Here is a 104,938-nt window from a genome sequence, read left to right on the forward strand (position 1 = left end):
GTGCGTGATTTCTATGCAGCCTACGGGTGGCCATCCGCGGCGGTCGTCGTCATCCTGATTCTCGTGCAATTGTCCTGCCTGTATCTGCAGGCGCGTCGCGCGATGATGAGCGAGATGGATGCGCGGTTGCGCCGGGCACGGAAGTGAGCGACGGCAAAGACGCGAACGGCATGCGCTCGGACACGGAATCGTTGCTCCATGACCCGGAAGGGGATTGATCGTCATCCCTTTTCTGACATAACGTACATTATCGGATATTTGTCACACGGTAGGCATGAGAGTACTGGAATCATTGGAATTCCAAGCCTCCGGGGGTTCCGGCAATTATCGGGAAACGTGTGAAATACGGCTATATACGGTCATATACGGCCGGCATGGTCACACGATGGTCACACGGTTTCCGACGCATGCGGAATATGGTCTTTACAGAGGCAACATCCAATCGCCATACAAAAATCGGCATGTCCTTGTTTTCAGGACATGCCGATTCTCATATGACAACCATCGTTGTCATCACCACTGCGCAATGCCGTACAACGTCACGGCATCATCCGTCACTTGGCGAAGTATTCGTTCACGGCGGCGCGCAGTTCGGATACCTGGTCGATGATGCGGTAGCAACCGTGCTCCGTGAGTTCGCCGGGCTCGGCGTAACCCCAGCCGCAGCCCAGGCAGTCGAGTCCGCAGGCCTTGGCTCCGTCGGCGTCGGTCCAACGGTCTCCGACCATCAGCGCGCGGTCGCCGGCCGCCGCGTCGAAGCCGATGTTCTCGAAGCAGTACCGGATCACCTGGTCCTTGTTGATGCGCGAATTGTCCTTGCTGGCGCCGTAGATGCCGGACACCAGCGGCGTGACGCCGAACCGGTCGCAGATCGGCTTGGCCTGGTATTCGGGCTTGCAGGTGGCCACGGCGAGATAATACCCGTCCTCGTCACGCAGGGCGATGAGCTGCTCGGCGATGCCGTCGAACAGCTTGTTGACATAGCAGCCGGAGACCTTCTCGCCGGGATTGTTCGGGTCGTCGAACACGTTCCTGTTGCCGTAGAAATCACGATAGATCTCCACCGCTTCGTCGAGACGTTCCTCGGGCACGTGGTTGATCCTCAGCGAAGTGCTGATGGCCGGTCCGACGAAACGGTGCAGCGTCTCGTCGTCGGGCACCGCCATGCCCAGCGCCTTGAACGTCTCGGTGACGCTGGCGAGAATGCCGGGTGCGGAATCGGTAAGCGTCCCGTCCAGATCAAGCAGGACCACGTTCTTCGGGTGTTCGGCCATCGGTGTTACTCCCCCAATGCGATGTCGTTCTCTCGTGCCGTCGATACGGCGCACGTCGTTCCCGGTCCGTCGCGGACCGGCGGCATGCACCTTCAACGAATAGTATTATGCCCGGCCGAGTTGACCGGGCATCATGTTCATGTGTCGTTCACGCATACGCACGGACGCGTTCATACGGAAGCGGACGGGCGCATCAGGCGAATCCCCGCAGATGTCCGCACGGCAATGCGCGTCGGCACCGTCACTCGTAGTCGGGGATCCAGCCTTCGCGATGCATCTTGAGGCGCTTTTCGAGCAGCTCCTTGAGTTCCTCCTCGCTGCGGCGTTCAAGCAGCATGTCCCAGTGGGTGCGGGTCGGCTTGGCGATTTCGTTGGATTCGGCGTCCTCGCCCTCGCGATGCGCGGTGGCACCGCAGCGGCACTCCCACTCGTCCGGGATCTCGGCGCCTTCGGCGAACGGCAGAATCGTGCGGTGCCCGTTCGGGCAGATGTAGGCGACTTCCTCTCGTGCGGCGAAATCGACGTTCGCATCGGATTCCAGCGACTTCGCGCCGATGCTCATGCCTCGCAGGCTGCGTTCTGCCATAAGTGGGTTCCTCCTTGGTTTTCGACGTATTCACATTACGCAACAGTTCGGACGTGGCCGGTATTCCGGTTTGGCGATGCGGTACGAGACGGCGCGCAACCCTGGCCAGGCCGCAACGAACGCACCGACGAGGACTCAGTCGACTCCCGAATAGGCGACGACGCCACGGTTGACCATGTCCATGGCGAGACGCGCGCGATGTGCCAGGGATTCCCCGCCGGATCCCAGATAGGGTTCCGCGGAGGCGATCTGATGCAGCACGTCGGTGAGGCGCTTCGCGTTGCGCACGAAATCGCCGCCGGTCAGTTCGGTGCCGTGCAGCACGGCGGACAGGTCGTCGCCGTCGGCCCACTCGTACATGATGTCGAGGATTCCCGCGTCGAGATCGGGCAGCGGATCGAGGCCATGGTCCTCGCACAACGCGCTGACCTGGTTGCGGATGGCCTTGAGTTCGCCCGCCGCCACGGCGATCGGGCCGTGCACCGAACCGGGATAGTAACGAGGCTCTCCCCCGCCGCCGCGCCGGGCCTCATAGATCAGTGACGAAAGGACGGCGGCGAGGCCCGCCGGCGGCAGCAGGTCCAACGCGCCCGTAAGCGCCGCCTGGGCGAGCACGACATCCTGTTCGCTGTACAAACGCCGCAGCAGCTGCCCGCGTTCGGTGAGCACGAGGTCGCGTTCCCCGTTCCGTTCGAGATACCCGAGTTCGGTGAGGATGTCGCAGATGCGGTCGAACTGGCGTGCGACCGATCCGGTGCGCGAATCGTAGCGGTTGCGCACGCGTTCGAGTTCGCGCATCTCACGCACCCAGCGATGCCCCCACTTGAGGTGCCGCTGCAGGTCGGGGCATTCGCGGCATGGATGCCGCTGCTCCTGCCCGCGCAGTTCCCCGATGCGCCGGTCGAGGTCGCGGAACGCGGCGGAGCGTTCGCCGTCGCTGCGGAACGCCGTGTGCTTGAGCCGGTTGCGCTCCGTCTTCTCCAGATCGCTCAACCTCATGCGCAGGGTCATGAATTCACGGAAATCGCCATGGTCGCATGCGAACGCCTGCTCATAGCCTTTGATGGCCTGCCCGAGCGTGTCCATCTGCGATTCGAGCTGCCAGGCGGAGGCGTTCGCCTCCCATTGGGCGAACGAGTGGTCGAGCGTGATGCGGGAGGTCTCGTAATCGCTGGAATTGAGCAGGTTGACGGCCATGTTGAACGTGGCCTTGAAGCTGGAATGCAGCGGGTACACACGCTTGCTGGACAACGCCGCGGCCGTGGCCGGCACGAACCCGTGGTGATCGACGACGATGGCGTGGCCGATGGTGTCGATGCCGCGGCGACCGGCGCGACCGGTCAGCTGGGTGAACTCCCCCGGCGTCAGGGCGACATGCCCGATGCCGTTGAATTTCTCGAGCTTCTCCACGACGACGCATCGCGCCGGCATGTTGATGCCGAGCGCCAGCGTCTCGGTGGCGAACACCATCTTGACCAGACCTTCCTCAAACAGACGTTCGACGATCTGGCGGAAGAGGGCGATCATGCCGGCGTGATGGGACGCGAACCCCTCTTCAAGCGCGAACCTGAAGCGGGAGAACCCCAGCGCCTTGAGATCCTCCTGGGAAAGCTGACCGTCCACCATCTCGTCGATGATGGCGCGGATCCTGCGGGTCTCGTCCTCGGTGGTGAGTTCCAGACCGGCGTTGAGGCACTGGTCGACGGCCTGGTCGCATCCGTTGCGCGAGAAGATGAAGTAGATGCCGGGCAGCATGTCCAGATAGTTGAGCTCGTCGACGACCGCCCAGCGTCGGGGCACATGGCGCTCCGGCTTGCGCGCGGTCGCGCCGCCCCGTCCGCGCCCCTTGGGGCCGCCGCCGTGGCCTCGGCCCCTCCCGCCGTGCTTGCGCGACCGTTCCTCGCCTTGCCGGCGTGCCGCGATGCGGTCGAACTGGTCGAGACGGTTGGCGAGTTCGGCGTTGACCTTGGTGGTCTGACGCCCCTGCCCGTCGCGCTGGTAGAGATCGATGATCTCCGGTTCCGTGCGATCGTCCTTCTGCACGATGACATGCTGTTCGAGCGGGACCGGCCGACGTTCCGAGACGACGAGCTCGGTCTCGCCGCGCACCGAGGAGATCCAGTCACTGAAATCCTCCACGTTCGACACCGTGGCGGACAACGCGACGATGCGCACCCGCTCGGGCAGGTGGATGATGACCTCCTCCCAGACCGGCCCACGGAAACGATCGGCGAGGTAGTGCACCTCGTCGAGGATCACGTAGCGCAACGCGTCGAGCGTGACCGAGCGCTCATAGAGCATGTTGCGCAACACCTCGGTGGTCATCACGACGATGTCGGCCTCGGAATTGATGGAGGTGTCGCCGGTGAGCAGACCGACCTTGTCGGGGCCGTAGACGTCGACGAGGTCATGGTATTTCTGATTGCTCAACGCCTTGATGGGCGTGGTGTAGAACGCCTTGACGTTGCGCTCCTGCGCAAGGAAGACGGCGAAGTCGGCGACGACGGTCTTGCCGGCGCCCGTCGGCGCGGCGACGAGCACGTTGCGCCCGGCTTCGAGGGCCTCGTTCGCCTTCGTCTGGAAATCGTCGAGGTCGAAGGGCAGGCTGCGGGCGAACCGCGCCGCGGCCCCCGCCTCCTTGCGCTGCCGTTGCCGGAAGGCCGCGTAGCGGGCCGCCGGCGAGACCGACTCCCCTTTGTCGTTGCTGCGTGATCGGTTCGTACGATGCTGGGAATTCATATCAGATTAGAACGCGTTCCTCCAACGCCTCCATGCGCGCACATGCCGGTCGCGTTTCGCCTGCCGGCGCGCGATGACCTCGACCTGTGCACGCTCGTATCGTTCGGCCGTCTCATGCAACGGCCGCGTGAACGCCGGCACCGGCCCGGGCCCGTCATCCGTCTGCGGACGACCCATGCGGTCCAGACGCTCGCCCACCTGCATGCCGGTGTCCGTGATGACATGCAACGCCGCAAGGCCACGGCGGAACACGTAGACGCCGCCGATGACGAGCATGGCGACCATGAACAACACCAGCAACAGCCAGATCCACCAAGGCATCCGTGTCTCCTCTCCCCTGCCCGCGGCGCGGTCACCGCTCCGGATCGTCGTCCCTCGAGACGACGCTGAGCTCGCGCTGCGCGCGGGCCACGATCATCGTGCGCAATGTTTCCGGCGCGACGGCGACGATGTGCTTCGCATGGGCGATGCAGAAGGCGACGAACCAGGAGTCGGACGATACGGTGAGGTTGACCTTCTCGCCGGGTCCGAACGGCTCCGTGCCGGCGCCCGGGAGGTTGCCGACGAACGACAGGTCCTTGGCGTCCGTGATGAACGTGGCCGCCGTGCCGTTGTCGAAGCTCCACTTGCGCAACTCGCTCAACGGCATGTCCGGGATGTCGAGCGAAGCGGTGGGCTCGACGACCTTCGCCTGCTCGATGCGCGCGATGCGCAGCACCTGCCAGGTGCGGGGTTTGCCGTTCGCCTTGTTGATGGCCGGGTTGCGCAGCACGATGTTGCGCTTGTCCTCCGGCGCGGCCTTCTCCACGTCGGTCCACACGGCCACGTAGTACACGCCTTCGTCCACGTAGATCTTGACGGGGGCGACCAGGCGGCGGCGGTTGTTGCCGGCGCCGTCCGTATAGGTCATGTCGAGCAGGGACCGGGAGGCGATGGCGCGCTTGACGGCGCCGAAGTTATGGGGCTCAAGCTCGTACCCGGTCAGGCTCAGCCACGGCGTCTGCCCCGGCTTGACGTGCTGGTGGAGACGATGATAGAGGTTGTCGGCCTGGGCGCGCTGTTCGTCGGGGAGCAGCGGGGAATGCGCCAGATAGCTCACCGATGCGGTGAGCATGCTCAGGTACTGCGGCGAAATGCCCGCCAGACGCTCCAAGCCCAGCGAGTTGGTGGCCGACACGATGCCTTCGGCGTCAAGCAGGGACCAGTCGATGTCGAAGAACTGGCTGCCCGCCATCTCGCCGTCGTCCGACACGGTGGTGAGCGTGTTGATGTCCTTGTGGATCACGTTCACCGACTTCTTGAGCTCCTCGGGGGTCTTGGCCCTGCCGATGAACCGTTCGGCGAGCTCCTCGAGGGAGAACTCCTCGCCCAGATGCGCGGAAAGGAACAGCATCAGACGCAGTCTGCGGTCCACTTCGCTTCCGGTCTGGAAGGCGGACTTCTTCGAATGCGACTTTCCGGATTCGCCCTCCCCCGGATCGACGGAATCGCCCTGGGCGGATGCGGACTCCAATTCGCCTGCGGACCGCTCGACCTCGTCGACCGACTTCAGGCCCTCGGCGGACTTGAGCCGACGATGGAAGGCATCGGCGGCCTCCTGCGGGCTGACGATGGAAGCGCCCGGATGCTCGAGCACATACATGGCGAGGTCGTCGGAATCGGTGTAGGCCACATTGATGTGCTCGCCGTCCACATCGATGGTGGCGGCGAACCTGCGCGAATCGATGACCTTCACCAAGGCGTCCGGGATGGTCTGGGTTCCCAGACCCGGGGCGATGGAATCCAGACCGAGGCCCGGAATCGGGGTCTGGGGCACGCGCGGGGCCGTGCGCGAGACGTGGCTGCTGGATGCTGACTGCTCATGCTCGCTCGACATGGACATCGACCGGGCGAGGTAGTTCGCCGCCGCCAGCACCGACATGTCCTCCGGCTCGAAGCGCAGACGCACGCGCGGTTCGTCGCCGAGTTGCAGACGGTAGGAGGCGAAATCCTGCCCCTCCGACTTCGAGGAGTACTCGGGCTGGCGCGATTCGATGGCGATGCCCATGGCCGCGAGTTTGGCGCGATCCCTTTGGAACTGCTTGGCGAACGCGGCCTTGGCGGCCTGATCGGCAAGCTCGCCGTAGGAATCGGCGTACGCCTTCACACGTTGTGCGATCTGGCGGGAGGTGAGCCACTGGGGGAAAGCGGACGACAACACGGCCAAGACATCAAGCTCGTGCTTGCCCCACTTGTCCGAAAAACGCCGCCTTCCGGTACTACCCTCTGCCATTAGTCCTCACGTATCGTTAAGGTTAATTCTCAACTGCGCGTTATGCGCAACCTCCATCCATATTACGGTGTTTTTCGCGCGACCGGTGTCTTTTTACGAAAATTGGACCCGTTTTTTGCGCTCAGATCCAATCATCGGGCTCGATGCCCTGCGGTCCGACGTATTCGCCGTTGGGCACGTAGCGCGCGTCGTCCTTGTCCTCAAGCCGCGCGTCGCCGAACATGATCACGTCGCGACCGAAGGTCCAGTCGCCCTCGATGGTCACCGAATTCGCCGCGGCGAGAGATGGCACGTTGTAGGGGAAACGCTCGTCGAAGTCATGGATGTTCTTGTAGTAACGCGGGTCGAGCGTCACGTTCGGGAAGATGTAGTTGCCGTCCTCCATCTCGTAGGTATCCGTCAAATGGAAGCGGTCCGACCGCATGATGAACAGGTCGTCGGTGGTCTTGACGGGCAGGAAGCGCATGCGGTCCACCTGCACGCAGATGGCGCCCTCGAACAGCCCGATCGCCGCGCCCATCGCGGTCTCGAGCTGCAGCACGGGCGTGGTGGAGGAATCCGTCGGGTCGACGGTCTTGTGGTTGCGGATCACGGGCAGGGGCAGCACGCCGTCATGCTCAGCGAGCAGCGCCTTGAGCGCGTCCACGCGCACCCATATCGAGTTCGTGTTGAAGTAGGGGTGCTTGTCGATGTTCTGGGCGTCGGCCTTGTCGTCGGGATGGACCTGGCTCATCTCGCGCAGCATGAGACGCCCGGTCCTGCGGTCGCGCACGATGTGGCCGCCCTTGCGGTCGGCTTCGGTGCGGACCGCGACCTCGACCATGAACGGCGCGCCGGTGTCCTCGAAGTGCTGGGCGAGCGTGCGGGACGGCCGTGCGCCCAGATTGTCCGAGTTGGAGATGAACAGGTATTCGAAGCCGTGTTCCTCGAGCTTGTCGAGCAGACCGGACTCCCAGATCGTGGAGTACAGGTCGCCATGCCCCGGCGGGCACCATTCGAGATCGGGGTTCTCCGGGAAGGAGACCGGCTCGCCGGTGGCGATGTCGATCTTCGGCTCGACGTGCTGGATGATCTCCATCGGGATGTTCTCCTGATGGAACTTGCGGTTGCGGTGCAGCACCTTCATCGTGTCCTTGGAGGTGCGGAACGAGTTCATGAGCGTCAGCGGCAGCTCGACGCCGAGACGCGTGCGGGCGGTGAGCACCTGGCCGAGGATGATGTCGATGAAACGCATCTGCTTGGCCTTGTGGCGGCGCACCGGCAGCAGCGACTTCGCGCAGTCAAGGCCCATGGAGGTGCCCAGACCGCCGTTGAGCTTGAGGAAGGCGGTCTTGGCGAAGGCGTGCACCGCCTTGTCGTGGTCGATCGTCTCGTAGACGTCGTGGAAGCTCGGCACGCCGGTGAGCGGTTCGACGTCCGCCTCGCGGATCCAGCTGGAGGCTTCCTCGTTGCGCCAGACATCGTACAGGTGTCGGAACTGGCTGATGGCCATCTCACTCATGCCATGGTCGCGCATCTTGGCGGCGGACTGATCGAACACGTCGGACACTTCTGCTCCTTCATGGGGTGTTGCAACTCCTGCCCAGTGTAGTGGATGACGCCGCTACATGCCCGCACGGGGGTATATGAGGGGTGGAGGATTCGTGAACATGGCGCGACCGCATCACCCGGAGCGGATATTGCGGTCGCGCCATGCCCGCACGCTCCGGCCGATCATTCCATGATCGCGTCGACGCCGTCGATCACCGTGCCGCGGAACCCGTCCTTCTCCAGCTTGCACACGCCCCGGATGGTGGTGCCGGCGGGCGAGCAGACGGCGTCCTTCATGGCCCCCGGGTGCTCGCCGTGCGCCATATGCAACGCGCCGACGCCCTCGACCATCTTCGCGGCGAGACGGTATGCGGTGGCGCGCTGCAGCCCGTATTTCACGCCGGCGTCGCCGAGCGCCTCGACGTACATGGCGGTGAACGCGGGGGCGCATCCGGCCACGACCATCGCGATGCCCATGTGCTCGGTGTCGACACGTTCGATGAGGCTGATCGGCGAGAACAGCTCCTCGAACGTCTCCGTCTCCTCGTCGGTGAGCGTGTTGGCGGATTCGGTGACGAGCACCCCCTCCCCGACGGCCATCGGCGTGTTCGGGATCGTGCACTGGATGTGCACGTCGGGGCGGTCCGCGTCCCCGTCGGCGGCCGCGCCGGAGAACAGGCCCCGGTATTTCTCCAGGTCCCATCCGGCGGCGATGGACACGACGATCCTGCCGGGCCGGGCGAGTTCCGCGGCGAGCGGCCCCACGACGGCTTCGATCTGATACGGCTTGACCGCGACGACGACCACGTCGGCGGCCGCGACGACCTCGAGCGGGTTGCGCAGCGGCCGCACGCCCAGTTCGGCCGTGTTCTTCTCGAGCTTGTCCCAGTGGGCGGCGCAGGCGACGATCTGCCCGCCACGCACGACGCCCGCGTCGACGAGTCCCCGTGCGATGGCCCGCGCCATGTTGCCGTATCCGATGAATCCGATGGTGATGTCGTTCAGATCGGTCATATCCGTTTCCTTCCCTGTCAAGTTCGATCGATGCCGGTTCGGTACGATGCGTACGATTATGGCCCCGCGACGTTTCCTATGCGCTTCGCGCCCATCGCGGGCGGCAGGTCCCGCATCCATCGTCCTTTCGCCGGTCAGCGGAACAATTCCTCGAGATCCCCCCTGTTCAGCGCCTCGTCCCACAGGTGGCGGAACACGACCGGGCCATGCAGGCCGTCGTGTTCGAACTCGTTCGTCGTCCAGTAGTGGCTGTTGCCGACGCGCGACAGCGTGTCGAGCTGGAGTCCCGAGTCCACGTACATGTCGTCGAAGTAGACGGCCGCCTGCAGCGGCACCTCGTTGCGGGCAAGCTGCGCCTCGTCGTAAATCACACCGAAACGTGTGTCCTCCATGAGCACATCCATCGCCGCCTTGAACGGGCGCAGCGCCGCCTCCTGCTCGAACATCCACGGGAACATCGCCTCGCCGGTGAACGTGAGCGGCCGCTCCCCCGCGCCGAATTCCGGCCTGGAGTCGCGTACGCGCTGCGCCGCCCAGCGGATCGGCCGCTCCAATTCGCCGTTCGCGTAGATGAACTCCTGCAGCGGCCAGTAGAGCGGGCGCGACGAGGTGGCGTTCATCATCTTGGCGAGGAATTCGTCGGACAACGTCGCACCGCCGGCCGGAGCGGAGCCGTCGCCATCGGCGAACGCGTCGTCGAGGATCCAGTGGACGCGTTCGAAGCTCGGCTTCATGCCGAAGTCGGAGCCGAGGCATTGCAGCCGTTCGACGGTGAGCGGGTCGCCGTTGGGCAGCAGCGGGAACCCGTGCGCGGCCATGCCGGCAATCATGCCGAGTCGGCGTCCGATGCCGTCGGAGGACATCGTCTCCGGCATGGTGTCGGCGAGGCGGGAGGCGAAGTCCCGTACCTCGGCGACGGTGGGCAGCATGTCGGCGAGCGCCGCCACACGCTCCATGTCCTGCGGGTAGCGTTCGTAGAACTGCCGGGTTTTGCGCGCCATGCGCGGGAACGTGTGTTCGTAGACTTCGGTGGCGTCGGCGGGCACGTGCGGGATGCCGCCGGTGGTGAAGCTGGCGGTCACGCCCTGCGGGTAGAGGGACAGGTAGGTGAGGGTGAGGAATCCGCCGTAGCTCTGGCCCAATGTCACCCATTTGCGGCCGCCGAATTCGGTGCGGCGCAGGTGTTCGAAGTCGCGCACGATGGAGTCGGCGAGGAATCGTTTGAGATAGTCGGCCTGTTCGCGTGCGGCGGTGATCGAGGAACCGGCTCCGTCGCCGTCATGCGCGGCGGCGATGCGCGTCATCGTGTGCGTGTCGACGCGGTTGGAGCGTCCGGTGCCGCGTTGGTCGGGCAGGATGACGCGGAAGTGCTTCGTGGCCTCTTCGATCCACCCGTCGCTGGTCGTGTTCAGCAGGCGCGGGCCGGCGCCGCCGGGGCCGCCTTGGAGGAAGACGAGCAGAGGCAGGTCGTCGTGCACGTGTTCGGGCGTGGTGACGACGCGGTAGAAGAGTTTGATGGCTTTCCCGTCGAATCCCTTGCCGGGTTCGTGGCCGGCCCAGTCGAGCGGCACGTCGATGGACCGGTCCTCGATGTGCAGTCCGGGCACATAGTATTCGTTGAGCAGTGTCATGCGTCTGTCTTCCTTCCCTCCGCCGATGCGCGTTCGATCGCGTATGCCACGTCCACTGTACCCGGCGTCGGCCCGTCGTCCGACTTATGCCCATGGGGGTATTCGCCGGCCGTCCTGTTGCGCGCATCCTCTCCCCGGTTTTCCCGGATTCATCCCCTGGCATGATGGCGGTATGCCGCGGACGCGATAGCCTTGGGGCATGGGTGTTGGGATGGGACGTATTGTGGCGTGGGGCCGCTCGCATGTGCTGGCCGTGGATGCGTTGCTCGCGTTGGCGATGGCGGCGTTCTGCCTGCTGCTGGCGAGCGGCACCGATCCGGGCACCGTCCCGGCGCTGCTGTTCCCCACGACCATGCGCGCCATGCGTCTGTGGTCGATCGTCATCCTTATGCCGGCGACGATGCGGCGGTGGCGGCCCGAGATGGCTTCCTGGCTGTTCGTCGCGCTGTGTGTGGCCCATCTCGTGTTCGGGCCCGCGGTCACGTACGCCGATCTCGTCTCTCTGCCGATGCTGTATTCGGCGCTGCTGTACGGCGATCCGCGCCATACGCCGCGTTTCGTCGTCGCCGCGTTCTCGATGGGCGCGCTCGTCTCCGGCGTCTGGGCGTTTGCATTCAATCTGGGGCCGTTGTTCGATGGGGCCGATGGTTGGTCGGCATGGCCGCCGACAAGGATGGCCATACCGGCCATGCCGACGTGCCGTTCGTCGACCAGCGGCGTGTTCGGCGCACAATCGACGAGCTGCGCCGGCGGGATTGCGATCGATACGGTGATTCTGTTCCTGCTCGTTTCGGCGTGTCTGGTCAGCGTGATCATCATGGCGTTCTGGCAGCGTGCTCGGCTGGCCACGCTCAGGGCCATTCGCGAGCGCAACGAGTCGATCGCCGCGCGCGAGGTCGAGGAGACGCGCATCGCACGGCTGGCGGAACGTGCGCGCATCGCCCGCGACATGCACGATGTGGTGGCGCATACCCTGTCTACGATCATCGTCCAGTCGGACGGGGGACGGTATGCCGGCGCGCACGATCTCGCCGTGGCGAAACGTACGATGACGACGATTCGCCGCGAGGCGGCGCACGCCCGGCGCGACATGCACCGGCTGTTCGATGTATTCGGCGGATCGGCCGGCACCGGCTACGCGGACATCCCCGACCTGTTCGACGGCCATCCGCCGGTCGCGCGTCATGTGGACGGCGACGCGCGCCCCGATCGTCTCTCCCCCGATGCGGATACCGCCGTGTTCCGTCTCGTACAGGAATCGCTGTCCAACGTGCGCAAGCATGCGGGTGACGGCGCCCGTGTGACGATGGACGAGACCTGGGGTTCGGACGCGTTGGGAATCGTCATCCATGATGACGGTATGGGAGCGTCCTCCGCCGTCGACGGGCATGCGCCCGGATATGGTCTGGTCGGCATGCGCGAGCGCATCGTCGCGACGGGAGGCGACGTCGAAGCAGGACCGTCGCCCGCAGGCGGGTTCACGGTCGCCGCGACGGTTCCGCTGCTGCCCGACCGTCGGCCCACCCGCGTGAATTCCGACGACTCCGCGAGGTCCGACGACGCCGTGCCGGCGGCCCTGTCGAAGCTGCATGCCGATCTGGCATCGTTGCGCTCACGTCTGTCCGGCATCGACGTGGACGCCGATGGCGTCGTATCCGGCGGCGCGGCGGGCATGACGCGCATCGGACGGATGGCGTGGTGGACCGAACGGCACTACCTGTTCATGGATATGCTGACCGCGGCACTGCTGACGCTCATGTTCCACACCGCGACGTTCAACGATTCGGGGCTGGCCTCCGCCACGTTCGCCTCGCTGCCGGCGAGGCGCGCGGTCGCCGTGGCCGTGACGGCCGCCTTGCTCGCGCCGTACGCGTTCCGTCGCCGGTTCCCGGAGTCGGCCGCCCTGGCGATGGCCGTCATGTCCGCCGTGGAATTGCTGTTCGCCCCCTCCACGCTCGCCGTGAACGTATTCGCGTTGGCGTCGGTGTACTCGGCGGTGCTTTACGGACGCGACAGTGCCTGGCGCTGGGTGCTGGGCTGTGCGGCGTTCGATTCGTTGCTGTTCGGAGCCCGGGTCGTGACCGGGCGGGCCGGCTATGACTCGCTCGTCCAGGCGCTGCTGCAAGGCGACGGCGGCGAACCGGCCTGGGAGGTGACGCTCGGCGGGCTGCTGGGCGGCGGCATGGTGCTGCTGGTGTGTCTGGCATGCATGGCGATGGCCGAGTGGCGCCGTTCGAGCGGATCCGACGTGTTGGTGCTGCGGCAGCGCGAGGAGGCGCTGCGCGCCGAGGAGGATCGTCGGAAGGTGCTTGCGGCGAATATGGAACGCGAACGCATCGGCGCCGCCATGCGTTCCGAGGTCGCGGCGACGCTCGGCACGGTCATCGACCGCGCCGACGAAGGATTGGCGATGCTCGATGGGACACCCGTGCCTTCGCCGGAACGCATCGCCGCATCGTTCTCCGACATCGGCGCGCAGGGGCGCGAGGCGTTGGCGCGCATGCGCAAGCTGCTCGCCGTGCTGCGCGAGACCGGGTTCAGTGACAAACCCCATGAACACGCCGAGGCGGACATGCTGCTCACGCCGATGGCGCCGTTGAGCGACCAACTGGACGACCAATTGGACCGACGGCCGAACGGCTTCCACCGGAATCGATCCGGCCGGTCCGACTGATTCGGGGAAGAATCAGGGTCCAAGGCCGCCCGCCGGATTCGGGACACCGGGTAGGGTGGTTCGGTATGAGTGGGAACGACAGGATTCGCGTGGTCATCGCCGACGATCAGGAGCTGGTGAGGGCCGGGTTCGCCATGGTCATCGGCTCGCAGCCGGACATGGACGTGGTCGGGCAGGCCGGCGACGGCGGCCGGGCCGTGGCATTGGCCGAACGGCTGCACCCCGATGTGGTGCTGATGGACGTGCGCATGCCCGGCATGGACGGCATCGAGGCCACACGCCGCATCATCGCCGCCGACGCCGCCGCGGACGCCGGCACGTCCGGCGCCGACGACGCGTCCCCACGGGAGCATGCGACGCACGTGGTCATCCTCACGACGTTCGACCTGGACGAATACGTGATGGCGGCGATCGACGCCGGTGCCTCCGGCTTCCTGCTGAAGGACGCGGAGCCGGAGATGTTGCTCAATTCGATCCGCACCGTGTACCGCGGGGACGCGGTCATCGCGCCGTCCGCGACGAAACGGCTCATCGAGAGGATGTTCGCGGACGGGCACGCGTCCCGACCGGCGACCGGCTCCCCGACGCCCGACACCTCCGACGGCCGCGACGCCGATGCACGCCCCGTCTACACCGATCCGGAGCTGGAACTGCTCACCGACCGTGAACGCGAGGTCCTCGTCGAGGTCGCGCACGGTCTGAGCAATCAGGAGATCGCCGACAAGCTGTTCATCAGCCTGCCGACCGTGAAGACGCATGTGGCGCACATCCTCGCCAAGATCAACGCGCGCGACCGCGTGCAGGCGGTGGTGTTCGCCTATGACAACCGGCTGGTGTGAGCGGATCGGCGACGGAACAGAAAGAACGACGGGACCGCCGGACGGCATGGTCCATGGCCATGGACCATGCCGTCCGGCGGTCCCGGTTTTCCGTCAGGCTTCGGCGAGCGCCTCGACGGGCGGGGTGTTCGCGGCGCGGCGCGCGGGCAGGAGACTGGCCAGGAGTGCGGCGAGAGCGGAGACGGCGAGGACGGCGCAGTTGGTCTTCCATTCGAAGGGCATGGCGACGGTGCCGTAGAGGCTGAACACCATGGTGGAGCCGAGCCAGCCGAACAGGGTGCCGAGCGCCACGCCGGCCACGCCGGAGACGAGCGACAGCAGGAGCGCTTCGACGGCGAGGGACCGGCGCAATTGGCCGCGGGTCATGCCGATGGCGCGCAGGGTGGCGGATTCGCGGGTGCGTTCGATGACGGACAGGCTGAGCGTGTTGGCCACGCCGATGAGGGCGATGAGCACGGCGACGGCGATGAGGCCGACGAGCAGGGCCATCATGGCGTCGATGCTGGTGTCCCACATGTCGCGTTCGGCGATGGGGCCGGTGACGTTGGCGTCGGGGATGGCGCCCAGGGCCTCACGGACTCCGTCGATGACGCCGGCGACGCCGTTGGGGTTGGCGTCCGGATCGGCGGTCATGAGGAGGATGCGTCCCTGTTCGGTCAGGTCGCCGTCGGCGAAGTGGCTGGCGGCGACGAAGGCGACGGCGTCGTGGTCGGAGGAGACGCGCCGGTAATCGGCCTGGACGACGGTGAGATCGAGTCCGGACGCGCCCGCGGCGCCGGTGGAACCGGTATCGGCGGAACCGGCACCGGCGGCGAAATCGGCCGTGTGGGTGCGGCCGAAGTCGATGTCGGCACCGCTCAAGGCGTGACGGGGCATGAGGACGTCATGGTCGTTCAGGGTGACGCCGGTCAGGTCGGCGTGCATGACCTTCGCGAGGCCGTCGAGGTCGGGGATGCCGACGATGAGGACGTCAATGCCGTGTCCCTGGTCGTCGGTGACGTGACGCAGGGCGGTCGGCGCGTCGAGGACTCGTCCGACGCCTTCGACGCGACGCACCTGCCGGCTCTGCTCCTCGGTCATGCCGGTGCCCGTGGCGATCATGTCGACGCTGTAGCGGGTGGCGAGCGCATCGGCCATGGTGGTCTTGGCGCTGGCGGCACCGGTGGCGATGGCGGAGACGAGGGTAACGCCGATGAGGAGGGCGGCGCCGGTGGAGGCGACCCTGCGCGGGTTCTTCTGGATGTTGGCATGGGCGATGGCGGCGCTGGGGCCGGTCGCGGCGGCGAGAGCGCCGGCGCCGCGCATGAGGGCGGGCATCCAGCGGACGGCGGAGACGACGAGCGCGGTGAACGTGAGCGCGCACCCTCCCATGGCGGCGAGCAGGACGGCGGGATAATGGTCGGTGGCGAGGGATTCGCGTCCGACGGCGGACAGGTGCGTCTGCCAGACGCCGAACGCGCATGATGCTATGCCGACGGCGAGCATGAGGATGGAGAGGACGGTGCGCACGTGCCCGCGATGTGCGGTTTCGGTCAGTTCGATGGGACGCAGCGCCTCGAGCGGCGTGACGGCGGTGGCGGCGCGTGCGGGGCCGAGGGACGCGATGACGGTCATGACCATGCCGAAGGCGACGGGTACGGCGATGACGGGCCAGGTGACGATGAGGCGCATGGGCGCGCCGGTGGTCTTCATGACGCCGGTGGCGCACAGCAGTGCCATGAGTCCGATGCCGAGCGCGACGCCGAGCAGCGAGGCGATGAGGCCGAGGATTCCGGCTTCGCAGAGGACGGAGGCGTACAGTTGGCGGCGGTCGGCGCCGATGGTGCGCAGCAGGGCGAGGATGCGCCGGCGCTGGGCGACGAGCACCTGGAACGTGTTGGCGATGACGAGCGCGGCGACGAGCAGGGCGAGTACGCCGAAGCTCATGAGGAACGTGGTGACGACGCTGGTGCCGTTGGCGCTGAGGGATTCCACGGCGAGCCGGTCGGCTTCGTCGCGGTCCACGAGCCGGCTGTATCGGGGCAGGAGACGCCTGATGGCGGCCGTGTCCGCCTGGGAGTCGAGGTCGAGGTAGACGGATGTGGCGGCGACCTGATCGAAGTCGGTGACGCCGTTGGCATAGGCCATGAGGTCGTCGGAGAGGATGGAGGCGCCGCCGTCGTACGCGTAGGCGCCGTTGGGGTCGTCGGTCAGCCCCGTCACGCGCGCTTCGACGCCATTGGCGAGGTCCCGGCTTTCGTCGGTGTTTCCGGCGTTGTTTCCGGCGGCGTTCGCACGGGGGACGACCCGCACCGTGTCGCCCACGTGCAGACCGAGTTGTCCGGCGACGCGTTCCGGCAGGGCGATCCCGTGGCCGTCGACGGGCCGGTCGCCGTGTGTGACGGTCACGGGCAGCAGGCTCGTCTCGCCCGTGTTGATGGCATGGCTGGTGGCGTGGCGGGCGCCGTTGGACAGTCCGATGTCGGCGACGGTGACGGCGCGCGCGCCTTCGACACCTTCGACGGCGCGCATGCGGTCGAGATGGTAGTCGGCCACGGTGCGCGAATACGCTTCGTCGGTCTGCGCGTCGGTGGGATGTTCGGGCAGGTCGGTCAGGACCATCGCGTCCGCTCCGGCGTAGATGGCGGTCTGCTGGCGAATGAGGGAGTCGTTCATGGCGTTGCCGAACAGGAACGTGGAGGCGATGAACGCGGTGCCGATGAGCACGGCGACGCCTGCGGGGATGAGCATACGGGCGGTTTTGCGCATGAGGTTCACGGTGATGCGGAACATGGGTCGTCCTTGCTTGCGTAGGTCGGTTCGTTCGGTCAGCGGGCGTGGCGGTAGGAGCCGGCACGGTGCGCGCCGGCGTGGGCGGCGGCATGGGTGTCCCGGACCGCGTGGGACCGCCGCGGCGGTGCCGGCGGTTCGGTGAATGCCGACCGTTCTTCGGTGGCGAGCGCGGCCCGTCGTTCCGTCATGAGCAGCTGGTTCATGCGGTCGGCGGTGGGGTGGGTTTCGTCGGCGACGATGCGGCCGTCGGCGAACACGATGGCGCGGTCGGCGTATGAGGCGGCGACGGCGTCGTGCGTGACCATGATGATGGTCTGTCCGAGCTCGTCGACGGATCGCCTGAGGAATGCGAGTGTTTCGGCGCTCGACACGGAGTCGAGGTTGCCGGTGGGTTCGTCGGCGAACACGAGGGATGGTTTGGTGATGAGCGCGCGGGCGATGGCGACGCGCTGCCGCTGGCCTCCGGACAGCTCGTTCGGACGATGGTCCAGGCGTCGTCCGAGCCCGAGCGTCCCGACGAGCAGGTCGAACCATGCGCGGTCCGGTTTGGCGCCGGCGAGCGTCAACGGCATGAGGATGTTCTGTTCGGCGGTGAACATCGGCAGCAGGTTGAAGCTTTGGAAGATGAATCCGATGCGGTCGCGGCGCAGCAGGGTGAGCTGCCGGTCGTTCATGCGGGTCAGATCGCGGCCTTCGAAGATGACGTGGCCGGAGGTCGCCGAGTCGAGTCCGGCGAGCGTGTGCATGAGCGTGGATTTGCCGGAGCCGGACGGCCCCATGATCGCGGTGAACCGCCCCTTCCCGAAGCTCACGTCCACGCCGCGCAGCGCGTGCACGACGTTGTCGCCTTCGCCGTAGTCCTTGGTCAGTCGAATCGCCTGGATGGCGGGGGTCGTGGTCTCGTCCACGTCGTTGCTCCCATAGTCGGGCCGGACCCGTTGTCCGGCGTATGGTCCACACGATATGGGTTTTGTCCCGCGCGCCCCATCGTACGCGGGGATGGTTCCGGCTTGGTGCGCGTCATCCCCGAGGATGATGCGCGGGCGGGACACGGCGTCCGGACGCACCGTGTCATGCCCGCCCGTCTCGATGCGCGTCGTCGCGCAACGCAAAAAGGGCGGTGCACGACGTGGAATCGTCGTGCACCGCCCTTTGTCGGGCTTGCCGCCCGGGAGCCTTCCCTGAAGAATCACCTGCCGTCACATCGCCGCGTCATGACCCGCGGCGACGCCCCTTCATACGGACGGGGACCTTCGGGCGGGGCTCACTTGGCGAGGCCGGAGGCGCGGACGGCCTCGAAGCCGCCCTTGAGGTCGTCGAGGATGTCCTCGATGTTCTCGGTGCCGATGGACAGACGGATGGTGCCCTGGTGGATGCCCTGGTCCTCGAGCTCCTCCAGCGTCTCCTGGGAGTGCGTGGTGGAGGCCGGATGGATCACCAGGGACTTGGCGTCCGCCACGTTGGCGAGCAGGCTGAACAGGTGCAGGTTGTCGATGAAGACGCGCGCCGCGTCCTTGCCACCCTTGATGTCGAACGTGAAGATGGAGCCGGCGCCCTTCGGGAAGTACTTCTTGTACAGCTCGTGGTCCGGACGGCCTTCGATGCTCGGATGGGAGACGGACTCGACCTCCGGCACGGTCTGCAGGTATTCGACGACCTTGAGCGCGTTCTCGACGTGGCGCTCGACGCGCAGGGACAGGGTCTCGGTTCCCTGCAGCAGCAGGAACGCGGCGAACGGGCTCAGGGTGGCGCCGGTGTCGCGCAGCAGGATGGCGCGGATGCGGGTCACGAACGCGGCGCCGCCGAGCGCCTCGTAGAAGTTGAGACCGTGGTAGGACGGATCCGGCTCGGTGAGGGTCGGGAACTTGCCCGGGACGGCGTTCCAGTCGAAGTTGCCGCCCTCGACGATCACGCCGCCCAGCGTGGTGCCGTGGCCGCCGATGAACTTGGTGGCGGACTCGACCACGACGTCGGCGCCGTGCTCGAGCGGACGGAACAGATACGGGGTGGCGAACGTGTTGTCGACGATCACCGGCAGGTTGTGCTTATGGGCGATCGCGGAGATGGCCTCGAAGTCCGGCAGGTCGGCGTTCGGGTTGCCGAAGGTCTCGAAGTAGACGAGCTTGGTGTTGTCCTGGATGGCGTCCTCGAACTCCTGCGGGTTCTCGGCGGAGACGAAGGTGGTGGTGATGCCGTCGCGCGGCAGGGTGTGGCGCAGCAGGTTGAAGGTGCCGCCGTAGATGTTCTTCGCGGCGACGATGTGGTCGCCGGACTGGGTGATGTTGCGCACCGCGTATTCGACGGCCGCGGCGCCGGAGGCGACCGCCAGGCCGGCGGTGCCGCCTTCGAGGGCGGCGATGCGGTCCTCGAACACGCCCTGCGTGGAGTTGGTCAGACGGCCGTAGATGTTGCCCGGGTCGGCGAGGCCGAAACGGGCCTCGGCGTGGTCGAAGTTGTGGAAGACGTAGGAGGTGGTCGCGTAGATCGGCACCGCGCGGGAATCGGTGGCCGGGTCGGCCTGCTCCTGGCCCACGTGCAGCTGCAGCGTCTCGAAACGGTAGTTCTTGTTCTTCTCGGCCATGGTGTGTGCTCCTTGTCGGTTGGTCGCGAGGTCTTGTTCTTCGCCACCCGCCTGCCGTGTTTCGGCGGTTGGCGAGGTGTTGGTTATGAAAGTACGCGCGGCAGGCGGCGCGGCGCAAGCCGAGCGTTATCACGGTTGCCTATAGACCCTTATAACCCGTTGGAATCATTGGGGTTCAAGGCTCCCGAATCGTCTCTTCCCGCTGTTGGAAACATCACGACACGCCGAATGGAGGGGGCCGTGCGCCGATGCGTCCGGCAGCGTGTACGTCCTCTTGGACGCTGTGCCGCATGCGCGGAAAACGCACGGCCACCGTTCATGTATCTTGCAGGATGTGGGCACTTCGCCCGCGATGCCGCATGCGCTGGACTAGGCTCGTCGCTGACGAGCAATCCACCCTCCCGGACCGAAAGGGAACCCATGACCGACGTGACCCTGTATGACCGCGACCCGCATTACATTCCCCGCGTGGCCGCCGTGCACGACATGTGCGGGTATGGGAAGTGCTCGCTGACCGCGGCGATTCCGATCCTTTCGGCCGCCGGCTGCGACGTGTGCCCGGTGCCGACCGCATTGTTCTCGGCGCACACCAAGTACAAGGTGTTCACCTTCCATGACACGACGGATATCCTGAACGGGTATCTGGACGCCTGGCGGGCCGAGGATGTGGAACTTGACGGCATCTATTCCGGATTCCTGGGCTCGCCCGACCAGGTCGCCATCATCGAGCGGCTCTACCGCGAGTATCCGGATGCGTTGCGCCTGGTCGACCCGGTGATGGGCGACGGCGGCAGCATGTACCCCACGTACACGCCGGAACTGTGCGAGGCGATGGGCGCCTTGGCGCTCGGCGCCGATGTGCTGATGCCGAATCTCACCGAGGCCGCGATCCTGACGGAATCCGATTATCCGGGGCATGATCTGGATGATGCCGCCGTGAACCGGATGCTCGAGGCATTGCTGAATCTTGGCGCGAGGAACGTGGTGCTGAAGGGCATCGATCACGGTGACGGCCGCATCATCAACTATGTGGCGAGCGCGGCGACCGGTGTGGAGCAGAAGATCGAGCTCGCTCACGAGAAGCTTCCGTACATGATTCACGGCACCGGCGACGCGTTCGCCTCCGCCCTGTGCGGCGCGGTGCTGGCCGGTCGCGGGCTCGCCGAGTCGGCGCGCATCGCCGGCGAGTTCGTGCGGCATGCGATGGCCAACACCCGCAATCAGCCTCATTTCGAGGATCGCGGATTGAGCTTCGAACTCGACTTGGGCGAGCTGACCGAAATCATCGGTTCTTGAAGTATGTGAGCAGGTGGCTTTCCCGTGTGAGCAGCACGGCCAGGAACGCGCCCAAAAGCACGCCGAGCAATGCTGCGATGGGTACTCGTAGCAAGGTGTTGGTCAGGGCGGCGGCTTCGGCGGTATTGCCGTTCAACCATATCCATGCCAGCAATGGGCTGGCCAGTACCATGCCGGCGATGCTCCACGTAATCGTTTCCAGCATGATTTGCGCCAGCAACGCGGTTTTCGGCACGCCGCAATGCAATGCCGAAGCCATTTCCAGTTTGCGCATGCGTGTTGCGATGAAGCCCAGTGCCAATGCCGCGGCGAGCGCAATCCACGGCGCGTAAGCGGTCGGTCTTGATTCGAACAGGACGGCACTGTCCAACTCGCCGCCTTTGGCGGTGTTGAGCTTGTAGATCTGCGGACGTTCGGCCGCGGTCGCGCCTGCCATGCCATTGCCGGCCAAACGCAGCAACGATTCGAGGTTCCTGGTTTGCGGCCATGCGCGCACCCAGCATTGATCGAACGCCACGCTGGAATCCACGGGGACCGGGGTCAGGGCGGCATAGGAGAAACCGGATTTTCTGCCGTCATCCGGCCAGTCGAATACGCCGGCGACGTCAAGGCTGCGTCCATCCTCGAGCGCCAGTGACCGCCCGGATTGCACTCGAAAGGGTTTTGCCGCCTCACCGGACAGGAGCACACCCTCGCGGTCCGATGGTTCGCTCTCGGATCCTTGGGATCCCCCGCTCGCCCATTGCGTGCCGGTGGTGCCGAGCATGAATACGTCGGCGGCGCCCGGCGTGATTTCATACAACGGCACGCTGGTGGATGGCAGGGCCGCGAACACCAGCTTGCTCTCGGATTGGCGCACCGCCCCGGCCGCCTCGACCCCGTTCAATGAGACGAGACGGTCGCAGGCCGCGCCATCGATGTGATTCGGATACTCCAATATCCAGGTCGAACCGCCTGATGCCACGTATTCGTCGGTTTGCTTCTGGATTCCGGAGATGGTGAGCCAATCAACGCCGGCAAGCAGCACGATCAGGCATGCCAGTCCTGCGGCCAGCGCGCACGCGTGACCGGTGCCGGTGATGAGGTCGCGCCACGCCTCCCCCAGCATGCCGGTGAAACGCATGTACGGTCGGTGACGGCCGGGTTCATTCATGATGCCCACCACCTTGCCCAATCGGCTTGGCATGGGCGGAATCCACGACACGCACCGGCTCGTCGCCCTGCCAGTCGCGCAGATCGATCAGGTCGGTGCAGGCGTCGCGCGTGCGGGGATCATGGGTGGCGACCACCACGATGGCGCCGCTCATCGAAAGGTTGCGCAGATGCTCGTTGACCGTGGCGGCGGTGTTGAGGTCCAATTGCGCGGTCGGCTCATCGACCAGCAGGAGCCCGGCGTGCGAGGCCACTCCTCGGGCCAGCATCAGACGCTGGGCCTCACCACCGGAGAGGTCGCGGAATGGTTTGCACGCCAACGCCCCCAAACCGAACGCTTCAAGCAGTTCCATCGCATGGGCTTCGGCTTCCCACCGACGCTCCCCGCGCGCGATGAACGGCAGGGCCACATGGTCGATCGCCGTGCGTCTTGCCACGCCATGCGGGTTCTGCAGCACCCAGCACACGCGCCCGCAATCGATGCGCTCCACCGAACCGGTGACCGGCGTGACCCATCCGGCGATGATGGACAGCAACGTGGATTTGCCTGATCCCGATGGTCCGGTCAGCGCATACACGTGCTTGGGCAGCAGCGTCATCGTCACATGCCGGAACAGCATGTCCTCGCCGGTGCGGTCGAAGCCGTGGCCCACGTCGGTCAATATCACTGTCCTCGTCACATTGGCTCCCCTCTGATGAGGGGCTGCCGAACGCTGCGGGACCGAAGGGGAGATGCCGGATGAGCCCATCGGCGGAGTCGGCCGTATATGCCCGGCCATGTCACTCGCCGCCTTGGGCCGTGCAGTGCTCGTCGGTACGCGGCGTCACGTCCACATGGTCGAACGTCCGGTTGTCGCTTACGCTGACCATCGTCTTGCCGAGCTGCGAGGCGATGATCGACACCCGCACGGGCTTCGCATCGACGCTGACGCAGCCCGAGCCGGCAGCCGCATCATATACGGCGGACGGTGGCACGCTGAGCACGGTCAACGGCTGCTTCAATCTCCAGTCGTAGGAGACGCTCAAGGCTTCGCCGACGGAAGAGCCCGCGGCATTCCCGGCCGAAGCACCGCCGGAGGCCGGAGAGCCGCCGGAATCCGAACCAAGCGAAGCCATGCGGAATGCCACGGAACCATTGATCGCCGCCAACAGCGCCGCATCCGTCAATTCCTTGGCGTCGGCCGGCACATCGAACGTCCGGTCGCCGATGGTGATCACGCGCTCCCCCGCCACCAGATCCGCAGCGGCGGCAGGCAACGTGGCTTTGAGCGGGATTGCGGCCGTGGTGAACAGGTCCTGACCGGCCGTGACTTGCCGGCCCACGGCGATGGAGGTTTGTTTGACGGTCACCGAATCGGCGGGCAGCCATACGAACCAACCGGGGTCGATGGTCCAGCCGGCGTCGCGGCTCAGCTGCCGCGCACCGACGGATTGCGCGAGCGCATTGTAGGCGGTGATGGTATCCCAGGTCATCCAATCCGAGTCCGGCGCATTGTAGCCGAGCCTGCGCAGCGCGGCGTTGAGTCCTGCGGCGTCCGAGCCGCGCATGCCGCTTGCGAGCTCACGGTACAGCGGTACATCGGTATGCAACGCGATGACCGGCGTGGCATCGACATCGAACACCACCTGCCCGGAGGCTATCGGAGAGCCGGCGTCCACGGCGATGCCGGTGACGGTACCGGAAGTCGGTGAAGCGACCGTCGAGGATTCCCCCGAACTCACGGTCAACGCGACCAAACGCGAGTCATCGAACCGGGTGGCCGCCACCTTCACCGTGCCGGCTTCGGTGCTGGAGACTAGGGAAGGCGGAATCTTGGAGCGGGTCAACAGGAATCCCACGCCCACGCCCATCGCCGACATCACCAAGGCCAGCAATATCACGATGGAAATCGCCACGCCGTTGCGCGCGGCCCTGCGCGCCTTGCGGAAGGCCGCGGTTCCGGAGGCCGCTTGGTTCCTCCGAGTCATGCCACTCACTCCCCTCACATGCTCCCTGATGCCGCCGCTACTGGTGCAGCGGATCCTGCTGGCAGGCCCAGAACCGCTGCCCCTTCGCCGAATTCTGGTCGTATTCGTAGTTTGGATTGGGCTGTCCGTCGAACGTGGTGCTCATGTATTCGCTGAAGAATTCATGCTGACGTTTGAGGTTGGCTTCGAACCGGCTTTTGTCGGTGATCCCCACCGTGCTCAACGTGCTCATGTACTCGTTCTCGCTGATGGGGCTCGGCAGCAGATCATATTTGACATAGCATTGGTAGACCTCGCGTTCGAGGGCGACCTGGTCGATGTGGTCGGGATTGTCGTGCATGGTGGCGTACAGGCTGGAGATATTGCCCGCTCCGGTTTCGGCATGGCATTGATCCATGATTTTGAGCTGTTCGTCGTCGGACATCGAGCCACGGAACCGGCCCACGGATTCGCCTTGTTCCACGCTCCAGGTGGCTTGCAGTCCGTATGGTTCGAGGCACTTGTTGTAGGCGTCGTACACCTCCTGCACTTCGGATTGCGTGATTGTGCCGTCCTTGAGGATGTTTCTGACCAGGTCGTTGGGCGCTTTCTCATACTCCTGTTTGAATTCGGCGGCGTACGGGCCGGAGAAGGCGGGTTTGCCGTTCACGGCGGCCGTCGCGGCGGAGCCGTCGGCGTTCGACGACGGACCGCAGGCCGCGCACATCGCAAGCAGTGATGCGGATGTCAGCAACGCGAGTGCATGACGAACATCGTGTCGCATGCGTCCCTTGTTCGTTCCCGAACCAACCATGATGACCTCCCTGTCCCAATCCAGCATAGGCATGGTCGCCCGGGAATCATCACACTGCCGTAATCGCGGAGATTACAGGCATCAGCGCGAAACCGAAACGACGAACGTATCGTGGAATCATCGTCGGGCGATGAGGCCCGGCCCGTTCGACGACCGTGACCGGCAACGGCGCCGAGGACGTACATGACGAAGACGAAAGGAGATCCCATGAAGCGCGTACTCGCACATCGTATGACCGCGTTGGCGCTGGCTGCCGCCGTGGCGTGCTCCTCCGCCGCATGCGGCGGGACATCTTCGGACACCGTCGGGCAGCCGAAAGACGAGCCCGTGTTTTCCGGTCCCTGGGCCGAGGATTTCCGCTGGGGCTACGATCAGGCCCGCGAAACGGCAACACGTTCGCGCAGGACGTGCTGCGCGATGAGCGGATCACCGAGGCGGAGGCCACGGAGACGGCAAGCCGATACCGGTCCTGCATGGCGGACGCCGGATTCGTGTTCGACTACGTGAATCCGGACGGTTCCACCCAAATGCAAACCGGCAATATGAGCGACGCCGAACAGCAGCGGTTTCATGAACAGGACATCGTCTGCTCCAAACAATCAGGCCAGTATTTCATCACGCATCTGTACAACGCGTTGGTTCAGGATCCGGATGGCGAACTGCGCAACCGCACCGCGGAGGAGATACGGCGGGACCTGGCGGAGTGCCTGAAACGCAAGGGCACGGTCGGACCGGAATTCACCGCGGACGATGTCCCGATCGTCGATGCGGATGGCGAGGAGTACGTCCGGTTCGGTCAGCAGTTCACCGATCCCGGTGGCAGGTACTACAGCGGGCGGAATGCCGAAAGCTGGATCCAATGCAATGACGATCCACGCAAGTAATCGGTACGGTCCCGGCGGGCCGGGGACACCGGCCGTAACGCCGTACGGCTCAATCCCATGGGCCGTGATGACGGTCGCGACGGCGCGCGCAATGGTCCGTGACGCCCTTGAAGGGGCGTCTTCATGCGCGGCAAATGCTGTGGCCCATCACCCCATGCGCCGACCTCATTCACATGACTCCAGCTTGTGCCGGAGGCCCGCATCGGCGCGGCGCGTCTCGTCGAACGGCCCGGTACCGTTCCGACTGTCACGTTCGTAATCGTCGACGGAATATGATGCGCCGACTATCCCCTGCTTGATATAGCAATCGATGATGGTTTGTCTCGTATCTTTGCCGTCGTTACTCGGATTCAATTGCGCGGCGCTGGCCAGCTGCCAGATGGCATTCGCCCCATTGCGTTCGGTGCAGGCTTGAATGTCCTGATTCATGGAAGCGCCCCATGATGCCGATTCCTCGTGCGTCACTCCGCTCGGCGGATGGACGCTCATCTCACCCAACTCCCCCATGCTGATGGAATCCTTACTATAGCCGAGGTCGCTCAAACACTGCACAACGCGATGGTTCAGCTCGGCCAGTTCGCTGTCCGCGATGATGCCATCCTTCAGGATGTTTGTTGCGAAATCATTGCCGTTCTGGCTCAGCTGCTCGCGGGCCTGTTTCAGCTCCGTCGAATAGTGGGTATTGAGGTCGATGCCCCCTCCGGTTTGCGACCGGGTTCGCGCGACGGCATCGCCGTGTGCCGACGATGCGCAGGCTGATGCCGAGCATAGGATGCAGCTTGCGGCGATGGCGGCGATCATGGTTTTCGTGAATCGAGATCGACGGGTTTGCCGGTTCATTGCGACTCCTTTGTCGACTGTTCGGCGGACTGGGCGGTGGCCAATGGCTCCAGCCATCGGTAATCGGATTCGGTACGGCACTGCTCGATGATCGACGATTGCTGCCGGCCGCTCATCGATCCGCGAATCGGTACGACGCTCTCGCCGATGGCTTCCCCGTTGCCGTCCGTGATCGTTTTGGCTTGCATGCCATATACCGACAGGCATTCGTTATAGGCCTTGCGCACTTCGGCGAGCTCGTCCGGCGTCACCACGCCGTCTTCGAGTATGCTGCGCCCGAGTCCGGTGTGCAGGTTGTTCCAGGCGGTCAACGCCTCGTATTTGTGCGGCCCGGTGAATTCGGGATGTTCACTGGTGGTGGGCATCGTGCGGCTGGAATCGTCGCCCGCGTTGGACGCCACGTCGCTCCACGGCTGCGGCAGCAGCGATACCGGCAGCACGGCAAGGATGATGCCTATGGCGAGAATGACGGCAAGCGTCAGATTCCGGCGATGCCGGTGGCTGAGAGTGACGGCGATGGCGCGCCATGAATGATGATCGCGTTGTCCATGCGATTGGCTGCAGTCGCGAATCCCGGTCATGATGCGCGCCTCCCGGGTTCCGGTGAACCGGTATGCGCGGGGATGCGCGCATACAGTATCCAATCGCCGTCTTCGGCGGTGGTGTTGAGTTCTCCTCCGAGATCCCGGATCATGCGCCGGTGCATGGCGAGTCCGCTGCCATGCGGTTTGAGCGTCCCGGCCTCGGCGCCTCCGTCATCGTCCCGCGCGGCGTCGTCCCGCACGGTTATCGGATTGGTCTCCATGATTTCGATGGCGTCGTTGTCCACAGTGATGACGCAGTGGTATTCGCCCGCGTCCGGGCTCATGTGACGGGTGATGTTGGCGGCGATTTCACCGAGTAGATTGGCGGCTTCCGTGACCGATTCGTCCGCGCAATCGTCCGGCGGGCCGCCGTGCGTCGCGATGGTTCCCCTGAATCCCAAATGCGAGAGTTTGGCGTCCGCCTCCCGCATCGCCGATTGGAGCCTCCTCCATTGCCGGGATGCCGTGTCACCGGAGGATGAGGACTCCGGCACGGGGCTCGCGGCAGTCTTCACGATCGGGTTCGCGAAGGGTTCCTCGACCCTGGGATCATCGGAATCATTTGGTCGAGACAGGCCAGGCGCCTGTGGCCGTTCAAGCAGGTCGATGACATGGTGGATCTCATCGAGCACGGACAGCGCCTGGTCGTTGACGAACCGCCAGTCCTGACGTTCGGCGCGGCGTGCCTCGCCGTCGCCAATGCGCCGCAGTTCGCGTTGCGCGGTCAATGCGATGTACGAGAGCCCGCCGCTGGCGGAATCGTGGATGCGCGAGGCCAGGCGCGTGTTGCGCTGCAATGTATCCAGCTGCCATTGTCTGCGCTCCAGGATCATGGCCTGCTCGCGGATCTCGTCGCGTTGCCTGCGCCAGCGGAACGACATGCCGGCCATCGTGGCGAGCGTGAACATGCCGATGTAGTTGACCATGCCGATCCAGGTGGCGGAAAGCGCGTTGAACGTGTTCAGGGCCACCGGCACGCATTCGGCGAGCGTGACCGTGAGCAGCGCGGCCACCGCCGCTGGGATCGCGCTGTCATAGCCGATGACGGCGAGCGCCAGGTACGCCGCCCACAGCGGGTTCGGTCCGGACAGGTCGAGCACGAACAGCCTCGCCACCACGGTCACGATGATGAGCCAGCCCGAGATCCGCGGGATGAACGGCGAGAGCACGATGGCGACGACGGAAAGCCCCGAGAACAGGAAGTTCAACGGGTAGATCGGCGGTATCGCCGACCATTCGATCAGCGTGGCGGCGAGCGTGAACGAGGCGATGGCCAGACGGAACCAGTGCCCGCGCACCCATTGGAGCGGACGGGGCGGTCCGCCACCGGCGCCCGGCCCCTTCTCCGGCGCGGCGTTCATCGTTCGTCCTCCATCGCTCCGGTCCACAAGGCGACGGCCTGGCCGCGCGTGGAGACGCCGAGCTTGTGGATGGCGCGTGTCAGGTAGGTCTTGGCGGTGGAGACGCCGACCTGCATGTCGGCGGCGATCCGGCCCGTGTCGAGGCCGCGCGAGCACAGGTTCATGGCTTCGGCCTCCCGGTCCGAGAGGAGGAAACGGCGTGGCGTGCGCCCGCCGGCGAGGCGCGCGTGCGCGGCGGCGGCCGTATCGAATGCGACGTCCGTCGCGCCGGACGGCCATGTGCCGCCGGCGGCGAGCACGCGGACCGCTTCGACGATCGGCGTTTCGACTGCCTTGGGGACGATGCCCTGCGCCCCGGCTGCGGCGGCTTTGGATGCATAGACGGCGAGCGAGAACGAGGTGACGGCGAGGATGGCGACGCGTGCGGTCTTCACACGGATGGCGCGGCAGACGGCGGGACCCGACAGCTCGTCCATGCTCATGTCGGTCAGGAGCACGTTCGGCGCGGTGTCCGGTGACAGGCAGCGGGCGAGCGCGTCGCGCCCGGATGTGGTCTTCCAGATGACGCGTGCCTCGTCCATGAGTTCGCCGATGGTGCGTTCGAGGAAGGCGAGCGCGAACGGGTCGTTGTCGAGCAGTCCGATGGTGACGATGGGTCGTGTCGCGCTTCCCGGCGCCTTGCCCGTGTGCGTGGAGTCGATGTCGTCCATGGTCATGTACCCCTTTTCCGGGCGCGTCGATGCGCCGCCGTCGTCTTTCACGCTAGCACCGCGACGGGCCCCGGCAACGTGATGTCGTCGTCCCGGGGATGACGGAACCGCCTGTTCCCTTGTCGGTCTTCCACTGCCGACTTCCTTAACCAACGGTGGATAACCGGCTTCCGTCCACATCCTGTCCACAACACGCCCGGGAACGGGGACCTCTGTACACATGCCCCGTGCGGCGTTGCCCTTCCGCATGCGGGGCCGGCAGAGTGGACGCATGGATACCGCAGCATTGACGATGGGACAGCCGGAGACCGCAACGTCCGGCATGCAGGAGACCCCGCCGGCCCGCGCCGGGCTCGACGCGCTCGCCGACCGTCTCCGTGACGGCACGCTCGCCACCCGCGCATTGGGCGCGTTGGGTGAGGATTATACGGCCGCCTGGCTGCGGGAACGCGGTTGGACGGTGCTCGACCGCAACTGGCGTTCCCGTTACGGCGAGCTCGACATCGTGGCGTTGGATCCGCATCGCGTCATCGCGTTCGTGGAGGTGAAGACGCGCCGCACGTTGAAGCATGGACTGCCCCAGGAGGCGGTCACGGCGGCCAAACAGGCGAATCTGCGCCGTGCGGGCGTGCAATGGCTGCTTGACCCGTCGCATCGCATCGCGCATACGGGCGTGCGCTTCGACGTGGCCACCGTCGTCGTGCGCGGCGGCAGGCCGCTCGTGCATCTCATCGAGGGGGCGTTCTGACATGGCCATAGGAAACGCGTTGTCGGTCGGCCTGATCGGGTTGAGGACGTTCCTCGTCACCATGCAGGCGTTCATCAGCCCCGGTCTGCCGTATTTCTCGATCATCGGGCTGCCGGACGCCTCGTTGTCCGAAGCACGAGAACGGGTGAAGTCCGCCTGCCAGGCGACGGGGTTCCAGTGGCCGCAGACCCGTGTGACGGTGAATCTGAGCCCGGCGAGCATGCCGAAACGGGGCTCGTCGCACGATCTGGCCATCGCGTCCGCCGTGCTGAGCGCCGCCGGCGCGATCCCCCACGACTGTCTCATCGACACAATCACCATGGGCGAGGTGAACCTGGACGGCACGGTGCTGCCCGTCAACGGCGTGCTGCCCATCCTGCTGCATGCGCGCGAACGCGGCATCCGCCAGGTGATCCTGCCCGCCGGCAACATGGACGAGGCGGACCTCATCGACGGTGTGGACGTGGTGGGCGTGCGTCATGTCGGAGAACTCATCGAACTGATGGGCGGCAACGCGCGTTACCGGCCGCCGGACCGGCCGCCGACGAGACCCGACGGGCGGTCCGCCGGAACCGTGCCGTCGTCGCCTCCGGCCGGAGACATGATCGACGTGGTCGGCCAGGAGCAGGCGAAATGGGCGTTGGAGGTGGCGGCCGCCGGCGGACACCACATGATCATGGTGGGGCCTCCCGGCTCCGGCAAGACGATGCTCGCCTCGCGCATGCCGGGCATCATGTGCCCCCTGACCGAGACCGAACAGCTGGAGGTCGCCTCGATCCGCTCGTTGTGCGGCACGCTCGGCGCCTACGGCATCACGGACGTGCCGCCGTTCGAGGCCCCGCACCACACCTCCTCGACGGCGGCGCTGGTGGGAGGCGGCACCGGAATGGCCGAACCGGGCGCCATCACCCGCGCCCACCGCGGCGTGCTGTTCATGGACGAGGCGCCCGAATTCTCGGCGCGCGCCCTGCAGACGCTGCGCGAACCGCTGGAATCGGGGTATGTGGCCCTATCCCGTTCGAAGGGCACCACCTACTACCCGGCGGCGTTCCAACTCATCATGGCCGCCAACGGTTGCCCGTGCGGCATGAGCTACGGCACCGGGGAACGCTGCGTGTGCTCGCACCGGGAACGGCAACGGTATTTCGGCAGGCTGTCCGGGCCGATCCTCGACCGCATCGACATCCAAGTGGAGGTGCCGCCCGTGCCACGCATCACCGGAGGAGACGCGATCGAACGCGGCCACACCAGCGCACAGATCAGGCAACGCGTGATCCAGGCGCGACGCACCGCCATGGAACGCTACGACCTTTACGGGTGGACATGCAACGCGCAGGCCTCCGGCGCATGGCTGCGCGACCACATCTCGCCGTACTCGCTCGAACCGATCAACCGCGCATTGGAACGACAACGGCTGAGCCTCAGGGGCGCGGACCGGGCGATGCGGCTCGCATGGACCCTGGCCGACCTCAACGGGGAGGTCTCCCCCGGCCGCGAGGAGATCGACCAGGGCATCGCCCTGCGCAGCCGCCTGATATGACGCGCATGGGCCCCGCACTCGCACGAAACAGGAAAGGACAGCGACCATGGACGCCGACGCCCCGAACACGGACGGCACCCTCCGTTCCACGGAACGCCCCGAGCCGGCCCCCGACCGGGACACCCTGGCCCGGGCCACGCTCACCTATTGCCTCGACGGCGCCGACGCGCTCATGTACGCCGCCATCGCAGGCACCGGGGATGCCGCCGAAACACTGCGGCTCATCATCGAATCACGGCCCGACGCCGGCGGATCCACGGCATCGGCACGACTCGACCACGTGTTCGCGACCGGACTGGCAAGATGGGGACGCAGGGTCACCCCACAGGCCATGACCGCATTCCACAACGCGCTCGCCGGCTGGCACGCCCGCCTGCCCTCCCTGCCGACGCTCGACTGGGAGACCCTCGCCGCATGGTTCACCATGGACGGGCGGCAATGGATCATCGGCCCGACCAGCCCGCACTGGCCACACCAGCTGCAGGACCTGTCCACACGCAAGGACTGGGCCTCGCCGTTATGCCTATGGGGCATCGGCGACGAACGCGCCTTGACCAGCTGCCCCAAACCGGTCGCGGTCGTCGGATCGCGCGGAGCCAACGAATACGGGCGTTCCATAGCGCGGGAGGTCGCCCGAAAAGCCGCCTCCGACGGGCATCTGGTCGTGTCCGGAGGGGCGTTGGGAGCGGACGCGGCCGCACACTGGGGCGCGCTCGCCGCCATGGATGGCCCCTCCGGACCGGGAACGGACGACGTTCCGGGAACGGCCGGGCGCACGGTGGCGGTGTTCGCCGGCGGGCTCAACCACATCGGCCCGTCATCGAACCTGCGCCTGTTCGACGCGATCGTCGACCACGGCGGCGCGCTGGTCAGCGAACTGTGCCCGGGCACGATCCCGGAGGCCAGACGCTTCCTGCTGCGCAACCGCATCATCGCCGCGCTCGCCTCCACCGTCGTGGTCACGCAGGCGCGCACGCGTTCGGGCGCGCTCAACACGGCCAACTGGGCGTGCGACCTCAACCGCGAACTGATCGCCGTGCCGGGAGACATCACCATGCCGCACAACGCCGGCTGCAATCTGTTCATCGCACGCAACCAGGCGATGCTGCTCACCTCGCCGGACGAGATCGCCGAACTCCTTCATGAACCCCATCGTCCCGACGTCGGATCCCCGCCCGTACGGGACGACGGGCCGGAGGCGCGGGACCGGCCGGCGCGGGACGGGGATGGGGATGACGCGGACCGGCGTCGGGTGTTGACGGCGATCCGTTCCTGCAGGCGCAGGGGCGTCCCCTCCACACCGGATATGGTGCTCGCCCGGCTCGGCGAGGACGGCCCGGAATGGTCCATGCCGCGTCTGCTCGCGGTACTCGGCGAATTGGAGATGCTCGACGTCATACGATACGGGGACGGGGAGGTGAGACCTGCCCCCGCATGACCGCATGCGCCATGGACGCACACGGCGTCATTGCCGCCACTGGCACCGTGCGAGATCCACGCGCCATCCGGGGGCCCCGGCGGGTTTTTCGGCGGCGGGGACGAACGCCACGCCCTCGTCCTCAAGCAGCGCCCGCTGCTCCTCGGGCCCGCCGAACGCGAACCCGGGGGCGAGCGACCCGTCACGGAACACGACGCGATGGCATGGGATCGTCCCGGGCTCCGGATTGGCGTGCAGCGCATAGCCGACCATGCGCGCGTTGCGCGGCGCCCCGGCCAGGGCGGCCACCTGCCCATAGGTCGCGACCCTGCCACGTGGGATGCGGCGCACCACCGCATAGACGCGGTCGTTGAACGATTGCCTTTCCATACGGCACAGTCTAGCCATACACGGATCGGGCGGGCATCCCGTGAATGCGCGCATCGGGGATGCGTCCGTAGACGGCCCCGTCATCACGCCGCCGGCGCGATGCCTCGTCCGCCCCTATGGAACAATGAGGGGTATGAGTCCGAAGCAGTTGGAAGACATGTACGATGCGGTGATCGTCGGCGCGGGCGCGGCCGGCCTGTCCGCCGCACTGGGGTTGCTCCGCTCCCCCGAAATCAAGGAGATGAAGGAGAACGGCATCGATCCGAAGATCCTGGTGATCTCGAAGTTGCAGCCGTTGCGCTCCCACACCGGTTCGGCCGAAGGCGGCATCGCCGCCTCGCTCGGCAACGTCGAGGCCGACGACTGGCATTGGCACTACTACGACACCGTCAAGGGCGGGGACTGGCTGGTCGATCAGGACGCGGCGAAACTGCTCGCCGAATACGCCCCCGAGACGGTCATCAACCTGGAACGCCAGGGCGTGGCGTTCTCGCGCACCGACGACGGCCATATCGCGCAGCGCCGCTTCGGCGGGCACACCCGCGAGTTCGGCGGCGAGCCGGTCAAGCGAGCCGCATACGCGGCCGACCGCATCGGCCATCAGATCCTGCACGCCTTGTGGCAGCAGTGCGTGGCGGCGGGGGTCTCATTCGCCGAGGAATGGTACGTGACCGACCTCGTGCTCGACGGGGACGGCTCGCGGGCCGCCGGCGTCGTCGCGTTCGACACGCACGCCGGCAAGGTGAAGCCGGTCCATGCGCGCAACGTGCTGTTCGCCACGGGCGGGGCGGGACGCCTGTTCCACACCACGTCGAACTCGTGGGACCTGACCGGCGACGGCATGGCGCTCGTCCTGGCCGCCGGACTGCAGCTCGAGGACGTGGAGTTCGTGCAGTTCCATCCCACCGGACTGGCGCACACCGGCATCCTCCTGTCCGAGGCGGCGCGCGCGGAAGGCGGCGTGCTGCGCAACGCGGACGGCGAGGCGTTCATGGAACGCTATGCGCCCGGCCACGCCGATCTGGCCGCACGCGACGTGGTCTCCCGTTCGATCATGGCGGAGATCGACGCGGGCCGCGGCGTCGCCGACCCGAAGGATCCGGACGGCCCCAAGGACTGCGTGTGGCTGGACATGACCGGCATCGACCCGGACCACATGCGCGCCGTGCTGCCCCAGGTGGTCGAGACCATCGAGAAGTACGCGGACATCGACCCCGCGAAGGATTTCGTGCCGATCAAACCCACCGCGCACTACACGATGGGCGGCATCCCCATCACCACCGACGGCGAGGTCTACCGCTGGTCCGGGGACGGGACCGACGGGACGCGCCGGATCGTCGAAGGCCTGTTCGCCGCCGGGGAATGCTCCTGCGTGTCCGTGCACGGGGCGAACCGTCTCGGCGGCAACTCGCTGCTCGACGCCTGCCTGTTCGGCACGCGCGCCGGCCGCACGCTCGCCGCGCGCATCGCCGCAGGACCGGTGGACGATCCGATGGCGGCGGACGATCCGGAAACGCAGGAACGCGACGACGCCCTGTCCTCGGCGGTCGACGCGGCGGCCGGGACGCGACAGGCCGATCTGCAGGTTCTCCTCGACTCCCCCGCCGACATCGACGAAACCGATGCGGACAGCGGCGCCGACACCGACGACAACCCGTATCGCCTCATGGCCGACCTCGGTTCGACGATGGAACGCGCCGCCGCCGTGCGCTGCGACGCGAACGGTCTGGAAACCGCGATGACGGCCATCGACGGCGGACTCGCGCCCCGCGCCAAGGCGCTCGCCGCCCATGACAGGACCGCCGCGTTCAACCAGGAGGTCACCGCCATCTGGGAGGTGCGCCATCTTGTCGCATTGGGACGCGCCGTGCTCGCCGCCTCCGACGCACGCCATGAATCCCGTGGATCGCTCAAGCGCAACGACTTCCCCGAGCGCGACGACGAACGGTTCCTCGCCCACTCGATGACGGACGCCCGGGGCGCCATCTCCTGGCAGCCGGTGCACATCGTCGACGTGCCCCCGAAGAAACGCGAATACTGATCCGCATACGCCCGTCCCGTACCGTGCATTCCACATCGTGAAGTCCGGTGCGGGACGGGTCGTGAATAATCCGCGCAGACCCCGTGCGGGCCACGGGATGCACGGCCACGCCTTATGTCACAATGGAGAGTTGTTTTGAGACCGATTGAGGAGGCGCGCGCATGACGGATTCGACCATGACGACGGTGACGCTGAAGGTGAACCGTTTCACGCCGCGTCCCGAGCGCGAGCGGGAACGCGCCCGCGGCGGCAGCCCGTTCGCCCGCAGGAGTTCGCCCTTCGGCGGCGGTTCCGCGGGTGCGGCCGCACGACGTCGGCCGCGCGGCCGCCAGTGGGTGCAGGAGTACACGATTCCGGCCAGGCCGGAGGACACCGTCCTCGATTGCCTGCTGGCCATCAAGCGCACCGTCGACCCGACACTCGCCTTCCGCTACTCGTGCGGGCACGGCATGTGCGGTTCGGACGCGGTGGCGATCAACGGCACGCCGAACCTGCTGTGCACGGCCACGCTCAAGGACTGGGCGAAGCCGGCCGCCGTCCATCAGGTGGATGACGAGGGTTTCCGGCACACCGTCAATGAGCCGGACAACGGACGGACGGACGCCGATGCGAAAGCCGCCGACGGCGCCAGCCTCGGTGTCATCGAACTCGGCCCGCTCCCCGGATTCCCGGTGCAGCGCGACCTCATCGCCGACATCGACCCGATGCTCGACCAGATCCGCAAACTCAAGCCGTATCTGCAGGCGGACGGCATCCTCGCCACCACCAAGGAAGGCAAGGTCGACGTCTTCGAATACCTGCAGCACCCGGACGAGCTCGCCAAATACGAGCAGCTGAGCAACTGCATCGCCTGCGGCGTGTGCGAAGGCTCCTGCCCGGTGTTCGCCGGCGGCGACGCGTTCATCGGCCCTGCGGCGCTTATCTGGGCGAGCCGGTTCGTCAACGATTCGCGCGACTCACAGGCCATGGCCCGCATGGACGCCATCGACACGGCCGATGGCGTGGCGGCGTGCCAGTCGGTGCGCGCCTGCACGCGGCAGTGCCCCCGTGGCATCGACGTCGGCGAGGAGATGTGGCAGATCGTCGCCAAGGTGCGCGAACGGTAGGACGCCGGTTCGCCGCAGACATCACCCCGAACACGCCCCGGACGGTCCGGGTGGCGGAGGCGCGCCACCGTCACCCGGACCGGCGCCCGCCGTCATTGCACGAATGATTTCAAAAAGGATTGCACGTTCATGGATAGGAACCAGTACACGAATCTGTCGAAGGCCTGGGAATTCGTCGAGGAGCATGCGCTCGCCCGCCAGACGCCGGCGATGGCGCAGATCCGCGAGGCCACCCAAAAGGCCGGCATGCCGCAGGGATCGGCGGCGCAGGCCGAGGCCCTGTCCATGCTGGTGCATCTGACCGGCGCGAAGTCGGTCATCGCCGTGGGCACCGGATCGGTGATGGAGACGCTGGAACTGGTGCGCGGACTCGACGGGGAGGGACAGCTCACCGCCGTGGACTCCTCGGCGAAGGGCATCGCGGTGATCCGCAAGGCGTTCGACGTGGTGCAGGATTCCACCGCCACGAAACTGCGTGCGGTGAACGCGCAGGCCGGCGTGTTCCTGCCACGTCTGAACGCCGGTGATTACGACATGATCGTCGTCGCCGGCGATGCGGTCAACTACGGGGCCTCATTCGCCCAGGCGTCGCGGCTGCTGCGCGGCCATGGCATCATCGTGTTCACCGACGTGCTCGCGCTCGAGGGCGCCGGCGACAGGGGCGGTCTGCTCGATCCGGCCGATCGTGGCGACAAGGCCGTGGCGATGCGCGACCTGCTCGACATCGTCGAGTCGGACGAACGTTTCCGTACGACGCTCACCCCCACCGGCACCGGTCTGCTCATCGCCGTCAAGCGGTAATGAGCGTGGAAGTGGCGACGTCCACGGCCTCGTCCACGTCGTCGGTGATCGTCACCAGACGCGGGTCGACGCCGGAGATCATGCCCCGGTCCTTGACCGGGCCGTCCAACCAGTCGAACAGCCCCCGCCAGTATCCGCTGTCGTAGAGCACGACGGGCATGTGGCCGACCTTGTGCGTCTGGACGAGCGTAAGCACCTCGAACAGCTCGTCCAGCGTGCCGAATCCTCCCGGGCAGACGATGATGCCCGAACTGTATTTGACGAACATGAGCTTGCGGACGAAGAAGTACCGGAAGCTCATGCCCAGGTTCACGTAGTCGTTGATGCCCTGTTCGTGGGGCAGTTCGATGCCGAGGCCTATCGATTTGCCGCCGGCCAGCGCGGCGCCCTTGTTCGCCGCCTCCATCACACCGGGCCCTCCCCCGGTGATCACCGCCGCCCCCTTATGCGCGATGCCCTCGCCCATATGGCGAGCCGCCTCGTATTCGGGTGCGGTACGCGCGGTCCTGGCCGAACCGAACACGGCCACCGCCGGTCCGACCTCGGCCAGGGCGCCGAACCCGTCGACGAACTCCGCCTGGATGCGCAGCACCCGCCATGGATCCATGTGCAGCCAGCCGGTGCCGTCATCCGGCTGCAACAGGTTGGCTGTGGTGTTGTCCTCGGGGATCATGTCCCCGCGCATGATGATCGGACCGCGATGGTAGGTCTGCCCCAGCGGGGCGTTCGTCTCGTTGCTCATACCGCCCGATTCTAGCGTCCTCGCCCCGGGCTCGTCGGCACGGGAGCACACAACGAATCGCGGATCAGTCGTTTACGGTGACGGACCGTCCCGCGGCGGCCTCACGCTCGTAGCGCTTCGACTGACGGCTCAGCAGCACGCCGGAGATCGCGGCGGCGATGAGCGAGCCGACGAGCACGCCGAATCTTGCCTCGGCGGACAGCTCGGGATTGTCGTAGGCGAGGGAGGCGATGAGAAACGAAACGGTGAAGCCGATGCCGCACGCGCAGGCGGCCGGGAACATGTCACGCACGCGCAGACCCTTCGCCATCTTCAGACCGCCCACGTGCGTGGAAAGCCATGCGGTGGCCATGATGCCCAACGGCTTGCCGACGACCAACGCGACGATCAGCGCGATGACCAGCGGCGAAAGCATAAGCCCCGGCGTGAGCGATTCGAAATGCACTCCGGTGGCGAACAGGGCGAACACCGGCAGGGCGAGCAGCGCGGAGAACGGCTGAAGCTTGCCCGCATACCGTTCGGCGCGCGGGGTGGGCTCGCCGTGCACCTCACGCGCCGGGGTGAGCAGACCGACGAGCACACCGGCGAGCGTGGGGTGCACGCCGGCTTCGAACATCATCACCCAGGCGAGGATCCCGACCACGGCGACGCATGGCCACGGCACACGCTTCAGACGCACGAGGCACGCCCAGGCGGCCGCGCATGCGGCGATGCCGATGAACCAATACCATGCGTTGAGCGCGGAGAAGAACACGGCGATCAGGATGATGGCGAGCAGGTCGTCGACGGTGGCGAGCGTCATGAGGAACGCGCGGATCGAACCGGGCAGCGCCTTGGCGAACAGGGCGAGCACCGCAAGGGAGAACGCGATGTCCGTGGCGGTGGGCACGGCCCAGCCGCGGGCCATCTCACCGAACGGAATCTCACTGCCGGTGGTGGTGAGCACGAGGTCGCCTGCCGGACCGGGACCGTATTGCGCCAGCAGGGCGGTGACGGCGACGAACAGGATGGGCGGGGTGATCATGCCTCCCACGGCGCACAGCATCGGCACGGCCGCCGCCTTCGGATTGGCGAGCGAACCGGTGGTGAGTTCCTGTTTCAGGTCGAGTCCGACGGTGAGGAAGAAGATGGTGAGCAGGCCGTCCTGCGCCCAATGGCCGATGGGCAGGTCGAGATTGGTGTGTGGCACCGCGATATGCGTTTCGGTGATGGCCTCGAACAGATGCGCGGTGGCCGGCAGGTTCGCCAGAACCAGACCGACCAACGCGAAGGACAGCATGATGAGTCCGGACAGACGGTCCGAGGCGGCGACGCGACGAATCGCGGACCACGCTCCCCCGCCGCGCGTGTTGTTCTGCGACGACATACGGCCTCCCCCGCTCTTCTCGGCCATGCGTCATGCCGGTTCGGACGGCATGCGCGATAATGGCGGAATTGGAAAAGCCCCTGTCACATACGTGAGAGGGGCTTTATCGTGCGCCGGACAGGATTCGAACCTGCGACCTGCTGATCCGTAGTCAGCTGCTCTAATCCGCTGGGCTACCGGCGCATACCGCTTGTTTAACCTCGTGCGGCACGAGGTGGTGCGCCGGACAGGATTCGAACCTGCGACCTGCTGATCCGTAGTCAGCTGCTCTAATCCGCTGGGCTACCGGCGCATACCGCTTGTTTAACCTCGTGCGGCACGAGGTGGTGCGCCGGACAGGATTCGAACCTGCGACCTGCTGATCCGTAGTCAGCTGCTCTAATCCGCTGGGCTACCGGCGCATGCTGTCGTTTTGACAACTCGACATATATTACACACCCTTCCGCGATATGCAAGCCGGCGTGTCACACCGGCGTGTCGCAGTGGATGCGGGCGGCGTCATGCGGCCCTGCGCCCACGCACGGAACGCATCTCCTGCGTATCCACACCGCCGGACCGCACCATCTTCGGCACCCCCGCACCGGTGACGGACGCCTTGTCGACGATCACCTGCGTCACGTCGGGCATGCTGGGCAGCTGGAACATCGTGTCCTGCAACGTGCGTTCGATGATCGCACGCAGGCCACGCGCCCCCGTCCCCTGCCGGATGGCGGTGGCGGCGATCGCCCGCACCGCCTCGCGCGTGAACGCGAGGTCCACGCCGTCCACGGCGAACAGCTTCATGTACTGCTTGACGAGCGCGTTGCTCGGCCGGGTGAGCACCGCCGCCAGATCGGCCTCGGTGAGCTCGTCGAGCACGCTGATCACGGGCAGACGCCCGATGAATTCCGGCAGGAGACCGAATTCGGCGAGATCGTCGGCCGTCACCTGCTTGAGCAGGTCCTCGTCGGGGACCTCATGGTCGCGCCAGGACGCGGAGAACCCGCTCTCCCGCGCCCCAAGCCTCGTCCTGATGATGTCGGCGAGCCCCACGAACGCGCCGCCGCAGACGAACAGGATGCCGCGTGTGTCGATCGGCACGGTCTCGAGCTCACGATGCTTGCGCGTGCCTTCGACGGGCACCGACGCGATCGTCCCCTCCAGGATCTTGAGCAGCGCCTGCTGCACGCCCTCGCCGGACACGTCGCGCGTGATGGACGTGTTCTCGCCGCTCTTGCGCGCGATCTTGTCGATCTCGTCGATGTAGACGATGCCGTGCTCGGCCTTCGACACGTCGCCGTCCGCCGCCTGGATGAGACGCTGGAGCACGGTCTCCACGTCATCGCCCACATAGCCGGCCTCGGTGAGCGTGGTCGCGTCCGTGATGACGAACGGCACGTTCATGACCTTCGCGAGCGTCTGCGCGAGATACGTCTTGCCCACGCCCGTCGGCCCCATGAGCAGGATGTTCGATTTGGCGACCTCGACATCGGCGAGCGGATCGCGCCGGGAACGGCCGAGCGAACGGGCGTGCATGTCGCCGAGCCTACCCGCCTGTTCCTCGAGCTCCATGTTGACGCGCTTATAGTGGTTGTACACCGCCACGGACAGCGCCCGCTTCGTGTCCTGCTGGCCGATCACGTACTTGTCGAGGTAGGCGTTGATCTGCACGGGCTTGGGCAAGGCGAGCGCGTTGACCCCGGCCTCCTTGCGACGTTCGTCGGAGATGATGCCGACGCACAGCTCTATGCATTCGTCGCAGATGGCGGCCCCCTGGCCGGTGACGAGCTTGCGGACCTGATGCTCGGTCTTGCCGCAGAACGTGCAGGTCGGCACCTCGTCGTTGTAGCTCACCACACGCCCCATCGCATTCTCCTTGACCGTTCGTTTCCATGACGTCCGCAAACGGTGTCGCTCCGGACGCCGACATGTCATATACGGCTGCACGACACGGTTGCGGCCTCGCGCGCCAAGCCTTCCGCATCGCCCGGATTACAGATTACCCCCGGCGCGACACGACCGGGGGTAATGGAATGTGAAGAATCGGATGCCTGGAGACGTGACGTCTCCGGACATCCGATCACATCCCGGCATCACGATCGGATCGACGGCGCCGAGACGCAGCCGATGTCACTGGCGATGCTCGAGCACCTCGTCGACGATGCCGTATTCCTTCGCCTCGTTCGCGGTCAGGAACGTGTCGACTTCGATGTCCTTGCGGATCTTCTCGACGTCCTGGCCGGTGTGCTTGGCGAGCGTGTTCTCGAGCCATTCACGCATGCGCAGCATCTCGCGCGCCTGGATCTCGATCTCGGTGGCCTTGCCGAAGCCCTGGTCGATGGCCGGCTGGTGGATGAGCACGCGCGCGTTCGGCAGCATGAGGCGCTTGCCCTTGGTGCCGGCGGCGAGCAGGATCGCGGCGGCGGAGGCGGCCTGGCCGAGGCACACGGTCTGCACGTCGGGCTTGATGTACTGCATCGTGTCGTAGATGGCCGTCATGGCGGTCATCGAGCCGCCGGGCGAGTTGATGTACATCATCACGTCGCGGTTCGGATCCTGGGATTCGAGCACGAGCAGCTGCGCCATGATGTCGTCGGCGGAGGTGTCGTCCACCTGCACGCCCATGAAGATGATGCGGTCCTCGAACAGGCGCGTGTACGGGTCCTGCCTCTTGAAGCCGTACGGGGTCTTCTCCTCGAACTGCGGCAGGATGTAACGGTTCTGCGGTGCGAACGCGTCCTCGCGGCGGGCCGACGGCATGAACCCGACGACGCCGGCGGGACCGGCCAGGCGGTCGGCGCGGGCGGCGAACTTCGCTTCCTCTGATGCCATGCTGCTCACTCTCCCTTCGTCATCGAATCGTGCGTGGTGATGATCTTGTCCACGAAACCGTACTCGAGCGCCTGCTGGGCGGTGAACCAGTGGTCGTACTCGTTGTCGCGGTAGATCTCCTCGACCGTGTGGCCGGTCTGCTCGGCGGTCAACTCGCTCATGGTCTTCTTCATGTCCATGATGAGCTCGGCGTTGATACGCACATCGGTGGTGGTGCCGCCGATGCCGCCGGACGGCTGGTGCATGAGCACGCGGGCGTGCGAGGTCAGGAAACGCTTGCCCTTCGTGCCGGAGCTCAGCAGGAACTGGCCCATCGAGGCGCACAGGCCCAGACCCACGGTCGCCACGTCCGGCTCGATGAGCTGCATCGTGTCGTAGATGGCCATGCCGGCGGTGATGGAACCACCGGGCGAGTTGATGTACAGCCAGATGTCCTTCTTCGGATCCTCGGCGGCCAGCATGAGCATCTGCGCGCAGATGCGGTTGGCCATATCGTCCTTGACCTCTTCACCCATCCAGATGATGCGGTCCTTGAGGAGCCGGTTGAAGACCGGGTCGGCGAATCCGGCGGAGGGCGCGTCATCGCCCGCCATGGCCGGCAGGGTTGCAAGAGTGTTGCTCACCATATTCTCCATTTCGAATACTGTCATAAACAAGTGTCAAGCCTACCGCCTTCAAGCGACGGAAGCCGCATTTTCGCCCGATTTGCGCTCACTGCGTATGCTTGGGACGGCTCTCCTCGACCGGATCACCGGAAAGAGCCGATCCGTCCAGGGGATCGGGACGGCCGACCGTTCGACGAGGAACTTGCTACCGTATATGTGTTTTGTTCATAGGGAAAGGAAATGCCCATGTTTGTCGTGTCGTGCGCGTTCGCGCTTCTTGCCGGACTGTTCCATGTTCTGATCTTCATCATGGAATCGTTCCGATGGACCGATCCGAAAACGATGAAGGCCTTCTCCATCGCTTCGGAGCATGAAGCCGAGGCGACAAAGGAAATGGCCTACAACCAGGGCTTCTACAACCTGTTTCTCGGCATCATGGCCTTGGGCGGCGCGGTGTCCGCCCTCGCCGGACAGCACACCGTCGGCGTGACGCTCATGGCCGCGGGAACCGCATCCATGACTCTTGCCTCCCTGGTGCTGTTCACCGGCAGTCCGGACAAGCGCGGTGCCGCCATGAAGCAGTTCGCTTTCCCGGCGCTCACCCTGCTGTTCCTGCTGTTGTCTGTGGTTCTGTAGACATCCCGCGGGCGAATGCACCAGGCAATACGAGAACGAACCGCGGTCGATGATGCGAATGCGACGGCAATGACGTCGCCCGTATCACCCATCGGGAAAGACGCTCGATGCAGCCGATGTCGGATCTGCAGATCGGGTTGAAAGCGGCGGTGCCCGCATGGCCGAAAGAGAAAAGACACGCCGGACCACAACCGCGGTTTGCGTTTTGCAAAACGTCTGGTAGATTATTCGACTGTTGCAAATGCAGCATCGGCTCATAGCGCAGCTTGGTAGCGCACTTGACTGGGGGTCAAGGGGTTACCCAGTCGATCTGGGTGGCACCTGACCTGAGGTCTACTGCCAACTGGGCTGAGGACCAACGGCGAAAGCCGTATAATTTAAGACAGACACGATTAGACACGATGACGGTAACACCTCCGGTGTTTTTCCCGCTCAGACACGACGTGAATAATCAGTCATTCGGACCATAGCGCAGTTTGGTAGCGCACTTGACTGGGGGTCAAGGGGTCGCGGGTTCAAATCCCGCTGGTCCGACCAGAAAGCCCGGAATTTCAACGATTCCGGGCTTTTTCGTTTCCGTCGGCTCCCCTGTTTTGGGCCTCTCAGACACGATTCAGACACGATTCAGACACGATTTTCGGACACGACCAGACACGACGTCCCCATGACACGCCTCGAATCACCGGCATGTCGCGGTCTCGCCCGGCGACTTTCCTTATCCGATTCCGGCGACTTTTCACAACTTCTACATAAGCGGCCCCGCTCTCCCATCAGGGGGAACGGGGCCGCTTTCGTCGTTCTCATCCGGCTCTTCGACGCAGCAGTGGCACGATGCTGCTGAGCGTGACGTGACCGTATTGGTCGGGCGTGAGCCGTTTCTGGTGGATCCACGTGCGGATGGTCGCCGCCGGCAGGCGGATGCCGGCTCTCGCGCATTCCCGGCTCAGCTGCTTGGGCGTGCCCTTCTTCTCGGAATGGGCAAGCCTGTCGAGCAGTCGGTCGGCCACATAAGTGCGGTTTACCTGCGCGCCACACGTCCTGCATTCGCCCATGTTGGCTCGGGGCTCTCCCCAGACGACGCCGTGCTCGCAGAACGGGCACGCGCCGAACGCCACCCGCGTGACCGGCGGATCCACCATGCGATTGACCTTCCGGGCCGTGTCGGTGATGTCCCTCCACCATTCGCGCGCGTCCGGGGCCGTGAGCAGTGGCTTGTCGTCCTTGAGGATGCCGCGCACGAGTTCGGGTATGCCGGCGGTCCTGCGCGTGGCCGGCGGGCATCCGCATTGCAGGGCGGCGAGCCGTATCAGCTGTTCGGTCTCGCAGTACAGCTCCCATGCCTGTTCGCGGATGAGCAGCGGCGCGTGCGCCGACCTGCTGCGCACGCCGGTACGGTCGGTGTCGCCGGTGCCGGCCTGGCGTGCGGCGATCAGCAGCAGGGCCGGCGTGTCCACGCCGATGGAGCCCAACGCCTCGCGGAACCGTCTGGTGCATCCGGCGCACACGTTCAGCCCGCCCGCATGCTTGCCGTCACTGTTGACGCAGTATCGGGTCATGGCCGCATCTCCTTCGCGTTGCTCAGGTGCTGGTGGAGCTGGATGCGTCTGTCGGTGTCCCAACCGCACGAGCACCACCAGTGGAATCCGTCTTCGCCGTATTCGGTGACGATGAGATGCCGCTCACTCATGGGCGTCTCCCTCGATGCGGTCGGCGTAGCGGACGTGCTCCTGCATGACGCTCAGCGAGGTGAAGTCATGGCCGCACGAGCAGATGAACACCCTGCCTTGTTTGGCGGTGTCCACGAGCCGGTGCGCCATCAGGGGGCGGGGTGCCTGGAATGATGCGACGGGCATGATGGTGGCTTTCTCTTCGAGATGGGTGAGGAACTGCTGGGGGCTGCGGGTCTTGTATCCGCACGTGCATTCGCGCGTGGTACCGGCGGCGGTGCCGAACCCGCTCGTGGTGGCCGGCTGGCGCAGGAACTGGATGGCCGCCGGGTAGACGCGGCGCAGCCGGTGGTGCGTGGTCTCCGGCACGGGTGTGACGCGCGGCCGGGGCCTCGCGTGGCGTCGGGGTTGGATGATGCTCATGATGGTCGCCTCCAAAGGTCGGTGAATTGCCGGACCTCTTCGTCCGGCAAACGGATGTTCGGGTTCCAGCGTTCCGCCGCCCGCCGTTTGGGCGGTGTGAACGGCTTCATGCTGATCGGAGCTCGATGGCACTCGTGGATGGCGAGATATTCGCCGTCCGGGCTGATGCCCCGCGCCCCGCATGGATCCCGTAGCGAGAACAGGCCGCTGGTGCCGTGGCGGATGATGCGGGTGAACCCACGGCCGAGGATGATGGCCGTGGTCAGGTCCTCCGCCGTGAGGATTCCGGGATCGTACCGCTCCCATATGGGTCCCTGTTCGTCCGAGGCGACCCATTCCCGGCATCCCTCGCAGCGTCTGGCCTTCAGCCGGCCCGCGCACAGGTGCTTGAGCCATGGAGGTTTACGCCTGGGCATGACCACCTCCCAGCTGTCGGTTGACACTGCGCCATATCGTCTCCAGCTCCGAATCCTTCAAGCCACTGGCGTGGCCGCGCGCATACAGGTCGTCGCGGATCCTTACGGCGTTGTCAGGATGGTTCGCGAGCCGGCCATACGCCCACCGATGCAGGGTGTCGTTGCGTGAGCCGGGCGCGACCGGTGTCATGTCGGGCTCGTTCCGCACGCTCTTGCCGGCCATGCGCGTGGACCGGTACCGGGTACGCATCATCACCGGCCGTGCCCCATCCGGCCTCACGGTGGTGGTTTCGCCTTCCACGTAGCCGTGCGCCTTCAACCACGCGACCATCGCCGGCGGCATCACGGGCGGCTCCCCGTCAGGCAGGTCGAGCAGCCGGTACTTTCCGCCGTCGTCCAGCACCGAGCCGGCGCCGATGACGTACCCCTTGCCCTCGCAACGAATATCCACGGGAGCGCCGGTCAGATGCACGCCGTTCTTCAACCGGCCCTTGAGCTCGTCGGGGATGAGGTAGTAGGCGTGAACGCTGGTCAGGTTGTGGCGTTCGCCCGTGGGCGTGGACACCAAGTAGGTGCGCGGGAAGCCCTCGCCGCCGTATTCGCCGATCTCGCGGTTGAACACGTCCCATCCGGTCGGCACATCCGCAAGCACATTGCCGGCCTTATCCTTGGCCACGTCGAGGTCGATAATCGCCATACCTTGCGAGGGGATGACTGCATACGCATTGCCACCGCCGGGGACTTGCGTGGATCCTGCGGGCAAATCCTTCGCCTTCTGCCAGTCGTAGGATTTCTTCCCCTCGGTGACTGCGGCGAAGTTGACGGGATAACCGGCCTCGTCCGGCGTGACCGTGGCCGCGCCCTCGATGGGTTGCGGCGGTGCCGGCACCGAATCTTCGACGGCTTGGTTGATGTCGCGTTCGCTCTTGGACCGGTAGACCGCGAACACCTTCTCGTCCGCCACCACCAGCACTCGTGCCACCTTGCCGTCCACGCGCTTGCACGTGGATTCCAGGCCGAGCTTGGTCACACTGTTGCGGTGTGTGGCCGATGAGGCGTAGTACGGGTTATCGCCGCTGACCGCATAGCCGACCGTGATGATCTGGTCCACGATCCACTGCTCATGCTCGCTCAAATCGTCGCCGGAGCCGATCGCCACATCATCCCACGGCTTGTCTGACTGCTCCCACAACCTGCATGAGGCCATGAGGAACGGCACCGCCCCATGCTCGGCGCGGAACGCCAGCAGGTCGCGGAACTCGTGTTCGGCCCGGTTGTCACGCATCCTGACGAACACGCGCCGGCGCTTCAGCGCTTCGGTGTTCGCCATGATGACGGGGTTGTTCGACGCGATGATGAACGTCGCCTTGTTGCGGAAGCTCACCGTGTTCTCCTGGATGCGCCGGGCCGCCATCGTGTCACCCGTGCCGATCTTCTTCAAGAGAGTGGCCTGTTCGAGGGTGATGATGTCCGCGTCCTCGTCGTACGCCCACAATGCGCCGATGAGCTTCAGCATCTCCTGATCGGTGGCGAACCCGCCCGCGCCCTTCGCGCCACCCAACAGGGTCTTCGCGTTCACCGCCGCGCTCAGGCCGGGAAACGATTTGTTCAACGCGCCCAGGAGGATGCCCTTGCCGTTACCGCCGCCACCATACAAGACATAGAACAGGTGCTTGTACGCCTCCAACAACGGGGTCGCGAACATGCGGCCCAAGTTCTGCGCGCTGTGCTCGTCGGCCGTCACGAACCGCAGGAACCGGCCGGCCTCGGCCACGAGGTCGTCGTCGTACGCCTCGGTCAGGCTGATCTCGAACGGATCCGCGAACACCGGGTCTCCGGGCGCCAGACGGCGCACGCGCCCGTCGAGACGGTAGAACGCCATGTTCGAGAACTTCACGCCGTGCCTGACGCGCCCCTTGAGTTTGGAGCACTCGACGCGCATCTGCACGTTCCACGGCAGGTACACCTTGTTCGCGCCCTTGACGTGGTACTCGTCCTCGATTGAGCCGATCGCATGCCACGAGTCCAAGAGTCGGTTCTCGCCGGTCTCGTCAACGTCGCGCACGTAGAGGGTGCGCCCGTCCTCGCCGAGCAGCATCGACCCGTTGCGGAAGTCCCACAGGGCCTTCGCGTACCCGTCATCGAAATACGGCTGGTTCTTGTTCATCTCGTTGCGCGGCACGGTGACGCTTTGGCCGAGCCGGTCGAAGAACGTGTGCTTCCAGTCGTCCTCGGTCACGCGCATGCCCATGAGCACGCGTGCCACATGACTGGGCCCGTTCGGGATGACCGAACAGTGGTGGGTGTAGGGGACGTTCACGGTTTGCCTCCCTCCATCGGGCGGTAACGGAATGATTGCAGTGCCCGCCGCGCCTATCGCATGCGCGGCGACCGCTTGGCTACGGTACGGGCTGTACGGGGATGTCAGGACTCGGGTTCGAGCGCCGATTCGACCTGGGCGACGCTCAGGCCGAGGAATCCGGCGATCTCCGATGCGCTGCGGCCTGTGGCGGCGAGCTGGCGGATCTGCTGCTCGTTCACCGGCGGCTGCGCCGGCGTGAACACGGGCTGCTGCGGCTGAACGGGCTGTGCGGGCTGCTGAAACGCGGCCGGTTGCTGTGGGGCCGGTGCCGGCTCCTGCATGACGTCGGCGAGTTGGGCGGCGTTGGGCTGGAGCTCGTAGCTGTAGAGCTTGGGCGGGTTCCAGCCGCGCTTCTTGGCCTCGCCGTTCGCGCTGTACGTGACGGTGAACCGGTCGCCGACATGCGGCATGTCGCGCGCGACCCTACGGCTGGCGTTACGTAGCGCCCCGATGTTCTTGCCCTTGACGTACACCGCGCGCACGCCGTCGTCACCGGGGATCATGGGGTCGTGCTGCTCGGTGGCGATGTGCACGACGATCTGCATCATGGGCTGGCCGTTGTCGAAGAACTTCGGCGCGCCCGTGTCGATGTCGTGCTGCTGCTGGGCGTCGATGCTTTTGACGATGCCTGACGCCGTGGTGCCGATGGGGTCGTCCTTGCCGATTGCGGACGGGATGCCGCCCGACATGACTTGCGCAAGCGACGGCAGCGGGTCCGCCGAAGGTGCGAAGCCGGGCGTGGGGTTGGGTTGTGCTGCGAACATGGGTTGCTCCTATCTACTGTTCGGTGTTCTCGGTTTCGTTGTGTTGCGGGTAGCGTGCCTCGACGAGTGGCGTGAGCTTCGTCCACCGCTCCGGTATCCCTGCCGCGGGCCCGGCGAGCTCGGGGATGGCGTTCATGTGGTCGGGCGTCCATGTGCCGCAGTCGAAGCAGTGGCCTGTGGACTTGGGCAGCGAGCGGATCCACGCATCACGCACGTCGGTGCCGTCGGATTGCTCGATGAGGTCCATGAACGTGACCATGAGCTGCGCGCGTGTCAGCGCCCACAGTCCGGGTTTCGGGTCGAAGCGCATCTGCACCGGCAGCGCGTCGGCGAGGCTCAGGCCGTTGCGTGGCAGGAAGTAGATGCACATGTGCTCCACCTGTTCGCCCTCGCGTTCCAGTCCGATGCCGTAGAGGCTGGCCTGGCACAGGTAGGTCTGGGAGGGCCCGTGCGCCTTGACGGTCTTCAACGTGGTGGAGCCGACGATCTTCCAATCCGCGGTGCACGCGTGCTCCCGGTCGTACAGGTCGATGGATCCGTGCACGTCGTAACCGCCGGCGAGCCCGTGGATGCTGCCGACGGTGACGCGTTTCTCGGTCTCGAAGCGCCGGTGCTTCATATCGGGGTCGAAGCCCTGCTTGTTCAGGCTGTCGAACGTCTTCTCGAAGCGCTGGTGCACGCAGGTACCGACGAACGGGAGCCATGCCGCGCCCTTGTGCTGCGTCCAGCCGGCGAGCTTCGCGCCGAGGCAGCGCAGGCAGTCCGTGCCCAGTTCGCTGGGACCGACCTCGCGTTGCAGCGAGCGCGGAGCGGTGGCGATGTTGGTTTCGATGATTTCGCGGATCTCCGGCCACAATGCCGGCTCCTCGCGCAATCCCCGGTACGTGCCGTCATTGCTTTGCGGCGCGGACGGGGCGCCGTTCAGGACGGCGAGCACGTCAGCGGCGCTCATTTGACCACCACACCGGGCTTGTCTCGCTTGAGCAGCGGGGCGACGGCCAGTTCGCCGAGCTCCTTGCGCGCCTTGGCGAGGTTGGGCTTCACGTCGTAGAACGTGGGGTGCGTGGCCGCCGGGTACTTGGCCTCGAACGCTTTCGCGTCGATGCGTTGGCTTCCGGCCTTGACCTGCACCTTGAGGTCGCCGGCCTCGTAGGTTCCCGCAGGCCATGCCTCGATGATGCCGGTCTTGATGGCTTCGATCTCGGTCTTGCGGGCGTCGATCTCGGCTTGCAGGTCGATGATGCGCCTCGCTTGGTCGGCGAGCGCCGTGTACTTGTCGGTGGCGGTCATGGTCGGTTCCTTTCCTCGGTGTTGATGGGGACCACTCCGGTGGAGTGTGAGCGTCTGTCGTGGCGGTGTTCGCGGCAGACGCGGTAGGCGTTGTCGGCGTCGGTGGGCTTGTTGAGGGGGCCGCAGGTGCGGCAGCGAGGCAGGTAGCGTCTCATTCGGTCTCTTTTTTCGGTTGGTCGGGGCCGAGCGGAAGTCCGTCGTTGAGGATGAGGGCGAACGTGCCGAGGGTCATCATCACGAGCTGTCGGCTTTGGCCTTCTCGGGTGGTGATGCCGATGCCGGGGCGTTTCTGAATGACCACGCCGATGAGAGCGTCGTCGTTGCCGCGTTCCGTCTCGGCTTCGGCGAGATGCTTGGACACGTTCATCTTCGAGGTGTTCTTGCATTCGACGACGACCCTGTGGCCTTGATAGCGGATGCCGCTCAGGTCGCCGCGGTCCTTGACGCCGTTGGATCGGCGCCGTTCGATGGTGTCGGTGCTGAGTGCCCAGTTGAGGTATTCGGCGGTCTTGGCCTCCATGAGGGCGCCTGCCTGGCGGGCCGTCCGTCGTGTTCTCGTCATCGTTGTCCTTTCGTCTGGGGTGCGGGCGGTTCTTGGGCTTGGCGTTCCTGATAGGCCTTCATCTGGGCGAGGCGTTTGGCCCGGTTGCGTTCGTAGTGGTCGCGCGCGTATGCGCGTTCGCGTTCTCGCACGTCGGGGTCGAGCCGTCGGATGCGTTGCCGTTCACGGGCGCGTGCCTTGCGTTCCTCCGGCGTCATGCCGGTTTTGCGGTCGGGTGGGCGCGCCTGTATCGGTGTCAGCCCTGCGCGGCATGCGGCGATGAACTCGTCGTCGCTGGTCTCGTCGTCGTAGACGAAGCTCTTCCGGGTCCTCATGGCGTGTTCCCTCTCGGGCTTCGCCGGCCGATTGGTAGATGTTCTCGCTGAGGCATCGGATGATCTCCTCCTTCGGGTAGTGGACGGTGCGGCCGATCTTGACAAACCGGGGCCCGACGCCCATCGACCGCCATCGGGCGAGGGTGCCGATCTTGATGCCGCTGCATTCGGCGACCTCCATTGGCGTGTTCATCGGCTTGAGGTTCGCGATGAGCTCCGCAAGGGGTTCCGCGGCTTCGGCGCCGGCGTCGTTGCTGTTCATGGGGCTTCCTTGCCTTGATGGGGTCTACACGAACATCTCGTTATGCGGACGCGTGTCGTCATTGCGTTCGCAATCGATATGCGTTGCGAGCGCGGAAGACGCGGTTAGCACGAGCACATCGCCGTACATGCTCAGGATCATGCCGGCGAGCGCCATCTCGGTCTCGCTGCTGTCGAGTTCGGCCTTGACGCTGACCTCGCGTTCGCCTACGGCCACGGTGCCGAAGTCGCGTGGCTCGTCGCCTTCGCGGTGTGCGGTGATGTGCACGAGGATGGGGCGTTCGTCGTTCTCCACCGCGTCGTGGAGCGCGAGCATGTTTTGGATGTGCACCGTCTTCGAGAGTACGGTGGGGTTAGCGAGAGAGGTGGGATCCATGATGGTTTCCTTTCTTGATTCGGGTTGAGGGCTGCGGCCTGTTGGTCTTCGAGCCGTTGGTCTCGGGGCGGTTGTCGGCCGGCTTGGACTCGACGGCCTTGCGGTTCACGGTCTTCATCGCTTCCGCGATGAGGACGAGCGGATCGCAGCCGGCCTCGGCGGTGATCACGAAGAACGTCTTGAGGCTGACGTCGCCGGACTCAAGTCGGTTCTTCACGGTGTTACGGTCGATGTGCATGACTCTCGCCAGCGAGGTCATCGTCATGCCCTTGGTCATGGCGACCTTGATATGAAGAGTGCGGGTAACTTCGGCTGCAAGCTCCGTTGCTTTTGCGTTGTTCATGGAATATGTCTACCAGCTTTCCTGTTGTGTACGCAACGGGATTGTAGTCTTTTTGTGGCACATGCTAAAGAAATTTAGCATTTGCGGCGTTTCTCTGTTAAGGTTGTTGCATGGGAAATTCAAACTATATAGAACAGTTCATAGAGAGCATCCTCGGTTCTGACTACGTAGGACCGGTGGATTCAACCCCGGCTGGATTTGCCTCGCATGCGGTCCTACAGCGCATGGTCAAGCACTCAAGCCACGGATACACGGCCATAGAGCGGGCCACCGACGGAGAGGTCAAGTACAACCGCGTACGCGACATCTGCATCGGCCAGAAAGCCCCCGCCAAAGTGTCCGAGGTCATCGCGATGGCCAGAGCGTGCGGTCAGGAGCCGCTGGAGATTTTCTACCGGATAACCGGGCTGGAGAACAACTCCCGGAACATCTGGGAGGCGGAAGAGCCGGGTGAGGACGTGCTGAACGAGTGGATGAACCACTTCGACCGGTACACGCTCTTCGACGAGAGCGAACGCCGCGCCTGCGGCTTCGAGCCCGTCCGCAACGACATCATCAAAGAGTTTTCGGGCGACGACGTGGTGGTCGGCACGTACGGCAAGGACGGCAAGACCTACGCGTTCACCGCACGAATACGGATGGAAGGATAAACCGACATGGCAAGGGTCTTCATCGACGACCGGTGGCTCAAAACCGCCGAGGACGGCACCCCTCCCAGCGCCAGCGCCACGAAGGCGCTCGCCAACGCCAAGGACCCCATGCGGGCGAAGGTGCCGAAGAAGTGGCGCACGAGTCTGTACGGCACCGGCAAAAGATGGCGCTGCCGCTGGTATGTCCTCGACGATGACGGCACCAAGCAGCAGAAGAGCCGGGCATTCGACATGCTGGGCGACGCCGAGGAGTTCGCCGCCGCGCTTGAGGATGATGTACGCCGCGGGCGTTACATCGACCCGGATGGCGGCGACAAGATGTTCTCCAAGGTCGCCGACTTGTGGATCGATACCAAAATCGACGTGAAGGAAAGCACGCTGCTGCGCTACAAACGCGAATTGCGGGTCTACATCAAGCCCAAGTGGGGCGACAAGATGCTGCGCGAAATCACGCGCGGCGACCTGCAACGCTGGGTCAACTCGCTCACTGTCGGCAACTATCCCGCCGAACTGCCCAACGAGCGCAGCCCCCGCCCGCTGGCGGCGCGTTCCATCCGCAACATCGTCAAGGTCGTCATGGCGGGCATCCTCGACTACGCGGTGGAGAACAAGTGGATTCTCGACAATCCGGCCCGCTCGGTCAAATTGCCCAAGGCCGTCGTCAAGGACGACGACATGGTGTTCCTCACAATCGGAGAGGTGGAAGCCATCGCCAAGGCGGCCACAAGCATCGGCCGTGATATGGACGGACTGCTCGTGCGCTTTCAGGCGGCGGTCGGCACCCGCATCAACGAGGCGCTGGCCTTGCAGGTGCAGGACCTCAACCTCAAGAAGGGCACCGCGAGGATCCGCCGCACATGGACGCGCAACCTCGACAACAAGAGAGAGCTCGGCACCCCCAAGAACGGCGAGGCCCGAACCGTCGCCATCCCCGACTTCCTCATCGAACCACTCCAGAAGCAGGTCGCCGGCTGCAAGAAGGACGACTTCGTGTTCCGCGCCCCGCGCGGCGGAGCCATCGACGACGGCAACTGGCGCACCCGCATCTGGAGCAAGGTCATGGACAACCTCGGCATGAAGGACGAAGGCGTGACCATCCACTCGCTGCGCCACACGTACGCGAGCATCGCCATCGCCAACGGTGCCGACGTCAAGACGCTGCAGAAACAGCTCGGCCACGCCACTGCTACCATGACCCTCGACATCTACGCCGCCCTATGGCCCGACAAGCTCGACAGCGTGGCCCACGCCGTCAGCCAGGCATGGCAGGAGCACAACGCCAAGCCGAAGAACGAGCAGGGAACGGAAGACGAGATTGACCAGCCGAAGAAGGCGGAAGCTGAAACCAAAAAGGCCGAAGCCAAGAAAACCGGCAAGGGGAAAACCGACAAGCCGCCCGTGGAACTGGAACAAGCCGCATAGGCAGTAACGTCAGCTACCGAATACGCCGTTACGTCCCAAACCGTTGGAACATCAACGTTCCAACACAGGGCGTAACGGCGTAACACGTATAACGGCACCAATACACCCCACGCCGACACCACGCCCTATAGGAATACCCGTTACACCCGTTACGGCGTTACAGAAGAAGAGCAAACCAAGACGAATGGCGGGATTACCGCTGAAGCGGACACTGCCAACCATCCGATACACCCCGCTACAGGACCTGCCGAAATATCTAGTCCCGCTTATGCCGGTTGTGAAAAACGCTAAACGCGGCAAAAATGATAGTGTTGCCAATCACTCGAAGCACGAGAGGCAACCCACAAGACCTGAGGCCACGAGCCTCCACCAACCCCCACGGCCTTTCCTCCTTTCTCCGTGGGGGTTCCCTTATAACCGGCCACATCGGAAGGAACCCATGGGCAAGCCACGAGGCAACCCCAGATACGCCAACGGCGCTCGCCGGCGGGCCGTACGCAGACGAGTCCTCGCCGCCTACGATGTGTGCCACATCTGCGGCAAGCCCGTCGACAAGGGCCTGCCCGCACGGGATCCGTGGAGCGCCGAAGTGGACGAGCTGCTGCCGGTGTCGAAGGGCGGAAGCCCGTACGAGTTCCGCAACTGCAAGCTGTCGCATCGAGCATGCAACGAGCTGAGGAGCAACAGGAGCATCGAATGGGCAAGACAAGCCATGCGCGGCGAGTCCGGAGTCAAGGCGACCTCGGTGCCGTTCCGCACATCGACATGGTGAACCACATCGCTCAACACCGTGGGGAGGGCACCCTGCCGGCCGGCTCCGGGCGCACCCCAGTGTCATAGCGCCGCGCTCTCCCCGAAATTTTTTCCCAAGCGCAAGTCAGTAGTTGAATGTGGGTGGAAGTTGCCAAGCGCTAATCATAATCTCGCCTGTCTGAGAAGCATGGGAGCGCTTCCCCTCAATCAGTGCTGGGAGATCAATGCGTCGCTCAAGGACTGCTGCTATATCAGGACCGTCCATTAACAGCACATTTGGCCTCCGGGCTCCTGAATTGTGAATTGCTCGGTCAGTAAAGCCATTCATTGAAATAAGCAATCCGAGTGTGTTATCCAGCTTGCTGCCGACCTTTTCGGCGAAAACCGTAACATCAGGCTTGTCGATTTTTCCGCTATGCCATTTAGCCTCCAGAAGGAAGTTCGTGTTATTCAGGACGAATGCTCCATCAATCTGTTCTCCATCGATCTTGTATGAACCACGAGACTCAATGTCGAACGCATCGAACAACTTCGGTAAGAACTGCTCAAGGGCGTAACCCTTTTCTTGAGCTGTCTTCTTGGTGATTTTCTGGAAATCAGCATTCAGAGCTTTCAATGACGCGTCCATATTGGCCTTGCCGATAAGACGTTCTGCATAACGGCGTTTGTTTTCTTCCGCAATGCGCCGTTGCTCATCCTGCTGAATCAGAGGTTTGAGCAGATTTCGGAATGAATCAAGCTGACGAACACCTTCAGCATACTTCTGCTCACCGGTATCTTTGACCTTTTTCAGCCACGTCGGATCTGACAAACCAGCTGTGGAGATAGCAAGCCGACGCAGGTCATCACCAAAGATGGCTTGCTTCTGGGCCATACCGTCGATTAGCTGGCCAAGAATGACGCGCTTCGGGTCGTCCCAATCGAGTTGAGCGATTAGCTTGCTGCTGATTCCGCAGTTCATCAGAAAGTGTTTCAAATCGTTCTTGTACCAGAACGCCGACAGCAGCGTCTCTTTGAGGGCGATAATCACTTCGGGTCTAAGCGCTTGAGTCATGCAACCCAGTATAAGAATCACGAAGGGCAAGACGTGATGAATGATGAGTACCTGACTTTGCTGCGTCGTACGTTGAAGCGGTTGGAGCAGGCGGTGTTCGACTTGGATACGCCGCCGCGTGACTTGGCGGCGCTTTCCAGACGTCTGCTTGAAGTGAGCCGTGAGATCGAGCGGCTGGAGGGGCGGGACGGCGGAGATAAGCCGTCGGTGGCGGTGGAGGTTGAGGATGACCGGTTCGACGAGGAGGCTGTCTGACGTAGCCCGGCACGTGGTGCTGCCGAAGGGCATCGTCTCGACTGGCTGGCCGAAGGTCAAGGCCCAGGCCCGTATGTGCGGCATCGAGTATGACGACTGGCAGGACGGCCTCGGCCGCTGCATGCTCGGCAAGCAGAGCAACGGCTTGTATGCGGCGGGCATCGGCGGCGTGGTCATCTCGATTTGCCGGCAGGTGGGCAAGACGTTCACCATCGGCACGATGATTGTGATGCTGTGCATTCTGGGCGATTACCCACTCAAGGTCCTGTGGACCGCACATCGCAGCCGTACCAGTGACGAGACGTTCAAGTTCATGTGCGCGCTGGCGAAGAAGCCAGCCATAGCCCGCTACGTTGACGGCGAACCCCGCCGAGCGAACGGACAGCAGGAGATCGCGTTCACGAACGGGTCGCGCATCCTGTTCGGAGCTCGTGAGAACGGTTTCGGCCGAGGATTCGACAACGTGGATATCGAGGTGTTCGACGAGGCGCAGATACTGGGCGAACGCGCGCTGGATGACATGGTTCCCGCCACCAACGCGGCCCGCAACCCGCTGATTATCTACATGGGCACGCCGCCCAAACCAAGCGACCCCAGCGAAGTGTTTTCCACTCGTCGGCACGACGCGCTGCATGGCGAGAGCGACGACACCCTGTATGTGGAGTTCAGCGCCGACCGAGACGCCGATCCCGAGGACCGCGAGCAGTGGCGCAAGGCGAACCCATCGTATCCAGCACGGACCGGCGAGACGGCCATCCTGCGCATGAAGAAGAACCTCGGCGAGGACAGCTTCCGGCGCGAGGGACTGGGGATATGGGACGAGACCGCGGCATCGAGCGTCATCGACCCCGAACTGTGGAGGAACGGCGAAGTCAGCGAGCGCGAGGACGGCGGCGTGACGTCGTTTGGGCTGGATATGCCGCCCGACCGCAGCGCGCTGGCAATCGGTGCGTGCATGAAGTACCCGGATGGTTCGGCGCATGTGGAGTTGGCGGAATACCGTGACACGCATCGTGACGGCGTGGCGTGGGCTGCCGATTGGGTCAAGGCCCGGTGGTCGCGTACCGCGTGTGTGGCGATCGATGCTCAGTCGCCGGCCATGGTGTTGTTGTCGGAGCTGAAGGCGCGGCATGTGCCGGTGAAGATCGTAACTGCGAACGAGATGGGTCAGGCGTGCGGCCGGATCCTCGACCTGATACAGGCCGGCATGCTGCATCATCTGCCCGACGGCGACCAGCCGCAGCTGGCGAAGGCCGTGGCGAACGTGACCACCAGACCTATCGGGCGCAGCGGTGCGTTCGGGTGGAACAAGACCGGCAACGATATAGACATCAGCCCTTTGGTGGCCGTGACCGTCGCCACGCAGGGCGCGTGGACGACACGGCGCAGGCCGGGGCGCAGGCAACGGGTAATGAGGTGAAGCACATGGCCGATGAGGGCATCTTCTCCAGCGCATTGAAACGGCCGCTCGACATCACCACGTTCGGCGCGAGCCGCATCACGGGCGTGGCCGACGAGGACATGCCGGCTATCAGAACGCTGATGAAGGTGTGGCGTCAACGCTACCCGCGCAACCTCATCCGCACCGGCTACTACGGGGCGAAGGAGGGATTCAAGGACTTCGGCATCAGCATCCCGGACCGCATCAAGGCGAACGTGAGCGCGTGCATCGGCTGGCCCGCCAAGGCCGTCCGCTCATTGGCCGACCTGACCGTATTCGACGGGTGGATCCATCCCAACGGAACGGATTCCTTCGGACTCGACGAGCTGGCCGACACGAACGCGCTGGAGCTCGCGATACCGCAGACCGTGGTATCCGCGTACACGCACGGCTGCGCGTTCCTCACGCTCACCGGCGACCCCGATACCGGAGAGCTGCTGATTACGCCGCGTTCCGCGGAATGGTCGGCCGCCATTTGGGACGGGCGACGCAACCGGCTCGCGGCGGCGCTGACCATCAACGACGCCACCAGCAAGGGCCGCGTCACCGCGTTCAACGTGTTCCTTCCCGGCATCGTCTATCAAGTCACCCGCGATGCCTACGGCGGCTGGATGGCCGACCGGTATGCGACCCATTGGCCTGAGCCGACGGTGGTGCCGTTGATAAGCGACCCGCAGCTGTCGAAGCCCTTGGGCTGCTCGCGCATCACCCGCCCGGTGATGGCGCTGACCGACATGGGATTCCGCACCCTCGTGCGCATGGAGGCCAGCGCGGAGTTCTACGCCGTTCCCAAACTGTGGTTTCTGGGCATGGACGAGGACGCGTTCAGCGCGGACACGTGGAGCAGCCTCGTCAGCTCCATCAACGCGATCAGCAAGGACGAGGACGGCGATTCGCCCTCGCTGCAGCAGATCAGCCAGGCGTCGATGCAACCCCACTCCGACATGCTCAAGACCATCGCGCTAGTGGTCGCTTCGGACACCGACCTTCCCGTGGACTCGCTCGGCATCACATTGGATAATCCCAGTTCCGCCGAGGCGATGGCCGCGGCCGAACGCAAGCTCACCCGCCGTGCCGACCGGCAGAACCGGTTGTTCGCCATGCAGCTGTCGAAGCTGGCCCGCATGGCCGTGTGCCTCAGGGACGGTCTCGCGGAGCCGCCCGACGAGCTCAAACAGGTCAGGCCCGCATGGGCGCCCACGAGGGAGATCAGCGACGGGGCGAGAGCGGACGCGTACGTGAAGATCAGCCAGGTCAACCAATCGTATGCGACCAGCGAGGTCGGTCTGCGCCGGCTCGGTCTCGACGGCGGAGAGATTCGCTCCCTGCTCTCGCAGCAGACGCGAGACCGTGGCCGTGACACGTTGGACATGATCCTAAGGAGCGCCAATGCCGGTGACGACCAAGGATCTGAACCAGCTGCGGACGAGCCAGCAGGAGGCGGTCAGACTCGCGAGGCTTGACCTCGGCGAACTGTGGTGGGAGATCAGCGGACTGCCGGCCGCACGACAGCGCGACATCCTGCTCGACCTCGTGCCGGCCATCATCCACAAGCACGCCGACGCGTCCAGCACCGCCGCGGCCGACTGGTACGAACGCATGTACGCCAAGCACTTCGACGACGGTTTCACCGCCGAAACGGAGAACCCCAACGACGATGAGGCCGTCAGGAAGCTCATCCGCTGGAAGGCCGGCGTCCTATGGGATTCACCAGAGAAGAAGGCGAACCCCGACGAACTGCTGCGCTACCTGAACAACCTCATGGACCGGGAGATCAGGAACCCCGGCCGCCAGACCATCCGCCGTAACGCGCGCCGCGACCCCCACCGTCCTCGGTACGCGCGCGTGCCGAACGGACGCCAGCCATGCGCATTCTGCATCATGCTCGCGAGCCGCGGTTACGTCTACGCATCCGAGGACACGGCCGACTTCGGCACGAGCTTCCACGGCGGCAACTGCCGGTGCGAGATCGTGCCCGAATGGGGCAAAGGATCGAACCGGATAGAGGGCTACGACCCCGACGAATACCTCAGGATCTACGAGACCGCCCGCAAGGCGTTGGAGACCGGCGTCATGCCCGCCGACCTCAAGGCCGGGCTCGCGAACATCGCCCCCTACCGGGAGCCGAAGCGAGGCCAAAGCGTGTACGGGCCATACGACCCGAACAACGTGAACTCGCTCTCATACCTCATGCGCCACATGAACCCCGACAAAGTCGGGCAAGGCCACAAGCTCATCGAAGCCGGAAAGCGACGCAAAGGCGTGCCCGGCGAGAAGATCCTCGCGCTGAAGACCATGAAACCGCGCACGTCCCTCAAGGAAATCACCCACGACGAGGTGAACCCCCTGTGGGACATGTGGATCAGGAAGAAGATCGAGAACGGATACCGGCCGAACTTCTCGAAGAACCCGTGGGGCATCAACTGCCAGCGAGTCGTGCAGGCCGGCGAACTGCGTCTGCGCGGCTACGACGTGCAGGCGGTCGGCAACCACAGGAACTCGGCCGACGGCTACTACTGGAACATCGCCGACATGTGGGTGGACCGAAACGGCGACCACCGCAAGTTCACGCGGAAACACTCGAACGAGGCGACGCTCAAGGCGATGCGCGAATACCCGCCCGGCACCCGCTTCTTCGTCGCCGGACCATGGAAGAACGGCGGCGCGCACATCTGGAACGCCGAAATCATTGAGACGCCCAGCGGCTGGAAATCACTCAGGATGTACGACTACCAGTCCGGCGACCACCTGCAATACGGGTACTCGAACGGCAAGATACCCGACTGTTATCCCGACGACATCAAGGACGGGCAACTGCGGTTCCTGCGCGTGGACGACATGGAACCCACCGATGCTCTGCTCGAAGGTGGTCGGCCGAGCTTCAAGGACGCGCCCGCCTACGCGAAACCATGGGTCGCGGATCCCGAGACTGTGCGAAGCTGGAGCGAGTGGAAACTCCAGCGGGCCCACCGCGACGACACCGCATGGCGGCAGCACTCCAACGAGTACGACAACTGGGCCGAATCCACGCCACCAAGCCAGGGAGGACACGATGACCGATAAAGTCACCAGCTACCATCAGGCGCGCATCATCGTCGAACAAGCCAACGGCGGCATCCCCACCAGCGTGGAGGGCCATGAGGATACCGAGTACTACCACGTGCCCACGGATCCCGACTTCGCGATGCTCGACGACTGCGACTGGTACGTGAACAAGAAGACCGGCAAGGCCGAACGACTCTACAGCTCACCTCTCACGCCCGACAGCCCCGACAACATGTACAACCGTGTCATGGCGCTTGTGAGGGACTGACAAGGGCGCTCTTGCCTATGTCGTATCATCTCTGCCATGAGTTCGTCTAGGAGCGTTTTGCTTTATCCTGAATCCTCAACACGCGACCTTGTGGAAGATTTAGGGAAAGAGTTGCATCTCAATGCGGATTATTGCAGAAGACATATTCGCAGAATCAGTTGGACGCCGCTTCTATTATTGCTAGCGGTTTGTTTTATAGCGTTCGGCACTTTCCGAAAACAAGGTTTTCTTTATGAGCTTTTTATTGCATTTGGAGGATTCCTTTTAGGCTGCGCAATGCCTTCTCCGGCATGGTTAAATCAATGGACGCAATCCGTCAATGATACTTTGAAAAATAGTCAAGGGGCTATCGGCATTTTTAGAGCTATATGGGTGAATACTCCCATGGGAGACCATTCTGGAGAGATGTGGTTCCCCAATGGGCGGGTAGGCGTTGGGAAGTTGCGCAAAATGTGGATGAAGTTTCGTTTTCCGCACATTGCAAGAACTTGGCGCCGGTTCTTCAGACCCGGCGTGTATCCACCATCACCCACGCCACTTCCGTTCGATAAGGATTCCCTCATAGGGAAGCTGCCAAACCGCTTGCATATGTGGAGGAAAAAACGACTTCTCTATCAAGTGTCGCGCTACCTATATGAATTGCATCCCACTCAACGGACTTTGAGTTATCTCATCAACTACGCTGATTATTATCGATGCCGGCTTCGTCCAGAAAAAATCAGCAAAGGCGTAATCCAGTTCCCTGATGAGTGATAAAAGCACACACGTAATTCACTAATTAGCCATCGCGGATGTTCCGTGGTGGCTTTTCTTATGCCCGGATTCGGGTGGAAGGAGGCCGCATGGCCGAAGACAACGACGCCCAGAACGCCGAACAGTCCGGTTCTCCGCCGGAGGACATCGACTGGAAGGCCCGCTACGAGGCCGAGGTCGAACGGGCGAAATCATGGCGGGGCAAGGCCGAGGCGAACAAAACGGCCGCAGATGAACTTGCCGCGTTGAAGGAATCCCAGCTGTCGGAGACGCAGAAGCTGGAAGCTCGTGCTGTTCGCGCCGAGAAGGAACTCAACGACCTGAAAACCGCCCAGCAACGGCTCACATGGCGCGACGAAGCAGCGAAGAAGACAGGCGTCCCCGTGGACTTGCTGCGCGGCGAGACCGCCGAGGAGATCAACGCGCACGCCCAGGCCATCAAGACGTATCTGGCCGCGCAATCCAAGCCGTCGGCGGCGAAGGTGACGAACCCGGCCGGCACTCCCGACGGCCAGACGAATCCGAACGTCGGACTGCTCAAACAGCTGTTCGGCGGCAAGTAAGCATCAACCCCAGAGTTAAGGAAATCGATTCATGGTTCTGCAGACCAATCAGGTGACGCTGCCCACGTCCGTAAGCCTCGCGGTGGTGGGCAAGGCACACGACACCAGCACCATCGCCACGTTGAGCCCGGCGGACAAGCTCGGCTTCATGGACGACAAGTACAACGTGTTCACCGGCAAGGCCCGCGCCGAGGTCGTGGCCGAGGGCGCGAAGAAGAGCGGCTACGAGCAGCCGATCACGCCGAAGGAAGGCAAGCGGTTCACGGTGCAGTGCACCACGCGCGTCTCCAAGCAGCTCCAGTGGGCCGACGAGGACAACCAGCTCCAGATCCTCGACGCCATTCAGGCCGATCAGGCCGCGGCCCTCGGCGAAGCATTGGACTATGTGATCTACCACGGCGTGAACCCCGCGTCCGGCGAGGAGATGACCGGCTACGAGGCGCTGGCGAAGATCGCCACTCAGGTCAAGGGCACGGATGACCAACTCGCCAACCTCGACGCGCTCACCGACCAGCTGCTGCGCGTGAACATCAACGGCGTGGCCCTGTCCCGCACGCTCGCGAACGAGCTTCGCAAGCTGCGCGTCTCCAACACCGGCGGCCGACTGTTCCCGGAGATCCCGCTGAGTCTGAACGCGGGCACGTTGGACGGGATCCGTGCATGCACGAGCACGACCGTGGAGGGCCAGTACGTCAACGGCTCCACCGGGGTGCTCGCGTTCATGGGTGACTTCTCCACGATCAAATGGCGTCTCGTGCGCCCGATCACCGCCGAGGTCATCCCGTACGGCGACCCCGACAACACCGGCGTGGACCTCGCCGGCAGCAACCAGATCGCCTACAGGTCCGAGGCCGTGTTCTCCTACGCGATCATCGACCCGACCGCCATCGCCGTGCTCAATGTCACGAGCCCGGTGGCCGGCACCCGCAGCGTGAAGGCGGTGAAGCGTTGAGCGTGACCCCGGTCAAGACCCTCGTCGTCCAGACCGGCGACAGCGGCGTGCCCGTGCTCGCCGAACCGGTCAGGCTCATCAACCCCGACGGCACGCCGTTCACTGGCGCAAGTGCCGCCGTGACCGTGGACACGCTGAGCGGCGCCTCCTCCATCGGCAAGGCGGTGATGAAGGCATCGACCGGTGCCGGCGCTCGCACCGCCATCGGTGCCGGAACCTCCAACTTCAGCGGAGCGTACGGCGACCTGACCGGCAAGCCGACCATCCCGACGATGCCGACCGCCGCCACGCTGTCCGGGGCTACCACGGTCGGCAAGGCCGTCATGACGGCGGCTGACGCGGCCACGGCACGCAAGGCAATCGGCGCGGGCACCTCCAGCTTCACGGGCTCCTACACGGATCTGACGAACAAGCCGACCATCCCGACCGCGCCGACGTGGGCGACCATCTCCGGCAAGCCCGCAGCGGCCGCAGCCATCGCGGATCTCGCCGCCGGAGCCGACGCCGCGGCCATCGTCACTGCGGTGAACAAGGCGTTCGCCGCGTTGCGTACGTTCGGCGTCATCGCCAAATAAGGCGGCATATGGCCGACGAGTTCAAACCGTTCGCCACATACGGGGACCTAGAACGCCGCTGGCATGCGCTCACCGGGCCGGAACGCGAGAACGCGACCGTGCTACTGGAGGATGCCACGCAGATCATCATGGACACCTGCCCCCGATGGTCGATGGCGTCCGAACGCACGCTGACGGCGATCGCATGCGCGATGGTCATCCGCAAGATGTCGGTCGGCGACGACCGGCTGGGCGTGACGAACGCGCAGCAGACGGCCGGTAGCTTCAGCGAATCGTTCACGTACTCGAACCCGATGGGCGACCTCTACCTCACCAAGGCGGAGAAAAGCCGACTGGGCGGCGGCAAGGCGCGAGCCTTCCACCTCGACATGAGCGGAGGCGGCCTGTGAGAGGCGAGACCGTCACCGTATTGCGCCGCGTCCGAACCGGCGTGGACGAGGGCAACAATCCCGTCTATGAGTGGGAGCGCGAAACCATCGAGAACGTGCTCGTGGATTCGCCGGCCACCTCGGATGCGGACGATTCCAACCGGCCGGATGGCATGCGCGTGGACGCGGTGTTCCGCTTCCCGCGCTCCTATGCGGGCGGGCCGCTCGACGGCTGCCGGATTGTCATCCGCGGTGACGAAGAGAATCCGTACCACGTGGTCGGGCATCCGATTCCGGTGGATGGCGGCATGACGCCGACCGCATGGAACATGAGCGTCGAAGCTACCTACTCGGAAGGCTGATTATGGGCAAGGTCAAGGTTCGGCTGCATAGTTCCGGCGTGCTGGACGTGCTCAACAGCGAGGGTGTGCGCGGCGATATCGAACGACGCACCGAGGCCATCATGGCCGCCGCCAACCGTATGCACAACGCCAAGGGCTACGTCGGTGACGTCGTCAGGACCGACCGGCCCCATGGCGCAGTGCGCGCCGTCACCCGGTACGCGAAGCGGTCGAACAAAAAGCACAACACGTTGTTGAAATCACTGGACGCCGGAAGGAATTAAACAACATGTTGAGCATAGAAACCACGCTCGTGCAGTTCCTCAACCGCCAACCCGAGCTTACCGGCATCCCCGTCTCGACCGACGTGCCGCCGCAGCGGCCGGAACGGTTCGTGACCGTGGAGCGTGTGGGCGGCGACGAAACCCCGTTCACCGACCATCCCATGCTCGCCATCCAATGCTGGGGCACCAGCCGAATGCAGGCGTCGTTCCTCGCCCAGCGGGTGAAGACGCTGCTGGAGCGGGCGACGCGGATCCCGGCCGTGGCGAGGGTGCGCATCGAATCCACGCTCAACGACCCGCTCGACGAGCACACGCCACGCTACCAGATCACCGCCGAACTGACGGTGCACAAACACATGTAAGGAGACTCACTCTATGGGCAAACCCAATGCTCAGATGGTGTCCGTCGGCAAGCCCCACGGCGACGGCGGACGCTACGCGGGCGGCGCCTGGTACGGCATCGTCGGCGAGGCCACGCCGCCCACCGACGCGACCACCACACTGTCCGACAAGTTCCACGACCTCGGCTATCTTTCCGAGGACGGCGTGACGAACACCGTGGACCGCGACAGCGAGGACATCAACGCGTTCGGCGGCGACCGCGTGCTCTCCGTGACCACGAGCCGCGCGGAGAGCTTCCAGTTCGGCATGCTGGAGACCACGCCCGAAACGCTGGCCGTGACCTACGGACCCGACAACGTGGAGACCAAGACCGTGAACGGCAAGGACTCCATCACCGTCAAGCACAACAGCGCGGAACCGCCCGAACTGGTGTACGTGTTCGAGTTCGCGATGACCGGCAACAGGGTCAAGCGCATCGTCGTACCGGTCGGCAAAACCGGCGACGTGGACGACGTGACCTATGCCGACGGCGAGGCCATCACCTACACGCCCACCATCAACGCGTTCCCGGATGCCAACGGTAACACGGCGTACGAGTACATCGCCTACGTCACCGGCGTCGAAACGACCGCCGACGTCGCCGGAGACGAACCCGCGGCGATGTCCGACGCGGAAGTGCCCACGCTCGCCAAGGCCGCCGTCAAGGCCACGACGAAACGCAAGGCCACCGCCACGAAGACGACCGCGGTCAAGACCGCCTGAACCATTCCCGATTCCCAGTCCGGTGGCGGTGCCGATGCCGTGTCCGCCGCCACCGGATCCAACCCACCAACCCCATTGACGCGGCATGGCATGGAAGGACACGGAAACCATGGCGATCATCATCAACGACTACCAGCCCAAAGGCGACGACTTCGTGGAAGTGCAGTTCCCCGGATCGAAGACCCGCTACAAGGTCAAAAGTTCCGACGCGCTGACCATCGGCGACCTCAGGGCCATCACGGGCGGCGACATCGAACGCTTCTACACGATCTTCCCCGAAGAGGCGCATCCGCTGCTCGACCGACTGCACCCGCAGCAGCTCAACGACTTCATCACCGCGTGGACCGGCAGCCCAAAAGACTAGCCGCCGTCCAATGGCTCATCGACCAACACCGCGACGCGCTCGAATACGAGCTCATCCGCAACGGAGCCCGCCTCAGATGGCTCGGCACCCCGATGCTGTCATGGCATGACGTATGGCTCATCGCCGCGAACGCTCCCGCCGGCAGTCGGCTTGCCACACTGCTGGACGAACGCAACGCATGGACCCCGGCCGACTGGTGGTTGCGGAGTATCGAATACTCGCTGCGATGGCTTGTATGGGCCAAGACCCGGGACGGGCAACGCAACCGCGGCAAACCGAAGCCCACGCCCGCACCCGGCGAAACCACGCCGAAACGACGCGACCCGGAACTGACCGGCATGAGCAAACGACAGCTGCGCGCCTACCTCAACAGGCCACGCGTGGCACTCACATAACCGAACAGCGCATCCTTCGACGGAGAGGGGACGAACGTGGCCACACTGGCGACCGCATGGGTGAACATCGTCCCCACGTTGAAGGGCGCGCAAAACAAGATCGCCGCCGAACTCGGCGGCATCAACCTCAAACCCGCCGGCCAGAAGCTCGGCGGCAACCTCTCAACCAGCCTCGTCAAAGCATCCGGCAAAGGCTTCGCCACGATAGGCAAGCTCGGCCTCGGCGCACTCACCACCATCGGCGGCGGCATCACCGCGCTCGCCGCCAAGGGCGGATTCGCTCGTGCCCTGAACATCGAGAACGCCCAAGCCAAATTGAAGGGCCTCGGCCACAGTGCCGAATCCATCGCGGAGATCATGGCGAACGCGAACGCGGCCGTCAAAGGCACTGCCTACGGACTCGACGAAGCCGCCACCGTCGCCGCCAGCGCGGTCGCATCCGGCATCAAACCGGGCGAACAACTCACCAAGGTGCTGAAGACCGTCGGCGACACCGCGCAGATCGCCGGCATGGGCTTCTCTGACGCGGGCGCGATCTTCACCTCCGTCATGGCCCGCGGCAAGCTCCAGGGCGACGACATGCTCCAGCTCACCAGCCGAGGTGTGCCCGTCCTGCAGGCCCTGAGCGACCAACTGGGCGTCTCCACCCAAGACGTATCCGACATGGTGTCGGAGGGCAAAGTCGACTTCCAGACCTTCGCCACCGCGATGGACAAATACCTCGGTGGTGCCGCACTGGCCGCAGGCGAGACCTTCAGCGGCGCGCTCGCCAACGTCAAGGCCGCGCTGAGCCGTCTCGGTCAGAAGGCAGCGACCCCGGCGTTGAACGCGCTGCGAGACGTGTTCAATGTGCTCACCCCAGCCATCGACAAGGTGAACGCCGCCATCCAACCGCTCGCCGACAAGCTCGGCTCCAAACTCGCCGGAGCGGTGGAACGCGTCACCCCGTGGATCCAGAAACTCGCCGACGGACTGGCGGACGGCAGCATCACCGTCAAGGACCTCGCCGAACAGGTCGGCCTCTTGGTTGGCGCGTTCGCCGGATTCGCCACGATAGGCCAGTACACGCCGCAGATCCTCGACGCGTTCACCCTCGCTGGAGACGGCGCTGGCGCGCTCGTCTCCACGGTCAAAGGCAACTTCGGCAAGCTCAAGGGCATCGCCAGTGGCGCGGCCGGCATCTTCAACGACCTCGGCACCCGCTGGGGCAACGCCCTCGGGCTCGTAGACGCGAACTTCGGCGGCGTCTTCGGCATGATGTCCAACCGGGTCAAGACCGGGCTTGGCGGCGTGGGCTCGACGCTCGTCGGCATGTTCGACAGCAAGATCTACGTGCCCCTGCAACAGGGAATCGGCGGCATCGGCTCGAAGATTGCCGCACCGTTCCAGAGTCTTGCGGGCCGCGTGGGCGGATTCCTCTCACCGGTCACGAGCGCGTTCGGCACCGCGTTCCAAGGCTTCGGCTCGACGCTGGCCGCACCGATACAGGCCGGATTGAGCGGCATCGGGAACATGTTCCTGAACTTCTTCAACCCGGCTAACTTCCTGAAATACTTCGGCATCGCCGCCATCATCGGTGCATTGGTCGTCGCACTGGGCGCGTTGAACACGAGCCTCGGCGGCCAGTTGCAGACCCACGTCACCGAGTTCCTGACCGTCAAACTGCCCGGATACATCACCGAGTTCCAGAACTGGGTCACCACCCAGCTGCCCGTGCTCATGCAATCCGGCCTGACCCTGCTTACCTCGGTGCTCCAAGGCATCACGGCCAACCTGCCGCAGATCCTCACCGTCGCCGCCGACATCCTCACCTCGCTGGTGGACGGCATCGCCAACGCCCTGCCCACGCTGCTGCCAGTCGCCATGGAGATGATCCTCACCCTCGTGCAGGGCATCATCGACAACCTGCCTAAGATCATCAACTCCGGCCTGAATCTGCTCGCGAAGTTCATCGAAGGCATCCTCAACGCACTGCCGAAACTCATCGAGGCGCTGCCCAGAATCATCACGAGCTTCGTGGACGGCATCCTCGCGATGCTCCCGCAGATCCTCGCCACCGGCGTCGAACTCCTACTGAAGTTCATCAACGGCATCATCGCCGCGCTCCCACAGCTCATCGCCGCGCTGCCGCAGATCATCAGCGGGTTCGTCAACGGCATCAGCAAACATCTGCCGCGCATCATCGAAACCGGCCTCACCCTGCTCGGCAAGCTCGTGGTCGGCATCATCAAGGCCATACCGCAGCTCATCGCCGCACTGCCGCAGATCGTCAAGGCGATCTGGGACGGGCTGAGCAACGTGGACTGGGGCGGGCTCGGCCGCAACGTCATCAACGGCATCAAGAACGGTCTGATGAACGCGGGCGGAGCCATCAAGGATGCCATCGTCGGACTGGCGAAGAACGCGTGGAGCGCGGTCAAGAGCTTCTTCGGCATCGCGTCCCCGTCCAAGCTGATGCGTGACACCGTGGGCGTCATGGTCGGCCGAGGCCTCGCCAATGGCATCATCGACACCACACGAACCGTCAGCCGCGCCGCCACTGATCTCGCCGGCCAGACGTACGGCGCGTTCGACACCGTCATCGGAGACCATCCGTTCCAGCTGGAAACCGATGCGGACGTGACCCGCACCGCCCGCATCCAGACCATCGCGGACGACACCAGCCACCGCAACACCGCCACCGGCACCACGATGAAGCCGCTCACTAAAGACGACGTCATCACCGCCGTCACCGAGGCGCTACAATCCATGCCGGCGATGCGACTGCTGCTCGACAGCGGCGTGATGGCCGGCGAGCTCGCACCCGCCATTGACAAGGCGCTCGGCAACCGAAGGGCAAGGGGCTACTAGTGAACACGAATCGGATCCGCGGTCTCGCACTCGACAAGAGCCGCCTGACCATCGACGGCAAGCACCTGAGTGATTACGCCGTGTTCACCGTGGCCGGCGGTATCACCATCGGTGAAGCGAAACCCGTGACGTCGTTCCAATCGGCTCCCGGCCGTTCCGGCGGATGGGATGCGACTCTGGACGATGCGCACGGGTATCCGGCCATGAATCGTCGCGAAATCACCGTGCAGATCGCCGCGACCGGCGACCCCATGGAGATCGAGGAAGCCAAGACACTCATCGGAGGTCGCAACGGCCGGCACGTACGCATCGGCGGATTGACCAGCCTCGGTGAATACCGCGGAAGGCTCGCCGTCGGCGCATGGGCCGACCGGCACGATGCCGCCGGCGCGCTCCAGTGGAGCACTTGCACGCTCACCTTGGATGCGGAGCCGTACGCCTACGGGGCGGAACAACGCGTCGACCTGCTGCTCGACGGCAAGACGACGCACGCGCAGATTCTCGGCAACCGGCCCACACCGCCCGTGTTCCACCAACTCATCGACGAAAAAGTGGACGACGTGACGCCAGTCGCCACCACGCACACGTTCTCCGCCAACGACTCGACCGCGCGCGTGGCGAACACGCTCACCGGCGCCGGCCTCTGGGACGACCCGCACCCGTTGCTCATCGACTGCGAACAACGCAAGACCACATGGCGCGGCGAGGCACGGGCCATCGCCATAGACGACGACTATCCGACCGTGCCGCCCGGCCCCGTCACCTTCAGCGGCACCGTAAGTCCGAAGACGAACGTGAAGAAGTACACGCAGTACGTCACCTACACGCCGCGGTGGCTGCTCTAGAGAACGGAGGCGCCCGCATGCGTTTCGCGTGCTTCGACCGGTGGGACGACCCCAAACCCGACCTGACCGGCATCACCTCGGCGAAATGGACGAGCGGCGTGGATGGCACCCGCACCTTGGAAGTCACCGCCGTCGGTGAAAGCGTCATCGGCAAGGGCGACCGGCTCGTGTTCAGGGATCCGCGCGGCATCCTTCAGGAGGCCATCGTGGTCTCGCCGGAGCACCGTCGCGAGGAATCCCGAGTCATCACCAGCCTCGTGTGCAAAGGCAGCGTCGCCGAGCTCGATGACACGTTCATCGAGGACAAGCGCAACCGGGCGGCCACCGCCGCACAATGCCTGACCAAGGCGTTGGAAGGCACGCGGTGGACGGCCGGCGTCGTGGAAGGCGACGGCACCGCGGACCTGAGCTTCTACCATGTCAGCGCGCTGGAGGCCGTGGAATCGATCGCCGACACGTTCGGCTTGGAGATCACGGCCAGCTACCTCATGGACCCGGCGCACACCCGCATCACCGACCGGGCCATCAACCTCGTCAAGACGCAGGGCAACCAGACCAGCGGCACCCCGCGTCGTTTCGAGTATGGGCACGACCTCAAGGGCATCACGAGAACGGTGGACGCCACCGGCGTCAAGACGCGACTCTACGGATACGGCAAGGGCCTGCCGGCCACCGACGAGGACGGCAACGAGACCGGTGGCTACGGGCGGCGCATCGACTTCAGCGACATCAACAACGGCAAACCGTACGTGGAGGATCTGGACGCCACCGCGCTGTGGGGATTGCCCGGCCCCGCGGTCAGCAGCATGGGCAAGAACCTCGTCGTGGGCGGCGGCTTCGAGAAGCAGTACGGCGACGGATGGCTGTTCAGCCCGACCGGCGCGTTCCTCGACGCGCTCGTGAAGAAGGACGGCACCGTAACCCCGCACGAAGGCAAGATCATGCTTCGCATGGGCACCGACACCAACACGTGCGCCAAATCCGCCATCTGCGACCACACCGACGTGAACGGCGGCACCGAATACCAGCTCACCCTCTGGACGCACGGGCCCGTCGGCTCGACGCTCACGCTGAAGGTGTCGCAGAACGTGAACCTGTACCCGACTTCCACCATCACCCTCGACCCCGTGACCAACACCGGCCAATGGACGAAGACCACACGACGGTTCACCACACACCAGTCATGCAGCGCGGTGCGCCTGTGGATCGAGAACCCCACGACGGTGATCTATGTGGACGACGTGAACATCACCGAAGTCGCCACCAGCAGCATCCACCCGACCGAAGGCATCTACGAGAACGGCGACTGCGAGGACAAGGCCCAGCTGCTCGCCGAAACCAAGGCCGAACTCAAACGGCGCAGCACGCCCACGGTCAGCTACGAGGCCGACGTGCTCACCTTCACCCAAGCCGGCATGAACACCACCGGCGTCGCATTGGGCGATCGCGTGCTGCTCGTGGACACCACCTTCACCCCGGACCTGCGTCTTGCGGGCCGCGTGCTCCAACTGGAAGAGGACCTGCTCGACCCAGCGCTGTCGGTCATCACCATCGGCAACATCATCGAACGGTTCACCGCGAGCAGCCGGACGGCCGAACAACGGCTGGACCGCGTGGTGGCGAACGCGGCGGCATGGAACACCAGCAGCCAGCAGATCACGCAGAACGCCTCGAAATGGGATCAGGTCGCCCAGACCGTCGTGGACAACAGCGGCCGATGGAACACCGCAGCCGACACCGTTACCGCGAAGACCTCCGCATGGGATACAGCCAGCACGACCCTTGCCGCCAAACAACCCACATGGGACGCCGCCGCTGCGGCGATCAACGCAGGCAAGGACGACTGGAACAACGCCGCCGAAACCCTCTCAAACAGACAGTCGCTGTGGGATGACGCGGCCGTCATCGCCGACAGCCACGCCCAGATGATTCGGCAATCAACGAGCGGCATCACCATCCACCACGGAGATCTCGCCATCACCCTGGGCGACGCGATCAGCCTCACCGACGCCTCGGGAACATGGACGTTCACGGACGGCACCTTCGTCAAACAGGAACCCACCGAGTAAGGAGCCACACGCATGGCCGGATATGAAATAGCGCAGTACAGAACCATCGAGACCACGCTCGACCTCGCCAACGACTACACGCCCCCGATCAGGCTCAACGCCGGCGACGTGGACGGACGCATCCTCAAATTCAACATCACCGACGGCGGCGGCGACGTGAACGACCTCAACGGCCTGAGCGCGAAGCTCACATGGAACCGCGACCCCACCGACCCGACCAGCGGCGGCGGATACACGAACATGACCAAGACCGCCGGCACCGACAACCCGACCGGCGTGTATCAGGTCAGCTTCACCACGCCAGTGCCACGCGCCCTGCTGCAGACCGCCGGCGAGCGCACCGTGGTCGGCATCGACATCGAGGACGCCGACTGGCACGTGATCGCCAGCCGCAACATCCCCGTCATCATCGAACCGTCCCGCATCAACGCGAAGGCGTCGGAGATCGCGGATCCGCTCAAGGACCTGCACGACACCATCGACCGGGCACAGGAGCTGATCGACACCGCGAGCATCGACATCGGCACCGTCACCACGCTCGCCCCATCCAAGAAGGCCACCGGCGCATTGACCGGCACCGGGTTGAAACGCAAGCTCAACCTCGGCATCCCACGCGGCAGCAAGATCAGCAGCGTGACCGCCGCCGCACTCGACACCGCCACACCCACCGTGACCACCGGGACCGACACGAACGGCGACACCACCATCGCGCTCGGACTGCCGCGCGGCAAGCAGGGCGAGAAAGGCGACAAAGGCGATCCCGGAAGCCCCGGAGACGTGCAGATCCGCAACGGACTCCAAATGGACGATAACGGGTACCTATCCGTCAAGCCATCCGCCTACGGTCCGATCACGGTGGACTCCTACGGGGTCGGAATCAATGCGGGGAGCGGATTGCAGGCCAGTTCGACCGGCCTCTCGCTGCGAATGGGAGCCAACGACGGGATAAAGCTGACGGAAAAGTACGGGAACCCGGTTCCCGATTTCGACTACCGATGCGCGGTCCGCATTTCGAGTACGGAGAACTACATCTACTCGTTCGTGGCATCCGTTCCGTTCGCGGATCTCGACACGGTCAATTCCGTGCTGGGCATCTTCGCGGTCGGCGGCAACACGACTCCGATCGGATCGACTATCGGCAAGGTGCCCTGCCTGTTCGCGCCGGGCAAAACGTTCAACGTGTATACCAATGCTCCCATGCCGACCTATTCCGGCAGCGACGAGTTCACCTTCACGTTCACCAGGCTTGACAATCCCCGTCTCCAGAGCACGGTGACGGCGGTGCAACAGGCGCGCGGCGCGGCCAGCAGGATTCAGGCGTACAAGGTCACATCCACGGCGACCGTGACCCTCACCAACGACAACGGCTCTGCGGGCGGCGTTCTATACATAGTCAGGCAGAATCCCGCATGACGCCGAATGGATTGATGATTCTATGCGCGGTCATCGGCAGCGGCGCCGTCACCTCGCTCGTCTCATGGCTGCTGCGTCGCCTCGACCAACGCAGGAGCCTCGAACAGGCGATAGCCGAATCCGCGACCATCCGCCGGCTCGAACTGGAGATCTACCGGCAATCCCTGTTCCTGCCGACCACGAGTCGTATGCAGCACGAACACCAGCTCGACGCCGGCAAGGCGTACACGGAACGCGGCGGCAACGGACCCGGCCACGTGCGCTGCCAACAGCTCGAAGACGACTACCGACACCGACTCGACACCGACGACTGGAACTACCAGCGCCAACCACATAACTGAAGAACAACAGAACAGACCGATCAGTCAACCCGGAAAGCCCCTCTGCGACGCCATCGCACAGGGGCTTTCCTCATAAGAGAGGACAAAGGCATGTCCAAGATCAGACACCGACTACTCGCCACCATGGCGCTGCTGCTCGCCATGTTCACCGTCACGCCCAGCGCCATGGCCGACATGCGCGGCATCGACGTATCCGGCTGGCAGTCTCCGACAGTCACCTGCACCGCCGACTATGATTTCGCCGTCGTCAAGGCCACGCAGGGCACCGGCTTCACCAACGGATATATGACCAGTCAGGCCCGGTGCGTCCAGCAGCGGGGCAAGAGCCTGGGCTTCTACCACTACGCCGGAGGCGGCAACGCCACGGCCGAGGCCGACTACTTCGTGACCACCGTCCGTCCCTATGTGGGCAAGGCGGTGCTCGTCTTGGATTGGGAGGGCTATCAGAACGCCTCATGGGGCAACTCCAACTGGATCCGCGTCTTCGTCAACCGGGTTCACGCGAGGACCGGCGTATGGCCGCTCGTCTACACGAGCGCCGCCTACCTGTGGCAGATCCCGACGGATGTGCGTAGCCGCTGCGGCTTGTGGGTCGCCCAGTACGCCTCCAACGCGGCGACCGGCTACCAGTCCCGCCCATGGAATTACGGCAAGTATGGCGAGGCCATGCGCCAGTACACCAGCAACGGGCGCATCAACGGCTACGCGGGCCCGTTGGATCTCAACTACTTCCGCGGCACCAGCGCCCAGTGGAACAAGTACGCCAACCCCGGCAACACCACCGTCACACCCGCGCCGACACCGACGCCACAACCCACCCCGCAGCCAAGCAAGCCGAGCGCGAGCAGCGGATACAGCGTGGTGGTGCGTTCCGGCGACACCATCAGCGGCATCGCCGCACGCACCGGACTATGGCCCGTGACCGCATGGAGCGTACCCAGCGGCAACATCAACCGCATCTGGCCCGGCCAGACCGTGGTCTACCGCGGCAACGCCACACCATCCGCAAACACCGGCACGGGCATGCGGATCCACGTGGTCAGGAGCGGCGAGACGCTGAGCGGCATCTTCGGCGCATCCGGCTGGCAACGCGTCGCCCAGCTCAACAACCTCGCGAACCCGAACCTCATCTATCCCGGACAGCAACTGCGTTACTAAGCAGCCGCTGAACCGTCTGCGGCCTTCGGCACCGTGCCGGAGGCCGCCCCTCCCATACCCGAATCAACTCAAGGAGAACACTCATGGATATTTCCGCAGCGACCACCCTCGCCGCCGGCATCGTCGCCCTCGTCGCACCCGCTCTGGTGCAGGCGTTCAAGAAGTACATCCCCGCCGACTACGTGGGCCTGACCAGCCTCGGCGTGAGCATCCTGCTCGGCGTCCTCGCCATCGCGGCCACGAACGGCTTCCACGGCTACGGGTGGGGCATCGTCCTCACCGGCGTCATCGGCGTCGCCCAAGCCGTCTACACGCTCGTGAATCAGGCGTTCAGCGGCAAGCTCAGCAAGAGTCTATGAACGAATAGCGAGTAGGGCTATCCGTCTGACGCTACATTGATGTTTCGTCCGTCGGATGGCCCTCTTCAATGGCTGAGCGCAATAGCATTTTCCCGTTCTCAACGTGAACTTCGTTTTCCCGGAAAGGTACAATTACGTAAGCGGTGCCTTCCTTACGGGGTATGACTCCTATCATGATGTCGGCACGTTTAACGGCATCCCATACCTTTGCAGTCATCGTAGGATCTCCCTTGAATACCCGTCGAGTGACCTCAATCTCTTTGAATCCCGCAGGAAGTGCAGCTTGCTTTCCAATGCCCAGCTCACAAATGAATGTGTCTTCTACAAGAAGTGTCATCTTGTCGTCGTTCCATGAGTAAATGCCGTGGAATCGGTCTACTGGCTGCCCATCTGCTTTACACAGGATTACGCTAGCACGCTGCTGCGGATTCAACGCCCATGCGGTTTCCGTCATAGACGACACATCCACAGCATTGGGCATGTCTTTGGGACTCACGCCATCTGGTATCTGTGTCCCTTGCGGGAGCATATACATGTTTTCGGCAACTCGTTCTGAGTCCTCGTCGGAAGCTACTACTTGTTCCTCCCATGCCTTTGAGTCAATGTCGAATCCGAAGTTTTGATTAAGTGCAGTAATCAGATTCAGCATGTTGACGATGATGATGGATAGTTGCGAAAAGAATGAAGTGCCGGCATAGTATCGGTCTCGGTACGAGAGTGCTGTCGCTTCGGCTTTCCTGCCTTGGGGGTCAGCGTGCACTAGGTCTGAATATAACCATGCTTCGCCAATCAGCAGATCGGACATCGGCTCTCCTAGGGGAACATCGTTCGTGTCGAACATCTGTATGGAATACGAGGTGCCGCCATTTTTGTCTCGTAGATGCGCAAAATGCGCCTTGCACTCATCAAAGCACTTCTGTGCCGCTTCGTTCATCTTCCGTGTGCCCAAACACATTGTCACGGATCTGAACACCTTATCCAGATAGACCGGTTCTCGTTCCAGAATGCAGGGACGAGTCCGCGCGGCAAGGGATTCAAAGATCTCCTGATCCGGCATATGGTATTTGAGCTTTATGGGTTCTCCTTCTTGTCGCTGGATGGTGAAAGTCGGATTGACATACTTGAGCACTGACTGATCCTTCACCATTGAATGAGCGGCAACGCGTCTCGCTCGCACGACAAAGCGGCGTAGAATGTCTTTTGCCTCGTCGAGGTCAATCGGGTGTCGAGGCTTCATCTGTTTTCCTTTTGCCGTCATTGCTTGCCTCCATTCCTCTGTGCGACACGGCATAAGCCTTGGGTCTTATTGGCCTGCGGCGTCGTATGCTTAATTGTCGCTCACTATACACCTCTGGGAATTTTTGTCATCATAATGATGTATATTCTTCCCTATGAGTAACCTGATTCCCTCAAAAACTATTGATGACGCCGACGAGCTTATCGCCAAACTGCGCGAGAGCATGACCCGACGCCAACTGGCAGAATCGCTCGGCCTGTCCACATCCACTGTGGAGCGCTGGGAGTCGGGCAAGGTCCAATGTAAACCCGCCTACGTTCCTGCACTGCAGGAGTTGTACTACGGTACCACGCACGAGACCGGCACGGACTTCCGCACCATTGACCTGTTCGCCGGCATCGGCGGGATCCGCCGTGGCTTCGCATCGGCTGGCGGCCACGCCGTGTTCTCATCCGAGTGGAACGAGTTCTCCACCCGCACCTACCGCACCAACTACGGCTTCGCCGAGACCATGGCCGGAGACATCACGCAGGTCGATGCGAACGACATCCCGGACTGCGACGTGGTGCTCGCCGGCTTCCCATGCCAGCCGTTCAGCTTGGCCGGCGTCTCCAAGAAGCGCAGTCTCGGACGTGAGACAGGCTTCCGTGACAAGACGCAGGGCACCCTGTTCTTTGACGTGGCCCGCATCATCGCCGCCAAACGCCCCGCCGCGTTCCTCTTGGAGAACGTGAAGAACCTCACCAGCCATGACCGAGGCCGCACGTTCAAAGTCATCCTCGACGCGCTGCAGAACGAGCTTGGTTACGAGGTCCACTGGAAGGTAGTCGACGGCCAGCACTTCGTGCCCCAACACAGGGAGCGCATCTACATCGTCGGCTTCCGTTCCAAGACCGACTTCACATGGGACGATCTGAAGTTCCCCGACCACCAGCCTGTGCTCGCTGACATCCTCCACAAGACCGACGGCACCGAGCCTTACCTGCCGTGGGATGGCGATAAGTACTTCGACTTCGAGCGCCAGAAGGTGCAGGACAAGTACACGCTCACCCCGCGTCTGTGGCAATATCTTCAGGACTACCGCAAGAAGCACGAGGCCTTGGGCCACGGCTTCGGCTACGGTCTCGTGACGCCCGATATGGTGTCGCGCACCCTGTCCGCTCGCTATCACAAGGATGGCAGCGAGATTCTTGTCGCCCAAGGCGATGAGCGTCCCCGCCGTCTCACTCCACGTGAGTGCGCCCGTCTCATGGGATACCCGGACGATTTCCGCATCCCGGTGTCGGACACACAGGCCTACCGCCAGTTCGGCAACAGCGTGGTCGTGCCCGCCATCGCCGAGGTCGCGCGCATCATGCGACCGCACATCCTCAAGGTCATGGCCGAAGGAGACCAAGGCATGATTCTAGATGACACGGGGAAGTCCGTGGACGAGATCCAGAAGGCACGCGAGCTGGCCGTCGCGGGAGCCGGCGAGAACTGACCCCGAAATGGCCGGTGTCGCGCCGGCCGTTGTCCGTTGTTCGTGGGTATCGTTGACGTATGTGCGATACCCACGTCAATGAAGCCCGTCAATGGTACGACACCGCCGACATTAGCCGCGTCAACGAACTGCTCACCAACGCCGGCGCAAGCAGCATCTGGGTCAAGCGACTCGTTGCCAATAACAACTCGAAACAACAGGTGTATCTGGCAGGCGACCCATCCGATCTGTCCTTCCTGCCACTGGGAGACCCGTCATACACTCCGGCCAAATCGCAGAAGAAAAAAGCCGGCAATCCGGTCATCCAGATTCCTGTGACATGGCAGTGGGTCACGCCGAACGGTCAGTTCGACGCCCCTGATGCGAAACTCTGTTACTACCCGCAATATCCTGAAGTGCGTTTCTCCGGGTTCCTGCGCGGATGCAAGGAAGCACCGTCGGAACTGCTGAGCGAGACGAAACGCGGGCATGAGGTCAACCGCTGCCTGTTCCTCGGACCCGTGAAGAACGCTGCCGGCGAGGTCATCCGCGTGGTGGCCCTCGTGGTCGGGGCTGAATCGCCGGCAGCGCAGTATGTGCTCAGCATGGAGACCTTCGAGGCTGGACATCTCTGCCCGATCGTCTACCAGTCGCAGCGGCAACGTGACGAGTTCTCTGTGCTCGAACAGGCCTTGGCGAACATCGTCGGTCGTAAGATCACGCCGTGGCGCCTCAACAATGATGGCGCCGTCGTCAAACCATACGTTGCACCCAACGCCCCCGGCCTTACTCTGGAGGCGGAACTGGGTGTGGGAGAGAACGCCATTCCCGGCCCGGACTTCGACATCTGGGAGCTCAAGGCCATCAAGCAGAAGTCCTTGGAGCGCCGCTACAACCACAAGGTCACGCTCTTCACTCCGCAGCCCGATCTTCCCGAGACTGGCCGACTCTCTACGGTGGATTTCGTGCTCAAGTACGGACACGTACACACCACCGACGAGAACGGCAACCCGACCAGCTACTATTTCACCTCCGGCGACATCCAGCGCGAAGGCGAGGATAAACCGGGCGCGAAGCTCGAACTAGTTCTAGAGGGCTTCACCGATGCGAAGCACTTCGACCCCAACGGCATGATCGCCCTCTATGAGAAAGGAACAAGGAACCTCGCTGCCGGATGGTCATACCTGAAACTGCTCGGTCACTGGCAGCGTAAGCACAACCGCGCCGCATACGTGCCCTACCTGCGCGAAGACGAGGACGGCAACACTTCGGTCGAGTTCGGCCCGCTCATCACCCTCGGAATCTCCACCAGCTTCGGCCTGTTCCTCCAAGCCTTCAAGGACGGCAGGGCTGTCTACGACCCTGGCGACAAAGCAACCCTTGTAGGCGACAAATGGACGCCGCATGCCCGCAGCCAATTCCGCATCAACCTCAACGATATTGCCGCCATCTACGGCGAAGTGCGTGAAGTCGACATGCGAGATCCAGAAACATTCTGATTTAATGAAGACAAGTCACTTTTGATGAGAAGAAAGGACGAGAAAATGAGAAAGAAGGCAGCAGCTGTTGCTCTAAGCGTTATGGCGGTCTTGTCCCTTGCCGCCTGCGGCAGCACAGAGACCAAGACCGATTCGTCACCCAAAGCCAGCCAAACCGATTCTTCGTCTAGTACCGAAGCACAGCCTCTGGCTAGTGGACTGTCGGGATCATGCACGGGGGATAGCGACCATCTGCAAAGCGTCACTCTGAGCACAACGGGACAATACCTCAGCGTGGAGATTCCTAATCCGCTAATGGATGCCAATGAGTCCGTGATGTATTCAATCATGTTCACCGATTCTGAAACCGGGTATATGACTCAGGCCGGCTTCAAAAACGTATTCTCGACGAATGAGTATTCGCGTTTCGTCTTTGACATGAATACCTCCGAGCAAAAGAACTATCCGGGAACCTTTGCTTCAGATTTCACGGCTGAAAAGTTCTCCACCAACTTGCCCGATCCGGCCATAAAGGGAGGAAAAGGTACAAAATGGACCGCCACCTTGACCGTGGATGGGGAAGACGTGGCGACTTGCCCTAGCGATGGTAGTGAAGCCACGCTTGAATAGCTTCAGCTTGCACTTGGTGCTTACACAGGTGGCCATGAGATGCTGTTTCTCAGTCATCTGACAGCCAGACCTAGCTTCTGTGGTCCGTCGTCGTGTCTGTGGCTCAGACACGATTCAGACACGATGACCCCTGAGAACAGCGAAATCGACGGCAATCAACGAATCTCGCAAGAGACTCGAAAACGGCATCATTACAACGAAAACGAGACCAACGAAGCTCACGGGAATCGGCGAAGCGACCTCTCGAACTAACAAGGGGTCGCGGGTTCAAATCCCGCTGAGCCGACCAGAAAGCCCGGAATTTCAACAATTCCGGGCTTTTTCGTTTCTCTCTCCTCCCTTCGGTTTACCCACTCAGACACGATTCAGACACGATTTTCGGACACGACCAGACACGATGCCCCATGACACGCCTCATATTGTCGGCGTGTTGTGGGTTCGCCCGGCGACTTTCTTTTTATCCGATTCCACTGGTTCATTACATTTTCTTTACACGGGTCTTGCCGATGCGTGCTGCCTCCTTCCGACACGTTGCTTTCTCTGTACGTTGGCTGGACGTTCCATATAATTAACTTATTGTTCAGCTGACAGAAGAGAAAAGGTGTAACTATGTCAACGACAATGCCCAAAAGGTTGATCAGCCTTCTGCTGTGTGCGGTGATGTCCGTGGCGCTTGCCGGCTGTTCCCAGAACAAGGAGGCCGATGGCCCCGACTACGCGGACGACGAGGCCATGTCCATCATCGCTGATGGACTCCAGAAGAGGTCTGACGTCATCGACAAGCAGAATGCGAAGCAGGGTTCCGAAGACGTGGACAATGCAACCTACGCCGCGAACCTGAAGGAAGCAGTCCAGACCGAGATTGACGCGGAGAAGTCTCTCAAGACGCGTCAATTCAAGGATTCCAAGATGCAGGAAGCCGTTATCTCCTACCTCAATCTCTTGGACGATTCCATGGATGTGCTGAAGAATTACTCCCCTTCCAGCACCGATTTCTACACCGAATGGCAAAAGGTGTATGACAAGCGAACATCCATGCTGAAGACGTTCGTAGATGACTATGGTCTGACCGTCGACGAGAAGTACAAAGACACCCTTTCTGACCTGACTGCCAACGGTGCCGCTGCGACCAAGAAGAGCCAGACGGATGAGACGATCAAGAATCTCATCGAATCCGCTACATTCGAGAAGCAGGATCAGGGATACGGCAGCTACACGTACTCGGCCGTCATCGAGAATACTTCCAAGTTGAGTTTCAAGAATGTGTCCATTGTCTTGTCTCTCTATGACGCCGATGGCGTAAAACAAGAAGCCTACGCCAATGCAAACACATGGGCTGCTGGCGAGAAGGTCAAGTTTGAGGCATACAGCGATGTCAATGCCAACGAAGTTAAGGCCTCCGTACAGTACTACGACGTAGAGGACTAAACCCCCTATGGTCTGCTTTTGATTTAGGGTCTCTTCCCCTTGACGGGAAGAGACCCTAATTGTTTTTAACGGGCTCGTCTGTGTAACAGGGGCACGATACTGCTGAGCGTGACGTGGCCGTGTTGGTCGGGTGTGAGGCGTTTCTGATGGATCCATGTGCGGATGGTCGCGGCCGGCAGCCGGATGCCGGCCTTGGCACATTCGCGGCTCAGCTGCTTGGGTGTGCCTTTCTTCTCGGATTTAGCGAGCCTGTCGAGCAGCTGGTCGGCGACGTAGGTGCGGTTCACCTGTGCGCCGCACGTGCGGCATTCGCCCATGTGGCCTCGTGGAGCGCCCCAGACGACGCCGTGCTTGCAGAACGGGCACGCGCCGAACGCCACACGCGTGGCCGGCGGATCCACCATGCGGTTCACCTTGCCGGCCACCTCCACGATGTCCCTCCACCATTCTCGCGCGTCCGATGCCGCAAGCAATGGCTTGTCGTCGGAGAGGATGGCGCGCACGAGCTCGGGCACGCTGGCCGTTCGTCTCGTTGCCGGCGGACAGCCGCACTGGAGCGCCGCGAGCCGTACCAGTTCCTCCGCTTGGCAGTAGAGTTCCCATGCCTGTTCGCGGATCAACAGCGGCGCGTGCGCCGATCTGCTGCGCACTCCCGTACGGTCGTTGTCGCCGGTGCCGGCCTGACGTGCGGCGATCAGCAGCAGGGCCGGCGCATCCACGGCTATGGAACCCAACGCCTCGCGGAACTTCCGGGCACAGGCCGCGCACACGTTGACCCCGCCCGCATGGTTGCCGTCATGGTTCGCGCAGTATCGGGTCATGGCCGCACCCCTTTCATATTGCCGAGGTGCTGGTGGAGCTGGACGCGGCTGCCGATATCCCAGCCGCATGAGCACCACCAGTGGAACCGGCCGTCGTATTCGGTGACGATGAGATGCTGCTCACTCATGCTCGTCCACCTCGATCTTGTCGGCGTAGCGGATGTGCTCCTGCATGACGCTCAGCGACGTGAAGTCGTGGCCGCACGAGCAGATGAACACCTTGCCCCGTTTGGCGGTGTCCACGAGACGATTATCGTCGCCCTCATCGCGCCCGCACTCGTGCAAGCGTTCAAGAAGTACATCCCCGCCGACTACGTGGGCCTGACCGGCCTCGGAGTAAGCATCCTGCTCGGCGTCATCGCCATCGCCGCCACCAACGGCTTCCATGGCTACGGCTGGGGCATCGTCCTCACCGGCGTCATCGGCGTCGCCCAAGCCATCTACACGCTGGTCAACCAAGCGTTCAGCGGCAAACTGAGCAAGGATGAAGCCTCAGTATGAACCAATATTGCCGGCACTCATCGCCTGCTTTGGCGTTGGGTGCCGGCTTTTTTGTATTTACTGAAACATCCCGGGAAGAGGGGCTTTCCGGTTATCGGCTGCGAACGTCGGCTACCAGCGTACGGAGATGCGTTCGTCCACATGCGCATCGGACGGGCCGGCGATCGCCTCGTCGATGACAGCGATGGCATAGTCGGCGTAGCTGATGGCGCTCTGGCCATCTTCGTTTGTGGTGAATTCCTCGCCGGCCCGCACGTATGCACCGGTGCGCGGACCATCGGCTTGGAAATCGGCGGCGGGGGAAACGTACGTCCACTTGACGTCGTCGCGCTTTCGCAACTCGGTGAGGGCCTCGCCCATCGCCGTGGCGAGCGGCACGAACGCGGCCGGGAAGGTGTCCGTCTGGCTCAGCTGCAGCGTGTGCTCCGGGTTGAGGTACAGGCTGCCGGCTCCGCCGACCACGATCAGCCGGGCGTCGGTGCCGGAAAGAACATCTGCCAGATGCTTCAGGGAGGTGGCGTGCTGCGGCAGGGCGTCTGGCGTCCATGCGCCGAATGCGTCGATGACGACATCGAAGCCGGCGAGATCGGACGCGGTCAGGTCGAACAGGTCCTTGACAATCGCATGCTGGGCCGCGGTCCTGTTCTCGCCACGTACGACTGCGGTCACGTCGAGCCCGCGCTCGACGGCCTCCTTGACGATGAGCTGTCCGGCCTTGCCGTTGGCGGCGACGACTGCGATGTTCTTGGTCATGATGTGCTCCTTTGATGGATTGTATTGTTGTCCTGCTGACATGATGCATGATATTGGAGTACAGCCAGTAATGGAAGAAGGAACAATAAAGTGCTATAGTAACCAAAAAGGAACTATTGGATTATTCCAACGTATTTAGGTGGTTTGGCTATGGTCAATGTCAACATGCTTCCGGCGTGTCCTGTGGAGACAACACTCACGCTCATCTCTGACAAATGGAAGGTCCTCATCATCCGTGACCTGCTGGACGGCACTAGGCGTTTTAGCGAGTTACGCCGCTCAATCGGCCATATCTCGCAGAAGGTCCTCACCTCGAATCTGCGCCAGATGGAAAATGATGGTCTCGTGCGCCGCGAAGTCTACGCGGAGGTACCGCCACGTGTGGAATACTCGTTGACTGAAACCGGCCAGAGCCTTAAACCCGTCATCGACGCTATGTGGAACTGGGGCGAATCATACAAGGCTAAACTAGCGGCAGACTGACACGACCCACGCGACGGGCCATGACCCCCCCCCGTGGATAATAATCCGGTTTGGTAATGGGGTCTCCTGAAAGTGGTACCGCCGGTACCGTGTGACTGGTACCGGCGGCGAGTGGTGGCAGGGGGTTATTTGGTTTCGGTGTCGTGGGGTCTGCGTCGCATGTCGGGGCCTTCGAGTTCGAGGTATCTGGCGGCTCCGGTGATGCGGCTGAGGGTGCTGTCGGCGATGAGCTCGCTGCTGATGCGCACGTACCATTGCCCGGGTTCGCATTGGCTGGCGATGAGCGTGGCCCCGGTGCCGTTGCGGGCCTCCATGATCTCGAACACGAGGACGCTGTCGGCCGCGGTGATCGGGGGGTCAGGAAGTCGTCGAGGGTGAGCAGCCGGATGGTCTTGAACTCGTCGACCTTGCGGTAGTACTCGCCCTGGCCGTCGAGTCTGGCGCGGTTGATTTGTTCGAGCATGTCCTGCAGGCGTGTGTAGCGGGTGGGGATGCCCTGCCGGCAGGCGGCGTTGCCGAGCGCCTGGCTGATGTAGCTCTTGCCCGATCCGGTGCTGGAGATGATGATCAGGGTCTCCCGGTCACGTATCCATTGGCAGGTCGCGAGCCGTTCGACCCGTTCCCTGCTGAGTTTGCGGTCGGGAGGGTATTGGATGCCCTCGATGCTGGCGTCCTTGTATTTGAACCGCGCCTGTCCGATCAGCCGTTCGACCTTGCGGTCGCTTCTGGCGATGGTCTCGGCGTCGAGCATGAGCTTGATCTTCTCCTCGAAGCCCATGTGGTCCATGGACTCGTCGTCGATGATCTCGCGCAGTTTGTCGCCCATGGCGCGGATCTTGAATCTGGTGAACAGGCTGAAGTCGTCCTCGGTCAGGATCGTCATCGTCTCATTCACCCGCTTTCGTGCGCTTGTAGGCGTCGGCGCCACGCACCCTGCCGATGCCGCCGGCGTCGTCGCGCACGGCGTCCGGTATGGCGTGGGTGTCCCGGCGTCCGTCGCGTTCGCCGTCGCGGATGGCGAGGATGCGGTGCCTCATGCCGGTTAGGCTGATGGCGTGGTCCTGCCGGTTGCATTCCGTGCTGGCCTTCTCCACGAGTGCGGGCCCGTACTTGCGCGACAGGTTCAGGATGTTCGAGCAGGGCACGAACGCCTGCTCGACCACGGGTCTCGAGTCGAGCAGGCGTCGTATCGCCGTTCCCGTCTCGGGGCCGATCGCGTCGGCCCATGACTCGAACCTCTCCCTCGACCAGGGCGATCTCATGTCCCTGTGCCGTTCGGGCATGTGATCGGGGACGGTCGCGTATTGACCGTACGCGCCGTGCAGGCGACAATGGGAGGCGACCTCCACGCCGTCGTCGTATGCGGTGACCTTGGTGGCGGCCGGCTTCACGTCGAGGATTCGCCCGGCCAGACGGTGGGGCACGGAGTAGTTCATGTGCTCGATGCGGATGTGGCAGTATCGCGGGCACTTTGGCCTTCCTCCACCGGCAGGTCTCGAACGGCTCCGCTGGGAGGGGCAGCAGCATCCGCGCCTCCCCGGCGTCGAAGCGTTCGCGTCTGGACGGGCCGCCGTTCTGCGGTTTCCGGTCGTTGAGCCACGCGGCCCGTCCGAGCGCGTGTTCGTTGAACTCCTCGAGCCGTCGGAACGACCCCGTCTCGTCGGCCGGCGCGATGACCCACTGCTCGACGAGGTTCACGGCCGCCTCGACGAGCGCCTTGTCACGCGGGCGCACGACTCGTGCCGGTACGATCGCGGTGCCGTAATGCTCGGCGAAGTCGGCGAACTGCCGGTTGACCCTCACCTCGCCGGACCCGCGCGGCATACGATCCACGGCGGTGGCGCACTGGTCGGGCACGAGGATGTTCGGCACACCGCCGAACGCCTCCAGCGCGTGCCGCACCCCGGTCAGCCACGAGTCCATGCGCTGGTCCGGGAATCCCTCCACGTGCATCAGGCCCGAATACGGCAGGACCGTCACCAGCACCTGGACCTTCGAGCGTCTGCCGGTGACGGGGTCGGTCAGATGCGCGCAGTCCCCGCACCAGTCGATGAACGCCTTCTCCCCGGGTCGGTGCTCCAAACGGGCGGTGACGTCCAATTGATCGCAGCGCAGGGCGAACATGCGGCAGAACGCCTGGTACGAATACGTCCTCAAACCGGTCGGCTCGGCCTTGCGCCGGTAGTCGTACCACAGGAACTTGACCGGCAGCTTGCGGTACGCGCCCTTGCGCTGCACGTACGCGTCCATGTCGGGTTGCGCGTACGAGGCGTCCGCCCCGCGCGGCTTGGCGGGGAACCAACGCTCACGCACCTGCGCGTCACCCATGCCCATGAACGTCTCCATGGTCACGCCATGCTCGCGGATGACCCCGGACGCACGCGCCACGTCGCGCTTGCTGCACCGCACGGCACCGGCCACCCGGTCCTGACTCACCCCCTTGAGACGCATGATCATAATCTGTTTCCAATTCACGGCCATCATCGGCCTCCTTTCAACGAAGCGGCCCGCCATCGGACTGCTTCACTGAAAGACGCTACGGGAAACAACACACCAGTACCAGCCAGACGCTACACCCGGTACCACTTTCAGGAGACCCCATTACCAAACCGGATTATTATCCAGTTGAACGTCCTCTCCTCGGTGAACGCGATGGCCATGGTGCTCCTCCTTACTGTCGTGCGTCGGCACCACCTGCCGGCGTGGAATCGCAGGTATGCCGACACATCGTAGCCGTTCCCGAACCGGCCGTCCGGCGGCCGTCTCGGAGATCAAAGACGAACGAGTTCGCTGGCCACCATGCAGACGGTGTCGTCCGTCAGCACGCCGTCGACCGCCTGCCGGTCGAACAGCCCATCCACCCATGCCCGATAGGCCGCGTATCCCGCCTCATCCGGCAATGGACTGTGCGAATGCGAATCCATGTAGGCATGCCACACGTCGCACGTGTAACGAAATCGCCGTTCCCGACGACGGCATGTGTCCATCGGGAACGGCGATTCCACAAACGGTCTCACCGACGACTCGAATCGCGGCTACTTGCGCTTCTTCTTTTCGCGGATGTTCACCGAAATCTGGATCGGCGAACCCTCGAAGCCGAACTCCTCACGCAGCGAACGCTCGATGTATCGGCGATAGCCGTGCTCGAGGAAGCCGGTGGCGAAGATCACGAAACGCGGCGGACGGGTCGAGGCCTGCGTGGCGAACAGGATGCGCGGCTGCTTGCCGCCACGCAGCGGATGCGGGTGGGCGGCCTGCAGCTGGCCGAGGAACGCGTTGAGCTTGCCCGTGGGGATGCGCTTGTCCCACGATTCCAGCGCCTCGCGCATGGCCTTGGCAAGACGGTTGGTGTGCCAGCCGGTCTTGGCGGACAGGTTCACACGCTGGGCCCACGTGACGCGGTCGAACTCGGTGATCCACAGGCGTTCGAGACGCTGCTTGTCGAATTCGTCCATCGCATCCCATTTGTTGAACACGAGCACGATGGCACGGCCCGCGTCCACGGCGGAGCTCATGACCTTGAGGTCCTGGTCGGAAATCGGCACGGACGCGTCGAACAGCACGAGCGCGAGCTCGGAGCGTTCGATGGCGGCCTGGGTGCGCAGCGACGAATAGTATTCGGCGCCCTTGAGCTTGTGCTGGCGGCGCTTGATGCCGGCGGTGTCGATGAACAGCCAGTCCTCGCCGTCGATGTCGATGACCTCGTCGACCGGGTCGCGCGTGGTGCCGGCCAGGTCGTTGACGACGGTGCGCTCCTCGCGCGCCAGCTGGTTGAGCAGCGACGACTTGCCCACGTTCGGACGGCCCACGAGCGCGACGCGGCGCAGCCCGGAGGGCGTGAGGTATCCGGAGGTCTTCTCGGCTTTGCGCAGCGAATCGAGCGCCACGTCGAGCAGGTCGCCCACTCCCCTGCCGTGCATGGCGGAGATCGGATACGGCTCGCCCAATCCGAGCTTCCAGAATTCGGCGGCCAGGTACTCGCTCTCGCGGTCGTCGACCTTGTTGACGGCGAGCGTGACGGGCTTGCCGGACGCGCGCAGCATGCGCACGATGCGTTCGTCCGTGTCGGTCAGGCCGACCTGCCCGTCGACGACGAGTACGACCGCGTCGGCGAGGTTCACGGCGACCTCGGCCTGCGAGGCGATGGCCGAGTCGATGCCTTCGACATCGACCTCCCAGCCGCCGGTGTCGACGAGCTTGAAATCGGTTCCCGCCCATTCCGCGTCGTAGCTGACGCGGTCGCGGGTCACGCCGGGCGTGTCCTCGACGACGGCGACGCGCTTGCCGAGGATGCGGTTGACGAGCGACGACTTGCCCACGTTCGGACGGCCCACGATGGCGAGCACGCCGACCTGCTTGGGACCGGAGCCACGGGAGGCGTCTCCGTAGCCGGTGCCGTCGATCAGCGCCTCGTCGCCCTCGTCCAAGTCGTAGCCTTCGAGGTTCGCGGCGTAGCGCTTGTACTCCTGCTCCTCGATGGCCTCGTCGACGAGCGCGACGAGCGCGTCGAGCGTGTGGGCGAAGTCCATGTCGGAGTTGTCGATGGTGGTCACGCCGTCGGCGGCGGTCGTGAAGTTCGTCACCTTCGAATCCATGCGGTCGCGGGCGGCGACGTCCTCCGCGCCCACGCCGGAGACGGCCTGTCCGGTGCGACGCGCCTGACGGACCTCCTCGCGGGCGGTCAGCAGCACACGCACCTCGGCGTCCGGGGCGACGACGGTGGTGATGTCGCGGCCCTCCGCGACGATGCCGAGCCCGCCGGAGAACGAGTCGGCGGACGCCTCGCGCGCGATGTAGGCGCGCTGGGCGGCGATGAGCACGTTGCGCACGGGGATCACGTTCGACACCTTGGAGACGTGCGACGACACCTCGGACGAACGGATCGCCTCGGAGATGTCCTCGCCGTCGGCCGTGACCGACGGGGCGTCCGGGTCCACGCCGATGTCGAAGTGGTCGCCGGTGAAGAACTCGCCCACCGTCTCGGTGACGAGGCGCTCGTCGACCGTCTCGGCGTCGAGGTCGATGCCCTGATGCAGGCACCACCACGTGCAGGCGCGGTACATGGCGCCCGTGTCGAGGTAGGCGAAACCGTAGTACTTGGCCAGCGCCTTGGACGTCGAGGACTTGCCGACGCCGGCGGGACCGTCGATGGCGACGCGGATCACAGGCCCACCGCCTTCGACAGGGAGCGGACCTCGGCCTGGCTGAGCACGCGGTAGGAACCGGACTTGAGCTCGCCGAGCTTGATCGGGCCGATCTGGGTGCGCACCAGACGCTTGACCGGGAAGCCGATCGAACCGAAGATGCGGCGCACGATGCGGTTCTTGCCGGAGTGCAGCACGACCTTGACGATCGTGGCGTCGCGGTTCTGGTCGATGATCGCGCAGTGGTCGAGCTTGATCCAGCCGTCGTCGAGCTGCACACCGGTCCTGACCAGACGGCGGCACACGGTGCCGGACAGTTTGCCTTCGACCGTGGCGATGTAGGTCTTCTCGACCTCGTACTTGGGGTGCATGACGTGCTGGCTGAGCTCGCCGTCGTTCGTCATGAGGATCAGGCCTTCCGAATCGTAGTCCAGACGGCCCATGTGGAAGATACGCTCGTACTTGTCGCCCACGATGTCGCGCAGCGTGTAGCGGCCCTTCGGATCCTCCATGGCGGAGAGCACCCGCTTGGGCTTGTTGAGCGCGAGGGTGACGTGGTTCGGGTTGATGCGCACACGGGATCCGTCGACACGGACCTGCTGATGCGCGAGATCGACGCGCGTGCCGAGTTCGGTGACGAGTTCGCCGTCCACCTCGACGCGGCCTTCGGTGATCATGAGCTCGCACTTGCGGCGGGAACCGAATCCGGCCTGTGCGAGGATCTTCTGCAGTCGGATTCCTTCGTTGTTGCTTTCATGCGCTTTCATGGCGCGGGAATATGCGTTTGGCATCGTTCTCCCAACGTGGCCTAGGGGTATTTCCAACCTGTCCATGCTACCGTACCCCGCGGATACCGCGGCCCGGCGGCGCGCTTGCTACACTGGCAACCGTTCGACGGGCCGCGCCCGACGATACGCATACGAACAGAATCGAAGGATATTCATGACATCTGAAACTACGAAGGAACAGCCGTGGCCGCTTCGCGTGGGGGCCGAACTGGTCGGCGCCTTCCTGATCTGCTTCGCCGTCTACGTGCTCAGCACGTTCGGCTCCATCATCTTCCAGCTCAACCTCGCCTATGTGGCGCTGGGCACCGGTCTCGCGTACGCCGCCGCCGCGCTGGCGCTGGGCGGCGTCTCGGGCGGGCACTTCAACCCGGCGGTCACCGTGGCGGCGATGATCGCCGGCAGGACCAAGGTGGTCGACGGCATCCTCTACATCGTCTTCCAGGTCATCGGCGCCTCCTTGGCCGGCCTGCTGGTCAAGGTCCTGCTGCCGACCTCCGAGAACGTGACCATCAAGCAGTGGCTCACCACCACGGTCAACGGTTTCGACAAGGGTTCCGTGGCCTACAGCACACTCACCCAGTATGGTCTGAGCTTCTCGGTCACGCAGGCCATCGCCGTCGAGCTCGTTGCCGGTCTGATCATCGTGGGCGTGGCCATGGCCACCTACGGTACGAAGCGTTATGCCGCGGCGACCGGCGCCGCCTACGCGATCGGCGCGGCGATCACCTTCCCGGTGACCGGCGCCGCGCTGAACCCGGCCCGCGCGACCGGCATCGCCCTGTTCGCCCAGGGACAGGGCCTCGAGGTCGAACCGCTGACCCAGCTGTGGGTGTTCTGGATCTGCCCGGTGCTCGCCGCCGCGCTTGTGTCGCTCGCCATGCTGCTGCAGCAGATGGCCGTGGCTCCGAAGGCGAAGGGCGACGATCCGGCCCAGCTCACCGAATACAACGAGGCCGCCGGTTCCGGGAAGGAGCCGACGGCCGGTGCCGGGGACGCGCAGGGCGAATCCTCACAGGATGATGTACACGCTGAAGTAGGTGGCCAGCAGTCCGACGCCGAGGCAGATGCCGATGAAGGAGTCGAACGCGACTGATCGCACCTTCCATGGGCTGCGCTCACGCAGGATGAGCCGCACCAGCCCGGTCACGATGGCCGTCACGGAAATCAGCACCGTGGCGGCCATCGTGTATCCGAGGGCCGCGAGCACGCCGGATGAGACCACCAGCGCGGCGACGATCCACTCGAACCATGGCTTGCCCTCATGGGCTTCGGAGACGAAGGGATGGTTTTTCATGCCTGTACCTCGGTGCGTTTGTCTGGTTTGCGTGCGTTTGCGGGTTGCGGTGTCATGCCGACAGGGCCGGCCGTATCCCCGTTGGAAGAGGATATGGCCGGCCCTGTTCATCGATCAGTGGAAGAAGTGGCGGGTGCCGGTCAGGTACATCGTCACGCCGGCCTTCTTCGCGGCCTCGATGACCTCCTCGTCGCGGATGGAGCCGCCGGGCTGCACGATGGCCTTCACACCGGCCTGCATCAGCGTTTCGGCGCCGTCCGCGAACGGGAAGAACGCGTCGGACGCGGCCACCGAACCGGTGGCGCGGTCGGCGCCGTCCGCCAGCGTGTTGGCGCGTTCGACGGCCAGATGGCAGGAGTCGACGCGGTTGACCTGGCCCATGCCGATGCCGACGGTCGCCTGATTGTGCGCGAGCAGGATGGCGTTGGACTTGACGCAGCGGATGGCGCGCCAGGCGAACACGAGGTCCTTGAGCGTGTCGGCGTCGGCCGCCTCGCCGGAGACGAGCTTCCACGCATCCGGATCGTCGCCCGTGGCGTTGATGAGGTCCATGTCCTGCACGAGCAGGCCGCCGTCGATCTGGCGGAACTGCGTATGGCCCTTCGGCGGCTCGGCCACCTTGAGGATGCGCAGGTTCTTCTTCTTGGTCTTCAGCAGCTCGAGGGCGGCGTCCTCGTAGGCGGGGGCGACGATGACCTCGGTGAAGATCGGGCGGACGCTCTCCGCCATCTCCAGGGTGACGGTGGTGTTGCAGGCGATGACGCCGCCGTAGGCGCTCACCGGATCGCAGGCGTGGGCCTTGCGGTGGGCCTCGGCCGCGGTGGCGCCGATGGCCAGACCGCACGGGTTGTTGTGCTTGACGACCGCCACGGCGATGGACGGAGCCATGTCCCACACGGCGCGCCATGCGGCGTCGGCGTCCACGTAGTTGTTGTAGCTCATCGGCTTGCCGCCGAGCTGCTCGGCGTGCGCGAAGCCGGTCTGGTCGAGCGGGTCGAGGTAGAGGGCGGCCTGCTGGTGGGAGTTCTCGCCGTAGCGCAGAATGTGCGTTCGGTCCCAGGTGCGGGTGAACGCGGCCGGGAACTTGGCGTCGTCGACCGGATGGTCCTCGTCGTCGTGGTCGGTCTCGGCGATGGTGGCGGGCTTCGGCCAGTGCTTGGCGGTCCACTCGTTGATCGTCGCATCATAGGCGGCGGTGTGGGCGAACGCCTTGCCGGCCAGCCAGCGGCGTTCCTCGAGACTGAAGCCCTCGCCGTTCTCCACGCGTGCGGCGACCAGCGCGTAGTCGGCCGGGTCGGTGACGATGGCGACGGTGGCGCTGTTCTTCGCGGCGCCGCGCACCATGGACGGACCGCCGATGTCGATCTTCTCGATGGTGGCCGCCTCGTCGGCGCCGGAGCGCACGGTGTCCGCGAACGGATACAGGTTGACGACGACCAGGTCGAACGGCTTGATGCCGAACTTCTGCAGCTGGGCGGCGTGGTCGGGGTTGGTCATGTCGGCGAGGATGCCGGCGTGGATGTGCGGATCAAGCGTCTTGACGCGACCGTCGAGGCATTCGGGGAAACCGGTGACCTCGCTCACCTCGGTGACGGGCACGCCGAGTTCGGCGAGTCGCTTGGCGGTCGAGCCGGTGGACACGACTTCGGTGCCGGCCTTGACGAAGGCCTCGGCGAGGACCTCGATGCCTTCCTTGTGGAAGACGGAGACCAGCGCCCTCTTAATCGGACGATTCGTTGTTGTCATCGGTTTCCTCCTTGGTTGGTTGGTCAAGCTTGTCATTACCGGCGTCGGTTCGGCCGGAGGCCGCTCCTCGTGCCGAACGGATGGTACGCGCCGCACGACGGTCGCCGCGTTCGTGGTCGTCCCGCGCATCGGCCTCCGACCGCACGCTGCGTTCGGAGCGGATCGACCGGGCCTTCCGCACGCCGGACGTCGAGGTGCTTGCGGCGGTGTCCCCATCGCCGGCGTCCCGTTCCGTGTCCGTCTTCGTCCCGACGGAGGCGGAGCCCGCGCTCCTGCGGCCCTTGGGACCACGGTGTGCGGCATCCGCATCATCACGGGATTTCCCGGTACGGTGGCCCCGTTCCGGGGGAAGTGCGCCATCATGCGTCACGGCCGCGCGATGCCCGACAATCCAGTGTATCCCGTAGATGGCCGCAACCGCCACGGCGACGGCAAGCCACGCCGCGGCGAGGCCGAATGCGAGGAAACGCGCGAGCGATCGGGCGGATGGCATGATATCCACGCCCACGTGGGCGAGACGATGGACGCCAAGCGAACCATCGGCGAGCAGGAAGCACAGGCACCAGACCGCGACCGTCAGCACGGCGGCCATGCACAGGCAGATGAGATGCCGCAGCATCATGACGATGAGACGTTTGGCCGCATCGTCGTCACCGGGTTTCACCGGGCGGATCTTCATGGGCCCCGGCAGCAGCATGGCGAGCAGGGCCAGCACGCCCGCGATGACGGGTATCACGCATTGCAGCGCCACCCGGATACGGTCGTCGGCCACGCCTTCCGGCAGCAGGCCGAAGACCGGCAAGGGCGGCAGTGACGATGACTGGCCGGCCCACATGGTGAATGAGCCGAGATCGCCGATGTGGAATCCGGCGCCGGCGAGCCACGAGACGGCCCATGCGACGAGGTTGGGAAGCCATGCGCACGAAGCGATGGTGGTCAGGACACGCGATCCGTTCTCCATGCCGTCATAGGCGAACAGCGTGGTCATGCCATGCCATCCGCGCACGATCCATATGACGCATGCGACGAATCCGGCGATGAACAGGGCGGCGGCGAGGGCCCCCGCGAGCACGGCCGTCAGCAGGGCCGTCCCCCGCACCGCCTCCGGCACGCGTTCGCGGGACCATCCGCGCAGGCGTGCGAGCGGCTTCGCGGCCGGCATGGCCGCGATAAGGCATCCGATGGTCCATACGCATGCCGTTTTTCCCGCTATGGCGAACGGGGTGTCGTGCAAGGCAACGGTGGTGCCGCCGGAACCCATGAGGTTGAGCCCGATCCACACGATGGCCCCGCTGCCCCAGCTGAGGGGGGTCACCCCAGCTCGGGACGCGCACTGCGCGACAAGCGCCACGAGAAGCAGCGTCAGCAGCAACGGCATGATGGCGACGACCGTCGTGCCGGCGGTAAACCCCGTCCCCTGGCTGAGCAGGATGACGGCTTCGGTCAGCGGCAGGGCGGAGGAGGGCAGGCTTTCGCCTCCCTCCTCCATCGAGATGACCAACAGCATCAACGCGATGAAGCATCCCAGCGAGATGGCGTACAACGCCATGGCGCCCAATGCGGCCAGGGCGCCTTTGATGATGGCGGAAAGACGATCCGGTTTCACTGATCGAGACCCGCGAGCACCTCACGCATGATGTCGGCGGCTTGGCCGGGCGTACGTCCGACACGAATGCCGACGGCCTCAAGCGCCTCCTTCTTGTCCTTCGCCGTGCCCTTGCCGCCGGAGACGATGGCGCCGGCATGGCCCATCTGCTTGCCCTCGGGGGCGGTGAATCCGGCGATGTAGGCGACGACCGGCTTGGTCATGTGCTCGGCGGACCACTGTGCGGCGTCCTGTTCGGCATTGCCGCCGATCTCGCCGATCATCATGACGGCCTTCGTGTTCGGATCCGCCTCGAACGCCTGCAGGGCCTCAAGCAGGGTCGTGCCGACGATCGGGTCGCCGCCGGCGCCAAGGCATGCGGTGAAGCCGATGTCGCTCAACTCGCCCATGAGCTGGTAGGTGAGCGTGCCGGACTTGGAGACGAGACCCAGCGGGCCGCGGCCGACGATGCCGTCGGGGATGATGCCGAGGTTCACACCATGCGTGTTCTCGGAGGACGCGAGGGTCATGAGACCCGGGCAGTTCGGTCCGACGATGCGCACGCCGTGGCGCAATGCGAGCTCGACGAAGTACGCGGAATCGGCGACCGGGATGCCTTCGGTGATCACGACGATGAGTTCGATGCCGGCCTCGATGGCTTCGACGACTGCGTCCTTGGCGAAGCGCGGGGGGACGAACACGACGGAGGCCTTGGCCCCGGTCGCGGCCTTGGCGTCGGCGCAGGAGGCATACACGTGGATGGTCGCGTCCTGACCGTCACGGGCGGCCGGGAAGGTGACGTCGAGTCCCGCCTTGCGGGCGTTGACGCCGCCGACGATGTTGGTGCCGGCCCTGAGCATGCGCGCGGTGTGCGTCATGCCCTGATGGCCGGTCATGCCCTGCACGATGACGGGTGCGTCGTCTTCGATGAAGAGCGTCATATCAGTTGGCCTCCTTGGCTGCGATGGCGTCGGCCGCGATGCGGGCGGCCTGGTGCGCCGCCTCCTCCATGGTTTCGGCGACGTGCACGTTCGGATTACGTGATTCGGCGAGGATGGCGAGACCCTCGGCCGCCGCGTTGCCGTCGAAGCGCACGACGATGGGCTTGGTTCCGCCAAGCGTGTCGATGGCCTCGAGGATGCCCTTGGCGACCTGCTCGCAGGAGGTGATGCCGCCGTAGACATTGATGAACACGGATTCGACCTGCGGGTCGGAGACGACGATCTCGAGGCTGGCGGCCATGACCTCGGCCGACGCGCCGCCACCGATGTCGAGGAAGTTCGCGGGCTTGATGCCGGTCCCCTGCTCCTCTCCCGCTCCGGACACCGCGTCGAGCGAACTCATGACGAGGCCCGCTCCGTTGCCGATCACGCCGACCTGGCCGTTGAGGTGCACGTAATGCAGGCCGTGGTCCTTGGCGCGGCGTTCGAACTCGTCGTTGGCGAGGGGATCGGCGAAACGCTTCCAACCGTCATGGCGGAACGCGGCGTTGTCATCGAGGGAGATCTTCGCGTCGAGCGCGCACAGGCTCTTCGAGGATTCGTCGTCCGGGTCGCCGATCTTGGCGAGCGGGTTGATCTCGACGAGCGTGGCGTCGTTCTCCTTGAAGCACTTCCACATCTTGAGCAGGATCTGCGCCGCCTGATCGACGTCGGCGTGGTAGAAGCCGATGCTTTCCGCCATCTTCGTGGCGGCGGCGAGATCGAAGTCGTCCAGGGCCTCGATGTGCAGGCGCTTGACCGCCTCCGGATGCTCCTTGGCGATCTCCTCGACCTCGGTGCCGCCGTTGGCGGTGGCGAGCACGTCGTAGTCGCGGGAGGTACGGTCCACGGAGATGGAGACATAGTACTCGTGGAGGATGTTCTTGCCCTCGGCCACAAGCACGCCGTTGACCTTGTGCTTGTGGATGGTCATCGGCAGGATGTCCTCGGCGTCCAGAATGGCCTCGTCGCGCGTCTTGGCGAGCTTGACGCCGCCGGCCTGGCCGCGGTGGCCGATCTTGACCTGCGCCTTGACGACGCAGGGATAGCCGAGCTGTTCGGCGGCTTCGGCGACCTCATGGGAGTTCTGCGCGTAAATGGCCTTCGGCGTGGGGATGCCCTGCTCCTCAAGCAGCTGGCGCGCCTGATATTCGTAAAGATCCATGGCTCTTCCGTGTGATTGGTGGTGGTGTTGACGGGCCGCCGGTCGTCCTGCGACGTTCGGCGGCCGGAAAAATGTATGGAATCAGGCGGGCATGGAGACCAGCATGCTGCTGGGCACGTCGCCGAGCTTGGCGAGGCCGTCGAGGCCGTCGAGGCCCATCACGAAGCTGAAGCCCGCTACCTTGCCGCCGGCCTTCTCGATGAGGTCGGCGCCGGCCTTGGCGGTGCCTCCCGTGGCGATGAGGTCGTCGACGATGAGCACGCGCTCCCCCGGTCTGACGGCCATGGTCTCGATCTCGACGCTGGCGGTGCCGTATTCCAGCTCATAGGATTCGCCAATGGTCTCCGGGGGCAGCTTGCCGGCCTTACGGATCGCGATGAACCCCTTGCCGAGATGGTGGGCAAGGGCCGGGCCGAAGAGGAATCCACGGGATTCGAGTCCGGCGATCGAGTCGAATTCGTCGGCGGGGACGGGCAGCGCCGCCTCGAGGGCGCGCATGAGCACATCCAGCCCGCGCGCGTCCGCAAGCACGGGCATGAAGTCGCGGAAGATGATGCCTTCCTTCGGGAAGCCCGGGATGGAGCGGATGAGAGAGACGAGGTATTCGGCGTCCTCGGCACCCACCTTGTCCAGCGCCTTGATGGTGATGTCGCCGGTCATGGTCTCACTTGCCTTCCTTGGCGTTGTTCTGTTCGACGGCCTCGTCGACGTCCACCTGCGCCTCGTCGTTCGCGCCGGTATCCTGCGTCTGCTGGTCGTCGGCGGAACCGGCCCTTTCGGCGGAATCGTTCACGTCGGCGTCCTGCTCATCCTGGGGAAGCGGGTTGCCCTCCTCGTCGACCTCGTCGTCGGAGACGTATGCCGGGCGGGTGTATTCCTTGGCGATGCCGCTGTAGGAGAAGCGCAGGAGTGAGCCTTCGGAATCGATGACGATCTCCTCGTACTGCTCGTCGACGGACACGACCTTGCCGATGACCTGTCCGATGGTGATGACCTCGGTACCGGGCTTGAGGTTGGCACGGAAGTCCTTGACCTGCTGCTGGCGTTCCTTGTTCTTCTTGGACTGGAACCACATCATGCCGCCCATGACCACGACGAGCACGACGATGAAAAGCATATTGGCATCCATTGAGGGGAATTCCTTCCGATCGGAAACGACTAGTCCAAGTCCAACAGTCTAGAAAAGCTTGTTGACAACATCCTCCGTGGGCCGTATGCCGAGATGGGCCCACGCCTTCTCGGTGGCCACGCGCCCCTTCGGCGTGCGGATGAGGAACCCCTCGCGCACCAGGTACGGCTCGCATACGGTCTCCACGGTCTCGGACTCCTCGCCGACCATCGCGGAGAGGGTGTTGAGTCCGACCGGCCCGCCGTTGAAGTTGCGCACGATCGCGTTGAGCACGGCGATGTCGAGCCGGTCGAGCCCCTCGGCGTCGATCTGGTAGAGGGACAGCGCCTCCTTGACGTCCTCGGGACCGACCGAAGGCAGGTCGTGGACGATCGCCCAATCGCGCACGCGACGCAGCAGACGGTTGGCGATACGCGGCGTGCCGCGCGAACGCAGGGCGAGTTCGTGCGCGGACCCTTCGTCCAGCGCGATGCCGAGCACCGACGAGGAACGCTCGACGAGCTTCTCCAGCTCCCCGACGGGATAGAAATCGAGGTGCGCGGTGAAGCCGAAACGCGCGCGCAGCGGCGACGGCAGCATGCCCTCGCGCGTGGTGGCGCCGATCATCGTGAAGCGCGGGAGCGTGAGCGGAATCGACGAGGCGCCCGGCCCTTTGCCCACCATCACGTCGACGCGGAAATCCTCCATGGCGATGTACAGCAGTTCCTCCGCCGCGCGAGGCAGGCGGTGCACCTCGTCGACGAACAGCACCTCGCCCGCGTCGAGAGAGCTCAGGATCGAGGCCAGATCGCCGGCATGCTGGATGGCGGGGCCGGAGGTGATACGGATCGGCACGCCGAGTTCGTTGGCGACGATCATCGCCAACGTGGTCTTGCCCAGTCCGGGAGGTCCGGCGAGCAGGATGTGATCCGGCGGCACCTCGCGTTTGCGCGCGGCGTCGAGGAACAGCTGCAGCTGCGCCTTGAGCCTGGGCTGGCCGATGAACCCGTCGAGCACATGCGGGCGCAGCTCCTCGTCGCTCACCGGCTCGTTGCCGACCGGCTGCGAGGAGACCATGCGCAATGATTCCTCATTCGCGCCGATGTTCTCGTTGCCTTCCCCGACCGTGCCGCTGATGTAGGGCTCGTTCATCCGTTCGTCTCCGTCCCGTCGATATGTGCGATATGCCGTTTCCATACGCGTCGCGTCCGACGCGGGCCTGGCGTCAGATGCCGCGGTCCAGCGAGTTCAACGCGAGCTTGAGGACGCGCGGCACGTCCTCCGCGGCCAGCGGCGTGGCGATGCCGTTGGCCGCGCATGCGGCGTGCACCGCCTGTTCGGCGTCCTGCTGCCGCCAGCCCAGGGAGATCAGGCCCTCGACGACCTGCAAGGCGCCCTTGTCCTCGGGCTGCGCCGTGGTGACCGCTGCCGCCGTGCCCTCTATCTCCTCGAGGTTGATGGATCCCTTGAGCTCCAGGATGATCTTCTGCGCGCCCTTCTTGCCGAGCCCGGGCGCCTTGGTCAGGGCCGCGGCGTCGTTGTCCGCCACCGCCTTGGCGAGCTGATTGGGGTTCAATGTGGACAACAACGACAGGGCGACCTTCGGCCCGATGCCGGACACCTTGAGCAGTTGCAGGAACGTTCGTTTCGCCGCGGGTTCGAGGAACCCGTACAGCATGATGGCGTCCTGCGAGACGTTGAGATAGGTGTGGACGCGCGCCTCCGCGCCCCCGTGCAGGCGCGACAGGTCGGCGGACGGCATGCGCACTTCGTAGCCGACTCCCCCGACCTCAATCAGGGCGGCCTGGGAATCCACGGCTTCGACCGTGCCTTTCAACGAACCGATCATGGCGCCTCCTTCGAACAACTGTTCGACAGTGTACACCATCGCGCCGCACCGTGTCACATGCCGACGCATGCGGCCGTGTCCCACATGCCATGCCATACGGGATCATGGACGCGTCACATGCCGCGGTCGGCGTTGAAGCGACGTTTCGTCGCCTTCTTGGACGCCTCCGCCCATTGGCGTTGGGCCGCCGTGAGATGCTCCTCGCGTTCGCCGCCCTGCAACGCTCCGGCCGGACGCAGCGCATGGCAGATCGCCAATGCCAGCGCGTCGGCGGCATCGGCCGGGGTGGGCATCCTGTTGAGGTTGAGGATGCGCGTCACCATGCGTTCGACCTGGATCTTCTGGGCCTGTCCGTTGCCGGTGATCGCCAGCTTCGCCTCGGTCGGCGTATGCAGCGCGACCGGGATGTTGCGCTGGGCGGCGGCGAGCATGGCGAGCCCGGCCGCCTGCGCGGTGCCGAGCACCGTGTTGCGGTTCGACTGGGCGAAGACGCGTTCGATGGACACCGCGTCCGGCGCGTAGGCCTCGATCTTGGAGACGAGCCCGTTGTAGATGGCCAGCAGACGCAGGTCCTGGGACACGTCCGGCGAGGAGCGCACGACATCGACGTGGATAAAAGAAAGCCGGCGGTGGGCGCCGGCTTCGATAACGCCGACCCCGCAGCGGGTGAGCCCGGGGTCGACGCCTAGGATGATCACGTGGGACTACTCCTCGTCGAGCTGGGCCATGACCTCGTCGGAGGCGGTCCAGTTGGAGTAGATGTTCTGCACGTCGTCGAGGTCATCGAGCTTGTCGATGAGGTTGGAGACCTTGCGGGCGTCCTCGAGGGACAGCTCGACCTCGTTCTTCGGGGCCATGACCAGATCGGCGGAGTCGTACTCGAAGCCGGCGTCGACCAAGGCCTTGCGCACGGTGTGCACGTCGGACGGGTTGGTGACGACGGTGAAGACCTCGCCGTCGTCCTGGACGTCCTCGGCACCGGCTTCGGCCGCGGTCTCGAACAGCTTGTCGAAGTCCACGCCCTCGGACGGGACCACGATCTGGCCCTTGCGCTCGAAGTTGAAGGAGACGGAGCCGGAGGTGGCCAGCGAGCCGTTGCCCTTGGTCAGGGTCGAACGCACTTCGGCGGCCGCACGGTTGCGGTTATCGGTCAGGCACTCGATGATGAGGCCGACGCCGGCGGGGGCGTAGCCCTCGTAGACGATGTCCTCGTAGTTGGCGCCGCCGGCTTCCTCACCGGAGCCGCGCTTGACGGCGCGCTTGATGTTGTCGGCCGGCATCGAGGCCTTCTTGGCCTTGTAGATGGCGTCGTACAGGGACGGGTTGCCGTCCGGGTCGCCGCCGCCCATGCGGGCCGCGATCTCGATGTTCTTGATGAGCTTGGCGAAGAGCTTGCCGCGCTTGGCGTCGATGGCGGCCTTCTTGTGCTTGGTGGTCGCCCACTTGGAATGACCTGACATAATGCTCCTAGCAGGTTATGAATCGGATATCTGGCAAACGAAACGATTGTATGGCGTTAAGCCGACAACACGGGCCGGGACCGGACGCAGGACGCCCGAGGCCGGCCCGTGTCATGCGGGGACGGCCGGCCCGCCACGCATCCATATGGACGCGAAACGGCCGGGACCGGCCCTCCCCGGAGGATCACTCGGCGGCGTTCTCCCCGGCCACGGCGGCCTTGAAGTCGTCGGCGGAGTTGACCTGGACGCGCTTCCTGATCACGGTGAGGATCTGCTCGCGCGCCTCGTCGACCGGGACGCCGTTGAGCTGGCTGCCGTCGCGGAAGCGGAAGCTCACCGCGTTGTTGTTCATGTCCTCCTCGCCGACGATGAGGATGAACGGCACCTTGGACTTGGAGGCGTTGCGGATCTTCTTGCCGAAGCGGTCGTCGGAGTAGTCGATCTCGCAGCGGACCATCTCGTCCTCGAGGCTCTTGACGAAGCCGGCGAGATGCGGGGCGAACTCGTCGGCGACGGGCACGCCGAGCACCTGCACCGGGGCGAGCCACGCCGGGAACGCGCCGGCGTAGTGCTCGAGCAGCACGGCGAAGAAGCGCTCGATGGAGCCGAACAGCGCACGGTGGATCATCACCGGACGCTGGTGGGTGCCGTCCTTCGCGATGTACTCGAGCTTGAAGCGCTCGGGCAGGTTGAAGTCGAGCTGGATGGTCGAGACCTGCCAGGTGCGGCCGATCGCGTCGCGCGCCTGCACGGAGATCTTCGGGCCGTAGAAGGCCGCGCCGCCCGGATCGGCGACGAGGTCGAGGTGGGACGCCTCGGCGACCTCGCGCAGCGTGTTGGTGGCCTCCTCCCAGATCTCGTCGGAACCGACGTACTTGTCCGGATCCTTGGTGGACAGCTCCAGGTAGAAGTCGGACAGGCCGAAGTCCTTGAGCAGGTTCAGCACGAAGGTGAGCAGGCTGGTCAGCTCGTCCTTCATCTGCTCGCGGGTGCAGTAGATGTGGGAGTCGTCCTGGGTGAGTCCGCGCACGCGGGTGAGGCCGTGGACCTCGCCGGACTTCTCGTAGCGGTACACGGTGCCGAACTCGAAGAGGCGCAGCGGCAGCTCGCGGTAGGAGCGCTGGCGCGACTTGAAGATCAGGTTGTGCATCGGGCAGTTCATCGGCTTGAGGTAGTAGTCGGCGCCCGGCTTGGTGATGTTGCCGTCCGCGTCGCGCTCCTCGTCGAGGTGCATCGGCGGGTACATGCCGTCCTTGTACCAGTGCAGGTGGCCGGAGGTCTCGTACAGGCCGCCCTTGGTGATGTGCGGGGTCTGCACGAAGCTGTAGTGGTGCTTGCGGTGCATCTCGCGGGAGTAGTCCTCCATCGCGTTGATGACGGCGGCGCCCTTCGGGTGGAACACGGCCAGGCCCGGTCCGATCTCCTCCGGGAAGGAGAACAGGTCCATCTCGGCGCCGAGCTTGCGGTGGTCGCGCTTGGCGGCCTCCTCGAGGCGCGTCTGGTAGGCCTTGAGATCCTCCTTGGAGGCCCAGGCGGTGCCGTAGATGCGCTGCATGGTCGGGTTCTTCTCGCTGCCGCGCCAGTAGGCGGCGGCGGAGCGCTCGATCTTGAACGCCTTGATGAAGCGGGTGTTCGGCAAGTGCGGCCCGCGGCACAGGTCCTTCCACACGACGTTGCCGTCACGGTCGACGTTGTCGTAGAAGCTGAGCTCCTTGCCGGAGATCTCGGTGGCGGTGGACGGGTCGAGATGCGCTTCCTTGTCCTGGATCAGCTCGATCTTGAACGGCTGGTCGGCCTCCTCGGCGAGGGCCTCCTCCTCGCTCACGACGCGGCGGCGGAAGGACTGCGACGACTTGATGATGCGCTGCATGTGCTTTTCGATCTGCTTGAGATCGTCCGGCGTGAACGGCTGGTCGACCTGGAAGTCGTAGTAGAAGCCGTCCTTGATGATCGGGCCGACGCCGAGCTTGGCGTTCGGGAACAGTTCCTGCACCGCCTGGGCCATGACGTGCGTCGCGGAGTGGCGCATGATGCCGAGGCCGTCCTCGGAGTCGAGGGCCACGGGCTCGACGGAGTCGCCGTCGGCCAGGGGCGTGTAAAGGTCGCGCAGTTCGCCGTTGAGACGCACCGCGATGATGTTCTTGTCGTCCGCGAACAGCTCGACGCCGGTGGTGGTTGCTTCCACCTCCTTCGCTTCGCCGTTGACTGTGATGGAGATGGAGCTTTGCGCCATGATGGTGTCCTTTGCTATCTGGGTCCGCGTTACCAATGTGCAGGCCTGGACGTGTAATCAACAGTGCACACCATAGGACCGCGCGACGACATGCGCAAGCGGCGTTCGACCAACGAACGCGGAAATGGCATCCCCGCGGCGTGAGGGTGGGATCAGGCGCGCTTGACCAGCCATTCCGCGGCGACCTTCTTCGACGGGAACACGCCCTGCGCGCCGTTGGCGCCGTCGGCGAGCCACATGCGGCGCATGCCGATGGTCTCTTTGCGGACCGTGCCGGCCCCCACGCCGTTGTGCAGCACGGCGAACATGCCGCGTCCTATCCTCATGATTCTCACGTCCATGGCCACGGCCTCCTTGCCGTATCCGTTCTCGCTGTCTCCAATGGTATCGTCGCGCGCGGCGACGCGCCGGCGGCACGCGGACGGCGGACGGCATCGTCCCCCGCATGACGCCGGTCATGCAGAAAGCCCCGGAATGTTCCGGGGCTTTCCATGGCTCCTGCGACTGGGCTTGAACCAGTGACCGTCCGATTAACAGTCGGATGCTCTGCCAACTGAGCTACGCAGGAATATTCAATTATCACCGACCCGGGTTCGCACCCGTGAAGGAGAAGCTCCTGCGACTGGGCTTGAACCAGTGACCGTCCGATTAACAGTCGGATGCTCTGCCAACTGAGCTACGCAGGAATAT

At 64.5% G+C, this 104,938-nt stretch carries 106 protein-coding genes, 7 tRNA genes and 4 pseudogenes (1 of these 117 only partly in view); 46 read left to right on the top strand and 71 right to left on the bottom strand.

Annotated elements, in window-relative coordinates:
• Positions 1–147: the 3' end of a hypothetical protein gene (locus tag GFD21_RS02665; RefSeq protein WP_163196367.1), read on the top strand. The gene continues 222 nt to the left of window position 1, outside the view; only the last 147 of its 369 coding nucleotides appear in the window; its start codon lies off the left edge, out of view; it ends in the stop codon at positions 145–147.
• A 407-nt stretch (positions 148–554) separates the two neighbouring features.
• On the opposite strand, the gene GFD21_RS02670 is transcribed toward GFD21_RS02665, so the two are convergent.
• The 9 genes and pseudogenes from GFD21_RS02670 to GFD21_RS02705 all read right to left on the bottom strand — a co-directional run bounded on the left by GFD21_RS02670 (position 555) and on the right by GFD21_RS02705 (position 11,046).
• On the bottom strand, positions 555–1,274 hold the full coding sequence (locus GFD21_RS02670; RefSeq protein ID WP_163196368.1) for an HAD hydrolase-like protein: 720 nt from the start codon (positions 1,272–1,274) through the stop codon (positions 555–557).
• A 241-nt stretch (positions 1,275–1,515) separates the two neighbouring features.
• Positions 1,516–1,860, bottom strand: coding sequence for an RNA polymerase-binding protein RbpA (locus GFD21_RS02675; RefSeq protein ID WP_163196369.1), 345 nt, complete (start codon positions 1,858–1,860; stop codon positions 1,516–1,518).
• Between the two features lie 135 nt (positions 1,861–1,995).
• A complete protein-coding gene (locus tag GFD21_RS02680) occupies positions 1,996–4,599 on the bottom strand; it encodes a DEAD/DEAH box helicase (protein WP_163196370.1) in 2,604 nt (867 codons plus the stop codon).
• Positions 4,600–4,605: 6 nt separating this feature from the next.
• A complete protein-coding gene (locus tag GFD21_RS02685; RefSeq protein ID WP_163196371.1) occupies positions 4,606–4,920 on the bottom strand; it encodes a YibE/F family protein in 315 nt (104 codons plus the stop codon).
• A 31-nt stretch (positions 4,921–4,951) separates the two neighbouring features.
• A pseudogene (locus tag GFD21_RS11385) lies at positions 4,952–6,076 on the bottom strand (helix-turn-helix transcriptional regulator); the annotation flags it as partial.
• A gap of 80 nt (positions 6,077–6,156) precedes the next feature.
• Positions 6,157–6,871: pseudogene (locus GFD21_RS11390) on the bottom strand (helix-turn-helix transcriptional regulator); the annotation flags it as partial.
• A gap of 121 nt (positions 6,872–6,992) precedes the next feature.
• Entirely contained in the window at positions 6,993–8,387 is a 1,395-nt protein-coding gene (locus GFD21_RS02695; RefSeq protein ID WP_163196542.1) for a UTP--glucose-1-phosphate uridylyltransferase, read from the bottom strand.
• A gap of 197 nt (positions 8,388–8,584) precedes the next feature.
• Positions 8,585–9,415, bottom strand: coding sequence for a pyrroline-5-carboxylate reductase (gene proC / locus GFD21_RS02700; protein WP_163196373.1), 831 nt, complete (start codon positions 9,413–9,415; stop codon positions 8,585–8,587).
• Positions 9,416–9,549: 134 nt separating this feature from the next.
• The gene (locus GFD21_RS02705) at positions 9,550–11,046 is read right to left on the bottom strand and encodes an alpha/beta fold hydrolase (protein ID WP_163196374.1); all 1,497 of its coding nucleotides are present in this window, start codon (positions 11,044–11,046) and stop codon (positions 9,550–9,552) included.
• A gap of 211 nt (positions 11,047–11,257) precedes the next feature.
• Here GFD21_RS02705 and GFD21_RS02710 point away from each other — a divergent pair, with 211 nt between their 5' ends.
• Both GFD21_RS02710 and GFD21_RS02715 read left to right on the top strand, forming a co-directional pair.
• Positions 11,258–13,720, top strand: coding sequence for a sensor histidine kinase (locus GFD21_RS02710; RefSeq protein WP_163196375.1), 2,463 nt, complete (start codon positions 11,258–11,260; stop codon positions 13,718–13,720).
• A 65-nt stretch (positions 13,721–13,785) separates the two neighbouring features.
• Positions 13,786–14,559, top strand: a complete 774-nt coding sequence (locus GFD21_RS02715; protein WP_163196376.1) for a response regulator — start codon at positions 13,786–13,788, stop codon at positions 14,557–14,559.
• 93 nt (positions 14,560–14,652) lie between these two features.
• Here GFD21_RS02715 and GFD21_RS02720 read toward each other — a convergent pair whose 3' ends face one another.
• The 3 genes from GFD21_RS02720 to GFD21_RS02730 form a co-directional block, all read right to left on the bottom strand.
• Entirely contained in the window at positions 14,653–17,331 is a 2,679-nt protein-coding gene (locus GFD21_RS02720) for an ABC transporter permease (RefSeq protein ID WP_163196377.1), read from the bottom strand.
• Between the two features lie 35 nt (positions 17,332–17,366).
• On the bottom strand, positions 17,367–18,239 hold the full coding sequence (locus tag GFD21_RS02725) for an ABC transporter ATP-binding protein (RefSeq protein ID WP_163196378.1): 873 nt from the start codon (positions 18,237–18,239) through the stop codon (positions 17,367–17,369).
• Positions 18,240–18,595: 356 nt separating this feature from the next.
• Complete coding sequence (locus GFD21_RS02730) at positions 18,596–19,912, bottom strand: O-acetylhomoserine aminocarboxypropyltransferase/cysteine synthase family protein (RefSeq protein WP_163196379.1); 1,317 nt, start codon at positions 19,910–19,912, stop codon at positions 18,596–18,598.
• Between the two features lie 420 nt (positions 19,913–20,332).
• Here GFD21_RS02730 and GFD21_RS02735 point away from each other — a divergent pair, with 420 nt between their 5' ends.
• On the top strand, positions 20,333–21,208 hold the full coding sequence (locus GFD21_RS02735; protein ID WP_163196380.1) for a pyridoxamine kinase: 876 nt from the start codon (positions 20,333–20,335) through the stop codon (positions 21,206–21,208).
• Here the strand turns inward: GFD21_RS02735 and GFD21_RS02740 are convergent.
• From GFD21_RS02740 to GFD21_RS02755, 4 genes are all read right to left on the bottom strand, one after another.
• Positions 21,195–22,361, bottom strand: coding sequence for a hypothetical protein (locus tag GFD21_RS02740; protein WP_163196381.1), 1,167 nt, complete (start codon positions 22,359–22,361; stop codon positions 21,195–21,197). The two genes, GFD21_RS02735 and GFD21_RS02740, sit on opposite strands and share 14 nt — an antisense overlap.
• Positions 22,354–22,980, bottom strand: a complete 627-nt coding sequence (locus GFD21_RS02745) for an ATP-binding cassette domain-containing protein (protein WP_404801551.1) — start codon at positions 22,978–22,980, stop codon at positions 22,354–22,356. Before GFD21_RS02745 ends, GFD21_RS02740 begins: the two co-directional genes overlap by 8 nt.
• A gap of 160 nt (positions 22,981–23,140) precedes the next feature.
• A complete protein-coding gene (locus GFD21_RS02750) occupies positions 23,141–24,328 on the bottom strand; it encodes a hypothetical protein (protein ID WP_163196383.1) in 1,188 nt (395 codons plus the stop codon).
• 37 nt (positions 24,329–24,365) lie between these two features.
• Entirely contained in the window at positions 24,366–25,091 is a 726-nt protein-coding gene (locus tag GFD21_RS02755; RefSeq protein ID WP_163196384.1) for a hypothetical protein, read from the bottom strand.
• Between the two features lie 185 nt (positions 25,092–25,276).
• On the opposite strand from GFD21_RS02755, the gene GFD21_RS02760 reads away from it, so the two are divergent.
• A complete protein-coding gene (locus GFD21_RS02760) occupies positions 25,277–26,005 on the top strand; it encodes a hypothetical protein (protein WP_163196385.1) in 729 nt (242 codons plus the stop codon).
• A gap of 165 nt (positions 26,006–26,170) precedes the next feature.
• Here GFD21_RS02760 and GFD21_RS02765 read toward each other — a convergent pair whose 3' ends face one another.
• The 4 genes from GFD21_RS02765 to GFD21_RS02780 are packed head-to-tail and all read right to left on the bottom strand — an operon-like array spanning position 26,171 to position 29,506.
• A complete protein-coding gene (locus GFD21_RS02765) occupies positions 26,171–26,845 on the bottom strand; it encodes a hypothetical protein (RefSeq protein ID WP_163196386.1) in 675 nt (224 codons plus the stop codon).
• A complete protein-coding gene (locus GFD21_RS02770; RefSeq protein WP_163196387.1) occupies positions 26,842–27,426 on the bottom strand; it encodes a hypothetical protein in 585 nt (194 codons plus the stop codon). Before GFD21_RS02770 ends, GFD21_RS02765 begins: the two co-directional genes overlap by 4 nt.
• Positions 27,423–28,790 (bottom strand): sensor histidine kinase, encoded by a 1,368-nt coding sequence (locus tag GFD21_RS02775; protein WP_163196388.1) that lies wholly within the window; start codon positions 28,788–28,790, stop codon positions 27,423–27,425. Before GFD21_RS02775 ends, GFD21_RS02770 begins: the two co-directional genes overlap by 4 nt.
• On the bottom strand, positions 28,787–29,506 hold the full coding sequence (locus tag GFD21_RS02780) for a response regulator transcription factor (RefSeq protein ID WP_163196389.1): 720 nt from the start codon (positions 29,504–29,506) through the stop codon (positions 28,787–28,789). Before GFD21_RS02780 ends, GFD21_RS02775 begins: the two co-directional genes overlap by 4 nt.
• 316 nt (positions 29,507–29,822) lie before the next feature.
• On the opposite strand from GFD21_RS02780, the gene GFD21_RS02785 reads away from it, so the two are divergent.
• The 3 genes from GFD21_RS02785 to GFD21_RS02795 are packed head-to-tail and all read left to right on the top strand — an operon-like array spanning position 29,823 to position 33,226.
• Complete coding sequence (locus GFD21_RS02785; protein ID WP_163196543.1) at positions 29,823–30,248, top strand: YraN family protein; 426 nt, start codon at positions 29,823–29,825, stop codon at positions 30,246–30,248.
• A gap of 1 nt (position 30,249) precedes the next feature.
• Positions 30,250–31,788: a YifB family Mg chelatase-like AAA ATPase gene (locus GFD21_RS02790; protein ID WP_163196390.1), complete on the top strand. Its 1,539-nt coding sequence runs from the start codon at positions 30,250–30,252 to the stop codon at positions 31,786–31,788.
• A 46-nt stretch (positions 31,789–31,834) separates the two neighbouring features.
• On the top strand, positions 31,835–33,226 hold the full coding sequence (locus tag GFD21_RS02795; protein WP_163196391.1) for a DNA-processing protein DprA: 1,392 nt from the start codon (positions 31,835–31,837) through the stop codon (positions 33,224–33,226).
• Positions 33,227–33,253: 27 nt separating this feature from the next.
• Here the strand turns inward: GFD21_RS02795 and GFD21_RS02800 are convergent, their stop codons facing one another.
• Positions 33,254–33,595 carry an MGMT family protein gene (locus GFD21_RS02800; RefSeq protein WP_163196392.1) on the bottom strand — a complete coding sequence of 114 codons (342 nt, stop codon included), beginning with the start codon at positions 33,593–33,595 and terminating at the stop codon, positions 33,254–33,256.
• A 133-nt stretch (positions 33,596–33,728) separates the two neighbouring features.
• On the opposite strand from GFD21_RS02800, the gene GFD21_RS02805 reads away from it, so the two are divergent.
• The 3 genes from GFD21_RS02805 (at position 33,729) to GFD21_RS02815 (ending at position 37,543) form a co-directional block, all read left to right on the top strand.
• Positions 33,729–35,636, top strand: coding sequence for an FAD-dependent oxidoreductase (locus GFD21_RS02805; RefSeq protein WP_163196393.1), 1,908 nt, complete (start codon positions 33,729–33,731; stop codon positions 35,634–35,636).
• A 161-nt stretch (positions 35,637–35,797) separates the two neighbouring features.
• The gene (locus tag GFD21_RS02810) at positions 35,798–36,742 is read left to right on the top strand and encodes a succinate dehydrogenase/fumarate reductase iron-sulfur subunit (RefSeq protein ID WP_163196394.1); all 945 of its coding nucleotides are present in this window, start codon (positions 35,798–35,800) and stop codon (positions 36,740–36,742) included.
• A 129-nt stretch (positions 36,743–36,871) separates the two neighbouring features.
• A complete protein-coding gene (locus tag GFD21_RS02815) occupies positions 36,872–37,543 on the top strand; it encodes an O-methyltransferase (RefSeq protein WP_163196395.1) in 672 nt (223 codons plus the stop codon).
• On the opposite strand, the gene GFD21_RS02820 is transcribed toward GFD21_RS02815, so the two are convergent.
• The 10 genes and pseudogenes from GFD21_RS02820 to GFD21_RS02865 all read right to left on the bottom strand — a co-directional run bounded on the left by GFD21_RS02820 (position 37,533) and on the right by GFD21_RS02865 (position 43,085).
• Positions 37,533–38,285 (bottom strand): LOG family protein, encoded by a 753-nt coding sequence (locus tag GFD21_RS02820; RefSeq protein ID WP_163196396.1) that lies wholly within the window; start codon positions 38,283–38,285, stop codon positions 37,533–37,535. The two genes, GFD21_RS02815 and GFD21_RS02820, sit on opposite strands and share 11 nt — an antisense overlap.
• A gap of 64 nt (positions 38,286–38,349) precedes the next feature.
• Positions 38,350–39,651, bottom strand: coding sequence for a Na+/H+ antiporter NhaA (locus GFD21_RS02825; protein ID WP_163196397.1), 1,302 nt, complete (start codon positions 39,649–39,651; stop codon positions 38,350–38,352).
• A gap of 109 nt (positions 39,652–39,760) precedes the next feature.
• A tRNA-Arg gene (locus tag GFD21_RS02830) sits at positions 39,761–39,834 on the bottom strand.
• Between the two features lie 32 nt (positions 39,835–39,866).
• Positions 39,867–39,943, bottom strand: a tRNA-Arg gene (locus GFD21_RS02835).
• 32 nt (positions 39,944–39,975) lie between these two features.
• Positions 39,976–40,052, bottom strand: a tRNA-Arg gene (locus GFD21_RS02840).
• 97 nt (positions 40,053–40,149) lie between these two features.
• Positions 40,150–40,383 carry a hypothetical protein gene (locus GFD21_RS02845; protein ID WP_163196398.1) on the bottom strand — a complete coding sequence of 78 codons (234 nt, stop codon included), beginning with the start codon at positions 40,381–40,383 and terminating at the stop codon, positions 40,150–40,152.
• Positions 40,359–40,480, bottom strand: a tRNA-OTHER gene (locus tag GFD21_RS02850). Before GFD21_RS02850 ends, GFD21_RS02845 begins: the two co-directional genes overlap by 25 nt.
• Before the next feature lie 92 nt (positions 40,481–40,572).
• Positions 40,573–41,565 (bottom strand): annotated as a pseudogene (clpX, locus tag GFD21_RS11395) (ATP-dependent Clp protease ATP-binding subunit ClpX); the annotation flags it as partial.
• Between the two features lie 195 nt (positions 41,566–41,760).
• Positions 41,761–42,462: an ATP-dependent Clp protease proteolytic subunit gene (locus GFD21_RS02860; protein WP_163196399.1), complete on the bottom strand. Its 702-nt coding sequence runs from the start codon at positions 42,460–42,462 to the stop codon at positions 41,761–41,763.
• 5 nt (positions 42,463–42,467) lie between these two features.
• Complete coding sequence (locus GFD21_RS02865; RefSeq protein WP_318643726.1) at positions 42,468–43,085, bottom strand: ATP-dependent Clp protease proteolytic subunit; 618 nt, start codon at positions 43,083–43,085, stop codon at positions 42,468–42,470.
• Between the two features lie 228 nt (positions 43,086–43,313).
• On the opposite strand from GFD21_RS02865, the gene GFD21_RS02870 reads away from it, so the two are divergent.
• Entirely contained in the window at positions 43,314–43,703 is a 390-nt protein-coding gene (locus GFD21_RS02870) for a DUF1304 domain-containing protein (protein ID WP_163196400.1), read from the top strand.
• Between the two features lie 460 nt (positions 43,704–44,163).
• Positions 44,164–44,240: transfer RNA gene (locus GFD21_RS02875), tRNA-Pro, on the top strand.
• A 263-nt stretch (positions 44,241–44,503) separates the two neighbouring features.
• Here the strand turns inward: GFD21_RS02875 and GFD21_RS11035 are convergent.
• From GFD21_RS11035 to GFD21_RS02935, 13 genes are all read right to left on the bottom strand, one after another.
• Complete coding sequence (locus tag GFD21_RS11035; RefSeq protein ID WP_225431549.1) at positions 44,504–45,259, bottom strand: hypothetical protein; 756 nt, start codon at positions 45,257–45,259, stop codon at positions 44,504–44,506.
• Positions 45,256–45,390 (bottom strand): hypothetical protein, encoded by a 135-nt coding sequence (locus GFD21_RS11235; RefSeq protein WP_263862630.1) that lies wholly within the window; start codon positions 45,388–45,390, stop codon positions 45,256–45,258. The genes GFD21_RS11035 and GFD21_RS11235 overlap by 4 nt, the downstream gene beginning before the upstream one ends.
• A complete protein-coding gene (locus GFD21_RS02885) occupies positions 45,383–45,793 on the bottom strand; it encodes a hypothetical protein (RefSeq protein ID WP_163196401.1) in 411 nt (136 codons plus the stop codon). The genes GFD21_RS11235 and GFD21_RS02885 overlap by 8 nt, the downstream gene beginning before the upstream one ends.
• The gene (locus GFD21_RS02890; protein ID WP_163196402.1) at positions 45,790–46,209 is read right to left on the bottom strand and encodes a hypothetical protein; all 420 of its coding nucleotides are present in this window, start codon (positions 46,207–46,209) and stop codon (positions 45,790–45,792) included. Before GFD21_RS02890 ends, GFD21_RS02885 begins: the two co-directional genes overlap by 4 nt.
• A complete protein-coding gene (locus GFD21_RS11330; protein ID WP_163196403.1) occupies positions 46,196–48,529 on the bottom strand; it encodes a bifunctional DNA primase/polymerase in 2,334 nt (777 codons plus the stop codon). The genes GFD21_RS02890 and GFD21_RS11330 overlap by 14 nt, the downstream gene beginning before the upstream one ends.
• Positions 48,530–48,633: 104 nt before the next feature.
• On the bottom strand, positions 48,634–49,335 hold the full coding sequence (locus GFD21_RS02900; protein WP_163196404.1) for a hypothetical protein: 702 nt from the start codon (positions 49,333–49,335) through the stop codon (positions 48,634–48,636).
• A gap of 13 nt (positions 49,336–49,348) precedes the next feature.
• Positions 49,349–50,287, bottom strand: a complete 939-nt coding sequence (locus tag GFD21_RS02905; RefSeq protein WP_163196405.1) for a hypothetical protein — start codon at positions 50,285–50,287, stop codon at positions 49,349–49,351.
• Entirely contained in the window at positions 50,284–50,625 is a 342-nt protein-coding gene (locus tag GFD21_RS02910) for a hypothetical protein (protein WP_163196406.1), read from the bottom strand. Before GFD21_RS02910 ends, GFD21_RS02905 begins: the two co-directional genes overlap by 4 nt.
• Complete coding sequence (locus tag GFD21_RS02915) at positions 50,622–50,780, bottom strand: hypothetical protein (protein ID WP_163196407.1); 159 nt, start codon at positions 50,778–50,780, stop codon at positions 50,622–50,624. Before GFD21_RS02915 ends, GFD21_RS02910 begins: the two co-directional genes overlap by 4 nt.
• Positions 50,777–51,187 carry a hypothetical protein gene (locus GFD21_RS02920; protein ID WP_191996814.1) on the bottom strand — a complete coding sequence of 137 codons (411 nt, stop codon included), beginning with the start codon at positions 51,185–51,187 and terminating at the stop codon, positions 50,777–50,779. Before GFD21_RS02920 ends, GFD21_RS02915 begins: the two co-directional genes overlap by 4 nt.
• A 162-nt stretch (positions 51,188–51,349) precedes the next feature.
• Positions 51,350–51,763 (bottom strand): helix-turn-helix transcriptional regulator, encoded by a 414-nt coding sequence (locus GFD21_RS10945; protein ID WP_191996815.1) that lies wholly within the window; start codon positions 51,761–51,763, stop codon positions 51,350–51,352.
• A gap of 24 nt (positions 51,764–51,787) precedes the next feature.
• Positions 51,788–52,138, bottom strand: coding sequence for a hypothetical protein (locus GFD21_RS02930; RefSeq protein WP_163196408.1), 351 nt, complete (start codon positions 52,136–52,138; stop codon positions 51,788–51,790).
• Positions 52,116–52,415, bottom strand: coding sequence for a hypothetical protein (locus tag GFD21_RS02935; protein ID WP_163196409.1), 300 nt, complete (start codon positions 52,413–52,415; stop codon positions 52,116–52,118). Before GFD21_RS02935 ends, GFD21_RS02930 begins: the two co-directional genes overlap by 23 nt.
• 176 nt (positions 52,416–52,591) lie before the next feature.
• Between GFD21_RS02935 and GFD21_RS02940 the strand changes: the two genes are divergently transcribed.
• The 3 genes from GFD21_RS02940 (at position 52,592) to GFD21_RS02950 (ending at position 55,325) form a co-directional block, all read left to right on the top strand.
• Positions 52,592–53,131 carry a hypothetical protein gene (locus GFD21_RS02940; RefSeq protein ID WP_163196410.1) on the top strand — a complete coding sequence of 180 codons (540 nt, stop codon included), beginning with the start codon at positions 52,592–52,594 and terminating at the stop codon, positions 53,129–53,131.
• 6 nt (positions 53,132–53,137) lie between these two features.
• Positions 53,138–54,553, top strand: a complete 1,416-nt coding sequence (locus GFD21_RS02945) for a tyrosine-type recombinase/integrase (protein WP_163196411.1) — start codon at positions 53,138–53,140, stop codon at positions 54,551–54,553.
• Positions 54,554–54,992: 439 nt separating this feature from the next.
• Complete coding sequence (locus GFD21_RS02950) at positions 54,993–55,325, top strand: HNH endonuclease (protein WP_163196412.1); 333 nt, start codon at positions 54,993–54,995, stop codon at positions 55,323–55,325.
• A 105-nt stretch (positions 55,326–55,430) separates the two neighbouring features.
• On the opposite strand, the gene GFD21_RS02955 is transcribed toward GFD21_RS02950, so the two are convergent.
• Entirely contained in the window at positions 55,431–56,360 is a 930-nt protein-coding gene (locus GFD21_RS02955) for a restriction endonuclease (protein WP_163196413.1), read from the bottom strand.
• Between the two features lie 36 nt (positions 56,361–56,396).
• Here GFD21_RS02955 and GFD21_RS02960 point away from each other — a divergent pair, with 36 nt between their 5' ends.
• The 23 genes from GFD21_RS02960 (at position 56,397) to GFD21_RS03070 (ending at position 76,103) form a co-directional block, all read left to right on the top strand.
• On the top strand, positions 56,397–56,615 hold the full coding sequence (locus tag GFD21_RS02960) for a hypothetical protein (RefSeq protein WP_163196414.1): 219 nt from the start codon (positions 56,397–56,399) through the stop codon (positions 56,613–56,615).
• A complete protein-coding gene (locus GFD21_RS02965) occupies positions 56,587–58,035 on the top strand; it encodes a terminase (protein WP_163196415.1) in 1,449 nt (482 codons plus the stop codon). Before GFD21_RS02960 ends, GFD21_RS02965 begins: the two co-directional genes overlap by 29 nt.
• A gap of 5 nt (positions 58,036–58,040) precedes the next feature.
• Positions 58,041–59,519 (top strand): phage portal protein, encoded by a 1,479-nt coding sequence (locus tag GFD21_RS02970; protein WP_163196416.1) that lies wholly within the window; start codon positions 58,041–58,043, stop codon positions 59,517–59,519.
• Positions 59,446–61,119, top strand: coding sequence for a VG15 protein (locus GFD21_RS02975; RefSeq protein WP_163196417.1), 1,674 nt, complete (start codon positions 59,446–59,448; stop codon positions 61,117–61,119). Before GFD21_RS02970 ends, GFD21_RS02975 begins: the two co-directional genes overlap by 74 nt.
• A complete protein-coding gene (locus GFD21_RS02980) occupies positions 61,109–61,369 on the top strand; it encodes a hypothetical protein (protein ID WP_163196418.1) in 261 nt (86 codons plus the stop codon). Before GFD21_RS02975 ends, GFD21_RS02980 begins: the two co-directional genes overlap by 11 nt.
• A 57-nt stretch (positions 61,370–61,426) precedes the next feature.
• Positions 61,427–62,122, top strand: a complete 696-nt coding sequence (locus GFD21_RS02985) for a hypothetical protein (RefSeq protein ID WP_163196419.1) — start codon at positions 61,427–61,429, stop codon at positions 62,120–62,122.
• Between the two features lie 89 nt (positions 62,123–62,211).
• Positions 62,212–62,685: a helicase gene (locus GFD21_RS02990; protein ID WP_163196420.1), complete on the top strand. Its 474-nt coding sequence runs from the start codon at positions 62,212–62,214 to the stop codon at positions 62,683–62,685.
• Positions 62,686–62,716: 31 nt separating this feature from the next.
• Complete coding sequence (locus GFD21_RS02995; RefSeq protein ID WP_163196421.1) at positions 62,717–63,637, top strand: phage major capsid family protein; 921 nt, start codon at positions 62,717–62,719, stop codon at positions 63,635–63,637.
• Positions 63,634–64,212 carry a hypothetical protein gene (locus tag GFD21_RS03000; protein ID WP_163196422.1) on the top strand — a complete coding sequence of 193 codons (579 nt, stop codon included), beginning with the start codon at positions 63,634–63,636 and terminating at the stop codon, positions 64,210–64,212. Before GFD21_RS02995 ends, GFD21_RS03000 begins: the two co-directional genes overlap by 4 nt.
• An 8-nt stretch (positions 64,213–64,220) precedes the next feature.
• On the top strand, positions 64,221–64,601 hold the full coding sequence (locus tag GFD21_RS03005) for a Gp19/Gp15/Gp42 family protein (RefSeq protein ID WP_163196423.1): 381 nt from the start codon (positions 64,221–64,223) through the stop codon (positions 64,599–64,601).
• The gene (locus GFD21_RS03010; protein WP_163196424.1) at positions 64,598–64,942 is read left to right on the top strand and encodes a hypothetical protein; all 345 of its coding nucleotides are present in this window, start codon (positions 64,598–64,600) and stop codon (positions 64,940–64,942) included. The genes GFD21_RS03005 and GFD21_RS03010 overlap by 4 nt, the downstream gene beginning before the upstream one ends.
• 2 nt (positions 64,943–64,944) lie before the next feature.
• Positions 64,945–65,205: a hypothetical protein gene (locus GFD21_RS03015; RefSeq protein ID WP_163196425.1), complete on the top strand. Its 261-nt coding sequence runs from the start codon at positions 64,945–64,947 to the stop codon at positions 65,203–65,205.
• 5 nt (positions 65,206–65,210) lie between these two features.
• The gene (locus tag GFD21_RS03020; protein ID WP_163196426.1) at positions 65,211–65,567 is read left to right on the top strand and encodes a hypothetical protein; all 357 of its coding nucleotides are present in this window, start codon (positions 65,211–65,213) and stop codon (positions 65,565–65,567) included.
• A 13-nt stretch (positions 65,568–65,580) separates the two neighbouring features.
• Positions 65,581–66,309 carry a phage tail tube protein gene (locus GFD21_RS03025; protein WP_191996816.1) on the top strand — a complete coding sequence of 243 codons (729 nt, stop codon included), beginning with the start codon at positions 65,581–65,583 and terminating at the stop codon, positions 66,307–66,309.
• A 109-nt stretch (positions 66,310–66,418) separates the two neighbouring features.
• Complete coding sequence (locus GFD21_RS03030) at positions 66,419–66,673, top strand: hypothetical protein (RefSeq protein WP_163196427.1); 255 nt, start codon at positions 66,419–66,421, stop codon at positions 66,671–66,673.
• On the top strand, positions 66,649–67,068 hold the full coding sequence (locus GFD21_RS03035) for a DUF5361 domain-containing protein (RefSeq protein WP_318643718.1): 420 nt from the start codon (positions 66,649–66,651) through the stop codon (positions 67,066–67,068). The genes GFD21_RS03030 and GFD21_RS03035 overlap by 25 nt, the downstream gene beginning before the upstream one ends.
• Positions 67,069–67,104: 36 nt before the next feature.
• Positions 67,105–69,918: a phage tail protein gene (locus GFD21_RS03040; RefSeq protein WP_163196428.1), complete on the top strand. Its 2,814-nt coding sequence runs from the start codon at positions 67,105–67,107 to the stop codon at positions 69,916–69,918.
• Entirely contained in the window at positions 69,918–70,763 is an 846-nt protein-coding gene (locus GFD21_RS03045; RefSeq protein WP_163196429.1) for a hypothetical protein, read from the top strand. Before GFD21_RS03040 ends, GFD21_RS03045 begins: the two co-directional genes overlap by 1 nt.
• 17 nt (positions 70,764–70,780) lie before the next feature.
• Positions 70,781–72,832: a phage tail spike protein gene (locus GFD21_RS03050; RefSeq protein ID WP_163196430.1), complete on the top strand. Its 2,052-nt coding sequence runs from the start codon at positions 70,781–70,783 to the stop codon at positions 72,830–72,832.
• A 12-nt stretch (positions 72,833–72,844) separates the two neighbouring features.
• Complete coding sequence (locus GFD21_RS03055) at positions 72,845–74,245, top strand: hypothetical protein (RefSeq protein ID WP_163196431.1); 1,401 nt, start codon at positions 72,845–72,847, stop codon at positions 74,243–74,245.
• On the top strand, positions 74,242–74,586 hold the full coding sequence (locus tag GFD21_RS03060; protein WP_163196432.1) for a hypothetical protein: 345 nt from the start codon (positions 74,242–74,244) through the stop codon (positions 74,584–74,586). Before GFD21_RS03055 ends, GFD21_RS03060 begins: the two co-directional genes overlap by 4 nt.
• Positions 74,587–74,676: 90 nt before the next feature.
• A complete protein-coding gene (locus tag GFD21_RS03065; protein WP_163196433.1) occupies positions 74,677–75,744 on the top strand; it encodes a GH25 family lysozyme in 1,068 nt (355 codons plus the stop codon).
• 83 nt (positions 75,745–75,827) lie between these two features.
• Positions 75,828–76,103 (top strand): hypothetical protein, encoded by a 276-nt coding sequence (locus GFD21_RS03070; protein WP_163196434.1) that lies wholly within the window; start codon positions 75,828–75,830, stop codon positions 76,101–76,103.
• 31 nt (positions 76,104–76,134) lie between these two features.
• On the opposite strand, the gene GFD21_RS03075 is transcribed toward GFD21_RS03070, so the two are convergent.
• Positions 76,135–77,361 carry a hypothetical protein gene (locus tag GFD21_RS03075; RefSeq protein ID WP_163196435.1) on the bottom strand — a complete coding sequence of 409 codons (1,227 nt, stop codon included), beginning with the start codon at positions 77,359–77,361 and terminating at the stop codon, positions 76,135–76,137.
• 133 nt (positions 77,362–77,494) lie between these two features.
• On the opposite strand from GFD21_RS03075, the gene dcm reads away from it, so the two are divergent.
• The 4 genes from dcm (at position 77,495) to GFD21_RS03095 (ending at position 82,338) form a co-directional block, all read left to right on the top strand.
• A complete protein-coding gene (dcm, locus tag GFD21_RS03080) occupies positions 77,495–78,823 on the top strand; it encodes a DNA (cytosine-5-)-methyltransferase (protein ID WP_163196436.1) in 1,329 nt (442 codons plus the stop codon).
• Between the two features lie 59 nt (positions 78,824–78,882).
• Complete coding sequence (locus GFD21_RS03085; RefSeq protein ID WP_163196437.1) at positions 78,883–80,301, top strand: MvaI/BcnI family restriction endonuclease; 1,419 nt, start codon at positions 78,883–78,885, stop codon at positions 80,299–80,301.
• Between the two features lie 45 nt (positions 80,302–80,346).
• Complete coding sequence (locus GFD21_RS03090; RefSeq protein ID WP_163196438.1) at positions 80,347–80,910, top strand: hypothetical protein; 564 nt, start codon at positions 80,347–80,349, stop codon at positions 80,908–80,910.
• A 609-nt stretch (positions 80,911–81,519) separates the two neighbouring features.
• Positions 81,520–82,338 (top strand): FxLYD domain-containing protein, encoded by an 819-nt coding sequence (locus GFD21_RS03095; RefSeq protein WP_225431550.1) that lies wholly within the window; start codon positions 81,520–81,522, stop codon positions 82,336–82,338.
• A gap of 65 nt (positions 82,339–82,403) precedes the next feature.
• Here GFD21_RS03095 and GFD21_RS11045 read toward each other — a convergent pair whose 3' ends face one another.
• Genes GFD21_RS11045 through GFD21_RS11245 form a run of 3 tightly spaced genes read right to left on the bottom strand, consistent with a single transcriptional unit; the run spans position 82,404 to position 83,402 of the window.
• Positions 82,404–83,159 carry a hypothetical protein gene (locus tag GFD21_RS11045; protein WP_225431552.1) on the bottom strand — a complete coding sequence of 252 codons (756 nt, stop codon included), beginning with the start codon at positions 83,157–83,159 and terminating at the stop codon, positions 82,404–82,406.
• Positions 83,156–83,287 carry a hypothetical protein gene (locus tag GFD21_RS11240; protein WP_263862632.1) on the bottom strand — a complete coding sequence of 44 codons (132 nt, stop codon included), beginning with the start codon at positions 83,285–83,287 and terminating at the stop codon, positions 83,156–83,158. Before GFD21_RS11240 ends, GFD21_RS11045 begins: the two co-directional genes overlap by 4 nt.
• Positions 83,280–83,402, bottom strand: a complete 123-nt coding sequence (locus tag GFD21_RS11245) for a hypothetical protein (protein WP_263862633.1) — start codon at positions 83,400–83,402, stop codon at positions 83,280–83,282. The genes GFD21_RS11240 and GFD21_RS11245 overlap by 8 nt, the downstream gene beginning before the upstream one ends.
• Positions 83,403–83,438: 36 nt before the next feature.
• On the opposite strand from GFD21_RS11245, the gene GFD21_RS10950 reads away from it, so the two are divergent.
• Positions 83,439–83,660 carry a hypothetical protein gene (locus tag GFD21_RS10950; RefSeq protein ID WP_404801544.1) on the top strand — a complete coding sequence of 74 codons (222 nt, stop codon included), beginning with the start codon at positions 83,439–83,441 and terminating at the stop codon, positions 83,658–83,660.
• A 111-nt stretch (positions 83,661–83,771) separates the two neighbouring features.
• Here the strand turns inward: GFD21_RS10950 and GFD21_RS03110 are convergent, their stop codons facing one another.
• On the bottom strand, positions 83,772–84,413 hold the full coding sequence (locus GFD21_RS03110; protein ID WP_163196439.1) for an SDR family oxidoreductase: 642 nt from the start codon (positions 84,411–84,413) through the stop codon (positions 83,772–83,774).
• A gap of 150 nt (positions 84,414–84,563) precedes the next feature.
• Between GFD21_RS03110 and GFD21_RS03115 the strand changes: the two genes are divergently transcribed.
• Entirely contained in the window at positions 84,564–84,896 is a 333-nt protein-coding gene (locus GFD21_RS03115; protein ID WP_163196440.1) for a winged helix-turn-helix transcriptional regulator, read from the top strand.
• Here GFD21_RS03115 and GFD21_RS03120 read toward each other — a convergent pair.
• The 6 genes and pseudogenes from GFD21_RS03120 to GFD21_RS03140 all read right to left on the bottom strand — a co-directional run bounded on the left by GFD21_RS03120 (position 84,877) and on the right by GFD21_RS03140 (position 90,831).
• Positions 84,877–85,779: an ATP-binding protein gene (locus GFD21_RS03120; RefSeq protein ID WP_163196441.1), complete on the bottom strand. Its 903-nt coding sequence runs from the start codon at positions 85,777–85,779 to the stop codon at positions 84,877–84,879. The two genes, GFD21_RS03115 and GFD21_RS03120, sit on opposite strands and share 20 nt — an antisense overlap.
• A 4-nt stretch (positions 85,780–85,783) precedes the next feature.
• A complete protein-coding gene (locus tag GFD21_RS11050; protein WP_225431620.1) occupies positions 85,784–86,332 on the bottom strand; it encodes a Mu transposase domain-containing protein in 549 nt (182 codons plus the stop codon).
• A gap of 130 nt (positions 86,333–86,462) precedes the next feature.
• Positions 86,463–87,410: pseudogene (gene istA / locus GFD21_RS11400) on the bottom strand (IS21 family transposase); the annotation flags it as partial.
• Between the two features lie 257 nt (positions 87,411–87,667).
• Positions 87,668–87,820, bottom strand: a complete 153-nt coding sequence (locus GFD21_RS03130; protein WP_163196443.1) for a hypothetical protein — start codon at positions 87,818–87,820, stop codon at positions 87,668–87,670.
• A 111-nt stretch (positions 87,821–87,931) separates the two neighbouring features.
• Positions 87,932–90,061, bottom strand: a complete 2,130-nt coding sequence (der, locus tag GFD21_RS03135) for a bifunctional cytidylate kinase/GTPase Der (protein ID WP_163196444.1) — start codon at positions 90,059–90,061, stop codon at positions 87,932–87,934.
• Positions 90,058–90,831, bottom strand: coding sequence for a pseudouridine synthase (locus tag GFD21_RS03140; RefSeq protein WP_163196445.1), 774 nt, complete (start codon positions 90,829–90,831; stop codon positions 90,058–90,060). Before GFD21_RS03140 ends, der begins: the two co-directional genes overlap by 4 nt.
• A 151-nt stretch (positions 90,832–90,982) precedes the next feature.
• On the opposite strand from GFD21_RS03140, the gene GFD21_RS03145 reads away from it, so the two are divergent.
• Positions 90,983–91,921, top strand: coding sequence for an MIP/aquaporin family protein (locus GFD21_RS03145; protein ID WP_163196446.1), 939 nt, complete (start codon positions 90,983–90,985; stop codon positions 91,919–91,921).
• Here the strand turns inward: GFD21_RS03145 and GFD21_RS03150 are convergent.
• The 15 genes from GFD21_RS03150 to GFD21_RS03220 all read right to left on the bottom strand — a co-directional run bounded on the left by GFD21_RS03150 (position 91,838) and on the right by GFD21_RS03220 (position 104,934).
• Positions 91,838–92,122, bottom strand: coding sequence for a DUF3017 domain-containing protein (locus GFD21_RS03150; RefSeq protein WP_163196447.1), 285 nt, complete (start codon positions 92,120–92,122; stop codon positions 91,838–91,840). The genes GFD21_RS03145 and GFD21_RS03150 overlap by 84 nt on opposite strands.
• A 114-nt stretch (positions 92,123–92,236) precedes the next feature.
• Positions 92,237–93,868: a bifunctional phosphoribosylaminoimidazolecarboxamide formyltransferase/IMP cyclohydrolase gene (gene purH / locus GFD21_RS03155; protein WP_163196448.1), complete on the bottom strand. Its 1,632-nt coding sequence runs from the start codon at positions 93,866–93,868 to the stop codon at positions 92,237–92,239.
• Complete coding sequence (locus GFD21_RS03160) at positions 93,843–95,474, bottom strand: cell division protein PerM (RefSeq protein WP_163196449.1); 1,632 nt, start codon at positions 95,472–95,474, stop codon at positions 93,843–93,845. Before GFD21_RS03160 ends, purH begins: the two co-directional genes overlap by 26 nt.
• Positions 95,471–96,394 (bottom strand): succinate--CoA ligase subunit alpha, encoded by a 924-nt coding sequence (sucD, locus tag GFD21_RS03165; RefSeq protein ID WP_163196450.1) that lies wholly within the window; start codon positions 96,392–96,394, stop codon positions 95,471–95,473. The genes GFD21_RS03160 and sucD overlap by 4 nt, the downstream gene beginning before the upstream one ends.
• 1 nt (position 96,395) lies before the next feature.
• Positions 96,396–97,598: an ADP-forming succinate--CoA ligase subunit beta gene (gene sucC, locus GFD21_RS03170; protein WP_163196451.1), complete on the bottom strand. Its 1,203-nt coding sequence runs from the start codon at positions 97,596–97,598 to the stop codon at positions 96,396–96,398.
• 81 nt (positions 97,599–97,679) lie between these two features.
• Positions 97,680–98,258: an adenine phosphoribosyltransferase gene (locus tag GFD21_RS03175; RefSeq protein ID WP_163196452.1), complete on the bottom strand. Its 579-nt coding sequence runs from the start codon at positions 98,256–98,258 to the stop codon at positions 97,680–97,682.
• Positions 98,259–98,262: 4 nt separating this feature from the next.
• Entirely contained in the window at positions 98,263–98,715 is a 453-nt protein-coding gene (locus GFD21_RS03180; protein ID WP_225431555.1) for a preprotein translocase subunit YajC, read from the bottom strand.
• A gap of 60 nt (positions 98,716–98,775) precedes the next feature.
• Entirely contained in the window at positions 98,776–99,858 is a 1,083-nt protein-coding gene (gene ruvB / locus GFD21_RS03185) for a Holliday junction branch migration DNA helicase RuvB (RefSeq protein WP_163196454.1), read from the bottom strand.
• A gap of 73 nt (positions 99,859–99,931) precedes the next feature.
• Entirely contained in the window at positions 99,932–100,555 is a 624-nt protein-coding gene (gene ruvA / locus GFD21_RS03190) for a Holliday junction branch migration protein RuvA (RefSeq protein ID WP_163196455.1), read from the bottom strand.
• A 113-nt stretch (positions 100,556–100,668) separates the two neighbouring features.
• Positions 100,669–101,253, bottom strand: a complete 585-nt coding sequence (gene ruvC / locus GFD21_RS03195; protein WP_163196456.1) for a crossover junction endodeoxyribonuclease RuvC — start codon at positions 101,251–101,253, stop codon at positions 100,669–100,671.
• A 6-nt stretch (positions 101,254–101,259) separates the two neighbouring features.
• Positions 101,260–102,015 carry a YebC/PmpR family DNA-binding transcriptional regulator gene (locus GFD21_RS03200; RefSeq protein ID WP_163196457.1) on the bottom strand — a complete coding sequence of 252 codons (756 nt, stop codon included), beginning with the start codon at positions 102,013–102,015 and terminating at the stop codon, positions 101,260–101,262.
• A gap of 184 nt (positions 102,016–102,199) precedes the next feature.
• Complete coding sequence (gene thrS, locus GFD21_RS03205; RefSeq protein WP_163196458.1) at positions 102,200–104,248, bottom strand: threonine--tRNA ligase; 2,049 nt, start codon at positions 104,246–104,248, stop codon at positions 102,200–102,202.
• Between the two features lie 152 nt (positions 104,249–104,400).
• A complete protein-coding gene (locus GFD21_RS03210; RefSeq protein WP_163196459.1) occupies positions 104,401–104,589 on the bottom strand; it encodes a hypothetical protein in 189 nt (62 codons plus the stop codon).
• 151 nt (positions 104,590–104,740) lie between these two features.
• Positions 104,741–104,816: transfer RNA gene (locus GFD21_RS03215), tRNA-Asn, on the bottom strand.
• A gap of 45 nt (positions 104,817–104,861) precedes the next feature.
• A tRNA-Asn gene (locus GFD21_RS03220) sits at positions 104,862–104,934 on the bottom strand.
• Between the last annotated feature and the right edge of the window lie 4 nt (positions 104,935–104,938).

It is taken from the genome of Bifidobacterium platyrrhinorum (assembly GCF_010667645.1).
Classification (GTDB): domain Bacteria; phylum Actinomycetota; class Actinomycetes; order Actinomycetales; family Bifidobacteriaceae; genus Bifidobacterium; species Bifidobacterium platyrrhinorum.

Excerpts from the sequence above, each read along its gene's own strand:
- GFD21_RS02670 (WP_163196368.1), bottom strand. The coding sequence starts at position 1,274 with ATGGCCGAACACCCGAAGAACGTGGTCCTGCTTGATCTGGACGGGACG.
- GFD21_RS02675 (WP_163196369.1), bottom strand. The coding sequence starts at position 1,860 with ATGGCAGAACGCAGCCTGCGAGGCATGAGCATCGGCGCGAAGTCGCTG.
- GFD21_RS02680 (WP_163196370.1), bottom strand. The coding sequence starts at position 4,599 with ATGAATTCCCAGCATCGTACGAACCGATCACGCAGCAACGACAAAGGG.
- GFD21_RS02685 (WP_163196371.1), bottom strand. The coding sequence starts at position 4,920 with ATGCCTTGGTGGATCTGGCTGTTGCTGGTGTTGTTCATGGTCGCCATG.
- GFD21_RS02695 (WP_163196542.1), bottom strand. The coding sequence starts at position 8,387 with ATGCGCGACCATGGCATGAGTGAGATGGCCATCAGCCAGTTCCGACAC.
- proC (WP_163196373.1), bottom strand. The coding sequence starts at position 9,415 with ATGACCGATCTGAACGACATCACCATCGGATTCATCGGATACGGCAAC.
- GFD21_RS02705 (WP_163196374.1), bottom strand. The coding sequence starts at position 11,046 with ATGACACTGCTCAACGAATACTATGTGCCCGGACTGCACATCGAGGAC.
- GFD21_RS02710 (WP_163196375.1), top strand. The coding sequence starts at position 11,258 with ATGGGACGTATTGTGGCGTGGGGCCGCTCGCATGTGCTGGCCGTGGAT.
- GFD21_RS02715 (WP_163196376.1), top strand. The coding sequence starts at position 13,786 with ATGAGTGGGAACGACAGGATTCGCGTGGTCATCGCCGACGATCAGGAG.
- GFD21_RS02720 (WP_163196377.1), bottom strand. The coding sequence starts at position 17,331 with ATGTTCCGCATCACCGTGAACCTCATGCGCAAAACCGCCCGTATGCTC.
- GFD21_RS02730 (WP_163196379.1), bottom strand. The coding sequence starts at position 19,912 with ATGGCCGAGAAGAACAAGAACTACCGTTTCGAGACGCTGCAGCTGCAC.
- GFD21_RS02735 (WP_163196380.1), top strand. The coding sequence starts at position 20,333 with ATGACCGACGTGACCCTGTATGACCGCGACCCGCATTACATTCCCCGC.
- GFD21_RS02740 (WP_163196381.1), bottom strand. The coding sequence starts at position 22,361 with ATGAATGAACCCGGCCGTCACCGACCGTACATGCGTTTCACCGGCATG.
- GFD21_RS02745 (WP_404801551.1), bottom strand. The coding sequence starts at position 22,980 with ATGCTGTTCCGGCATGTGACGATGACGCTGCTGCCCAAGCACGTGTAT.
- GFD21_RS02750 (WP_163196383.1), bottom strand. The coding sequence starts at position 24,328 with ATGACTCGGAGGAACCAAGCGGCCTCCGGAACCGCGGCCTTCCGCAAG.
- GFD21_RS02755 (WP_163196384.1), bottom strand. The coding sequence starts at position 25,091 with ATGCGACACGATGTTCGTCATGCACTCGCGTTGCTGACATCCGCATCA.
- GFD21_RS02765 (WP_163196386.1), bottom strand. The coding sequence starts at position 26,845 with ATGAACCGGCAAACCCGTCGATCTCGATTCACGAAAACCATGATCGCC.
- GFD21_RS02770 (WP_163196387.1), bottom strand. The coding sequence starts at position 27,426 with ATGACCGGGATTCGCGACTGCAGCCAATCGCATGGACAACGCGATCAT.
- GFD21_RS02775 (WP_163196388.1), bottom strand. The coding sequence starts at position 28,790 with ATGAACGCCGCGCCGGAGAAGGGGCCGGGCGCCGGTGGCGGACCGCCC.
- GFD21_RS02780 (WP_163196389.1), bottom strand. The coding sequence starts at position 29,506 with ATGACCATGGACGACATCGACTCCACGCACACGGGCAAGGCGCCGGGA.
- GFD21_RS02785 (WP_163196543.1), top strand. The coding sequence starts at position 29,823 with ATGCAGGAGACCCCGCCGGCCCGCGCCGGGCTCGACGCGCTCGCCGAC.
- GFD21_RS02790 (WP_163196390.1), top strand. The coding sequence starts at position 30,250 with ATGGCCATAGGAAACGCGTTGTCGGTCGGCCTGATCGGGTTGAGGACG.
- GFD21_RS02795 (WP_163196391.1), top strand. The coding sequence starts at position 31,835 with ATGGACGCCGACGCCCCGAACACGGACGGCACCCTCCGTTCCACGGAA.
- GFD21_RS02800 (WP_163196392.1), bottom strand. The coding sequence starts at position 33,595 with ATGGAAAGGCAATCGTTCAACGACCGCGTCTATGCGGTGGTGCGCCGC.
- GFD21_RS02805 (WP_163196393.1), top strand. The coding sequence starts at position 33,729 with ATGAGTCCGAAGCAGTTGGAAGACATGTACGATGCGGTGATCGTCGGC.
- GFD21_RS02810 (WP_163196394.1), top strand. The coding sequence starts at position 35,798 with ATGACGGATTCGACCATGACGACGGTGACGCTGAAGGTGAACCGTTTC.
- GFD21_RS02815 (WP_163196395.1), top strand. The coding sequence starts at position 36,872 with ATGGATAGGAACCAGTACACGAATCTGTCGAAGGCCTGGGAATTCGTC.
- GFD21_RS02820 (WP_163196396.1), bottom strand. The coding sequence starts at position 38,285 with ATGAGCAACGAGACGAACGCCCCGCTGGGGCAGACCTACCATCGCGGT.
- GFD21_RS02825 (WP_163196397.1), bottom strand. The coding sequence starts at position 39,651 with ATGTCGTCGCAGAACAACACGCGCGGCGGGGGAGCGTGGTCCGCGATT.
- GFD21_RS02860 (WP_163196399.1), bottom strand. The coding sequence starts at position 42,462 with ATGGCATCAGAGGAAGCGAAGTTCGCCGCCCGCGCCGACCGCCTGGCC.
- GFD21_RS02870 (WP_163196400.1), top strand. The coding sequence starts at position 43,314 with ATGTTTGTCGTGTCGTGCGCGTTCGCGCTTCTTGCCGGACTGTTCCAT.
- GFD21_RS11035 (WP_225431549.1), bottom strand. The coding sequence starts at position 45,259 with ATGACCCGATACTGCGTCAACAGTGACGGCAAGCATGCGGGCGGGCTG.
- GFD21_RS11235 (WP_263862630.1), bottom strand. The coding sequence starts at position 45,390 with ATGAGTGAGCGGCATCTCATCGTCACCGAATACGGCGAAGACGGATTC.
- GFD21_RS02885 (WP_163196401.1), bottom strand. The coding sequence starts at position 45,793 with ATGAGCATCATCCAACCCCGACGCCACGCGAGGCCCCGGCCGCGCGTC.
- GFD21_RS02890 (WP_163196402.1), bottom strand. The coding sequence starts at position 46,209 with ATGCCCAGGCGTAAACCTCCATGGCTCAAGCACCTGTGCGCGGGCCGG.
- GFD21_RS02900 (WP_163196404.1), bottom strand. The coding sequence starts at position 49,335 with ATGTTCGCAGCACAACCCAACCCCACGCCCGGCTTCGCACCTTCGGCG.
- GFD21_RS02905 (WP_163196405.1), bottom strand. The coding sequence starts at position 50,287 with ATGAGCGCCGCTGACGTGCTCGCCGTCCTGAACGGCGCCCCGTCCGCG.
- GFD21_RS02910 (WP_163196406.1), bottom strand. The coding sequence starts at position 50,625 with ATGACCGCCACCGACAAGTACACGGCGCTCGCCGACCAAGCGAGGCGC.
- GFD21_RS02915 (WP_163196407.1), bottom strand. The coding sequence starts at position 50,780 with ATGAGACGCTACCTGCCTCGCTGCCGCACCTGCGGCCCCCTCAACAAG.
- GFD21_RS02920 (WP_191996814.1), bottom strand. The coding sequence starts at position 51,187 with ATGACGAGAACACGACGGACGGCCCGCCAGGCAGGCGCCCTCATGGAG.
- GFD21_RS10945 (WP_191996815.1), bottom strand. The coding sequence starts at position 51,763 with ATGAACAGCAACGACGCCGGCGCCGAAGCCGCGGAACCCCTTGCGGAG.
- GFD21_RS02930 (WP_163196408.1), bottom strand. The coding sequence starts at position 52,138 with ATGGATCCCACCTCTCTCGCTAACCCCACCGTACTCTCGAAGACGGTG.
- GFD21_RS02935 (WP_163196409.1), bottom strand. The coding sequence starts at position 52,415 with ATGACCAAGGGCATGACGATGACCTCGCTGGCGAGAGTCATGCACATC.
- GFD21_RS02940 (WP_163196410.1), top strand. The coding sequence starts at position 52,592 with ATGGGAAATTCAAACTATATAGAACAGTTCATAGAGAGCATCCTCGGT.
- GFD21_RS02945 (WP_163196411.1), top strand. The coding sequence starts at position 53,138 with ATGGCAAGGGTCTTCATCGACGACCGGTGGCTCAAAACCGCCGAGGAC.
- GFD21_RS02950 (WP_163196412.1), top strand. The coding sequence starts at position 54,993 with ATGGGCAAGCCACGAGGCAACCCCAGATACGCCAACGGCGCTCGCCGG.
- GFD21_RS02955 (WP_163196413.1), bottom strand. The coding sequence starts at position 56,360 with ATGACTCAAGCGCTTAGACCCGAAGTGATTATCGCCCTCAAAGAGACG.
- GFD21_RS02960 (WP_163196414.1), top strand. The coding sequence starts at position 56,397 with ATGAATGATGAGTACCTGACTTTGCTGCGTCGTACGTTGAAGCGGTTG.
- GFD21_RS02965 (WP_163196415.1), top strand. The coding sequence starts at position 56,587 with ATGACCGGTTCGACGAGGAGGCTGTCTGACGTAGCCCGGCACGTGGTG.
- GFD21_RS02970 (WP_163196416.1), top strand. The coding sequence starts at position 58,041 with ATGGCCGATGAGGGCATCTTCTCCAGCGCATTGAAACGGCCGCTCGAC.
- GFD21_RS02975 (WP_163196417.1), top strand. The coding sequence starts at position 59,446 with ATGCCGGTGACGACCAAGGATCTGAACCAGCTGCGGACGAGCCAGCAG.
- GFD21_RS02980 (WP_163196418.1), top strand. The coding sequence starts at position 61,109 with ATGACCGATAAAGTCACCAGCTACCATCAGGCGCGCATCATCGTCGAA.
- GFD21_RS02990 (WP_163196420.1), top strand. The coding sequence starts at position 62,212 with ATGGCCGAAGACAACGACGCCCAGAACGCCGAACAGTCCGGTTCTCCG.
- GFD21_RS02995 (WP_163196421.1), top strand. The coding sequence starts at position 62,717 with ATGGTTCTGCAGACCAATCAGGTGACGCTGCCCACGTCCGTAAGCCTC.
- GFD21_RS03005 (WP_163196423.1), top strand. The coding sequence starts at position 64,221 with ATGGCCGACGAGTTCAAACCGTTCGCCACATACGGGGACCTAGAACGC.
- GFD21_RS03015 (WP_163196425.1), top strand. The coding sequence starts at position 64,945 with ATGGGCAAGGTCAAGGTTCGGCTGCATAGTTCCGGCGTGCTGGACGTG.
- GFD21_RS03020 (WP_163196426.1), top strand. The coding sequence starts at position 65,211 with ATGTTGAGCATAGAAACCACGCTCGTGCAGTTCCTCAACCGCCAACCC.
- GFD21_RS03025 (WP_191996816.1), top strand. The coding sequence starts at position 65,581 with ATGGGCAAACCCAATGCTCAGATGGTGTCCGTCGGCAAGCCCCACGGC.
- GFD21_RS03030 (WP_163196427.1), top strand. The coding sequence starts at position 66,419 with ATGGCGATCATCATCAACGACTACCAGCCCAAAGGCGACGACTTCGTG.
- GFD21_RS03050 (WP_163196430.1), top strand. The coding sequence starts at position 70,781 with ATGCGTTTCGCGTGCTTCGACCGGTGGGACGACCCCAAACCCGACCTG.
- GFD21_RS03055 (WP_163196431.1), top strand. The coding sequence starts at position 72,845 with ATGGCCGGATATGAAATAGCGCAGTACAGAACCATCGAGACCACGCTC.
- GFD21_RS03060 (WP_163196432.1), top strand. The coding sequence starts at position 74,242 with ATGACGCCGAATGGATTGATGATTCTATGCGCGGTCATCGGCAGCGGC.
- GFD21_RS03065 (WP_163196433.1), top strand. The coding sequence starts at position 74,677 with ATGTCCAAGATCAGACACCGACTACTCGCCACCATGGCGCTGCTGCTC.
- GFD21_RS03070 (WP_163196434.1), top strand. The coding sequence starts at position 75,828 with ATGGATATTTCCGCAGCGACCACCCTCGCCGCCGGCATCGTCGCCCTC.
- GFD21_RS03075 (WP_163196435.1), bottom strand. The coding sequence starts at position 77,361 with ATGACGGCAAAAGGAAAACAGATGAAGCCTCGACACCCGATTGACCTC.
- dcm (WP_163196436.1), top strand. The coding sequence starts at position 77,495 with ATGAGTAACCTGATTCCCTCAAAAACTATTGATGACGCCGACGAGCTT.
- GFD21_RS03085 (WP_163196437.1), top strand. The coding sequence starts at position 78,883 with ATGTGCGATACCCACGTCAATGAAGCCCGTCAATGGTACGACACCGCC.
- GFD21_RS03090 (WP_163196438.1), top strand. The coding sequence starts at position 80,347 with ATGAGAAAGAAGGCAGCAGCTGTTGCTCTAAGCGTTATGGCGGTCTTG.
- GFD21_RS03095 (WP_225431550.1), top strand. The coding sequence starts at position 81,520 with ATGTCAACGACAATGCCCAAAAGGTTGATCAGCCTTCTGCTGTGTGCG.
- GFD21_RS11045 (WP_225431552.1), bottom strand. The coding sequence starts at position 83,159 with ATGACCCGATACTGCGCGAACCATGACGGCAACCATGCGGGCGGGGTC.
- GFD21_RS11240 (WP_263862632.1), bottom strand. The coding sequence starts at position 83,287 with ATGAGTGAGCAGCATCTCATCGTCACCGAATACGACGGCCGGTTCCAC.
- GFD21_RS03110 (WP_163196439.1), bottom strand. The coding sequence starts at position 84,413 with ATGACCAAGAACATCGCAGTCGTCGCCGCCAACGGCAAGGCCGGACAG.
- GFD21_RS03115 (WP_163196440.1), top strand. The coding sequence starts at position 84,564 with ATGGTCAATGTCAACATGCTTCCGGCGTGTCCTGTGGAGACAACACTC.
- GFD21_RS03120 (WP_163196441.1), bottom strand. The coding sequence starts at position 85,779 with ATGACGATCCTGACCGAGGACGACTTCAGCCTGTTCACCAGATTCAAG.
- GFD21_RS11050 (WP_225431620.1), bottom strand. The coding sequence starts at position 86,332 with ATGAACTACTCCGTGCCCCACCGTCTGGCCGGGCGAATCCTCGACGTG.
- GFD21_RS03130 (WP_163196443.1), bottom strand. The coding sequence starts at position 87,820 with ATGGATTCGCATTCGCACAGTCCATTGCCGGATGAGGCGGGATACGCG.
- GFD21_RS03140 (WP_163196445.1), bottom strand. The coding sequence starts at position 90,831 with ATGCCAAACGCATATTCCCGCGCCATGAAAGCGCATGAAAGCAACAAC.
- GFD21_RS03145 (WP_163196446.1), top strand. The coding sequence starts at position 90,983 with ATGACATCTGAAACTACGAAGGAACAGCCGTGGCCGCTTCGCGTGGGG.
- GFD21_RS03150 (WP_163196447.1), bottom strand. The coding sequence starts at position 92,122 with ATGAAAAACCATCCCTTCGTCTCCGAAGCCCATGAGGGCAAGCCATGG.
- purH (WP_163196448.1), bottom strand. The coding sequence starts at position 93,868 with ATGACAACAACGAATCGTCCGATTAAGAGGGCGCTGGTCTCCGTCTTC.
- sucD (WP_163196450.1), bottom strand. The coding sequence starts at position 96,394 with ATGACGCTCTTCATCGAAGACGACGCACCCGTCATCGTGCAGGGCATG.
- sucC (WP_163196451.1), bottom strand. The coding sequence starts at position 97,598 with ATGGATCTTTACGAATATCAGGCGCGCCAGCTGCTTGAGGAGCAGGGC.
- GFD21_RS03175 (WP_163196452.1), bottom strand. The coding sequence starts at position 98,258 with ATGACCGGCGACATCACCATCAAGGCGCTGGACAAGGTGGGTGCCGAG.
- GFD21_RS03180 (WP_225431555.1), bottom strand. The coding sequence starts at position 98,715 with ATGCTTTTCATCGTCGTGCTCGTCGTGGTCATGGGCGGCATGATGTGG.
- ruvB (WP_163196454.1), bottom strand. The coding sequence starts at position 99,858 with ATGAACGAGCCCTACATCAGCGGCACGGTCGGGGAAGGCAACGAGAAC.
- ruvA (WP_163196455.1), bottom strand. The coding sequence starts at position 100,555 with ATGATCGGTTCGTTGAAAGGCACGGTCGAAGCCGTGGATTCCCAGGCC.
- GFD21_RS03200 (WP_163196457.1), bottom strand. The coding sequence starts at position 102,015 with ATGTCAGGTCATTCCAAGTGGGCGACCACCAAGCACAAGAAGGCCGCC.
- thrS (WP_163196458.1), bottom strand. The coding sequence starts at position 104,248 with ATGGCGCAAAGCTCCATCTCCATCACAGTCAACGGCGAAGCGAAGGAG.
- GFD21_RS03210 (WP_163196459.1), bottom strand. The coding sequence starts at position 104,589 with ATGGACGTGAGAATCATGAGGATAGGACGCGGCATGTTCGCCGTGCTG.